Annotated in this window: 113 protein-coding genes (2 of these 113 cut by a window edge); 33 read left to right on the top strand and 80 right to left on the bottom strand. The window is 65.2% G+C overall.

Features of this window, described 5'->3' with window-relative positions:
• A protein-coding gene (gene ligD / locus Q0743_RS16065; protein WP_298242489.1) for a DNA ligase D crosses the window boundary here: on the bottom strand, window positions 1-455 show its 5' portion. 2,224 nt of this gene lie to the left of the window's left edge; the window shows 455 of its 2,679 coding nt (coding positions 1-455); it begins with the start codon at window positions 453-455; the stop codon falls past the left edge of the window.
• 112 nt (window positions 456-567) lie between these two features.
• Between ligD and Q0743_RS16060 the strand changes: the two genes are divergently transcribed.
• A complete protein-coding gene (locus Q0743_RS16060; protein WP_298242488.1) occupies window positions 568-1,452 on the top strand; it encodes a Ku protein in 885 nt (294 codons plus the stop codon).
• A 56-nt stretch (window positions 1,453-1,508) separates the two neighbouring features.
• Here Q0743_RS16060 and Q0743_RS16055 read toward each other — a convergent pair whose 3' ends face one another.
• The 6 genes from Q0743_RS16055 to Q0743_RS16030 form a co-directional block, all read right to left on the bottom strand.
• Entirely contained in the window at window positions 1,509-2,198 is a 690-nt protein-coding gene (locus Q0743_RS16055; protein WP_298242487.1) for a response regulator transcription factor, read from the bottom strand.
• Window positions 2,195-4,918 carry a sensor histidine kinase KdpD gene (locus Q0743_RS16050; protein ID WP_298242486.1) on the bottom strand — a complete coding sequence of 908 codons (2,724 nt, stop codon included), beginning with the start codon at window positions 4,916-4,918 and terminating at the stop codon, window positions 2,195-2,197. The genes Q0743_RS16055 and Q0743_RS16050 overlap by 4 nt, the downstream gene beginning before the upstream one ends.
• 40 nt (window positions 4,919-4,958) lie before the next feature.
• Complete coding sequence (locus Q0743_RS16045; RefSeq protein ID WP_298242485.1) at window positions 4,959-5,564, bottom strand: K(+)-transporting ATPase subunit C; 606 nt, start codon at window positions 5,562-5,564, stop codon at window positions 4,959-4,961.
• A gap of 79 nt (window positions 5,565-5,643) precedes the next feature.
• Entirely contained in the window at window positions 5,644-7,758 is a 2,115-nt protein-coding gene (kdpB, locus tag Q0743_RS16040; protein WP_298242484.1) for a potassium-transporting ATPase subunit KdpB, read from the bottom strand.
• 17 nt (window positions 7,759-7,775) lie between these two features.
• Window positions 7,776-9,479: a potassium-transporting ATPase subunit KdpA gene (gene kdpA / locus Q0743_RS16035; RefSeq protein ID WP_298242483.1), complete on the bottom strand. Its 1,704-nt coding sequence runs from the start codon at window positions 9,477-9,479 to the stop codon at window positions 7,776-7,778.
• A gap of 112 nt (window positions 9,480-9,591) precedes the next feature.
• Complete coding sequence (locus tag Q0743_RS16030; protein ID WP_035698142.1) at window positions 9,592-9,681, bottom strand: K(+)-transporting ATPase subunit F; 90 nt, start codon at window positions 9,679-9,681, stop codon at window positions 9,592-9,594.
• A gap of 495 nt (window positions 9,682-10,176) precedes the next feature.
• Between Q0743_RS16030 and Q0743_RS16025 the strand changes: the two genes are divergently transcribed.
• From Q0743_RS16025 to Q0743_RS15990, 8 genes are all read left to right on the top strand, one after another.
• Window positions 10,177-10,644: a hypothetical protein gene (locus Q0743_RS16025; RefSeq protein WP_298242482.1), complete on the top strand. Its 468-nt coding sequence runs from the start codon at window positions 10,177-10,179 to the stop codon at window positions 10,642-10,644.
• 40 nt (window positions 10,645-10,684) lie between these two features.
• Window positions 10,685-10,945, top strand: a complete 261-nt coding sequence (locus Q0743_RS16020) for a hypothetical protein (RefSeq protein ID WP_298242481.1) — start codon at window positions 10,685-10,687, stop codon at window positions 10,943-10,945.
• Between the two features lie 134 nt (window positions 10,946-11,079).
• On the top strand, window positions 11,080-11,334 hold the full coding sequence (locus tag Q0743_RS16015) for a hypothetical protein (protein ID WP_298242480.1): 255 nt from the start codon (window positions 11,080-11,082) through the stop codon (window positions 11,332-11,334).
• Window positions 11,335-11,358: 24 nt separating this feature from the next.
• Window positions 11,359-12,276, top strand: a complete 918-nt coding sequence (dapA, locus tag Q0743_RS16010) for a 4-hydroxy-tetrahydrodipicolinate synthase (RefSeq protein WP_298242479.1) — start codon at window positions 11,359-11,361, stop codon at window positions 12,274-12,276.
• A gap of 25 nt (window positions 12,277-12,301) precedes the next feature.
• Complete coding sequence (locus tag Q0743_RS16005) at window positions 12,302-12,700, top strand: hypothetical protein (protein WP_298242478.1); 399 nt, start codon at window positions 12,302-12,304, stop codon at window positions 12,698-12,700.
• Window positions 12,701-12,812: 112 nt separating this feature from the next.
• Window positions 12,813-13,001, top strand: coding sequence for a hypothetical protein (locus tag Q0743_RS16000; protein WP_298242477.1), 189 nt, complete (start codon window positions 12,813-12,815; stop codon window positions 12,999-13,001).
• A 47-nt stretch (window positions 13,002-13,048) separates the two neighbouring features.
• Window positions 13,049-13,429: a hypothetical protein gene (locus Q0743_RS15995; RefSeq protein WP_367184918.1), complete on the top strand. Its 381-nt coding sequence runs from the start codon at window positions 13,049-13,051 to the stop codon at window positions 13,427-13,429.
• A 90-nt stretch (window positions 13,430-13,519) separates the two neighbouring features.
• Entirely contained in the window at window positions 13,520-13,648 is a 129-nt protein-coding gene (locus Q0743_RS15990) for a hypothetical protein (protein ID WP_298242475.1), read from the top strand.
• On the opposite strand, the gene Q0743_RS15985 is transcribed toward Q0743_RS15990, so the two are convergent.
• Window positions 13,645-14,226, bottom strand: coding sequence for a TetR/AcrR family transcriptional regulator (locus Q0743_RS15985; protein ID WP_298242474.1), 582 nt, complete (start codon window positions 14,224-14,226; stop codon window positions 13,645-13,647). The genes Q0743_RS15990 and Q0743_RS15985 overlap by 4 nt on opposite strands.
• 85 nt (window positions 14,227-14,311) lie before the next feature.
• On the opposite strand from Q0743_RS15985, the gene Q0743_RS15980 reads away from it, so the two are divergent.
• From Q0743_RS15980 to Q0743_RS15970, 3 genes are all read left to right on the top strand, one after another.
• Window positions 14,312-15,052 carry a crotonase/enoyl-CoA hydratase family protein gene (locus Q0743_RS15980; RefSeq protein WP_298242473.1) on the top strand — a complete coding sequence of 247 codons (741 nt, stop codon included), beginning with the start codon at window positions 14,312-14,314 and terminating at the stop codon, window positions 15,050-15,052.
• 69 nt (window positions 15,053-15,121) lie between these two features.
• A complete protein-coding gene (gene upp / locus Q0743_RS15975; protein ID WP_298242472.1) occupies window positions 15,122-15,757 on the top strand; it encodes a uracil phosphoribosyltransferase in 636 nt (211 codons plus the stop codon).
• 33 nt (window positions 15,758-15,790) lie between these two features.
• Entirely contained in the window at window positions 15,791-17,365 is a 1,575-nt protein-coding gene (locus Q0743_RS15970; protein WP_298242471.1) for an AMP-binding protein, read from the top strand.
• A 6-nt stretch (window positions 17,366-17,371) separates the two neighbouring features.
• Here the strand turns inward: Q0743_RS15970 and Q0743_RS15965 are convergent, their stop codons facing one another.
• The 11 genes from Q0743_RS15965 to Q0743_RS15915 all read right to left on the bottom strand — a co-directional run bounded on the left by Q0743_RS15965 (window position 17,372) and on the right by Q0743_RS15915 (window position 27,470).
• On the bottom strand, window positions 17,372-18,283 hold the full coding sequence (locus tag Q0743_RS15965; RefSeq protein WP_298242470.1) for a flagellin: 912 nt from the start codon (window positions 18,281-18,283) through the stop codon (window positions 17,372-17,374).
• Between the two features lie 16 nt (window positions 18,284-18,299).
• Window positions 18,300-20,072: a flagellar hook-associated protein FlgK gene (flgK, locus tag Q0743_RS15960; RefSeq protein WP_298242469.1), complete on the bottom strand. Its 1,773-nt coding sequence runs from the start codon at window positions 20,070-20,072 to the stop codon at window positions 18,300-18,302.
• A 22-nt stretch (window positions 20,073-20,094) separates the two neighbouring features.
• Entirely contained in the window at window positions 20,095-20,550 is a 456-nt protein-coding gene (locus Q0743_RS15955; protein WP_298242468.1) for a flagellar protein FlgN, read from the bottom strand.
• 15 nt (window positions 20,551-20,565) lie between these two features.
• On the bottom strand, window positions 20,566-20,826 hold the full coding sequence (locus tag Q0743_RS15950; RefSeq protein ID WP_298242467.1) for a hypothetical protein: 261 nt from the start codon (window positions 20,824-20,826) through the stop codon (window positions 20,566-20,568).
• A 3-nt stretch (window positions 20,827-20,829) separates the two neighbouring features.
• The gene (gene flgE / locus Q0743_RS15945) at window positions 20,830-22,095 is read right to left on the bottom strand and encodes a flagellar hook protein FlgE (RefSeq protein ID WP_298242466.1); all 1,266 of its coding nucleotides are present in this window, start codon (window positions 22,093-22,095) and stop codon (window positions 20,830-20,832) included.
• Window positions 22,096-22,126: 31 nt separating this feature from the next.
• A complete protein-coding gene (locus Q0743_RS15940) occupies window positions 22,127-22,795 on the bottom strand; it encodes a FlgD immunoglobulin-like domain containing protein (protein WP_298242465.1) in 669 nt (222 codons plus the stop codon).
• A 374-nt stretch (window positions 22,796-23,169) separates the two neighbouring features.
• Window positions 23,170-23,442, bottom strand: coding sequence for a hypothetical protein (locus Q0743_RS15935; RefSeq protein WP_298242464.1), 273 nt, complete (start codon window positions 23,440-23,442; stop codon window positions 23,170-23,172).
• A 169-nt stretch (window positions 23,443-23,611) separates the two neighbouring features.
• On the bottom strand, window positions 23,612-24,040 hold the full coding sequence (gene fliS / locus Q0743_RS15930; protein ID WP_298242463.1) for a flagellar export chaperone FliS: 429 nt from the start codon (window positions 24,038-24,040) through the stop codon (window positions 23,612-23,614).
• Between the two features lie 21 nt (window positions 24,041-24,061).
• Window positions 24,062-25,741 (bottom strand): flagellar filament capping protein FliD, encoded by a 1,680-nt coding sequence (gene fliD / locus Q0743_RS15925; RefSeq protein ID WP_298242462.1) that lies wholly within the window; start codon window positions 25,739-25,741, stop codon window positions 24,062-24,064.
• A gap of 61 nt (window positions 25,742-25,802) precedes the next feature.
• A complete protein-coding gene (locus Q0743_RS15920) occupies window positions 25,803-26,627 on the bottom strand; it encodes a flagellin (protein ID WP_091879725.1) in 825 nt (274 codons plus the stop codon).
• A gap of 144 nt (window positions 26,628-26,771) precedes the next feature.
• Window positions 26,772-27,470: an RNA polymerase sigma factor gene (locus Q0743_RS15915; RefSeq protein ID WP_298242461.1), complete on the bottom strand. Its 699-nt coding sequence runs from the start codon at window positions 27,468-27,470 to the stop codon at window positions 26,772-26,774.
• 513 nt (window positions 27,471-27,983) lie between these two features.
• Between Q0743_RS15915 and Q0743_RS15910 the strand changes: the two genes are divergently transcribed.
• The 3 genes from Q0743_RS15910 to Q0743_RS15900 all read left to right on the top strand — a co-directional run bounded on the left by Q0743_RS15910 (window position 27,984) and on the right by Q0743_RS15900 (window position 32,328).
• A complete protein-coding gene (locus Q0743_RS15910; protein WP_298242460.1) occupies window positions 27,984-30,398 on the top strand; it encodes a hypothetical protein in 2,415 nt (804 codons plus the stop codon).
• A 92-nt stretch (window positions 30,399-30,490) separates the two neighbouring features.
• Window positions 30,491-31,777 (top strand): hypothetical protein, encoded by a 1,287-nt coding sequence (locus tag Q0743_RS15905; RefSeq protein WP_298242459.1) that lies wholly within the window; start codon window positions 30,491-30,493, stop codon window positions 31,775-31,777.
• A 14-nt stretch (window positions 31,778-31,791) separates the two neighbouring features.
• On the top strand, window positions 31,792-32,328 hold the full coding sequence (locus Q0743_RS15900; RefSeq protein ID WP_298242458.1) for a hypothetical protein: 537 nt from the start codon (window positions 31,792-31,794) through the stop codon (window positions 32,326-32,328).
• 1 nt (window position 32,329) lies between these two features.
• Here the strand turns inward: Q0743_RS15900 and Q0743_RS15895 are convergent, their stop codons facing one another.
• From Q0743_RS15895 to dctP, 6 genes are read right to left on the bottom strand one after another with little or no spacing between them, the layout of a single operon-like run.
• Window positions 32,330-33,574 carry an acetyl-CoA hydrolase/transferase C-terminal domain-containing protein gene (locus Q0743_RS15895; RefSeq protein WP_298242457.1) on the bottom strand — a complete coding sequence of 415 codons (1,245 nt, stop codon included), beginning with the start codon at window positions 33,572-33,574 and terminating at the stop codon, window positions 32,330-32,332.
• Window positions 33,575-33,581: 7 nt separating this feature from the next.
• The gene (locus tag Q0743_RS15890; RefSeq protein ID WP_298242456.1) at window positions 33,582-35,135 is read right to left on the bottom strand and encodes an AMP-binding protein; all 1,554 of its coding nucleotides are present in this window, start codon (window positions 35,133-35,135) and stop codon (window positions 33,582-33,584) included.
• Window positions 35,136-35,159: 24 nt separating this feature from the next.
• The gene (locus Q0743_RS15885; RefSeq protein ID WP_212026728.1) at window positions 35,160-36,326 is read right to left on the bottom strand and encodes an acyl-CoA dehydrogenase family protein; all 1,167 of its coding nucleotides are present in this window, start codon (window positions 36,324-36,326) and stop codon (window positions 35,160-35,162) included.
• A gap of 29 nt (window positions 36,327-36,355) precedes the next feature.
• Entirely contained in the window at window positions 36,356-37,645 is a 1,290-nt protein-coding gene (locus Q0743_RS15880; protein ID WP_298242455.1) for a TRAP transporter large permease, read from the bottom strand.
• 11 nt (window positions 37,646-37,656) lie between these two features.
• A complete protein-coding gene (locus Q0743_RS15875) occupies window positions 37,657-38,211 on the bottom strand; it encodes a TRAP transporter small permease (protein ID WP_298242454.1) in 555 nt (184 codons plus the stop codon).
• Between the two features lie 36 nt (window positions 38,212-38,247).
• Window positions 38,248-39,276 (bottom strand): TRAP transporter substrate-binding protein DctP, encoded by a 1,029-nt coding sequence (dctP, locus tag Q0743_RS15870; RefSeq protein WP_298242453.1) that lies wholly within the window; start codon window positions 39,274-39,276, stop codon window positions 38,248-38,250.
• 220 nt (window positions 39,277-39,496) lie between these two features.
• Between dctP and Q0743_RS15865 the strand changes: the two genes are divergently transcribed.
• From Q0743_RS15865 to Q0743_RS15850, 4 genes are all read left to right on the top strand, one after another.
• The gene (locus Q0743_RS15865) at window positions 39,497-40,699 is read left to right on the top strand and encodes a CoA transferase (protein WP_298242452.1); all 1,203 of its coding nucleotides are present in this window, start codon (window positions 39,497-39,499) and stop codon (window positions 40,697-40,699) included.
• A 23-nt stretch (window positions 40,700-40,722) separates the two neighbouring features.
• Complete coding sequence (locus Q0743_RS15860; protein ID WP_367184917.1) at window positions 40,723-41,199, top strand: MaoC family dehydratase; 477 nt, start codon at window positions 40,723-40,725, stop codon at window positions 41,197-41,199.
• Complete coding sequence (locus Q0743_RS15855; protein WP_298242451.1) at window positions 41,199-42,050, top strand: CoA ester lyase; 852 nt, start codon at window positions 41,199-41,201, stop codon at window positions 42,048-42,050. The genes Q0743_RS15860 and Q0743_RS15855 overlap by 1 nt, the downstream gene beginning before the upstream one ends.
• A gap of 117 nt (window positions 42,051-42,167) precedes the next feature.
• Window positions 42,168-42,908 (top strand): IclR family transcriptional regulator, encoded by a 741-nt coding sequence (locus Q0743_RS15850; protein ID WP_298242450.1) that lies wholly within the window; start codon window positions 42,168-42,170, stop codon window positions 42,906-42,908.
• A 10-nt stretch (window positions 42,909-42,918) separates the two neighbouring features.
• On the opposite strand, the gene Q0743_RS15845 is transcribed toward Q0743_RS15850, so the two are convergent.
• Window positions 42,919-43,299 carry a hypothetical protein gene (locus tag Q0743_RS15845; protein ID WP_298242449.1) on the bottom strand — a complete coding sequence of 127 codons (381 nt, stop codon included), beginning with the start codon at window positions 43,297-43,299 and terminating at the stop codon, window positions 42,919-42,921.
• A 325-nt stretch (window positions 43,300-43,624) separates the two neighbouring features.
• Window positions 43,625-44,422 carry a fumarylacetoacetate hydrolase family protein gene (locus Q0743_RS15840; protein WP_298242448.1) on the bottom strand — a complete coding sequence of 266 codons (798 nt, stop codon included), beginning with the start codon at window positions 44,420-44,422 and terminating at the stop codon, window positions 43,625-43,627.
• Between the two features lie 203 nt (window positions 44,423-44,625).
• Between Q0743_RS15840 and Q0743_RS15835 the strand changes: the two genes are divergently transcribed.
• Together Q0743_RS15835 and Q0743_RS15830 are read left to right on the top strand one after the other, a co-directional pair.
• Window positions 44,626-44,844: a hypothetical protein gene (locus tag Q0743_RS15835; RefSeq protein ID WP_298242447.1), complete on the top strand. Its 219-nt coding sequence runs from the start codon at window positions 44,626-44,628 to the stop codon at window positions 44,842-44,844.
• Window positions 44,841-45,017, top strand: a complete 177-nt coding sequence (locus Q0743_RS15830) for a hypothetical protein (RefSeq protein WP_298242446.1) — start codon at window positions 44,841-44,843, stop codon at window positions 45,015-45,017. The genes Q0743_RS15835 and Q0743_RS15830 overlap by 4 nt, the downstream gene beginning before the upstream one ends.
• Window positions 45,018-45,097: 80 nt before the next feature.
• Here Q0743_RS15830 and Q0743_RS15825 read toward each other — a convergent pair whose 3' ends face one another.
• Both Q0743_RS15825 and Q0743_RS15820 read right to left on the bottom strand, forming a co-directional pair.
• Window positions 45,098-45,433, bottom strand: coding sequence for a hypothetical protein (locus Q0743_RS15825; RefSeq protein WP_298242445.1), 336 nt, complete (start codon window positions 45,431-45,433; stop codon window positions 45,098-45,100).
• 120 nt (window positions 45,434-45,553) lie between these two features.
• A complete protein-coding gene (locus Q0743_RS15820) occupies window positions 45,554-46,015 on the bottom strand; it encodes an Hsp20 family protein (protein WP_298242444.1) in 462 nt (153 codons plus the stop codon).
• A gap of 328 nt (window positions 46,016-46,343) precedes the next feature.
• Here Q0743_RS15820 and Q0743_RS15815 point away from each other — a divergent pair, with 328 nt between their 5' ends.
• From Q0743_RS15815 to Q0743_RS15805, 3 genes are read left to right on the top strand one after another with little or no spacing between them, the layout of a single operon-like run.
• Window positions 46,344-47,558: an ABC transporter substrate-binding protein gene (locus Q0743_RS15815; protein WP_298242443.1), complete on the top strand. Its 1,215-nt coding sequence runs from the start codon at window positions 46,344-46,346 to the stop codon at window positions 47,556-47,558.
• Between the two features lie 7 nt (window positions 47,559-47,565).
• The gene (locus Q0743_RS15810; RefSeq protein WP_298242442.1) at window positions 47,566-49,299 is read left to right on the top strand and encodes an FAD-dependent oxidoreductase; all 1,734 of its coding nucleotides are present in this window, start codon (window positions 47,566-47,568) and stop codon (window positions 49,297-49,299) included.
• 18 nt (window positions 49,300-49,317) lie between these two features.
• Window positions 49,318-50,112 (top strand): IclR family transcriptional regulator, encoded by a 795-nt coding sequence (locus tag Q0743_RS15805; protein ID WP_298242441.1) that lies wholly within the window; start codon window positions 49,318-49,320, stop codon window positions 50,110-50,112.
• A gap of 120 nt (window positions 50,113-50,232) precedes the next feature.
• On the opposite strand, the gene Q0743_RS15800 is transcribed toward Q0743_RS15805, so the two are convergent.
• The 7 genes from Q0743_RS15800 to Q0743_RS15770 all read right to left on the bottom strand — a co-directional run bounded on the left by Q0743_RS15800 (window position 50,233) and on the right by Q0743_RS15770 (window position 58,720).
• Complete coding sequence (locus Q0743_RS15800) at window positions 50,233-51,012, bottom strand: SDR family NAD(P)-dependent oxidoreductase (RefSeq protein ID WP_298242440.1); 780 nt, start codon at window positions 51,010-51,012, stop codon at window positions 50,233-50,235.
• 38 nt (window positions 51,013-51,050) lie between these two features.
• Window positions 51,051-51,755, bottom strand: coding sequence for a GntR family transcriptional regulator (locus Q0743_RS15795; protein ID WP_298242439.1), 705 nt, complete (start codon window positions 51,753-51,755; stop codon window positions 51,051-51,053).
• A 102-nt stretch (window positions 51,756-51,857) separates the two neighbouring features.
• Window positions 51,858-52,601: an aspartate/glutamate racemase family protein gene (locus tag Q0743_RS15790; RefSeq protein ID WP_298242438.1), complete on the bottom strand. Its 744-nt coding sequence runs from the start codon at window positions 52,599-52,601 to the stop codon at window positions 51,858-51,860.
• 9 nt (window positions 52,602-52,610) lie between these two features.
• Complete coding sequence (locus tag Q0743_RS15785; RefSeq protein ID WP_298242437.1) at window positions 52,611-53,876, bottom strand: FAD-binding oxidoreductase; 1,266 nt, start codon at window positions 53,874-53,876, stop codon at window positions 52,611-52,613.
• 4 nt (window positions 53,877-53,880) lie between these two features.
• Complete coding sequence (locus Q0743_RS15780; RefSeq protein ID WP_298242436.1) at window positions 53,881-55,542, bottom strand: thiamine pyrophosphate-binding protein; 1,662 nt, start codon at window positions 55,540-55,542, stop codon at window positions 53,881-53,883.
• 162 nt (window positions 55,543-55,704) lie between these two features.
• Complete coding sequence (locus Q0743_RS15775; RefSeq protein ID WP_298242435.1) at window positions 55,705-56,622, bottom strand: NAD(P)-dependent oxidoreductase; 918 nt, start codon at window positions 56,620-56,622, stop codon at window positions 55,705-55,707.
• A gap of 1,363 nt (window positions 56,623-57,985) precedes the next feature.
• The gene (locus Q0743_RS15770) at window positions 57,986-58,720 is read right to left on the bottom strand and encodes a metallophosphoesterase family protein (protein ID WP_298242434.1); all 735 of its coding nucleotides are present in this window, start codon (window positions 58,718-58,720) and stop codon (window positions 57,986-57,988) included.
• A 221-nt stretch (window positions 58,721-58,941) separates the two neighbouring features.
• Here Q0743_RS15770 and Q0743_RS15765 point away from each other — a divergent pair, with 221 nt between their 5' ends.
• Window positions 58,942-59,631, top strand: a complete 690-nt coding sequence (locus Q0743_RS15765) for an aspartate/glutamate racemase family protein (protein WP_298242433.1) — start codon at window positions 58,942-58,944, stop codon at window positions 59,629-59,631.
• Here the strand turns inward: Q0743_RS15765 and Q0743_RS15760 are convergent.
• Together Q0743_RS15760 and Q0743_RS15755 are read right to left on the bottom strand one after the other, a co-directional pair.
• Window positions 59,595-61,109 carry a carboxylesterase family protein gene (locus Q0743_RS15760; protein ID WP_298242432.1) on the bottom strand — a complete coding sequence of 505 codons (1,515 nt, stop codon included), beginning with the start codon at window positions 61,107-61,109 and terminating at the stop codon, window positions 59,595-59,597. The two genes, Q0743_RS15765 and Q0743_RS15760, sit on opposite strands and share 37 nt — an antisense overlap.
• A gap of 14 nt (window positions 61,110-61,123) precedes the next feature.
• A complete protein-coding gene (locus Q0743_RS15755) occupies window positions 61,124-62,464 on the bottom strand; it encodes an MFS transporter (protein WP_298242431.1) in 1,341 nt (446 codons plus the stop codon).
• 207 nt (window positions 62,465-62,671) lie between these two features.
• Between Q0743_RS15755 and Q0743_RS15750 the strand changes: the two genes are divergently transcribed.
• Window positions 62,672-63,319, top strand: coding sequence for a TetR/AcrR family transcriptional regulator (locus tag Q0743_RS15750; RefSeq protein WP_298242430.1), 648 nt, complete (start codon window positions 62,672-62,674; stop codon window positions 63,317-63,319).
• A gap of 208 nt (window positions 63,320-63,527) precedes the next feature.
• On the opposite strand, the gene Q0743_RS15745 is transcribed toward Q0743_RS15750, so the two are convergent.
• The 6 genes from Q0743_RS15745 to Q0743_RS15720 form a co-directional block, all read right to left on the bottom strand.
• Window positions 63,528-64,313, bottom strand: coding sequence for an ABC transporter permease (locus tag Q0743_RS15745; protein ID WP_298242429.1), 786 nt, complete (start codon window positions 64,311-64,313; stop codon window positions 63,528-63,530).
• Window positions 64,310-65,122: an ABC transporter permease gene (locus Q0743_RS15740; RefSeq protein WP_298242549.1), complete on the bottom strand. Its 813-nt coding sequence runs from the start codon at window positions 65,120-65,122 to the stop codon at window positions 64,310-64,312. Before Q0743_RS15740 ends, Q0743_RS15745 begins: the two co-directional genes overlap by 4 nt.
• Before the next feature lie 69 nt (window positions 65,123-65,191).
• Window positions 65,192-66,238, bottom strand: a complete 1,047-nt coding sequence (locus Q0743_RS15735; protein ID WP_298242428.1) for an ABC transporter substrate-binding protein — start codon at window positions 66,236-66,238, stop codon at window positions 65,192-65,194.
• Between the two features lie 21 nt (window positions 66,239-66,259).
• Complete coding sequence (locus Q0743_RS15730) at window positions 66,260-67,567, bottom strand: FAD-binding oxidoreductase (protein ID WP_298242427.1); 1,308 nt, start codon at window positions 67,565-67,567, stop codon at window positions 66,260-66,262.
• A gap of 16 nt (window positions 67,568-67,583) precedes the next feature.
• A complete protein-coding gene (locus Q0743_RS15725; protein ID WP_298242426.1) occupies window positions 67,584-68,300 on the bottom strand; it encodes an HAD family hydrolase in 717 nt (238 codons plus the stop codon).
• A gap of 35 nt (window positions 68,301-68,335) precedes the next feature.
• On the bottom strand, window positions 68,336-69,415 hold the full coding sequence (locus Q0743_RS15720; RefSeq protein WP_298242425.1) for an ABC transporter ATP-binding protein: 1,080 nt from the start codon (window positions 69,413-69,415) through the stop codon (window positions 68,336-68,338).
• A gap of 210 nt (window positions 69,416-69,625) precedes the next feature.
• Between Q0743_RS15720 and Q0743_RS15715 the strand changes: the two genes are divergently transcribed.
• Complete coding sequence (locus tag Q0743_RS15715; RefSeq protein ID WP_298242424.1) at window positions 69,626-70,564, top strand: LysR family transcriptional regulator; 939 nt, start codon at window positions 69,626-69,628, stop codon at window positions 70,562-70,564.
• A 174-nt stretch (window positions 70,565-70,738) separates the two neighbouring features.
• Here Q0743_RS15715 and uxuA read toward each other — a convergent pair whose 3' ends face one another.
• From uxuA to Q0743_RS15685, 6 genes are all read right to left on the bottom strand, one after another.
• On the bottom strand, window positions 70,739-71,929 hold the full coding sequence (gene uxuA, locus Q0743_RS15710; protein WP_298242423.1) for a mannonate dehydratase: 1,191 nt from the start codon (window positions 71,927-71,929) through the stop codon (window positions 70,739-70,741).
• Window positions 71,930-71,942: 13 nt separating this feature from the next.
• The gene (locus tag Q0743_RS15705) at window positions 71,943-72,992 is read right to left on the bottom strand and encodes an L-idonate 5-dehydrogenase (protein WP_298242422.1); all 1,050 of its coding nucleotides are present in this window, start codon (window positions 72,990-72,992) and stop codon (window positions 71,943-71,945) included.
• Window positions 72,989-74,395, bottom strand: a complete 1,407-nt coding sequence (locus Q0743_RS15700; RefSeq protein WP_298242421.1) for a TRAP transporter large permease — start codon at window positions 74,393-74,395, stop codon at window positions 72,989-72,991. Before Q0743_RS15700 ends, Q0743_RS15705 begins: the two co-directional genes overlap by 4 nt.
• A gap of 4 nt (window positions 74,396-74,399) precedes the next feature.
• Entirely contained in the window at window positions 74,400-74,978 is a 579-nt protein-coding gene (locus Q0743_RS15695; RefSeq protein ID WP_298242420.1) for a TRAP transporter small permease, read from the bottom strand.
• 135 nt (window positions 74,979-75,113) lie between these two features.
• The gene (locus tag Q0743_RS15690) at window positions 75,114-76,079 is read right to left on the bottom strand and encodes a sialic acid TRAP transporter substrate-binding protein SiaP (RefSeq protein ID WP_298242548.1); all 966 of its coding nucleotides are present in this window, start codon (window positions 76,077-76,079) and stop codon (window positions 75,114-75,116) included.
• An 83-nt stretch (window positions 76,080-76,162) separates the two neighbouring features.
• Window positions 76,163-76,966: a FadR/GntR family transcriptional regulator gene (locus Q0743_RS15685; RefSeq protein WP_298242419.1), complete on the bottom strand. Its 804-nt coding sequence runs from the start codon at window positions 76,964-76,966 to the stop codon at window positions 76,163-76,165.
• A 142-nt stretch (window positions 76,967-77,108) separates the two neighbouring features.
• On the opposite strand from Q0743_RS15685, the gene Q0743_RS15680 reads away from it, so the two are divergent.
• Both Q0743_RS15680 and Q0743_RS15675 read left to right on the top strand, forming a co-directional pair.
• The gene (locus Q0743_RS15680) at window positions 77,109-78,593 is read left to right on the top strand and encodes a mannitol dehydrogenase family protein (RefSeq protein ID WP_298242418.1); all 1,485 of its coding nucleotides are present in this window, start codon (window positions 77,109-77,111) and stop codon (window positions 78,591-78,593) included.
• Between the two features lie 91 nt (window positions 78,594-78,684).
• The gene (locus tag Q0743_RS15675; RefSeq protein ID WP_298242547.1) at window positions 78,685-79,092 is read left to right on the top strand and encodes a nuclear transport factor 2 family protein; all 408 of its coding nucleotides are present in this window, start codon (window positions 78,685-78,687) and stop codon (window positions 79,090-79,092) included.
• 46 nt (window positions 79,093-79,138) lie between these two features.
• On the opposite strand, the gene Q0743_RS15670 is transcribed toward Q0743_RS15675, so the two are convergent.
• Window positions 79,139-79,864 carry an HAD family hydrolase gene (locus Q0743_RS15670; protein WP_298242417.1) on the bottom strand — a complete coding sequence of 242 codons (726 nt, stop codon included), beginning with the start codon at window positions 79,862-79,864 and terminating at the stop codon, window positions 79,139-79,141.
• A 142-nt stretch (window positions 79,865-80,006) separates the two neighbouring features.
• On the opposite strand from Q0743_RS15670, the gene Q0743_RS15665 reads away from it, so the two are divergent.
• Both Q0743_RS15665 and Q0743_RS15660 read left to right on the top strand, forming a co-directional pair.
• A complete protein-coding gene (locus Q0743_RS15665; RefSeq protein WP_298242416.1) occupies window positions 80,007-80,852 on the top strand; it encodes an SDR family oxidoreductase in 846 nt (281 codons plus the stop codon).
• Window positions 80,853-80,979: 127 nt separating this feature from the next.
• Entirely contained in the window at window positions 80,980-82,245 is a 1,266-nt protein-coding gene (locus Q0743_RS15660) for a serine hydrolase (RefSeq protein WP_298242415.1), read from the top strand.
• Window positions 82,246-82,318: 73 nt separating this feature from the next.
• Here the strand turns inward: Q0743_RS15660 and Q0743_RS15655 are convergent, their stop codons facing one another.
• Window positions 82,319-83,206, bottom strand: a complete 888-nt coding sequence (locus tag Q0743_RS15655) for a dienelactone hydrolase family protein (RefSeq protein WP_298242414.1) — start codon at window positions 83,204-83,206, stop codon at window positions 82,319-82,321.
• A 747-nt stretch (window positions 83,207-83,953) separates the two neighbouring features.
• Here Q0743_RS15655 and Q0743_RS15650 point away from each other — a divergent pair.
• Window positions 83,954-84,532 (top strand): MarR family winged helix-turn-helix transcriptional regulator, encoded by a 579-nt coding sequence (locus tag Q0743_RS15650; RefSeq protein WP_367184920.1) that lies wholly within the window; start codon window positions 83,954-83,956, stop codon window positions 84,530-84,532.
• A 15-nt stretch (window positions 84,533-84,547) separates the two neighbouring features.
• On the opposite strand, the gene Q0743_RS15645 is transcribed toward Q0743_RS15650, so the two are convergent.
• The gene (locus Q0743_RS15645; RefSeq protein ID WP_298242412.1) at window positions 84,548-85,510 is read right to left on the bottom strand and encodes a hypothetical protein; all 963 of its coding nucleotides are present in this window, start codon (window positions 85,508-85,510) and stop codon (window positions 84,548-84,550) included.
• Window positions 85,511-86,329: 819 nt separating this feature from the next.
• On the opposite strand from Q0743_RS15645, the gene Q0743_RS15640 reads away from it, so the two are divergent.
• A complete protein-coding gene (locus Q0743_RS15640; protein WP_198964009.1) occupies window positions 86,330-87,100 on the top strand; it encodes a response regulator transcription factor in 771 nt (256 codons plus the stop codon).
• A gap of 310 nt (window positions 87,101-87,410) precedes the next feature.
• Here the strand turns inward: Q0743_RS15640 and Q0743_RS15635 are convergent, their stop codons facing one another.
• The 27 genes from Q0743_RS15635 to flgA all read right to left on the bottom strand — a co-directional run.
• The gene (locus tag Q0743_RS15635; protein WP_298242411.1) at window positions 87,411-87,869 is read right to left on the bottom strand and encodes a hypothetical protein; all 459 of its coding nucleotides are present in this window, start codon (window positions 87,867-87,869) and stop codon (window positions 87,411-87,413) included.
• A complete protein-coding gene (locus tag Q0743_RS15630) occupies window positions 87,866-88,378 on the bottom strand; it encodes a flagellar biosynthesis protein FlgN (protein ID WP_298242410.1) in 513 nt (170 codons plus the stop codon). The genes Q0743_RS15635 and Q0743_RS15630 overlap by 4 nt, the downstream gene beginning before the upstream one ends.
• Before the next feature lie 43 nt (window positions 88,379-88,421).
• Window positions 88,422-88,901, bottom strand: a complete 480-nt coding sequence (locus tag Q0743_RS15625) for a rod-binding protein (protein WP_298242409.1) — start codon at window positions 88,899-88,901, stop codon at window positions 88,422-88,424.
• A complete protein-coding gene (locus Q0743_RS15620; RefSeq protein ID WP_298242408.1) occupies window positions 88,898-89,317 on the bottom strand; it encodes a hypothetical protein in 420 nt (139 codons plus the stop codon). Before Q0743_RS15620 ends, Q0743_RS15625 begins: the two co-directional genes overlap by 4 nt.
• Before the next feature lie 5 nt (window positions 89,318-89,322).
• Window positions 89,323-90,075, bottom strand: a complete 753-nt coding sequence (gene fliR, locus Q0743_RS15615; protein WP_298242407.1) for a flagellar biosynthesis protein FliR — start codon at window positions 90,073-90,075, stop codon at window positions 89,323-89,325.
• The gene (gene flhA, locus Q0743_RS15610) at window positions 90,072-92,153 is read right to left on the bottom strand and encodes a flagellar biosynthesis protein FlhA (protein ID WP_298242406.1); all 2,082 of its coding nucleotides are present in this window, start codon (window positions 92,151-92,153) and stop codon (window positions 90,072-90,074) included. Before flhA ends, fliR begins: the two co-directional genes overlap by 4 nt.
• 77 nt (window positions 92,154-92,230) lie before the next feature.
• Window positions 92,231-92,497: a flagellar biosynthesis protein FliQ gene (gene fliQ, locus Q0743_RS15605; RefSeq protein ID WP_298242405.1), complete on the bottom strand. Its 267-nt coding sequence runs from the start codon at window positions 92,495-92,497 to the stop codon at window positions 92,231-92,233.
• On the bottom strand, window positions 92,494-92,916 hold the full coding sequence (gene flgD / locus Q0743_RS15600) for a flagellar hook assembly protein FlgD (protein WP_298242404.1): 423 nt from the start codon (window positions 92,914-92,916) through the stop codon (window positions 92,494-92,496). The genes fliQ and flgD overlap by 4 nt, the downstream gene beginning before the upstream one ends.
• A 14-nt stretch (window positions 92,917-92,930) precedes the next feature.
• A complete protein-coding gene (flbT, locus tag Q0743_RS15595) occupies window positions 92,931-93,341 on the bottom strand; it encodes a flagellar biosynthesis repressor FlbT (protein ID WP_298242403.1) in 411 nt (136 codons plus the stop codon).
• The gene (gene flaF, locus Q0743_RS15590) at window positions 93,341-93,685 is read right to left on the bottom strand and encodes a flagellar biosynthesis regulator FlaF (protein ID WP_198963990.1); all 345 of its coding nucleotides are present in this window, start codon (window positions 93,683-93,685) and stop codon (window positions 93,341-93,343) included. The genes flbT and flaF overlap by 1 nt, the downstream gene beginning before the upstream one ends.
• A 52-nt stretch (window positions 93,686-93,737) precedes the next feature.
• Window positions 93,738-94,784, bottom strand: a complete 1,047-nt coding sequence (locus Q0743_RS15585; RefSeq protein WP_298242402.1) for a flagellar hook-associated family protein — start codon at window positions 94,782-94,784, stop codon at window positions 93,738-93,740.
• Between the two features lie 3 nt (window positions 94,785-94,787).
• Window positions 94,788-96,263: a flagellar hook-associated protein FlgK gene (gene flgK / locus Q0743_RS15580; RefSeq protein WP_298242401.1), complete on the bottom strand. Its 1,476-nt coding sequence runs from the start codon at window positions 96,261-96,263 to the stop codon at window positions 94,788-94,790.
• A gap of 34 nt (window positions 96,264-96,297) precedes the next feature.
• A complete protein-coding gene (locus tag Q0743_RS15575; RefSeq protein WP_298242400.1) occupies window positions 96,298-97,527 on the bottom strand; it encodes a flagellar hook protein FlgE in 1,230 nt (409 codons plus the stop codon).
• Between the two features lie 120 nt (window positions 97,528-97,647).
• Window positions 97,648-98,229, bottom strand: a complete 582-nt coding sequence (locus Q0743_RS15570; protein WP_298242399.1) for a transglycosylase SLT domain-containing protein — start codon at window positions 98,227-98,229, stop codon at window positions 97,648-97,650.
• Window positions 98,180-99,523, bottom strand: a complete 1,344-nt coding sequence (locus Q0743_RS15565; RefSeq protein WP_298242398.1) for a flagellar hook-length control protein FliK — start codon at window positions 99,521-99,523, stop codon at window positions 98,180-98,182. The genes Q0743_RS15570 and Q0743_RS15565 overlap by 50 nt, the downstream gene beginning before the upstream one ends.
• Window positions 99,520-100,698: a chemotaxis protein gene (locus Q0743_RS15560; protein WP_298242397.1), complete on the bottom strand. Its 1,179-nt coding sequence runs from the start codon at window positions 100,696-100,698 to the stop codon at window positions 99,520-99,522. Before Q0743_RS15560 ends, Q0743_RS15565 begins: the two co-directional genes overlap by 4 nt.
• Window positions 100,695-102,029 carry a MotB family protein gene (locus tag Q0743_RS15555; RefSeq protein WP_298242396.1) on the bottom strand — a complete coding sequence of 445 codons (1,335 nt, stop codon included), beginning with the start codon at window positions 102,027-102,029 and terminating at the stop codon, window positions 100,695-100,697. The genes Q0743_RS15560 and Q0743_RS15555 overlap by 4 nt, the downstream gene beginning before the upstream one ends.
• A gap of 6 nt (window positions 102,030-102,035) precedes the next feature.
• A complete protein-coding gene (locus Q0743_RS15550) occupies window positions 102,036-102,734 on the bottom strand; it encodes a hypothetical protein (protein WP_298242395.1) in 699 nt (232 codons plus the stop codon).
• The gene (fliF, locus tag Q0743_RS15545) at window positions 102,731-104,359 is read right to left on the bottom strand and encodes a flagellar basal-body MS-ring/collar protein FliF (RefSeq protein ID WP_298242394.1); all 1,629 of its coding nucleotides are present in this window, start codon (window positions 104,357-104,359) and stop codon (window positions 102,731-102,733) included. Before fliF ends, Q0743_RS15550 begins: the two co-directional genes overlap by 4 nt.
• A gap of 306 nt (window positions 104,360-104,665) precedes the next feature.
• On the bottom strand, window positions 104,666-105,577 hold the full coding sequence (locus Q0743_RS15540; protein ID WP_298242393.1) for a flagellin: 912 nt from the start codon (window positions 105,575-105,577) through the stop codon (window positions 104,666-104,668).
• A gap of 253 nt (window positions 105,578-105,830) precedes the next feature.
• Window positions 105,831-106,736, bottom strand: a complete 906-nt coding sequence (locus Q0743_RS15535; RefSeq protein ID WP_298242392.1) for a flagellin — start codon at window positions 106,734-106,736, stop codon at window positions 105,831-105,833.
• Window positions 106,737-107,001: 265 nt separating this feature from the next.
• Window positions 107,002-107,742: a flagellar type III secretion system pore protein FliP gene (gene fliP, locus Q0743_RS15530; protein WP_097660223.1), complete on the bottom strand. Its 741-nt coding sequence runs from the start codon at window positions 107,740-107,742 to the stop codon at window positions 107,002-107,004.
• Window positions 107,739-108,182 carry a flagellar basal body-associated FliL family protein gene (locus Q0743_RS15525; RefSeq protein WP_100174728.1) on the bottom strand — a complete coding sequence of 148 codons (444 nt, stop codon included), beginning with the start codon at window positions 108,180-108,182 and terminating at the stop codon, window positions 107,739-107,741. Before Q0743_RS15525 ends, fliP begins: the two co-directional genes overlap by 4 nt.
• A gap of 39 nt (window positions 108,183-108,221) precedes the next feature.
• Window positions 108,222-108,929, bottom strand: coding sequence for a flagellar basal body L-ring protein FlgH (gene flgH, locus Q0743_RS15520; RefSeq protein ID WP_298242391.1), 708 nt, complete (start codon window positions 108,927-108,929; stop codon window positions 108,222-108,224).
• Window positions 108,930-109,685 carry a hypothetical protein gene (locus Q0743_RS15515; protein WP_298242390.1) on the bottom strand — a complete coding sequence of 252 codons (756 nt, stop codon included), beginning with the start codon at window positions 109,683-109,685 and terminating at the stop codon, window positions 108,930-108,932.
• Between the two features lie 67 nt (window positions 109,686-109,752).
• Complete coding sequence (gene flgI, locus Q0743_RS15510; protein WP_298242389.1) at window positions 109,753-110,883, bottom strand: flagellar basal body P-ring protein FlgI; 1,131 nt, start codon at window positions 110,881-110,883, stop codon at window positions 109,753-109,755.
• Window positions 110,880-110,903: the end of a flagellar basal body P-ring formation chaperone FlgA gene (gene flgA / locus Q0743_RS15505; RefSeq protein ID WP_298242388.1), read on the bottom strand. The gene runs 453 nt beyond the window's last position; only the last 24 of its 477 coding nucleotides appear in the window; the start codon falls outside the window, past its right edge; it ends in the stop codon at window positions 110,880-110,882. Before flgA ends, flgI begins: the two co-directional genes overlap by 4 nt.

The following is a 110,903-nucleotide window of genomic DNA, read 5'->3' as shown; positions in this document are numbered from 1 at the left end:
GTGCGCTTGCCGCCGCTGCGGTCGTTGCGCATGCGAACCAGAACCCAGCTTCCGTGCAGCTTGTCGCCATGCAGGGTGAACTTCAAATCGCCTTTCTTGAAGCCGCGCTCGGCGTCGTCCGATTCCCAGGTACCGCGGTCCCACAGCATCACGGTGCCGCCGCCATATTGCCCTTCCGGAATCGTTCCTTCGAAATCGCCATAGTCGAGCGGGTGGTCTTCCACCTCGACCGCCAGACGCTTGTCGTGCGGATCCAGCGAGGGCCCCTTGGTCACGGCCCAGGACTTGAAGACACCGTCGAACTCGAGCCTGAGATCGTAATGCAGCCGGGTCGCATCATGCTTCTGGATCACGAAGCGCCGCTGCTTCGAGCGCGCAACTGCGGTCTTGCCCGATGGCTCGGGCGTCTTCTCGAAGTCACGCTTCTTTCGATAAGTCGAGAGTTTTTGCAGCACGGCCGCTTTTCCTTTCGGGATTCAAGCCTAACACGGCCAAAGTCCCGTCCGGAACCAAAACCCTGTGCAGGGGTTGGGGTTCCAAAACGCCTTGAAAATGCTGGAGAATGCAATGGCCCCGCGCGCCTATTGGAAGGGAACGTTGAAGCTCTCGCTGGTGAGTTGCCCCGTCGTGCTTTATCCGGCGACCACGTCGGCCGAGAAGACCCGGTTTCACATGATCAACCGCGAGACCGGCAACCGGCTCAAGCAACAGATGATCGATTCCGAGACCGGCGACGTCGTCGAGAGCGACCAGAAGGGGCGCGGCTACGAGCTGCGCAAGGGCAAATATGTCGAGATCGAGCCCGAGGAGCTCGAGGCGGTCCAGATCGAGAGCAATCACACCATCGACATCGAGAGCTTCGTGCCGAGCGAGGAGATCGATCAGCGCTACCTCAACCATCCCTACTACATCGCGCCCGACGGCAAGGCCGCGATCGACGCCTTCGCAGTGATCCGCGACGCCATGAAGGACCAGGAGCGCGTGGCACTCGCCAAGATCGTGCTCACCAACCGCGAACACGTCATGGCGATCAAGCCGCTCGGCAAGGGCCTGCTCGGCACCACGCTGCGCTTCCCCTACGAGCTGCGCGACGAGGACCAGTTCTTCGACGAGATCAGGAGCCCGAAGATCAGCAAGGACATGGTCGAGCTCGCAGGCCACATCCTGCACACCAAGGCCGCGCATTTCGATCCCGGCAAGTTCAAGGACGACTACGAGACTGCGCTGAAGGCGCTGGTGAAACGCAAGGCCAGCGGCAAGAAGATTGAATTGCCCGAGCCCGAGGAGCGGCCGAGCAACGTCGTCAGCCTGATGGACGCGCTGAAGCAGAGCCTGAAGGGCGGCCGCGGCAAGAAGACCGCGGCGAAGTCGCACGCCCGGCGCAAAACCGGCCGGCGGCAGGCCGCGAAGAAGGCGCACCGCTCGACGGCGCGACAAAGAAAGGCGGGCTGATTGCTGTCGTAGGATGGGGAGAGCGACGCGAAACCCATCCTACTGGTCTGTTGGGATCAATCCCCCGCCTTCAGCCGGTAGCCGATCCCCGTTTCGGTCAGCACATATTGCGGCCGCTCGGGGTCGGCTTCGATCTTCTGGCGAAGCTGGCGAACATAGACGCGAAGATATTGCGCGTCGGTCAGCTCGTCCCACAGCTCCCGCAGAAGAAACCTGTGCGTCAGTACCTTGCCGGCATGCTGCACCAGCACGCGCAGGAGATCGTACTCCTTCGGTGACAGCTTCACCTCGCGCTCGCCGACCTTGACGATGCGGCGCACGAGATCGACCGAGAGATCGCCGGTGCGAAACACCGGGCGCTCGCCCTGGACCTGGAGCTGATGCCGCAGCGCGGCGCGCAGGCGCGCCAGGAGCTCCTCCATGCCGAACGGCTTTGTCAGATAATCGTCGGCACCGAGATCAAGCGCCTGAACCTTGCCGGCCTCGTCGCCGCGGCTCGACAGCACCACGATCGGCACGCTTTCATTGCGCGCGCGGATGGTGCGTAGCAGCTCGTGTCCCTGGACGTCGGGCAGGCCGAGATCGAGGATGATCAGCGCCGGCGCTTCGCCAAGCTTCTCCAGCGCGATCTTGCCGTTCGACGCCTCCAGGATTTCGTAGCCTTGCGTCGTCAGCCCCATCCGCAGCAATTTGCGGATTGGCGGCTCGTCGTCGATGACCAGGACCTTGATCGGGGCAGCACTCATGCGGCGGTATCCAATGCGCGGCTCTCGGCCGGAACGGGAAGACGGATGGTGAGAACAGCGCCGCTTCGGTCGCCGCGATTGGCGGCCGAGATCGTTCCGCGCATCGCCTCGACGAAGCCACGGGAGATGGCAAGGCCGAGGCCCGTGCCGGGGCGGACGTGATCGCCCTTCTGTACGCGGTAGAACTTGTCGAACACGCTCTCGAGCTCGTCGGGCGGGATGCCGGCCCCCTCGTCCGCGATCTCCAGCACCACATGATTGCTGTCGCGCCGGCTGCGGATCGAGACCGTCGTGTCGGGCGGCGAATATTTGGCGGCGTTGTCGAGCAGGTTGAACAGCACCTGCTCGAACAGCACGGCGTCCAGCTCGAGCATCGGCAGATCGGCGGCCAGCGTCAGCTCGACCTTGTGGCTGCCAAGGATCTTGGCCGCCCTCCGCAGCGCGCTGCCCACGATCTCGCCGAGATCGTGCAGCGCCGTGTTGGGCACGATGGCGCCGGATTCGAGCTTGGTCATGTCAAGCAGGTTGGCGATGAAGCGGTTGAGCCGTTCGGACTCGTCGATGACGGTCGCGAGCAGGTCGCGCTTCGCGGTGTCGGACAAGGCTCCGGCGAGGTCGCGCATGGTCGAGGCCGCACCCAGCACCGAGGCGAGCGGCGTCTTCAGGTCGTGCGAGATCGAAGTCAGCAGCGCGGAGCGCAGCCGCTCGGATTCGACGGTGCGCTTGACGCGGTCCATGTCCTCGACCAGCAGCACGCGCTCGATCGCGAGCGCGCCCTGGTCGACCAGCGCATCCAGCAGCCGGCGCTGATCCGGCGTCAGCAGCGGCCCGGAGCGGTCGTCGTCGATGCCGATCACGCCGATCGGGCCGCGCCCGGTGCGCATCGGCAGGAACAGCCGCTTTGCGCCCGGCAGCGTATCCGAGCCGCGGCCCGCCGTGCGGTCGTTGCTCCAGGCCCAGTTGGCGGCGGCAAGGTCGGCCTGATCGAGCTGGTCTTCCGGCGGGTAACCGGATTTCACCGTGAGCAGGCCGTCCTCCGGCAGCAGCAGCACGACGCGCACCTTCAGCATCAACGCGATCTGATAGGCGCTCGCCCACAAGACGTCGTCGAGCGTGGCGGTGCCCGCGAGCTTGCGGCTGAAGGCATAGAGCTGCTCGGTGGTCCTGATGCGGCCGATCGCAGTGTCGGCCTGCGTGCGCACGCGACCGGCGACGTTCGACACCACGAACGCAATCAGCATGAAAAAGAAAAAGGCCGCGACATTGGTCGGATCGGTGATGGTGAAGGTGTAGACCGGCGGCAGGAAAAAGAAATTGTAGGCCAGCGATCCCGCGATGCTCGCGAGCAGTGACGGCCACAGCCCGTAGCGCACGGCCACGGCCACCACTGCGGTGAGGAACATCAGGTCGACGTTCTCGACGCCGAAATACGGCTTGATGCCCATCGCGGCCGCAAGGCCAACCGCCATGATCCCGAGCGCCTTGAGATAGGGCAGCGGATTGAACGGCTCGGATCGCGCCGCGGTCTGCACCGCCGTCTTGGGCGCCGCCTCCGCGGTGAGTTCGTCGCCGGGGATGACGTGAACGCTGATATTGCCCGCGCGACGCACCAGATCGTGAACCACTGATCCGCGCGTCATCTCGAACCAGCGCGAGCGTGTCGACTTGCCGATCACGATCTGGGTGACGTTGTTGCCTTGTGCGAAATTGATGACGTCGTCGGCGATGCGGCGGCCGACGGCCGGGATGGTCAGCGCCTCCCCGCCAAGCGCCTCCGCGAGCCGCAACGTATCGGCGAGGCGATCTCGCTCCTCGTCGGACAATTGCAGGGAGCGCCGGTTCTCGATCGAGATTGCGGTGAACGGCGCATGCAGCCGGTCCGCCAGCCGCTTGGTGTAGCGCACGAGGCCGGCCGCGCGCGGATCCTCGCTGACGCAGACGAGGATGCGCTCGCCCGCGGCCCAGGGACCGGGAATCGCATTGGCCTGCATGTGGTTGAGCAGTTGCTCGTCGACCCGCTCGGCGGTGCGCCGCAAGGCGAGCTCACGCAATGCGGTCAGATTGCCCGGCGAGAAATAATGCTCCAGCGCGCGCTCAGCCTGCTTGGGCACATAGACCTTGCCCTCCTTCAGGCGCTGAATCAGGTCGTCGGGCGTCAGGTCGATCAGCTCGATCGCATCGGCGCGGTCGAACACGGAATCGGGCACCGTCTCACGCACCCGGACATGGGTGATCTGGGCGACGACGTCGTTGAGGCTTTCGATGTGCTGGATGTTGACGGCGGTGTAGACGTCGATGCCGTGCGAGAGCAGCTCCTCGACGTCGAGATAACGCTTGGGATGGCGGCTGCCTGCGGCGTTGGTGTGGGCGAGCTCGTCGACCAGCGCGATTTTCGGCCGGCGCGCGATCACGGCATCGAGGTCCATCTCCTCGACGATCTGGCCGCGGTAATCCAGCCTTTTGCGCGGGACCACCTCCAAACCACGCACCAGCGCCTCGGTCTCGGCGCGGCCGTGGGTTTCGACGAAGCCGATCACGACATCAATGCCGGCCTTGCGCCTGGCGTGGGCGCTTTGCAGCATCTCGTAGGTCTTGCCGACGCCGGGGGCGGCACCGACGAAGATCTTCAGCTTGCCGCTGACGCTCTCCTCCCGGCGCGCTGCTTCCAGCAGTGCCTCGGGAGACGGACGTTGTTCGGAATCGCGGCGCTCTCGGACCATCAGGGCAATATAATCATCCCCACGCCATGGGCATAGACCGCTACTTCGCCGGCGCTCGGTCGAGCGCGAGGTTCAGCGCCAAGACGTTAACGCGGGGTTCGCCGAGCAGGCCGAACAGACGACCCTGGACGTTGGCGGACACGAGCTGCTCCACCGCCTCAACCGGCATATTCCGCGCCTTCGCCACCCGCGGCACCTGGAATTGCGCGGCCTCCGGCGAGATGTCCGGGTCGAGACCGCTAGCCGACGTCGTGACCAGGTCGACCGGCACGGCAGCATTCGGATTCTCGGCCTTGAGCTTGTCCACGTCCTCCTTCAGCCGGTCGGCCAGCGCCTTGCTGGTCGGGCCGAGATTGGAGCCGCCCGAATTGGCGGCGTTGTAGGGTGCCGAAACCGTCTTGGTCGAATCGTTCGGGTCCGGCGCCAACGTCGCCGAGGGGCGGCCGTGGAAATACTTGTCCTCCTTGAACTCCTGTCCGATCAGCGCCGAGCCGATCACCTTACCGTTTCGCTCGATCAGGCTGCCTTGAGCCTGAGCCGGGAAAAGCGCACCGGCGATGGCCGTCATGGCGAGCGGATAGGCCAGCCCGGTGATGGCGGTGAGCACCAGCAAGAGGACGATGGCGGGGCGGATTTCTCTGAACATGTGTTTTCTCCGATGTCTTTCGTCAGTGCCAGGAGCGAAGCGGCGAAGCAATTGCCTCGCTTCGCTCGCAATGACGGCGTCAGGCCAGATGCAAGGCGGTGACGACGAGGTCGATCGCCTTGATGCCGATGAAGGGGATGACGATGCCACCGAGGCCGTAGACCAGGAGGTTGCGCCGGAGCAGCGCGCCGGCACCGACCGCACGATAGGCGACGCCCTTCAGGGCCAGCGGAATCAGCGCGATGATGATCAGCGCGTTGAAGATGATCGCCGACAGGATGGCGCTCTGCGGGCTCGACAGGTTCATGACGTTCAGCACGTTGAGCTGCGGGTAGAACGCCAGGAACATCGCCGGGATGATCGCGAAATATTTGGCAACGTCGTTAGCGATCGAGAAGGTCGTCAGTGCACCGCGCGTCATCAGGAGCTGCTTGCCGATCTCGACCACCTCGATCAGCTTGGTCGGGTTGGAATCGAGGTCGACCATGTTGCCGGCCTCGCGGGCGGCCTGCGTGCCCGTGTTCATGGCGACCCCGACGTCGGCCTGCGCGAGCGCCGGCGCGTCGTTGGTACCGTCGCCGCACATGGCGACGAGCTTGCCCTTGGCCTGCTCGTCACGGATCAGCTTCAGCTTGTCCTCGGGCGTCGCCTGCGCCAGGAAATCGTCAACGCCGGCTTCCGCGGCGATCGCCGCAGCCGTCATCGGGTTGTCGCCTGTAATCATGATGGTGCGGATGCCCATGCGGCGCAGCTCGGCGAAGCGCTCGCGGATGCCGCCCTTGACGATGTCCTTGAGCTGGACGACGCCGAGCAAGCGGCCATCCTTGGCGACCGCCAGCGGCGTGCCGCCGGATTTCGACACCTCGTCGGCGATGGCCTGAATCTCCCGGCCGAGCTCGGACAATGCGCCAGGCTGCATCGCCCGCGCGGTGTTGCCGGAGGCAACCGTCAGCGGCACGCCGCCGCCGATGTAGTTCAGCATCGCATCGATTGCGCCCTTGCGCACCGACGAGCCGCCGGCATCGACGCCGCTCATGCGGGTCTGCGCCGTGAACGGAATGAAGGTGGCGCCGAGCTCAGCCATGTCGCGGCCGCGGATGCCGTATTTCTCCTTCGCCAACACGACGATGGAACGGCCCTCCGGAGTCTCGTCGGCGAGCGAAGCGAGCTGTGCCGCGTCCGCCAGCTCCTGCTCGGTGACGCCGCGCACGGGGCGGAACGCCGTTGCCTGACGGTTTCCGAGGGTGATGGTACCGGTCTTGTCCAGCAGCAGCGTGTCGACGTCGCCAGCCGCCTCGACGGCGCGGCCGGACATCGCCAGCACGTTGAAGCGCACCAGGCGATCCATGCCGGCGATGCCGATGGCCGACAAGAGCGCACCGATGGTGGTCGGGATCAGCGTCACGAACAACGCAACCAGCACGATCACCGAAATCGAGCCGCCGGCATAAGCCGCGTAGCTCGGGATGGTGACGGTGGCGAACACGAAGATGATGGTGAGGCCGGCGAGCAGGATGTTGAGCGCGATCTCGTTCGGCGTCTTCGCCCGCTCGGCGCCCTCGACCAGCTTGATCATTCGATCGATGAAGGTCGAGCCCTGCGCTGCCGTGATGCGAACGCGGATCCAGTCGGACAGCACCTGTGTGCCGCCTGTCACGGCCGACCGGTCGCCGCCGGATTCGCGGATGACGGGCGCGGACTCGCCGGTGATGGCAGCCTCGTTGACGGAGGCCACACCCTCGATCACCTCGCCGTCGGACGGGATGGTGTCCCCCGCTTCGACCAGCACGATGTCGCCGACCTTCAGGCTGGTGCCCGGCACGAGATTGAACGCCTGCCCGGCACCGGTCAGGAGCTTGGCCTGGCTTTCGGTGCGGGTCTTGCGCAGCGATTCGGCCTGCGCCTTGCCGCGGCCTTCGGCCACCGCCTCGGCGAAATTGGCGAACAGCACCGTGAACCAGAGCCAGACGATGATCTGGAAGGTGAAGCCGAGATTGGCGCCGCCGGTGACGAGGTCGCGCAGAAAGATCACCGTGGTCAGCGCCGCCACGATCTCGACCACGAACATTACGGGGTTCTTGATCATCAGCCGCGGATCGAGCTTGGTGAAGGCGCCGCGGATCGCCGGCACAACGATCTTGGGGTCGAGCATCGCCGAGACGGCAGCGCGCTTTTGCGATTTCATCGTATCCATGGAGGTCACTCCAACAATCAGAACAGGTTGCCGGCGTTCATCGCCAGATGCTCGACGATCGGGCCGAGCGCCAGCGCCGGGAAGAAGGTCAGGCCGCCCATGATCAGGATCACGCCGACCACGAGGCCGACGAACAGCCCGCCGGTGGTCGGGAACGTACCCATCGACGGCGGGATCGATTTCTTTTCCGCGAGCGCGCCGGCGATCGCCATGGCCGGAACGATCATGAAGAAGCGGCCGACGAACATCGCGCTGGCGAGCGCGAGGTTGTAAAAGAAGGTGTTGCCGGTCAGGCCCGCGAAGGCCGAACCGTTGTTGCCGGTCGCGGACGTGAAGGCGTAGAGCACCTCGGTGAAGCCGTGCGGGCCCGCATTCGCCATCGAGGCGACGGCCGCCGGATAGACCACGCCGACAGCGGTCCAGCCGAGGATCATCAGCGGCAGCACCAGGATGGCGAGCATGGCCATCTTGACCTCGCGTGCCTCGATCTTCTTGCCGACATATTCCGGCGTACGGCCGACCATGAGGCCTGCGACGAAGATCGCGAGGATGACGAACAGCAGCATGCCGTACATGCCGGCGCCGACGCCGCCGACAATGATCTCGCCGAGCTCCATGTTGATCAGCGGGATCATGCCGCCAAGCGCGGTAAAGCTGTCATGCATGGCGTTGACCGCGCCGCAGGAAGCGGCCGTGGTGATCACGGCGAACAGCGAGGATGCGACGATGCCGAAGCGCACCTCCTTGCCCTCCATGTTGCCGCCGGTCAAGCCGAGTGCCTGAAGTGTGGAAGTACCATTGGCTTCCGCCCAATAGGTGACAGCGACGCCGGCCAGGAACAGCACGCCCATCACGGCGAGGATCGCCCAGCCCTGGCGCTGGTTGCCGACCATGCGGCCGAACACGTTGGTGAGCGCAGCGCCCAGCACGAAGATCGAAAGCATCTGCACGAAATTCGACAGTGCGGTCGGGTTCTCGAAGGGATGGGAGGCATTGGCATTGAAGAAGCCGCCGCCATTAGTGCCCAACATCTTGATCGCGACCTGCGAGGCCACCGGGCCGACCGCGATGGTCTGCTTGGCGCCTTCCAGCGTGGTCGCCTCGACGTAATCGCCGAGCGTCTGCGGCATGCCCTGCCAGACCAGGAACAGCGCGTAGACAATGCAGATCGGCAGCAGCACGTAGAGCGTACAGCGGGTGACGTCGACCCAGAAATTACCGACCGTGCGCATCGAGGCGCGCGAGAAGCCGCGGATCAGTGCCATCGCCAGCGCGATGCCGGTCGCCGCGGACAGGAAGTTCTGATGCGTCAGGCCGACCATCTGGGTCAGATAGGACAGTGTGCTCTCGCCGCCGTAGTTCTGCCAATTGGTGTTGGTGATGAAGGAGACCGCGGTATTGAAGGAGAGATCCTCGGCAACTGCGCCCTGCCCGGCCGGATTGAACGGCAGCACGGCCTGGAGCCGCATGACGCCGTAGATCACGAGGAAGCCGCCGACATGGAACAGCAGCATGGCGACCGTGTAGGTCAACCAATGCTGCTCGCGCCTCTCATCGACGCCGGATACCCAATAGATGCCGGCCTCGATCGGCCGCAGCACCGGCGACAGGAAGGTCCGCTCGCCGTTGAAAACGCGCGTCATGTACCAGCCGAGCGGCTTGGTCAGCGCGACGATGATGGCACAATAGAGAATGATCTGGAGCCAACCGATCATAGTCATGGCATTAACCCTTCAGACTTTGTGTCCGGCGCAGGAGCGGCAGGAGCAGTGCAAGCAGGCCGGCGACGAGCGCAGCGTCGGCCAGCAGCAATTCGAGAAGCAGCAACACGGATCAGAACCGCTCGGGCCGCAGCAGCGCGTAGGTGAGGTAGATCAGCAGACCGAACGAGACCGCACCGGCGAGCGCATAATCGAAGATCATGGTCCGCTCCCTCAAAGCCGTTCGCAGGCGTAGGTGTAGCCGATCGCAAGGGCGAAGAAGACGAAGCCCAGCATCAGCATCAAAAGATCCATCATTTGAATGCTCCTCGTTGCGCCCTGTATTTTGACGCAACCGTGCCTACGTTCCCGACCGACAGCTTGCGATAGATCAAGCGCAACGCATGTCCCGCGGCTCTGGGCCGGGACTTTTCATGGCGCTGAAGTGCCACCACCAGCATAGGTTTTCGAGATGATGGCTATGGCGAAGTTATAGGAATCTCATAAAGGGCCGAGGCTGACGGGTGGTCGGACAACGACCACGAGGCGCATCACGCCGTCGTCCTGGAGACGGCGGGAAATGGCATACCATCGCTCCCACCCCATACTTATGAAATCCTTATATCTTCCGCCCCTTCCTCATCTCGCTTTCAAATGCCGTTTTGGCCATCTTGGAAACGCCGGCCGACTGACCGACGCCAACTCCAGGAGGCCTGACATGACCATTGCTCTCAGACACTTCGATCCACCCTCACTCGGCGATCGCTTGCGCAACACGCAGGTGATGACGCGACCGTTGATGCTTGAGATGATCGACAAGGCCTGCCGGCGCTTCCCGTCGCTTGGCCAGAGCGAGCGCACGGCACGTCTCATGCGCCTGATCGAGGCCGAAGCCTGGACCGATGCGGCGCTGGCGCTGATGGAACTCGAGCTGCCGCTGTGGCGCGTTCGCCGGATCGCCTATGATGAGGGCGAATGGCACTGCGCGCTCTCGCGCGAGCGGGAATTGCCGGATTGGCTCGATGCTGCGGTCGAAGGCTGCCACGGCGATCTCGCGCTCGCCCTGCTGTCCGCGTTCGTCGAGGTCCAGGCCCTCGCCGCGGAAACGCCCCGTCCGAGCGTCCCTTCTGTTCGTCCCGTGCCGGCTCCGCTTTACGAGCCGCTCGTCTGCGAGAATTGCGGCTAGAGCCGCCCAACGGACTCACGCCTTGCCACAAGCTCCGGACATGTCGCACACACTGAGCCCGGCGCGCGCGATCACGCGCTTCGCCGTTCGCGTCGTGCTGCTCGTCGTCTTTGCCGCATTCGGCAGCGTCGGCTTTGGCCGAAGCCTCGCCGTCCTGCTCTGGATGTCGATCATCCTGTGCGCGCTCGCCGGCCTCGTCAGGCGCGAACCGCTGTTCGGCCCTGCCCTCAATCATTGGGACGAAGCGGTCGCCTTCGGCGCATTGTTCGCGCTGGTTCACATCGCCAACGATGTGGCCTGAGCTGCCGGCTTTATGACCTTCCTATGAAATCGCCGCGCAGGCGCCCTCGAAATCATATTCGCGAGAAAGGATATTGAGCACGCCGGCAGGAAAAATATGTCCCCGTGCCGGCTTCGTTCAGAAGGAAGACATCCGTGAAACTCGTCGAACCTCCCTCGTGCAGCTCGCCTTCGACCATCGTCTTCATCGGCCGGAACCGCCGCGGACAATGGATCGCTCAGGAACAGCACGGCCTCTATGGCGGCCTGTTCGTCAGCCGCGCCCAGGCGATCAAATACGCGCTGTTCGAGAACGGGCAGCATCCCGAGACCATCGTCGAGCTGCCGAGCGAGATCGAGCTCGACATGGCCAGCAGGCCCAGCGCCACCATCTCGCAACGCGCCGCCTGAATTGGCGCCTTCAGGCGAGGTACCATGTTCATTCCTCCTGCTGCCTGGTTCACCGGCTTCATCGCGGACCTGCCGACGCCGTTCGACACAGCGGACGCAGTGGACCTCAGGGCGCTCGCCGCACTGTGCGAGCGGCAGATCACGGCCGGCGCTCCCGCCGTCCTGGTCTGCGAAACGGCCGGCGAGGCGCCAACCCTTTCTCCCGCCGAACAGGAGCTCGTCATCCGCGCCGCAGTCGATGCCGCTCGCGGCCGGGTGCGGGTCATCGCGGGCGCAGTCTCCAACGCAACCAGCCACGCCATCGAATTTGCGCGGCGCGCGGAGGCAGCCGGCGCCGATGCCGTCATGCTGGTCGTGCCCGCCTACAACAAGCCGATGCAGGAGGGGATACTCGCGCATTTCCGCGCCATTGCCGGCGCGACCGGACTGCCCGTGATCCTCCACGACGTTCCGTCCCGCACGCTGCGGCCGCTGGCCGACGAGACGCTCCTGCGCCTGGCCGAGTCCCGCCAGTTCGTGGGACTGCGCGACGGCAGCGGCGACATCACGCGCCCGATGCGCCTCGCGCGGCACCTGCCGGCCGGCTTCCGCTTTCTGTCCGGCGACGATGCGACCGCCTTCGCCTACATCGCGGACGGCGGCGATGGCGCCATCTCGGAGGTCGCCAACATCGCACCGGATCTCTGCCGCACGATCTTTTCGCAAGTCAGGCAGGGCCGCCTGCAATCGGCACGCTACCTCCACAGGCGTTTGATTCCGCTGATCGGCTGTCTGTCCAGGGAGAGCCCGGCGGCGCTCAAATATGCGTTGAGCGTCCTAGGCCTGATGGTCGCCGCAACACGGCTTCCGATCGTGCCGCTGGAGGCGACCGCGCAGGGAGAGGTGATACGCGCCTTCGCCGCGATCGCCGACGAGGAGTTGATCGACGGCGTCGGGGCCTGACGCGCCGAGGCCATCCGGAGATCGCATGCCGATATCGACCGAGGATGCTCATAAGCTGCTCCGTGCCTGGCAGCTGGCGCTGCTGCGCTTTGCCGTGACGCTGGATGAGGCCGACAAGCTCAACATTGCAGCACTCGCCGCCGAGCTCGATCGTCTCGGCGGTCGGCGCAATGCCGACGAGACGGTCCACTTTTTCCGGCGAACCAGTTCCCGGATCTGCGCGGCCATCGGCGCAGACCTGCAGGACGCGGACGCAACGCTGGAATGCTTCTGCAAGCAGATCGAGGAACCGCGGCTCCGGCTCGCCTTTGCCGCGGCCGTCGGGCTGGCGCAGGCCCATTCTGCATCGTCCCAAGCCGCGCGGCCGAAGCGGAACCCCCATCTGTTCAGAGGACTGCCCGCGCGCGGATCGGCGTCTTTATGACTTTCCTATGCGGTCGCCCCGATGCCCATCTCGCAATCCTACGCAACGATGGACATCATGATCGGCAGATTGGAGCGGCCGTCTTGCCGCGCCGAGGACAAGGACTTCCACAATGTCGATCCTGACACATGGTCTTGACCAGACCTTCCGGGCCGAACCCCCGGCGCGCATCTCCGAAGCGCGCAAGGCCCAGCTCAAGCACATCGCGCTTCAGGCGGTCGGCCTGCTCGCGATGGGCAGCGTGCTCACCGCGCTGATCGCACTGAGAACCGCAATTTATGTCTGGCATCTGCCGGTCTGACCGGCGCGGCAGTCATCATGACCTTGCAGATGTGTGAGGAGGCCGCCATGGCCGCGATCGCCCTTCAAGCCGTACATCGCCTGCCGGAGCCGGGAAAGAAGGTACCCGGAATCGACACGGCAACGACACTCAATCCACTCGACCCCGATGTCGTCAGCGCCTCCATTCCCGCCTTCTTCATCGGACGTAACCGGGCCCGGCTCTGGGTCGCCCGCGAGGCGCAGGGGCGCGCCGGCGGCCTCTTCCTGTTCAAGAACTCTGCGATCGATTTCGCCAGGCGCTGGAGCGCGCCGGAACGATGCGCTCTGGTATTTCCCGCCGAGACCTTCGAGCTGGACATCGAGAACCAGGGCAACCCGGTGGTCACGCTAGCTGGGCGATGGCTGGGCCGCATGAGACAATATCTTACGCGCGAGATCACGACATGATCGAGCTCAAGATCGCCATCCTGGTCGCGTTGATGAGCGCATTGCTGCTGGGCACGCGCGTCGTCGCAAGCCCAGGCTCGGACCGCTAGCATGCCGATCCTCAAGGGAAATCTCGAGCACGTGGTCACCGTGACCATCCTGACCATGACGCTGAGCCTGATCTGGGGCGCGATCCTGACGCTCGTGATCACGCTGGTCGCGCGCGGGCTCGGAGCCTAGCTCCGCGCCTCTCTCTCGATCAGCCGCGCCAATTCCGCAGCCGTGACCTCGATCGGCCGGCCGCTGCGCTCGACGCGGGCCTGGATCAGCGCCCCCTGGAGCGCCGACGTGCAGAGCATGGCAAGCGCCTCCGCGCGAGGTTTGGTGAAGCCGTCCGCGAGAAGCTTGTCACGCAGGATCGACAGCCGCGCCGCATAGGCTTTGCGTCCGGCATCGGATACGGCGCGCTCGCGCGGCGCAAGCTCGAGCAGCACGGTCGTGATCGGACAGCCATTGCGGAAGCCCGAGCCCTGCATCCAGCCCGTCAGTAGCCTTGCGTGGGCCCGCAAGAGGTCGGCCGTCGAGCCGCATTCGTCCGCGAGCTTGGCAATCGTCGCCGCGACGCGGCGGCCGGCCTCCTCCACAGCCGCCACGGCGATCGAGGATTTCCCATCCGGAAAGTAGTGGTAGAGCGATCCCTTCGGCGCACCGCTGACATCGACGATGTCGTTCAGCCCGGTCCGGCCATATCCCTGGCGGCGGAACAGCGTTACCGCGGCATTGATGATGGGCTGACGGTGTTTGGGCACGGCCGGCATGACGCTCTCTCCTTCGTGCAGAATTATATTGATTGGCCTACATCAGCTTCCGACAGTCAAGCCTGGCCCATGACAGGAGAGGCAAATGGCAACGGCAGTGAGCTTTGAGGTGAACGACGGCGTCGCGCAGATCGGGCTCGACGACGGCAAGGTCAACGTGATGTCAACCAGGATGCTGACCGAGATCGGCGCGGCCTTCGACCGGGCCGAGGCGGAAGCCGAGGTCGTGGTGTTGCGCTCCGCACGGCCCGGCATCTTCTCCGCCGGCTTCGATCTCAAGGTGTTCGCCTCGGGCGATGCCGCCGGGAGCCTCGAGATGGTCCGTGCCGGCGCCGAGCTCGCCTTGCGCTTGATGTCGTTTCCGCATCCGACGATCGGCGTGATGGAAGGCCACGCCTTTCCGATGGGAACGTTCCTGCTGCTCGCCTGCGACGTCAGGCTGGGCGTGCGCGGGCCGCATCGGATGGGGTTGAACGAGGTCGCGATCGGCATCGCGCCGCCGAGCTTTGCCATCGAGCTCGCGCGCAGCCGCGTTCATCCGGCCTGGCTCAGCCGCACGGCCACGCTCGGCGAGATGTACGAGCCCGAGGAGGCGCTGACCGCCGGCTTCCTCGATCGCGTAGTTACGCCGGACGCCATCGACAGCGCCCTTGCGGAGACCATCGTCGCGCTGCGCGCCATCCACAAGCCCTCGCATGCCACTGCCAAGCAGCGCCTGCGTCAGCCGGCGATGGACGCGATGCGCGCTGCGATCGACCGTGAGTTGACCATGGCTGCCTATACCGCTAGCAGCCGAGCCCGCAGCGCGGTAACGATGCCGGTCTGAGGCCACCTGCCCCGCGGAAAAAGCCCGGCCGATCTGGCGCAATTCCAGGGAACCGTGTAGAGCGGTTTCATGAGCACCAGCCACGTCAACGTCGTCGCCCACCCCCTGGTCCAGCACAAGCTCTCCCTGATGCGGGAGAAGGATCGCTCGACCAAGAGCTTTCGCGAAATCCTGAACGAGATCGGGATGCTGCTGGGCTACGAGGTGACGCGCGACCTGCCGCTGGAGCTGGTCGAGATCGAGACGCCGATCGCGCCGATGCAGGCGCCGAAGATCGCCGGCAAGAAGCTCACGCTGGCCCCGATCCTGCGCGCCGGCGTCGGCTTCCTCGACGGCATGCTCGCCTTGATGCCTTCGGCGCGCATCGCCCATATCGGGCTCTACCGCGATCCCGAGACATTGCAGGCCGTGGAATATTACTTCAAGGCGCCGCAGGACCTGTCCGACCGCACCGTGATCCTGATGGACCCGATGCTGGCGACCGGCAACTCGGCCTGCGCCGGCGCCTCCCTGCTCAAGGCCCGCGGCGCCCGCGATATCCGCTTCGTGTGCCTTCTGGCTGCGCCCGAGGGCATCGGCCAGTTCCAGGGCGAGCATCCCGACGTGCCGATCTGGACCGCCGCGATCGACGAGCGGCTCAACGACCACGGCTACATCGTGCCGGGCCTGGGCGACGCCGGCGACCGGATGTTCGGCACCAAGTAGACAGGTTTGCACGATCGGGTTAGTTCGGTTGCCATGAGTGCCAACGCGTCTTCGCTGCAATCGCTGATCAGGTCAGAGCCCGCCGCCGATCCCGCCTTCATATTCGACGGCACGCCGGTGTCGCGCGCCGAATTCGCAGCCAGGATCGAGCAGACCGCGGCCTGGCTTGCGGCGCAGGACATCGGCAAGGGCGACGTGGTCGCGGTCTGGCTGGTCAACCGGATCGAATGGCTCACGCTGCTGTTCGCCGCCGCCCGCTGTGGTGCGACTGTCGCCGCCGTCAATACACGCTACCGCAGCGCGGAAGTCGCGCACCTGCTTCGATTGTCCGGCGCCCGGCTCATGGTGGTCGAGGCTGCATTCCGTTCGATCGATTTTGCCGCGATCCTCGCCGACCTCACCAAGGACGAAGTCCCCGCGCTGCAGAAGCTTGCGGTGGTCGGGGCCGACGCGATCCCGGCACATTGGCCCTGCGTCCGCTTCGATGCTTTTGAAACGCCCTATCCGCCGGCGCCGCAAGCGCAGGATGACGTGGATCTGCCGGTGCTGCTCTACACGACATCGGGCACCACCAAGGGGCCGAAGCTCGTCGCGCATTCGCAGCGGACGCTGGCGGGCCACGCTGCTTCTGTCGCCAAGGCGCTTGGGCTCGATCCGCGGCGTCATTCGCTGCTGGCGATGCTGCCGTTCTGCGGCACGTTCGGCATGACGAGCCTGCTCGGCTTCGTCGCTGCCGGCGCAGCCATCCACGTGCTCGACGCTTTCGAGGCGGCGCCGGCGCTGAAGATCCTCCGCGAGCACAAGATCACCCACTCGTTCGGCTCGGACGAGATGTTTCGCCGCATCCTCGCCCTCACCGATGCGCCCCAGCCGTTTCCACATCTCGAACTCTGCGGCTTCGCCGCGTTCCAGCCCGGCTGGCGTGAGCTGGCCGCGGAGGCCGAGGCGCGCGGCCTTCCGCTGTTCGGCCTCTACGGGTCGAGCGAGGTTCAGGCCCTGTTCTCGATCGCACGCACCAGCGACGCCTTCTCCGGCCGCATCGAGGGCGGCGGCTGGCCGATGTCACCCGACGCAAAGGTGCGCGTGCGCGACACCGAGACCGGCGAGCTGGCAACAGAAGGCGTCTCCGGCGAGATCGAGATCAGCGCGCCGTCACGCTTCCTCGGCTATTTCAACAATCCCGACGCGACGCGCGAGGCGATCACCGCGGACGGCTTCTTCCGCACCGGCGACCTCGGTCGTCTCCGCGGCGACGGCTCCTTCGTCTACGAGACCCGCGCGGGCGATGCCATGCGGCTCGGCGGCTTCCTCGTCGCGCCGGGCGAGATCGAGGACGAGCTCAAATCCCTTGCCGGCGTCGCCGACGCCCAGGTGGTTGCGGTGGACCTGCAGGGCCAGGCGCGCTGCGCCGCTTTCGTGATCCCGACCACGGAGCCGCCGATGCAGGAGAAGCTGACCGCGCATCTGCGCGAGCGGCTCGCCGGCTACAAGGTTCCGGCACGGATCTATCTCGTGGACGCCTTTCCCGTCACCGACAGCGCCAACGGCGTGAAGATCCAGCGCGCCCGGCTGCGCGCCATGGCGATGGAGCGGATCGCCGCGGAATAGCCCGATCTATTTCAGGTAGCTCGCGAGATTGATGCTCAGGATCTTGGCGAGCGCCGAATAGGACGCGGTGAGCTGCGCCTGGTAGGTCGACAGCTGTGCCGTGATGGCGGCGACATCGACGCCGGTGAGATCGTTCGACAGCGTCTCGGCATAGCTCTTGTAGTCGGTCTGGCGGGCGCTCGCCGTCTCGATCGAGGACGCCGCGTTCGAGAGCTTCGCCTGCACCGCCGCGGTGTCGTCGAGCGCCGTACCGGCGAGATCGAGCGCGCTTGAAATGTCAGACGACGACAGCGAGGTGCTGTTGGCGACGAACTTCAGGACACGCATCACCTCCTCGAACGCCGAATTGTCGGCGGTGACGCCGTACGACACGGTCTGGTCAGCGGCAACGCGCACCGAGGCAATCTCGTCGTCGCTCCGGTAATAGCTGGTGTCGCTCGTTGTCGTGGACCCCGTTCCCGATGCGAAGCTCGTGAGATCGACCGGTGCCGTCTCGGTCTTGCCGCCCGCGAACACGTACTGGCCGTCATATTGGGTGTTCATCAGCGAGCCCATCTCCTGCAGCATCTGCTGGGCCGTGGTGATCACCGAATTGGTCTCGGTCGAGCTGCCGGTGGAAGCTGCGCTGAGCTGGGACCGGAGCTGGGTGAGAATGTCGGTCATCGAGCCGATCGCCGAATACATCACCTGGATCTTGCTGTCGGCGAGCGTCGCGGCGTCGACATAGGATTGCGCACGCGTCACGGAGACCTGGAGGTTGACGACATGCTGCGCGTCCGAGCCATAGCCGCCGAAATCGGTCGAGACCACGCCCGTCGATTCCTGGATCTGCTTGTTGGCCATCACCGACTCCACGCGCATCGCGTCGGCGATCATCCTGTTCGACTGTGCGAAGGTGGCGACCCGCATCGCGACCATGAGCGTGCCCCGCTTGTTACGACTGAACGGCGGACAGCAGCGCCGAATACATGGTGTTGATGGCCTGGATCAGCGCGGACGCCGCGGTGTATTTGTTCTGAAGCGTGCTGAGCTTGGCGGATTCCTCGTCGAGGTTGACACCGGACTGCGACGACAGCGAATTCGCATAGGTCGACTGCGCGGTTTCCTTCGCGGTGTAGGTGGTCGACGCCTGCGACGCCTTGCTGGCGACATCGGACACGATGGCCGAGGCATAGTCGGCCAGCGAGCCGGTCGTCGCCGCCAACCCTCCGGTGGACGCAAAGGTCCTGGACATCGTCAGCGCATCATAGAAGGCGTTGACCACGCTGGCCGAGCCCGACGACAGCACGCTGCTGCCGACGGTCAAGGTCGACGAGGAATCCAGCGTCGCGAGCTGGATCTCGTTGGTCCCGGACAGGATCTTGCTGTTGACCGCGATATCCGCCGCGCTGGTTCCGGTCACGAGGTCGTTGAGGCCGAAATACTCCGAAAACCCTTCGCTTGATGCGCCGACCGAGCTCGTCATCTCGTTGATGGCAACGCCGTTGCCCGAGCCGGTCGCCGTAATCGAAAGATGGCCGTCCGCATCGACCGACGCCGACAATCCGGAAATGCCGTTGATGGCGGTGACGAGGTCTCCGACGGTGGAATAGGACGAGAGGTCGAGATCGCTGTACGAGACCAGGTTGCCGCTCTGGTCGGTGACGGCAAGGCGCACCGTGCCGGAGGCGGACAGTGCCGTGCCGCTCGTGACGCTGGTCGTGCCGGTCAGGCTCGTCGGCGCCGGCACCGCGGAGGCGCTGTTCGAGACGCTGTTCATCGCCGACGCGAGCTGCTGGGCGAGCTGATCGAGCTGGGACTGCGCGTTCGGCAGCGTCTCGTCGCGCAGCGTGATGAGCGCGCCGATGTCTCCCCCTGTTATCTGCGAGGTGATGTCGACACCGTTCACCGTAATCGCGCTGAAGCCGCTCGACGAGGAACCGGCGGTGTAGGTGGTCGATGCCGTCACATTGGACGCGGCCGTATAGCTGATCGTATGCGCGGAGCTGTCGACCAGCGCCTGGCCGGACCTGGTGTAGATCTGGATGTCGCCGTTCGACGCCGTGAAGTAGTTGATGTTCATCTTCGAGGCGAGGTCCTGGAGCGCGGTGTTGCGCTGGTCCTCGAGATCCGCGGTCGACTGGCCGGTTGCCGCCGTCTGCTTGATCTGGTCGTTCAGATCCGCGATCTGCTGCAGGTCGGTATTGACGTCGTCGATCGCGGACGCGATGTCCTGGTCGGCGTCGGCGCGGAGCTTCTGGATGCTGCTCGACGTCTCCCGCAACTGGCTCGCGACGTCGTCGAGCGCGCTGACGACGTTGGATTGCAGCGAGGCGCTACTGGGCGTGCTCGCGAGCGAGGACAGCGCGGATTCCAGCGAGGCGATGCTGTTGGCGAGCGAGGTCCCGGTCGACGACGAATCGGTACTGCTGGTCGAGCCGTACAGCTTTCCGAGCGATGTCAGGTATGTATTCGTGGTATCGGCGGATCCGAGATCGGATGTCGCCGAGATCAGCGATTTCAGCAGGAGCTTGTCCACCGTCGAGGTGATGCCCGTCACCGTGACGCCGGTGCCGACGCCATTGGTGACGCTGCTCGACTGGTTCGCGGTCTTTGCGGTGTAGCCCGTCGTGTCGGCGTTCGAGATGTTCGACGACGTCACGCTGATCTGCACGGACGTGGCCGACAGCCCGCTGAAGGCGATCGATCGTGCGATATCGAGTGACACGGCGGACTCCTTTCGCGCAGGCTCAGGCGCTGCGGCTGGTGCCGCTGGACACGGCGCGCGCGGCGAGACGGCCGGAGGCGCCATAGGGCGACACCGCGGCGATCTGCTCGCGGATCGCCTGCATCACCGCTTCGATCCGGCGGTTGCTGGCCTCGATCGCCGCGCGCAAGCGCACCAGATTCTCGTCCATGGCGCCGCGCAGCTTCAGGATCCGCTCCAGCAGCTGCTCGCGCAGCATCCGGTCCCGCACGGTCAGGCTGGTCGTGCCTGCCGCACATTCGGCGACGGTCCGCTCGAAGATCTCCGCCAGCCGGTTCTTCTCGTCGACCTGCTTCAGCCGCGAGGCCGGCAGACCCTTGGCTAGCTCGGCATTCTCCTCGGCAACCAGCGCGGTCAGCGTGTCGATCAACGTGATCAACGACTTGATCCGGACGTCGCCATTCGCGGGATTGGTCATCGTGGCCTGGGCTGCACTCATTGTTCTCGCCTTCTTCTAATGCTGCGGTTTGCCGCGACCGACTTGCGAATTGCGCAGATAAGCGCCGATCGCGGTGGTTCTGGCGGTGGCCTGCTTCATCTGTCCTTCGATCTCCCCACATTCGCGCAGGAGGCCGCGCCGGGTCGTCTCGAGGTCATCGAGCATCGCGAGCAATTGGTTGCGATCGGTCGCCTTGACGGCCCCGGCCCGCGCCAACAGCCGCCGCAGCCGGCGCAGAAGCGCCTCCCCGGCTGCGTTCGCCCCTTCACCAGGCATCGCTCACCTCATCGCCGAGATCAGGGTGTCGTACATCTTGTTGACGGTGGAGATGACCTGGGACGCGGCGGAATAGGCCTGCTGCGCCGAGATCATGCTCGAGAACTGGCTGGAGGTGTCGGTGGTCGATGATTCCAGTTCGCTGCCGTAGATCGTCCCCGCGCCGTTTTCGCCGGAGCCCTGCAAGGCGGCATTCCCCGATGCAACAGTCGCCGAATAGAGGCCGTTGCTGGACGCGGAGAGCCCGTTGGGATCGGCGAAGGTCGCGACCGCGATCTTGTAGATCGCAATGGTCTCGCCGTTGGAATAGGTCGCGTTGACGAGGCCGTCATCGCCGATCGAGACACTCGACAGCTTGCCGTAGGAGAGGCCGTCCGAATCGATGCTGGTGACGTTGACATCGGGCGTCGTCTCGCCGGAGGCGTACTGGGTCAGGCCGTCGGTGCCGCCGACCGTGCCGAGGTCCATGGTGATGGTGCTGTCCGCGGCGCCGTCGGTCCAGCCCGTGACCGAGACGGTCGCCGGGTCCGGGCTGGTGCTCGCCAGCGAGCCATCGCTGTTGAAAGTGATGTCGATCGTCCCCGACGCCGTGCCTGTCGCGGTCGTGGTGTCCGATGACGAGGTTGGATTGGCGAAGCTCGCGCTCCAGGTATTGGTGCCGGTCTTGGTCCAGGTGATCTGCATCGTGTTCGCCGCACCGAGCGAATCGTAGGCCGTCATCGAGCTGGTGAAGGTGTCGCCGGTGGCAGCGTCCGACGGCAGGTTGGCCGCGATCGTGGTCTTGGTGGTGGCGCTGCCGCTGGTCGAGGCGATCTGGGTATTGATGGCCGACAGATTGCTGGCAGATTCACTGCCGACGACATTGCCGTCGGCGTCGGTGCGCCAGCCCTCGAGATAGCTTCCGTCGTTCTCGAGATAGCCCGCGTTGTTGATCGTGAAGGCGCCGTTGCGGGTGTAGGACGTGACGCCGCCGGACGTGGCGCTGGTCACCACGAAGAAGCCCGTGCCCTGGATCGCGACGTCGGTGGCGTTGGACGTGGTGGCGAGGAGGCCTTGCTGAGTGATGTTGGCGCGGCCCGAGACGGTGACGCCGCCGGAGGCATAAGTCGTCGAGTTGCTCGATGCGGTCACCAGCGCATCGAACATCGCCGACGTCGTCTTGTAGCCCGTCGTATCGGAGTTGGCGATGTTGTCGCTGATCATCGACAGAGACGTGCTCTGGGCGCTGAGCGCCGAGATCGCCGAGGACAATGCACCGGTAAGACTCATGATGAAACTCCGAGGAAATCAGAACGTGAGATCAGGACGTGACGCCGATGATGTTGGCGGCGCTGACGGAGACGCCGTTCACCGTGAGCGAGGGCGTGGAGGTCGATGTGTCGATGCCGGTCACCGTGCCGGTGACTGTCGTGTAGTTGAGCACCGAGTTGCCGGCGGAGTCGGTCGCGGTCACCGAGATGGTGTACTTGCCGCCGTCGGAGAGCTGGTTGCCGCTGGAATCCTTGCCGTCCCAGGTGAAGCTGTTGGAGCCGGAATTCCCCGTGCCGGTGCCGGTGTAGACGACGTTGCCCGAGGAGTCCGAGATGCTGATCGTGACGTCCGACGCGGCCGAGGACAGCGAGTAGCCGAAGGTGGCCGAGCCGTTGCTCAGGGTCGCCGTGTCGGTCTTCGCCTCGACGGTGTGGCCGATATAGTTCACCGAGTTGAGCGTCACGAGGCTCGAGAACGAGCTCGCCAGCGACGACATGTTGGAGTTGATCGACTGCTGCTGGGTGAAGTTGGCGTAGGAGGTGAGCTGATTGATGAAGTCGGTGGTCGAGGTCGCGTTCAGCGGATCCTGGTTCTGAAGCTCGCTGACCAGCAGGCTGAGGAAGTCGCTCGAGGTCAGCGACGACGAGGACGACGCACTCGACGACGACGATGTCGTGGTGGTCGCGGTTGTTGCAGAACTCACGGCGGAAACGGTCATCAGAAACTCCGGCTTTCTCGCGCTGCCGGCAACCAGGTGCTGGTCGGGGCGCTTGAAATCTGTGTGCTGATGAAACGGGTGGGCGCGCGGATTCAGGCGGCGATTCGCGCGCGCAAAAACGGCTTTCGACACGGCAAAATCTGCCGCATGCGCGCGTTAGAGGAGCGGCGATATCGGGCTAGATGTTGCGACGACGGCGCCCTCCTGCCGCCACGGCGGGGCAGTGGCATGCGCGATCAGTTTTTGAGGCACGCGTGCTTCCACGTCGTCATGGCCGGGCTCGTCTCGGCCATCCACGCCGCCACGAACGTGATGCCCGTGACAAGCCCGGGCATGACGATCTCACGTAATGTTGGGTATCGGCAAAGAGCCGCTCAGCTCCCCGCCGTCTCGCCTTCGGTGCGGGGCTCGGCGGCGTCGCTCTTCATCCTGGCCGCGGCGGCGACGATGCGATCGGCGAGACCCGCGGGGGCGCGGACCGGCGGCGCCGCGAGCGCTTGGCGCAAGGTACGCGCCTCCTCGAGCAGGGCCTGTGCTGCGGGCGAGCGCGCCAGCAGCTGTTCGGCGGGCACGCGCTGGTCGTCGGGCCAGAGCGAGAGATCCTCGCCCAGCCGGTCGATCAGTTCCTCAAACTCGGTGACGTCCATCGTCCGCCGGTCCCGCCTTGGTCCGGCCCGTCATAAAGCATTGCGCGCGCGCCGGAAACCGGTTTCAGCCCGGCTTTGGCGCCAAAGCGGCCCGCAGCACTACGGAAAGCTTGGAATTGGGAGGCCGGCGTCGTCAGTCGCCCTCCCGCATGGGGGAGAAATCGCCGCCTCAGCCCCTGCGTGCCGAATCGACCGGGGCTACGCCCGCGCCCCGCGACGTTGCATCGACGAACTCCCAGGCCTCTCGAAGCTCGGAGAGCCCGGCGATGATGCGCGCGAAACTCGCGCGCGCATGCGGGCGGCCGAACGCCTTGAGGCTTGCCAAGATCATCGCATTGTAGGTCTGGAACACCTGTTCCGCGACCGCTCCCCCCTTGGCGAAATCGAGATTGTGGCTGAGGCCGCGCAGGATCGCGGTCGCCCGCATCAGGTGCTCGTGCCCCTCCTCGAAGCGGCGCGCCTCCTGCGCAGCCAGCGACTTCTGGAGAAAGGTGATCGCGCCGCCGAGCAGCATCGAGATCGCCTTGAGCGGCGGCACGCTCGTTGCCGCGCCCCGATAGGCCTGATTGGCCATGTACGCCATCTGGTTATGCATCATCGATCACTCTGTTTCACTCGATCAATCGCTCGAGGAGCTGCTCAGCAGCGCCTTGAGATAAGTCAGCGTGCTATTGGCGCTCTCGATCGCCGCCTGATATTTGGCGTATTGGGTCTGGAGCTGCGACTGCAGCGTCGCAGCCGCGCTGTTGATGTCGTCGACCTTCTGCTGAAGGTCGTCGTCGCGCGTGGTCAGATTGGTGATCAGCGTCTGCAGCACGCCGGTCGACGAGGAATAGTTCTTCGCGATCTGGTAGAGCTGCGTCGCGATGCCCGAGGTCGACGTCACCGTGATCGACTGCGAGGTCGATCCGCTATAGGTGAAGGCCATGCCGGCATAGATCGAGCCGGAGGCACCGATGATCGTGGTGCCGCTGACCGTGAACAACGTCGAATCGCCGCCGACCGACGCCGAGGTGAGATTGCCGTCGGAATCGACCGCCAGGTCCAGGGTGAAGGATTGCGGCGACGTGCCCGTGTTGACGACGCTGAGCTGGCTCGACGACGTCGTGGTCTGGGCCGACAACAGCTTGGTCACGCCGCTCAGATTCGTGCTCAGAACGTCCGACAGCGTCGAGGTGTCGAGCTCGAGCTCGTTGCTCTCGTTGAACGACAGGCCAAGATCGGCCATGGTCATGCCGCCGACGGTGCTGTTCAGGGCATTCTGAAGCGCATCCATGATGTTGCGCATCGTTCCATCGCCGAACAGCACCGCGCTGGAATCCGCGGTGCCGTCGGTCGCAGTCGCCTGCTGAGCGACGACTTCGTCGCGAAAGGCGTTGTAATTGGTGACGAACGTCTCCAGAGCCGACTGGATCTGGCTGGTGTCGGTCTCGATGCTGATGTTCAGCGATGTTCCGTCCGGCGTCGCCTGGAGCAAGCTGAAGGTGACGCCGGTGAGGACGTCGGAGATGTCGTTGGTATCGCGGGTCATGGAGATGCCGTCGAGCGTGAATTCGGCCGACTGCGCCTCCTGGATGACGTTGGTGAAGCTCCCCGAGCTGTCGGTCACGCCGAGCTCGGTCATGATATCGTCGCCGGACGTGCTGGAATAGCTGATGTCCGCGGCATCCTCGGTGCCGGTCAAAACCAACCGGTACGACGTGCTGGACACCTGCACGATGGAGGCCTGGACGTTGGTCGTCGAGGTCTGCGCGTTGATGGCGTCGGCGACGTCCTGCAGCGACATCGTGCTGGTCACCGTGATGTCGGCCGCCGTGCCGCCGTCGAGCCCGATCGAGAATGTGCCGGAATAGCCGAGCTCGTCGGTCTGGCTCGATTGCGAGGTGCCGGCCACCTTATGCGCGGTGGCGAGCTGGCTGATCGTCAGCGTGTGGTCGCCCGTCGCCGCCCCGCTCTTGATCGTCATCGAGAGCGCCGAGGAGGCGCTGACGTCGCCGGTCGAGCTGATGCTCGCGGCGCGCGTGGCAAATGCGCTGGTCGAGAGCGAGTTGACCACTGCGGTCGACAGCGATGCCAATCCCGAATACAGCGTCTTCAGATCGCTCTGCAGCGTCTGATAGGCCGAGATCTTGGCCTCATTGTTCGTGATCGTGGTCGAGATCGTATCCGCCTGCGCGGTCTTGGCGTCGACGGCGGCCTGGATCAGCGCCGACCAGTCGATGCTGCTCGAATTGGTCGTCCCGCTCGTGGTGACGGAGACCCCCGAACTTGTGCTGCTGGTGGAGCTGACGCTGGTCACTTTGCCTGGCTGTCCCTGGTAGGAGGCGGGCCGGCATCATGCCGGCCCGCTTGTATCGTCATCAGCCCAGCAGCTTGAGCAGGTACTGCGGCATCTGGTTCGCCGCGGCGAGCGCCGACACGGCGGCCTGGGTCTTCACTTCCGCCGAGGACAGCTTCGACTGCTCGGCCGCGATGTCGACGTCCTTGATCGCCGAGTTGGCCGATTGCAGGTTCTGGGTCTGGGTCGAGATCGAGTCCGCGCTGAAGTTGAACCGGGATTCCTGGGCGCCGATGCTGGCGCGGGCGGCCGAGACGGTGTCGATCGCCGTGTCCAGCGCTGTCAGTGCCGAGGTCGCGTCCGACAGCGTGCTGACGTCAAGCGAGGAGACGCCGAGCGACGAGGCCGTCAGGCTCGTGAGCGTGATGGTGATGGTGTCAGACCCCGAGGAGCCGACCAGGACGGAGACGCCCGAGGCGAACACGCTGGAGCCGTCGAGCAGGCTCTGGCTGGAATAGCGGGTGCCGGAGGCGATCGAATCGATTTCGCTCGTGAGCTGCGTGAATTCCGAGTTGATGTAGGCGCGGCTGGAGTCGGTGGTGGTGCCCGAGGCGGACTCGGAAGCCAGCGACTTCATTCGGGCGAGGATGTCGGAAATGTTCGAGGCGCCGCCATCAGCGGTCTGCAGGATCGCGGTGGCCTGCGAGGCATTGGTCGCGGCCTGCTGCAGCGTGGTGACGTCCGAGGAGATGCGGGTTGAGATCGCAAGCCCGGCGGCGTCGTCGGACGCCGAGGTGATGCGCGAGCCGCTCGACAGCTTGGAGAGCGACGAGGTTTCCTGCGAGGAGTTGATGTTGAGATAACGCACCGCAGCGTTGGCGGCGGTATTGGTGTTGATTGCGGGCATTGGAAGCTCCTGTGCTGATGGGCATGGCGTGCCGCATCGTTGAAACCGACTTACGACGACGCGGACCGCAGCCCCGTCCGTTCGCTCAAACGGCGGAGTGCAAGGAGATCAGGCGCGAAAACTTTCGCGAGGGGAATTTTATGGTTAGCAATCGGTAAACGCGGTGCGGATGTCGCGCTCGTGCTTGCGCAGGAGCTGACGCAGTTGCTGGCGCCCGCGCTTGAGCAGTGACTCGACGGCGGCCACCGTCGTGTCCATCACCTCGGCGATCTCGCCGTTGCTCATGTTCTCGTGATACGAGAAGATCACCGCGATGCGCTGCTGCTCCGGCAGACGCTGCATCGCGATCTCGAGCATGCCGTTCAATTCGTTGCGCTCGATGAGCTCGACCGCGCCGGGCTGGCCGTCCGCGACTTCGGGCACCGTCTCGACATTCTCGGTCCGCGGCTTGCGGCGCAGATCGATGCAGCGATTGGAGATGACGCGATAGAGCCAGGTCGAGAACTTGGCGCGGCCGTGCTGCCAGCGCCCGCGATGGCTCCAGATCTTGAGCATGGTGTCCTGCACCACGTCCTCGGCATCGGCGGCATTGCCGACGATGCGCAGCGCGATGGCGTAGGCACGGTCGATGTGACGCTCGACCAACATGCGGAAGGCAGCCTCGTCGCCGGTTGCGAGCCTGTCGAGGAGCTCACTGTCCTCGTCGTAAACGACATCGGCCGTGACGGGCGCGCTGTCCGGCGCGAGCGGCACCGAAGGCATCACCGGCACGATCGCATCGGCCGGCATGGTTGTCGTGATCTCGGCCTCGGCGGGAGCCCAGACATCAGCAGCGTAACTCATCCCGCAACCTCCAACCCGCAATGCCGGCGGCGCACATGCCACACGGCTTCCAGGCGTTGAACGCGGGGCCAAAACAATCCAGGCGGATAATTTTTGTTGTTTTTCAAGATGTTATCCGGAATCTTTTGCCGAGCATCGGGCAATAATTGCCGACCGCGCGATCGTCTCGCGCATCAAGTCTGCAATCGTCACATCGTCTCGCGCCATGGCGGATCATTCATCCTGAACAGATGCAGCGGGAAGAAAACGCTGAAGTTACGCGGCACTAGGTGATCAAACGCGACGCGCGCCTTGCGCATCAAGAAGCGATTGTTTCCGAGTGTGAATGAACGCCAGACGACTTTCGCACTCGGCAATTTTTTCCGAATCACCTTTTTCGAACCTAGCGATTTTTTTGAATCTGTCAGTCGCGACGAACACGATTTTGAATCGTGCGTGAATTTTTTTCGCACGCGTGGCGCCTGACTCCGCGTCTGTGCACGTTAATCACGTTGGTGGACGGGGAATTGCCGCATGAAGATCGCAACGGCCAGCGCGGAGCGCGGCGCGCAAATTGTTTCTGCTTGGTCGTTCGATGTTTTCGATACATTTCTGCTGCGCGCATGCACGACGGCAGATGGCGTATTTGAAAGGACTTACGAGCTATCGGGCATTTCACGATCTTGTCCGAATGTTTCCGCGAGTTTCGTTCAGCATCGCATCCAGGCCGAATCGCGTGCGCGTCGGACCGCAAAGGAGAAGCGCGGCGCGAGCGAAGTGCATATCGACGAGATCTATTCCTTTTTTCCGTTCAGGCTGTTCGGCCTTTCACCAAGAGACATGAACGACCTCGTCGAATCAGAATTTGCCGCCGAGATCGAGCTCTGCCGCGCCAACCCGGACATGATCAGGCAATATCTGGACATGAAGTGCGCCGGCCATCGCGTCGGATTCATCTCGGACACCTATTGGGACACTGGCCGGCTGGCGCGCCTGCTGCGCGCTTGCCATCCCGGGCTGGACTGGGACTTCCTCTACGCGTCCTGTGACCACGGCAGCAGCAAGAGCGAGACCTTGTTCGCCACCTATCTCGCCGAACAGGGCATCGACGCCGACGCCTCCTTTCACGTCGGCGACAATGACAAGGCCGACATCAGGGGCGCGAAGCGTCACGGCATTCATCCCCGCTATTATCCGCAGGCAACCGCGCAGCTCGCCTCGAAGTTTCAGCGTGAGACGGCCCTGTTCGAGCTGCTGTGCACAGGCGCGCCGTCGCGACTCGATCATGGCGGGCGAACGCTGCGGCGTATGGTCGCCGCACGCAACGCCGAGAGGTCGCCAGCTTTTCACCTCGGGATGACCGTGCTCGGCCCAGTCATGACCGCATTCGACGCCTTCATCACGCGGCGCTGCGCGGAGGTCGCCGAGCCCGGCCGGCAGGTCGCGCTCGGCTTTCTCGGCCGCGACGGCTTTCTGCCACACCGGATCTGGCAGGGCCTTCATGGCAACTCGTCGGCCTATCTCGAGATCAACCGCCGCGTCGGCCTGATCGCCTCCGCCGACACGATCCAGCCGCTCATCGATCTCTTCAGCAAGGTGTTCAAGATCGACGCGCCGACCTTCCACGACATGATGAAGATGATGCCGCCAAAGGTCGCGACGTTCTTTGCCGGCTGTCCCGGCGGCATCGCCTCCGGCGAAGACCTCGCCGAGGCGCTTCCGAAACTGATCGATCCCGCCGAGATCGTCACGCTCGCGGCAGGCTTGCGCGCGCGCTTGCTCGCCTATCTGCGTCAGGCTATCCCCGGCTTTGACGACTGCACCGATCTCGTACTGGCCGATCTCGGCTATTCCGGCAGCGTGCAGAAGGCGCTGCGTCGCATCTTCGACCTCGAAGGCATCAAGATCCGCCTCCACGGCGCCTATCTGATGTCGCTCGACGATGCCTTCGACGATGTCGCCGAGGACGACAGCGCGGCGGGCTTCATTTCCGACCTCGTGGTCACCCCGCACGTCAAGCGCATGATGATCCGCAATATCGCACTGCTGGAGCAGATCTGCTGCTCCGCCGACGGCTCGGTGCGCGACTATGACGGCGACAAGGTGCTGCGCGAGATCAACCCGCGCCCCGAGAGCCAGATCGTGCTGGCCGCCGAGATCCAGGCCGGCGCCCTCGCCTTTGCAGGATCCGCCGGAGAGGTCGCGCTCGACTTCCGCTTGAGCCCTTATGCTGCAGACGACGTCGCCGCACGCTGGTGCGCGGCGACATTGGCGCGTCTTCTGCTGCTGCCCGACGACGACGAGCTGATGCTGCTCGGCGATTTGAGGCATGATGTCAATCTCGGCACCCATGCGCTGGCCCCGATGATCGACAGCGGCTTCATGCGCCGCCAGATCACCGCCCGCGGCCTCTCCGCCGCCTGCACCGCCACGGCGCCGCCGATGTGGCTGGCAGGCTGTTTTGCGCGCCTCTCGCCGTCCCACGCCTATCTGTATGCGCTGTTCGGCGCCAACCGCCTGCCCGCCGACGTCTTCGAGGAAAGCCCCTGCATTTCGGTTCAGATCGGCCTGTTTCGCGGAAATGGCGAGGCGACGCTGGAAGCGGTCACCGTTCATCGCACCGGCCTCGGTGAGCTGCGCGTGCGCATTCCCCTCTCGCGCGCCATGGGCATCGCCATGATCGCGCTGCCGCTGGGGAAATTCGCTCCCGAAGGCCTGCTGCACGGCGTGACCATCCAGTCCGCCGACGAGGTTCGCGACGCCGCTGAAAGCCAGGACGCAGTCGGTATCGCCTTCGAAAGCCTGACCTATGCCGGCGTGCAGAGGAACGGCTCGCATTATCGCACCGAAAGCGAGGACGGCTGCCTGCTGATTCCCGTCGCCCCGATGACGCAGGAGATCGCGGTCTACTCCGTCGCGATCACGCCGCTCGGAGCCAGCCCCAAATAGTTCGCCTGATTGCGCCGCTCCAGCCGTTGAAGTCCCAGGGGTTAACTGGGGGCACGGAATTGCGGGACGCAACGCAGGCAAATCTTGATCAAGTGCTGCAGGCTGGCGGCGTCAGGCTGGGCCGGGCCCAGCACGACCGCCTGAGCTGGCTGGTCGGCCAGTATGGTGCACCCACGCTCGATGGCGTCCCGGACGGGCGGCACGGCGGCGTCATCATTCTGAAGGAACCGCCAAGCGGCGCCGCGGCCGAGCTGCTCTACCGCTCGCTCAATCCCGCCTGCGCCGTCGTCATTCCCGGAAGCGAAAATCCCGGCTTCGACTTCCTCAAATCCAAGCTGACCGAATTCGGCACCGTCGGCCCCTGCGGCGCCGACGGCCCGCACGAAATGTGGTGGGGCGGCATCGGCTGGGCGAAATTCCTCGCCGCCGCAGACGCCTCCGCCCTCCGACCGCGGATCGTCTCATGTCATCCGCGCGGCGTCGACGAGGCCGCGTCCCCCCGCCTCCGCCAATCGCTCGAGCGCCTGCAGCTCGATTGTCACATCGAAGCGATCGACACCCAGCTCGATGACCGCCTGCTCTGCTTCGAGACGGCTGAGTTCATGGTGCGGATGTGGAACAAATATCGCGAGCCGCTGCTGTTCGTCGATGCCGGCGCGACCTTGCGTGAGGCGCCCCTGCTGCCCTCGTTCCTCGGTTGCGACGTCGCCCTGCACAAGTGGAATCGCTGGGAGATGTCGGCGCGCACGCTCTATCTCCGCCGCTCCGCGCATGCGGAACGGCTGCTTCGCGCCTGGCAACAGCTCGCCGCCGCCTATCCTGCGATCTGGGAAGGCTATCTGCTGGACCAAGCCTGGAGCCTGACATCATCGCAGGTGCCGCTCGATACGGTCTGGCTGCCGCGCTCCTATCACGCGCTGAAGGGCGACCTCGGCGCCTCGCGCGCGACGATCCTGCACGACCAGCAGACGGCGACGCTGGAGCTCGGTCCCGACCCCGGCTTCGCAAGCATCGTGCGCACGGCGCGCCGCGCCGGCCGGACCGGCGCCCGCGACGCCTTCATGGTGATGACCTCGAAGGCCGCGACCGGAAGCGGCATCGCCGTGATCCTGCGCGACGTCTCGGCCAGCGACGCAGGCGCGGTGGCGGCAACGGTCGAAGCCGTGACCGGTGCCTATGCCGCCGATTGCGGCGGATACGGCCGGCTCGAGCTGTCGCTCTGCGCCTGGCAGGACGATGTCGGTGCCGCGCGCGAGGCGGCGAGCCTCGCACACTACCGCATCCTGGAGATCGCGCCGGGACAGCGCATCGCCAACGACTTCTTCGCCAGCCACGCCTCCGACGACGCGGTCATGACCGCACGCCGGCTTTTCCCCTGAGGGAGACCTTCACGATGCTCAAGACCATCATCCTGCTCACCGACACCGTGCAACAGCAGCAGCCGCTGGCCAATCTGCTCCGCGAGCACAATCGCGATCTGTCGTTCTGCTCGGCGCTCCACGCGTCGGACCTCAGCGCGATCGATCCGGAGGTGCTGAGCGAGGCACGGCTGGTGTCCTTTGCCGCCGACGTCGCCGTGCCCGAGAAATTCCTGCTCAAGCTCGGCTACGGCGCCTACAAGTTCTACGCCGCGCCGACCCAATATCCGGGCCTGCCGGCGGCGGCCGACGAGAGTGAGGACGATCCGCGCTGCTACTCCGTGATCGCGCAGTCGATGACGATCTGGCCGGACTTCAAGAAAGTGGTCGGCCTGGAGACGGTGACGATCCCCGAAGGTACCGTGCCCGCCGAACGCGAACGGCTGGTGTTCTCCCGCCTCGCCCATCTGTTCTGGGGGATGTCGCACATGATCGCGGGCGAGGCGACGGACCTTCCCGGGATCATCGGCTCCGGCGAGAGCCAGCGCCCGACGGCCGCAATGATGAACTGAACTAGCGCGCGCGGAGCCGCGCCGACAGCGCATCGCAGTGCTCGGGCGCGGCGATCGCGATCATGCGGCGCGCGCGCTCGGCAAGGCCGCAGCCGCGCAGCTCCGCAATGCCCCATTCGGTGACGATGGCGTCGACATCGGCGCGCGGCGTCGTCACTGTCTCGACATCCGTCACGATCCGGCTGCTGCCGTCGGACGCCGTCGCCGGCAGCGCGATGATCGCTCTTCCTCCTGGCGAGGCATTGGCCCCGCGCACGAAATCGAGCTGTCCACCGATGGCGCCGATCGCAACGCCGTTCAGCGTCTCGGAATTGACGCTACCGTCGAGCCCGACCTGGAGTGCCGAGTTGATCGCGACCAGACGATTGATCCGGGCCAGCACGTTCTGGCCATGCGTGTAAGACGTCGGCCGCACCGCGACCGCCCTGTTCTCATGGACGAAGCGGTAGAGCCGCTGCGTGCCGATCACCTGATTGGTGACCGTGATCCCGGCATCGAGTCCCTTTTCTGCATTCGTCACCGCTCCGCACGCGATCAGATCGACGACGGCATCGTTGATCAGGCCGGAGTGAATGCCGAGATTGCGCAGATGAGACAGCGACGAGAGGATCGCGTCCGGAATCCGCCCCACCCCGAACTGAAGCGTGCTGCCGTCGGCGATCAGGCTCGCCGCATGCGCCGCAATACGCTTTGAGATGTCATCGGGTAGCGTCGAAGCCAGCTCGACAGGTGGCCGGCGCGCGGTCACGCGCAGATGAATCGGCACCTCGTCGGGCCATTCCGCTCCAAACGTGAACGGCGCATCCGGATTGATCTCGGCGATGACGAGACGCGCGCCGCGTGCGGCGTCGATGACGTAGTCGTTGGAGAGGCTCGCGCTCAAGCGGCCGTTGCCGGCTTCCGCAAGCTGCACCAGCACGACATCGGCCCTGTGGCGGCGCGCGGCGACGTCGGCACAAAAGGCGCTGTAATTGCTCGGGATCACGTCGAGCCGCCCGGCCTTCGCAAGCCGGCGCGCGTTGCCGATCACGCCGTAGCTCTGGAACGCAACGTTGGGAGCGCACGCGGCGGAGAACGTCTCGGAGAATATCGGCCCGATCATCATGCGAAACTGCGGAAGTTGCGCAGCCTGCGCCATCAGTGCTTCGGTCAGGGTGACGGGCTCTGCCGTCGCCTGCCCGCACACGACGAGATCGCCCTCACGTATCAGGCCGGAGAAATCGATCGGCGCCACGCTCCCGGACATTCCCGTCTCAGCCCATCGGGGTGAGGCGCGTGGAGGATTCAGCCAGGAGCGTCCGGAGCTCGGTCTTCACGATCTTGCCGTAGCTGTTCTTGGGCAGCTCGCTGGTCGTATAATAGTGCTTCGGTCGCTTGAAGCGCGCGATCCAGGCATTGCAGATCTGGTCGAGCTCCTCGCGCGTCACGGCCATGTCCGCGACGGCGACGACCACCGCCACGACCTCCTCGCCCCACTCCGGATGCGGCCGGCCGATCACCGAGACTTCGGCCACGGCCTCGTGCCGCAACAACACTTCCTCGACCTCGCGCGGATAGATGTTGGTGCCGCCGGAGATGATGACGTCCTTGGAGCGGTCCTTCAGCGTCAGGAAGCCGTCGGCGTCGAAGGCGCCCATGTCGCCGGTGTAGAGCCAGCCGTCGCGCAAGGTGATCGCGGTGGCGTCCGGATTCTGCCAATAGCCGGACATCACGGTGTCGCCGCGCACGATGATCTCGCCGATCTCGCCAGGAGCGACGTCGCGGCCCTTCTCGTCCACGGTGCGCACCTGCACGACGCCCTGGGCGATGCCGACCGAGGCGAGACGCTCCTCGTAGCGGGGATGTCTGGTGTCGGCATGCATGCGCTTCGGCAGGTGCGTGATCGTCATCGGCGTCTCGCCCTGGCCGTAGATCTGCGCCAGCTTGGGACCGAACACGCTGAGTGCCGCCTTGCAGTCCGCGACGTACATGGGGCCGCCGCCATAGATTATGGTCTTCAACCCCGGCGCGCTCGCACCTGTTGCTTCCGCGGCGACCGTCAGGCGTCGCACCATGGTGGGTGCGGCGAAGAACGAGATGCCGTCGCGCTTTTCCGTCAGCTCAAGAATCTCATCAGGCTCGAAGCGGCCGCTCTCGGGAATCATCTGCGCGCCCATGCCGAGCACGTGGGGCACCATGTAGAGGCCGGAGCCGTGCGACATCGGCGCAGCGTGCAAGAGCGCTTCGCCCGGGACGATCGGATTGATCTCGGCGAGATAGTTCAGCGACATCGCCAGAAGATTGCGATGGCTGAGCACGGCGCCCTTGGGCCGGCCGGTGGTGCCGCTGGTGTAGAAGATCCAGGCGGGATCAGCGATTGCGACATCGGCGATGCCGGCACCGTCAGCCTTCTCCAGCGCGCGATACTCGGCCGAGCCGATCTCGATCGCAAGCGGCTTGACGGCAGCGAGCGCCAGCGCCTCCGACGCAACGCCCGCCATGTCCTCGGTCACGAACACAAGCGCAGCGCTTGAATTGTCGAGAATGAACGCGACCTCGCGCGGATGCAGCTTGGCGTTGATGGGCACTGCCACCAGCCCGGCGTGCCAGCAGGCATAGAGGCAGGCGACGTACTCGGGCACGTTCTTCATCAGCAGCGCGACGCGGTCACCTTTGGCGAGACCCATACGCTGGCGCAGCGAAGCCGCCAGCGAGGCCACGGTTGCGGCGAGCCGGCCGTAATCGGCAACCGGCGTCAATCCCTTCAGCAGCGCCGGCGCCGACGCATCAGCCTTGGCAGCACGGAGGAGAAGTTGAGCGAGGTTCATGGCGATCCGCCCCGGGCGCTGCGCCTAGTATGACTTGGCGAGCCCGAGCACCTTTTCCGCAATAAAACTGAGCGCGAGCTGCGGGCTGACAGGTGCGATGCGCGGGATCAGCACTTCGCGCAGGTAACGCTCGACGTGGAATTCCTTGGCGTAGCCAAAGCCGCCATGGGTCATCACCGCCTGCTCGCAGGCATGGTAGCCGGCTTCGCCCGCAAAATACTTCGCGGCGTTCGCGCCGGCCCCGCAGGGCAGGCCCTTGTCGTATTGCCAGGCCGCCTGCATCACCATCAGCCAGGCCGCCTCGAGCTCGACCCAGTTCACCGCGAGCGGATGCTGGATGCCCTGGTTTTTGCCGATCGGCCGGTTGAAGACAACGCGCGTCTTGGCGTATTCGGTCGCGCGCGACAGTGCGAGTTTTCCCAAACCAACCGCCTCGGCCGCGATGAGAATTCGCTCCGGGTTCATGCCTTCCAGGATGTACTGAAACCCCTTGCCCTCTTCGCCGATGCGATCCTCCATCGGGATCTCAAAGTCCTCGAAGAACAGCTCGTTGGAATCGACGATCTTGCGGCCCATCTTCTCGATCTCATGGACCTTGATCTTCTTCCGGTCGAAATCGGTGTAGAACAGGCTGAGGCCGTGGGTCGGCGAGCGCACCTCCTCCAGCGGCGTGGTGCGCGCCAGCAGCAGGATCTTGTGCGCGACCTGCGCAGTCGAGATCCACACCTTCTGGCCGTTGACGATGTAGCGATCATTCTTGGCCACCGCGCGGGTCTTGAGCTGCGTGGTGTTGAGGCCGGTGTTGGGCTCGGTGACCGCAAAGCACGCCTTCTCCCGGCCCTCGACCATCGGCGGCAACATGCGCTTGCGCTGCTCCTCGGTGCCGAACACGACGACGGGATTGAGACCGAATACGTTGATGTGGACCGCGGACGCACCGGACATGCCGGCGCCGGACTCCGCGATGGTGCGCATCATGATCGCAGCTTCGGTGATGCCGAGGCCCGAGCCGCCATATTCCTCGGGTACGCAGATGCCGAGCCAGCCAGCGTCGGCCAACGCCTTGTGGAAATCGTGCGGGAAGCCGCCGTCGTGGTCCTTCTTCAGCCAATAGGCATCCGGAAAGCCCTCGCAGATTTTTGCGATGGCGTCGCGAATGGCTTCCTGCTGATCGGTGAGCGCGAAATCCATGATGGTCTCCTTGTGGAGGCTCGTTGTTCCTAGCGCCCCATCTGCGAGGGCAGCCAGAGGATGATAGACGGAAACGCCACCAAAATCGCGATCGCAATCAGGTGCGCGATGAAATGCGGGAAGGTGCCGTGGAACACCTCCGCCACCGGCCGCTTGGCGTAGCGGGCGACGATGAAGCAGTTGAGGCCCACCGGCGGCGTGATCATGCCGACTTCGGCGGTGACGATCTTGATGACGCCGAACCAGATCGGGTCGAAGCCGAGCGTCTTGATCAGCGGCAGCACGATCGGCACGGTCAAGACCAGGATCGCGATCTGGTCCATGAAGGAGCCGAGCACGATGTAGCCGAACAGGATCAGCGTGATGATCACATAGCGCGAGGTCTGCAAGGACCCGACCCAAGCGACGAGGTCCTGCGTCACATGGGTGAGCGTGAAGAAATAGCCGAAGATCGATGCGCCGACGAGGATCGTCACGATCATGCAGGTGCCGTGGCAGGCGCTGAGCAGGGCCTTGTAGAGCGAGCCCGGCGTCACCCGGCCCTTGGCGATGGCAAGCAGCAGCGCACCCGCAGCGCCGAGCGCCGAAGCTTCGGTCGGCGTCGCGACGCCGAGATAGATGGTGCCGGTGACGAGCGAGAACAGCAGCGCCATCGGGCCGACCTTCCACAGCAGCGAGAACCGCTCGCGCCAGGACACCGGCTCGATGCGCGGAGCCCGCGACGGGTCCTGCCAGACCAGGAAATAGATCGTCGCCATGATGGTGGCGGTCACGAGGATCGCCGGAATGATGCCGCCGATCAGGAGCTGGCCGATATTGACCTCGGCGAGCAGGCCGAAGATCACCAGCGCCACGCTCGGCGGGATCAACATCGCCAGCGTGCCCGAGATCGCGACGACGCCGGCCGCCATCTTGGGCTCGTAGCCCTGGCGGATCATGGCCGGCAGGCTGGTCGAGGACAGCGTCGCGGCCGAGGCCGTCGAGGTGCCGCAGATCGCACCGAAGCCGGCGCCGGCGAGCGCGGTCGCCATGCCGAGCCCGCCCGGGATGCGGCCGACCCACGCCGAAGCCGTTTTGAACATGTCGTCGGCGACGCCCGACAGCAGAACGAGATCCGCCATCAGGAGGAACATCGGAATGGTGATCAGCTCATAGGCCGACACTGTCGAGAGCGGCGCCGTCTGCAGAATGCCGAACAGCGTGCCGGTGCCGCCGACCATGAGGAGGCCGACCGAGCCGGCGAATCCCATGGCGAAACCGACCGGCGTGCCGATCGCCAGCAGCACAAATAGGAGTGCAAGCACGACTATGACTGTCATCGCGGCCGCCGTTATTCGAAGGAGTGAGCTTCGCCGGTCTCACTGACAGGCGGCAAGGGAAACAGGTCTCGCCCCGTGACGAGGCTGAGGACGTTGCCGAGGAGCTGCAGCACCAGCCGCAGCACGAGCACGCCGCAGCCGAACGGCACCAGCGCGGCCGAGATCCAGGTCGGCCACGGGATGGCGCCGGCGAGCACGTCGTGCTGCTCGTAATTTTCCAGCGCGCGTTCGAACCCGACCTTGCAGATCAGGACGAACACGAACAGGCCGGTGAGTGCGGTAACGATCTCCGACAGCCGCCGGCCTGCCGGCGGGAGGCGGGAGAGCAGGATGTCCACGCCGACATGCGCATGCACGCGCAGCGTATCGGACAGCGTCAGGAAGAACACGCCGGCCAGCAGATAGAGCCCGATCAGGTCGTAGGTGAAGGAGAACGGGCTGTTCAGGACATAACGCATGAACACGTCGGCCACGACCAACGCCATGATCGCAAACAGCGCGATCGCGGCGATCACCGTCAGCGCGTGCTCCAGCGCGCCGAGCACATCCGTTGCTCGCTTGATCATCCCTCGCCTCCCCTCATCCGCTGCGATCGCGCCGCGCTACTTCGCACCGCCCGTCGCGAGCAGACCTTCGAACTCCTTAAGGGCGGCAGAGGCCTGCTTGCCGCGGCCGTCCAGCGCCGTCGCCCATTCCTGCGCAACGCCCTTCAGCTTCTCCTTGATCTCCGCGCGGGTCGCCTCGGGCAGCGCGGTGAAGCTGATGCCCTGGTCCTTCATCTTCTGCTGCGTCGCGTCCTGCTCCTTGTCGACGTCGGCGCAGGCCTTCGGCGTGATCGCTTCCGAGGCCGCGTCCATCGCCTTCTTCACGTCGTCAGGCAGCTTGTCCCAGACCGATTGATTGATCGAATAGGCAACGATGAAGCTGCCGAAGCTGACGCCCTCGGTCGCGTATTTGACGAGCTTGTCGAGGCCGTAGGCGACGACGCTGTCCATGGGGAAGAGCAGGCCGTCCATCGTGCCGCGCGACAGCGATTCATAGGCGTCGGGCGCGGCCATGCGCACCGGCACTGCGCCGAGCGTGCGTACGGTCAGATCCTGCGCGCCGCCGGTGGTGCGCAGCTTCAGTCCCTGCATGTCCTTGATGGACTCGACCTTCGCCTTGGCGGTCCACACCTGATAGGGCGGCAGCACCACGGCCATCAGCAGCTTGATCTTGTTCGGCGCATATTCCTGTTTGGCCAGGATGCCTTCGCGCGCCGACTTCCAGTAAGCCAGTGTGCCCTGGCAGCTGGTTGCGAACGCACCCGGCAATTGCGCGACCTCGGAGAGCGGCATCTTGTCCGAGACGTAGGACGGCCCGATGTAGCCGATGTCGACCACGCCGGACTGGGTCAGCCGCAGCATGTCGGTGGCCTTGCCGATCTGCTGGTTGGGATAGTGCGTGAAGGTCACGGCGCCGTTGGTGCGCTTGGCGACATCGTCCATCCAGGGCTTCAGCATCAGACGGACGAGATAGTGGTCGGCGGGGAAGCTGTCGGCGACCTTCAGTTCGAGCGCTTGCGCCGGCAATGTCGAGACCGGCAACAAGAGTGCCAACGCAGCGGCGGCCCAGACCCAATTTCTCTTCATTCGCTTTCTCCCTGACGCGCCATCACGCCGCGCGACAGCCATCTGCTGCCACCGGACAGGCTCCACTTCTTGCTTGAAGACGATGTACATATATGTGAATTTATCTGTCAAGTATATGAACTATGCATGGAGCTATGCGCCGAAGATCGCGAACCGCGAATTGACACCTCAAGTTTATGAACTCTAATTCCACGTATATGAATTTATCTCACGAGGCTCTATGGGACCGCTCGCCGGCTTCACCGTTCTCGACCTGACCTCGGTGCTGATGGGTCCCTACGGCACGCAGGTGCTGGCCGACATGGGCGCTGATGTCATCAAGGTCGAAAGCCCCGACGGTGACATCGTCCGGCAGATCGGACCCGGCCGCACGCCCGGCATGGGCGGCATGTTCCTCAATGCCAATCGCGGCAAGCGCAGCATCGTGCTCGACCTCAAGAAGACGGAAGGCCGCGACGCGCTGCTGCGGCTCGCCAAGCGCGCCAACGCGCTGGTCTACAATGTGCGCCCGCAGGCCATGGCGCGGCTCGGCCTCGACTACGAGACGCTCCGCGCGATCAACCCCGCGCTCGTCTATGTCGGTGCATTCGGCTACGGCCAGTCCGGGCCCTACGCGGCCAAGCCCGCCTATGACGATCTGATCCAGGGTGCGGCGACGATTCCGACATTGCTCGCCGCCGCCGGCGACGGCACGCCGCGCTACGTCCCCGTCACCATCGCCGACCGCATCGTCGGCCTGATGATGGTCAATGCGATCATGGGCGGGTTGATGCACCAGCAGCGCACCGGTGTCGGCCAGCGCATCGATGTGCCGATGTTCGAATCCATGGCCGAGTTCGTGCTGGTCGATCATCTGGGCGGACTCACCTACGATCCGCCGCTTGATCATGGCGGCTATCCCCGCCTGCTGTCGCGCTATCGAAAGCCCTACAAGACCAGCGACGGCTATCTCTGCGTCCTCATCTACAACGACAAGCACTGGCGCAGCTTCTTCGAGGCGATCGGCCGGCCGGAATTCCTGCAGCAGCCGCGCTTCGCCAACCACGCCGCGCGCACCAGGCATATCGACGAGATCTACGCAGAGATCGGCGAGATCTTCACGACGCGCACCACCGCGGAATGGCGCGAATTGCTGGAGCGCGCCGACATTCCGGTGATGCCGATGCACACGCTGGAGACGATCCTCTACGATCCGCATCTGGATGCGGTCGGCTTTTTCAAGACGGTCGATCATCCCGTCGAAGGCCGCATCCGCCAGATGCGCGTGCCCTCGACCTGGAGCGTGACCCAGCCGGAAGCCGCCGGTCCCGCACCGACGCTCGGCCAGCACGGCCGCGACATTCTGCGCGAGGCCGGCTTCTCGCTTGAGGAGATCGACCAGCTCGCAGAGCGGAAGGCAGTTCACCTGGCAGCGCCGCCTTGAGCGCGGGCGCTGGCCAGATCGCAATGATACACAGGGAGGAAACCGCGATGGCCGGACTTTATTTCGAAGACTTTTCCGTGGGCCAGGAGTTCAGGCATCCGCTGACGCGGACCGTCACGGAGATGGACAACACCATGTTCAGCCTGCTGACACTCAATCCGCAGCCGCTGCACATCGACGCCCATTTCTCCGAGAAGACCGAGTTCGGCCAGCGCATTTTCAACAGCCTTTACACCCTCGGCATCATGATCGGCATGACGGTCTATGATACGACCATGGGCACAACCGTCGCCAATCTCGGCATGACCGACGTCACCTTTCCGAAGCCGGTCTTCCATGGCGACACCTTGCGGGCGACGACGAAGGTGCTTTCGTTGAGGGAATCCAAATCGCGCCCGAAAGCGGGCATCGTCGAGTTCGAGCACCACGCTCTGAACCAGAACGACGAGATCGTCGGAAAATGCCGCCGCATGGCGATGATGCACAAGAGGCCGGTCTGATGCGTTCGATGCTGTTCGTGCCGGGCGATTCCCCGCGCAAATTCGAGAAGGCGAGCGAAGGCAAGGCCGACGCGCTGATCATTGACCTCGAGGACTCCGTCGTCACCGAGAAGAAGCCGGAGGCGCGCAGCCTGACGCTGGCGATGCTGAAGGGCCGCCCCGGCCCGCACCAGCTTTATGTCCGCGTCAACGCGCTCGACACCGGCATGACGCTGGCCGATCTCGCCGCGGTACTGCCGGGCCGGCCCGATGGTATCGTGCTGCCGAAATCGCAAGGCGGTGATGACGTGCGGCAGGTCGCGACCTGGCTCGAAGCGCTGGAAGCTGCGGCCGGCATCGCGGTCGGCACCACCCGCATCGTCTGCGTGGCGACGGAGACGGCCAGCTCGATCTTCGGGCTCGGCAGCTACAAGGGCTGCTCTCCCCGTCTCGCCGGCCTGATGTGGGGCGCGGAGGATCTCTCTGCGTCTCTCGGCGCCACCGAGAAAGCCTCGGGCGGCGTGTTCCACAGCCCCTATCGCCTCGCGCGCGATCTCTGCCTGATGGCGGCGGCCGCGGCCGACGTCGCGCCGATCGACACCGTCTATACCGATATCGACAACCTCGCCGGCCTCGAGCAGGAGACGCGCGCGGCGCGGCGCGACGGTTTTTCCGCCAAGGCCTTGATCCACCCGAAGCATGTCGATGTGGTCAACACCGCATTCGATCCGACCGAGGCGGAACGCACCTGGGCGCAGAAGGTGATTGCGGCATTCGCCAGCAATCCGAATTCCGGCACGCTGCGGCTCGACGGCCAGATGATCGACAAGCCGCATCTTCGCGCCGCGAAGAAGATCCTCGGTCAGCCCTAGAGCCCAGTTCCGATGGAATCGGAACTGGGCTCTGGATTCTTGTTTGACGCGTTTTCTTAACGCGAACCGGTATCCACTTCGCTTGAAAACGCTCTAGTTCAGGACGCAAAGCCCGCCATGATCGTTCGCCAAGCCGCAAACGTCCTGGAGATCATGGAATTCTTCGCGCAGGCGAGGAAGCCGGCGACGCTTGCGGAGATCGCCGATCATTTCGGCTGGCCGCGCTCCTCGACCTTCAACCTGCTCGCGACGCTGTCGGAGAAGGGCTATCTCTATGAGCCGCGGCCGCGCGCCGGCTTCTACCCGACGCCGCGCTGGCTCGCCATGGCGCGGATGATCTCCGAGGTCGAGCCGCTGCCGCCATGGACGCATCAGCTGATCGCCGACCTCTCCGCCGAGACCGGCGAGACCGCGTCGATCGTGGCGCCGGCCGGCGTCATGGCCGTGTTCATCGACGTCGTCGAATCCGCCGCCGCGATCCGCTATTTCGCCACCATCGGCCACCGCGTGCCGATCCATGCGACCGCAAGCGGCCGCGCGCTGCTGCTGCAATATTCCCAGGAAGAGCGCGACTCGGTCTATCGCAAGATCGAGTTCAAGCAATACGGCCCGTCGACACCGATCAGCATCGAGGCCGTGGAGACCGAGCTGCGCAATTCGATCGCGCGCGGCTATTGCCAGAGCTTTGGCGATTACAGCCGCGACCTTGCCGGCGCGGCCATCCCCCTGCCGGTCGGCGATCGCCGTCTCTCGGTCGTCGTCGCAGGCCCGGAATTCCGCATCGGCCCCAAGGTCGGCGAGGTCGCCGCGCTGATCGCGCGCACGGTCGACCGGCTGCGGCCGAAGGCGTCGGCTTGAGGCTGCGGTCTCAGTCGAAGCCCTGAACGGGCGGCGCCGGGGCTTGCGTCGGCGCGGCAGGCGCAGCTTGAACCGGCGGAGCCGGATTGCCGGCAGCTCTCATCTGACCGTTGGCATTCATGGCCTGCCGCGTGCGCGGTGGGCTACCAGTCGCGGCCGCGCGCCGCGGCTGCCGGTGTCCTGCCGACCGCGAACCTCTCACGCCCCAGGACCGGGCGATCGAAGGCCCGGCGGTGTAGCCGATCAAGGCGCCGGCGACGGCACCGACCGGTCCCAGCACGACCGCGCCCGACACCGCGCCGAGCGCCGCATCGCCCGCGCGCTCCTGCGCAACCGCGCTCACCGGCACAAAGGCCAGCATTGCGACAGCAGTGATCAGAGCTTTGGTCATCGGAGCGCCTCCCTCACGGGAAATCACTCGTGCTCAAATATGGCCACAGGAGGTTCGCTTGCCGGCCAACAGAAGGCAATCGGCCGGTGGAACCCGGACGTCGGCGACAGCGGCACTCCTCCCGCCAGTGGGCGGGATCCTCGCATCTCGGCCGTCACAACAGGTCGTCATGCCCGAGCTAATCCCGGACATCCACGTTCTCAGTGCCGCGTCGCAAGGCGTGGATGGCCGGGACGAGACCGGCCATGACGATGCGGGAACTATCGTGTCCCAAGATGCGCAGTTGAAACGCGATCTCTTCGCCACGCAGAGAGCGCGCAGCCAACTAGACGATCTTGATCGACATATCCGGCAAGCCCTCGAGCTTGCATAGCAGCACATCGCCCTTCACGACGGGACCGACATTCTCCGGCGTGCCCGAATAGATGATGTCGCCGGCCTTCAACTCGAACGCTTCCGACAGCTTTGCGATCTGCTCGGCCACGCTCCAGATCATCTTGCTGAGATCCGAGTTCTGCTTGACGTTGCCGTTGACCGCCAGCGAGATCGCGCCCTTCTCGAAATGGCCGGTCTTGCTGGCCGGATGAATCGGACCGAGCACGGCAGCATGGTCAAAGCTCTTGCCGATTTCCCAAGGCTTCTTCTCGGCGGCCATGCCGTTCTGGAGGTCGCGCCGCGTCATGTCGAGGCCGAGCGCGTAGCCATAGACATGGTCGAGCGCCTTGTCGGCGGGAATGTTGGTGCCGCCGGACTTCAGCGCGGCGACCAGCTCGACCTCGTGATGATAGTTCTTGGTCAATGACGGATAGGGATGATCGGCGACCTCGCCGATGGCGACGTTCTGGATCGCGTCGGTCGGCTTCTGGAAGAAGAACGGCGGCTCGCGGTTCGGATCCGAGCCACGCTCGATCGCATGCGCCGCATAATTGCGCCCGATGCAGTAGATGCGCCGGACCTGGAACACCTGGGTCTCGCCGACGATCGGGATCGTCACCATCGGCACAGCAAAGATCGGCTTGGGTCCGGCCTGCGCTGTGGCCGGCACGACCTCTGCCATGGACACTGCGGTGGCCGCCGCTGCGGTTGCAAGCAGCTCGCGGCGCGTTGGTGAGGTCCGGTTCATCTCAGGCTCCCTTCCTTGTCGTTGGGCCGCGTCAAGCGCGCCAAGCCGGCTGATAGTCGATCTTCCGCGTGTCAGCAACAGGAACGAACGCGAGCTTCGAACATCTTGACACGCGTTGCGCGCTGAATATTTTTCTGACCGAGAAAGTGCTTTCTCACCCTCTGAAATCGAAGGATCCAACGCGACCGTCTGGAGAGACGACGATGCTCGACGAGAAATTGGCCCGTATACGTGCGCACCGCAACAATATTCACCGCTACCGACGGCTGCTGAAAACAAGGCTATCGCAGCTGGAACGCAATTTCATCGAGCGACGCCTGGTGGAAGAAAAGTCGGCGCTCGATGAGTTGGCCGCGGCGACCCTCCTCCTTGACCTCCATGTCTCCGGAGTGCCGTCCGAGGCAATGGGGGTGGCGCGATGACCCGTCAGCGGGAGCTGCTCATTCGCGGCAGCGAAAAGGTGATCGGCCATTACGAGCTGCTGCTCGCAAACGCGAAGACCGAGCATGAGCGCGAGCTTTATCGGCAACGCATCGAACGCGAGCGTCGGCAGCTCCGCGACCTCCTGGGCGAGCTGGATTACCACGCCGCCTGAGCTACGAGAACCTACGGATCATGACGAAGGCCGCCGAGGCCTGCCCAGCAGCACGAGTCCCAGGACAGTCTGCGTGAGCATCATGGGCTTCGCCCCTCCGCGGCGGCCCAGGGCCGCCGCAACCGCATCGGCACGCCGCCGCCGCGCGGCGGATCGTCATTGTCGTTGTCGCCGTCGAGCTTGCGCAGTGCTGCCAGGATGTCGGCGAGCCGGACCGTATGGCGCATCCCGGGAATCTCGCGCAATCCGGGACAGGATTCGACCGCGTACATGTCGGACGCCCAGGACGACAGGATGATCCGCTTCTCCGGCGGAGAGAGCTCCATCGCATTCAGGACGTCGGCAGGCGAGTCGTAGTGGGCGGCGGGATGAAACAGCGGGTTGAGTGTGCCGGAATCAGTCTTCACGTTGGTCATTGGTGAACCTCCCTCATGCTCCTTTCCAAGGGACGGACTTGTTGGCGAAGGGACGGCGGCGGCAACCGCCGCCGTCCTGTTCGACATGAATGTGTGTCGATCGTACGCTGGCCTCGCGCCTCAAGCAGCCTTCTTCTGCTCGATCTGCGACGCGACAGGCGTAGCACCCGAGATCGGGATACGGCGCGGCTTCATTGCTTCCGGAATCTCGCGGACGAGGTCGATGATCAGGAGCCCGTCCTGGAAGGACGCCTGCTTCACCTGGACATAGTCAGCAAGGTTGAACACACGCCGGAACGGTCGCGCAGCGATGCCCTGGTACAGATATTCCCGCGAGGCGGTCTCGGGTTTCCTGCCCTCGATCGTGAGCGCGTTCTGTTCGGCCGTCACCGTGATGTCGTTGGCGCCGAAGCCCGCCACCGCAAGGCTGATGCGGTAGTGATCCTCGCCGGAGCGTTCGATGTTGCAGGGGGGATAATTGTCCTCGGTCGCCCGGCGCAGCGTGCTGTCGACGAGGTCGGCCAGGTGATCGAAGCCGATGGTGGAGCGCCACAGGGGCGCGAAGTCGAAACTGGTCCTCATAACCAAGTCCTCCTGAGAGCAAGATGGATACGAAGGAGCGCAGGACTGGATATCAGACGGAGTCAGAAGACCGGCCCGGCGCCCGTGCCGGACCCGATCCGGCATCCGGCACACCGCTCTCGCGGCGAAAAACGACTTAGAAAATCGGAAAACGCTTTCAAGGGGCCGGGTCGAAAAGATTTTGAGGGCTGCTCACAGGCGCGGGACACCTATTGCAGTCAGCCGCTGCACCCCACCATTCGTTATTGACAAACTAATTCGCTGATATCTAATTTACCTCCAAAGCGACCAGCCGCACCATGCGGCCAATAAGAGAGAGGGAACAACCATGAGAGGGCTTCTGGCCTGCGCCATGCTCGCGGCCATGACTTCGAATGCCTTGACCACTGCCGCCACCGCGCAAGTCTCCGACGACGCAGTGCGGATCGGCGTGCTGACGGATCTGTCGAGCTGGGGCCGCGACAATTCAGGACCGGGCTCGGTCGAGGCCGCCAAGATGGCGGTGGAGGAGTTCGGGCCGACCGTGCTCGGCAAGCCGATCGAGATCATCAGCGCCGACCACCAGATGAAGACCGACGTCGGCGTGCAGATCGTGCGCGGCTGGTTCGACAACGGCAAGGTCGACGCCGTCGTCGACATCCCCAATTCCGGCATCGCGATCGCCGTGCACAACATGGTCCGCGAGCGCAACAAGATCGCCCTGCTCTCCGGCCCCGGCGCCAGCTCCCTGACCGACGAGCTGTGCAGCCCGAACACCGTGCACTTCACCTACGACACCTACGCGCTGTCAAAGGTGACGGCCTCCGCCGTGATCAAGGAGGGCGGCAAGTCCTGGTACTTCATCACGGCCGACTACGCCTTCGGCCAGCAGCTCGAAAAGGACGCGACCCGCTTCATCAACGAAATGGGCGGCAAGGTGCTCGGCGGCGTCAAGCATCCGACCAACACCGCGGACTTTTCCTCGTTCGCGCTGCAGGCGCAGAGCTCGAAAGCCGACGTGGTCGCCTTCGCCAATGCCGGCCAGGACACCGACAACGCCATCAAGCAGTCCGGCGAGTTCGGCCTGGTCCAGGGCGGCCAGAAGCTGGTCGGCCTCTTGATGTTCGACACCGACGTGCACGCGGTCGGCCTCAAGGCCGCGCAGGGCACCTACATGACGACGGCGTCGTACTGGGCCATGGACGAGGCGACGCGTGCCTGGTCCAAGAAGTTCTACGAGCGCACCAAGGTGATGCCGACCATGATCCACACCGGCGTCTACGGCTCGGTGCTGCACTATCTGAAGGGTATCAAGGCCGCCGGCACCGACGATCCGGCCAAGGTAATGGCCAAGATGCGCGAGCTGCCGATCGAGGATACATTCGTCCACGGCGGCAAGCTGCGCGAGGACGGCCGCGTCATCCGCGACATGTATCTCGCCAAGGTGAAGGCGCCCGAGCAGTCGAAGGAGCCGTGGGACTATCTGGACATCGTCAAGACCGTGAAGGGCGAGGACGCCTTCCGCCCGGTCTCCGAGTCCAAATGTCCGCTCCTGAAGAAGTGAGGCTGAGATGACCGGCAACGAGCATAGCGCAATTGAGACTTACGAGTGCGACGTGCTCGTGGCCGGATCGGGTTGCTCCGGCATGTCGGCCGCGATCACCGCGGCCGCCCGCGGCCTGAATGTGCTGATCGTCGAAAAGGACCCGCGCTTCGGCGGCACCACCGCCCGCTCCGGTGGCTGGCTGTGGATTCCCGGCACCTCGCTGGCGAAGGCCTATGGCATCGCGGAGACGCCGGAGCAGGCCAGCACCTATCTGCGGCACGAGGCCGGCAATAATTACGATGCGGCACGTGTCGATGCTTTCCTCAGCGCCGGCCCCGAGGCGGTCGATTTCTTCACCACCAAGACGGCGCTGCGCTTCGACATGCCGCTGGTGTTTCCGGATTATCACGCGGAGGCGCCGGGCGGCGCGCAGGGCGGCCGTTCCATGGTGACGCGCCCGTTTGACGGCCGCGAGCTCGGCGGCCTCATCAAGACGCTGGGCATGCCCCTGCCCGAGCTCACCGTGTTCGGCATGATGCTCGGAAGCGGCAAGGAGATCATCCACTTCATGCGGGTGACGAAGTCGCTGACCTCGGCGGTCTACGTCGCAAAGCGCCTGTCGCGTCACCTGATGGACGTGCTGCGCTATGGCCGCGGCATGACGCTGACCAACGGCAATGCGCTCGCCGGGCGCCTCGCCAAATCCGCGCTCGACCTGAAGATTCCGATGTGGCTGTCCTCGCCGGTGCGCGAGCTGACGGTCGAGGACGGCGCGGTCACCGGCGCCATCGTGTCGCGCGAAGGCCGCGACGTGCGTGTCCGGGCGCGCCGCGGCGTCGTGCTCGCCTGCGGCGGTTTCCCGCATGACGTCGAGCGGCGCAGAAAAATGTTCCCGCATGCACCGACCGGCAATGAGCATTATTCTCCGGGGCCGACCGGCAACACCGGCGACGGTCTGCGGCTCGCCGAAAGCGCCGGCGGGCATGTCGAGGATCGCCTGCCGAATGCGGCGGCCTGGGTGCCGGTGTCGCTGACCACGCGCAAGGACGGCTCGAAGGGCGTGATGCCGCATTTCATCGACCGGGCCAAGCCCGGCGTGATCGCCGTGATGCGCGACGGCAAGCGCTTTGCCAATGAGGGAAATTCCTATCACGACTTCGTCCAGGCCATGATCAAGGCCGCCAAGCCGGGCGAGGAGATCGCGGCCTATCTCATCTGCGATCACCCGACGCTACGCAAATACGGCCTCGGCTGCGTGCCGCCGTTCCCGATGCCGCTGGGTCACCACCTCGAGACCGGCTACCTCATGCGCGGCGATACGCTGGAAGCGCTGGCGGCGAAGGCCGGCATCGATGCAAAATCCTTCGTCGAGACGATCAAGCAGTTCAATGCGACCGCGCCACAGGGCCACGACGCCGCCTTCGGCAAGGGCTCGAAGGCCTATAACCGTTACCAGGGCGACGCCATGCATGGCCCCAATCCCTGCATCGCGCCGATCGAGAACGGCCCATTCTACGCCATCAAGATGGTGATCGGCGATCTCGGCACCTATGCCGGCATCGTCACCGACGCGAATGCGCGGGCGCTGGATGCCGAGGGCCGCGTCATTCCCGGCCTCTATGCCGCCGGCAACGACATGGCGAGCATCATGGGCGGCAATTATCCCGGCGCCGGCATCACGCTTGGGCCGGCGCTGACCTTCGGCTACATTGCCGGGCGTCATCTCGCCGACAGCGCCGGAAAGCGCGACCCGGCGTAAGCCAACGCCTGGAGGCGCATGAAGAGAGAGAGTCGCGGCATCCAGTCGATCGAGGTCGGCGGAGAACTGCTCCGGGCGCTTGCCCGCAGCGGCGAGCCGATGATGCTGCGCGATCTCGCGCGCGAGGCAGGCATGACGCCGGCCAAGGCGCATCCCTATCTCGCCAGCTTCTCTCGCATCGGCCTGATCGAGCAGGACCAGACCACCGGCCGCTACGAGATCGGCGCGCTGGCGCTGGAGCTCGGCCTGATCAGCCTGCGCCGGCTCTCCGGCGTGCGCATCGCAAGGCCGAAGATCGCCGCGCTGGCGAGCCAGATCGGACATGCGGTCTCGCTCGCGGTCTGGGGCACGCACGGGCCGACCGTGGTCCAGCTCGAAGAGCCCGCCCAGCCGGTGCACATCGTCATGCGCGTCGGCTCGGTGATGGCGCTGCTGGAGACAGCAACCGGCCGGGCCTTTGCGGCGTTCCTGCCGGAGAAGACGATCAACGCCGCGCTCGAGAGCGGCCTCGACCGTCATGGCGTCGGTTACAATCCCAAGCGCGCCGTGAAGGGCGCCAAGGTCGCGGAGATGCTGACCGAGGTGCGCAAGCACGGCCTCGCCCGCGCGCTCGGCGATCCCCTGCCCGGCGTCAACGCCTTCTCCGCGCCCGTGTTCGATCATTCCGGCCATGTCGCGCTGGTGATCACCGCGATGGGGCCCGAAGGCACGTTCGATGCGCGCTGGGACAGCCCGATCGCGCACGCGCTACGCGATTGCGCCGGCAGCATCTCGAAGCGGCTGGGTCACGGGATCAATGTCGCGGCGGAATGAGGGGCGAGCCCAAGCCGTCATGGCCGGGCTTGTCCCGGCCATCCACGCGTCACCGCGATTGCCGAACGACGTGGATGCCCGGGACAAGCCCGGGCATGACGACCGAGAGGCTTCTGTCCACTACTTGTCCTTCACCGGCACCGTGTAATTCAGGATAAGCCGCCCACCATCCGGATAGATCGTCTGCCCGGTGATGTAGGACGCATCGTCACTGGCGAGGAACGCCACGACCGACGCCACCTCGCTCGGCTCGCCGCCACGCCCCGCCGGCGTGCGTGACATCACGGTCTTGCGCGCATCCTCCGAGGTATAGATCGACGACGCCACCATGTCGGTCAGGATCGTGCCCGGCCCGACCGCGACGACGCGGATGTTGTGGGGGGCGAGCGCGACGGCGGCGACCGAAGTCAGCTGCTTCATGCCGCCCTTGGACATCGCATAGGTCGCCAGCGCCGGGATCGCCAGCAGCGCGTTCACCGAGGACATGTTGATGATGACCCCGCCGCCGCCTTGCGCGATCATCTGCTTCGCGGCCGCCTGCACGCCGAAGAACGCGCCTTTCAGGTTGATGCCGATGATCTCGTCGAACTCCTCTTCGGTGATGTCGAGGATGTCGCGGTTGCGAGCGACGCCGGCATTGTTGACCATGATGTCGAGCCGGCCGAATTCCTTCACGGCAGTGGCAACGAGCTGGTCCACATCAGCGCGCCTGGCGACATTGCCGACGATGGTGCGCAAGGCATCGGGACGCCCGAGCTCCGCAGCCGTGGCGGCGAGGCCCTCGGCATCGACGTCCGAGATGACGACCTTGACGCCGTCGTCCAGGAATCTCTTCGCGCAGGCCTTGCCGATGCCGCGTGCTGCGCCGGTGATGGCGGCGACCTTGCCCTCGAGCTTCATGTTTACGCCTCCTTCAAACCACGACGCCGGGTCAGAGCTCAATTCGTCGCCGGCCTTGCCGCGGCCGGCATGTAGATCTGCGCGTAGCCTTCCTTGATCGCGGCGGTGATGCGGTCGAGGCGGCGGTCGATGTGCTTTTCCAGCACGGAAACGCAAGCCTCCTCGTCGCGGGCCTTGAGGCCTTCGAGCACAGCGCGGTGCTCGCCTTGCGTGCTGGAGCGGTTGACGCGGTCCATGTCGATCCAGCGCACGAAGCGGATGCGGGCGTTGACGTTGCGCAAAACGCGCAGCATCTCTGAATTGCTCGACATCGCCATCAGCCGTTCGTGAAAAGTCTCGTCGAGCTCGACCTGCTCCAGCGAGGAGCGCTCGCCGGGATCGGGACCCGTGGCTTCGAGAAATTTCAGCAGCGCATCGATATCCTCGTCCCTGGCGCGCTTGATGGCGAGGCGGATCGAGGCCACCTCGATCGACTTGCGCAGCTCGTAGAGATCGAAGATCTCCTGCGCGTCCAGCTCCCGGCAGAAGAAGCCCTTGCCCGGCGCGAAGCGCAGAAACCCCTCGGTGTTGAGTCGGTTGAGCGCCTCGCGGAGCGGCGTGCGGCTGACGCCGAGCCGCTTGGCCAGTTCGCCTTCGTTGAGCCGCTCGCCCGGCTTGAACGCATAAGTCACGGCCATCGCCTTGAGCTGTTCATAGACGCGATCGACGATGCTGTCGGAAGCCAGTTCCACGTTGCTCTTCATCAGCTGCAATTGTGCTCAAGGCGAATATAACGGGGCCGCGGGCGATAGCAATGCACCGGAGACATCCAGCACAGGTTGTTCAAGCCTTTGCGATGATCGGAATCAAGCAAAGACGCGCGGGCGCAGTCCGGCATGAAACCAGGTGATCATCGAATAAATGTCATAAACCGGCAGTCCGACCTCGGCCTGAAGCGCGGCCGCGTAAGGTGGCATATTGGTGCATTCGAGCACGATGGCGCCGACGTCGGGGTTTTTCGCGACAAGCTCCTTGCCGGCCTCGACCACGTCACGCTCGGCCTGCGCGATGTCCATGTCGTCCTTCTCGGCCTTGATCAGGACGCGAAAGAACTCCTTGCCGTTCTCGGTGCCGACCAGCGGCGTGTCGAGCGGCACGCCGGCACCTTCGAGATGGGCCGGCGTCAGGGTCGAGCCCGATACCGTGACGAGACCGACGCGCTTGCCCGGCGGCAGCGTCGCCTGCACCCACGGCACCTGCATCAGCGAGGAGGTCGCAACGGGGACGCCGACGGCAGCCGCGATCTCCTTCTGAAACAGCGAGAGGAAGCCGCAATTGGTGGTGATGGCCTCGGCCCCGAGCCGCACCAGGTCCTTCGCGGCATCGATGAAGTCAGGAAGCAGTCCTGCCGCGCCCTTCAGCACCACCTTCTCGGGCGAGGCCCCGCTCACCACGCGATAGAGCACGGGAAAAGGCCAGGTCGTGCCGTTACCCATGTCGCCGGGAATGCGGGGGAAGCGCGCTTCCAGCATTAAAATGCCGAGCGGCGCACCATAGATGGCCTTGCCGCCACGGGCGATGCGGGAGGGCGAATGGGCTGAATGGGTCATGATGCGACCTCAGAGGAAACGTTCGGGCGAAAACGGGGCGAGCGGAATTTCCGGCTGCTTGCCGCTGAGAAGCTGCGCGACGAGCCGGCCGGTACGGGCCGAGCCGACCAGGCCGACATGGCCGTGGCCGAAAGCATAGACGATATCGCGCGAGGCGCGTGCATAGCCGATGCAGGGACGTCCATCCGGCATGCTCGGCCGATGCCCGAACCAGGTCTTGATACGCGAGGCCGGGATGTCCTTCGGCAGTTTCGGGAACATGCCGAGGAGATGATCCCGCAGGATCTCGGCACGCTTCCAGTTCGGCGCAGCCTCGAGGCCCGCGATCTCGACCGTGCCGGCAGCGCGCAGGCCCTTGTTGGTCCAGTTCACCACCATCTTGGCATCGGACGCCATCATCGAGCTGCGCGGGCCGACTTCCGGATTCTCGATCATGACGTGATAGCCGCGCTCGGTCTCCAGCGGCAGGGGATCGCCGACCGATGCGGTGAGCTGTTTCGAGCGGGCACCGGCGGCGACGACAGCGGCATCGCAAGCAATCTCGCCGCTCTCGGTGAGAACGGCTACGAGCTTGCCGCCATCAAGTTTCAAGCCGGTCGCCTTGGCCCGCACATGCTTGACGCCGCTGGCAAAGGCATGATTGGCGAGCGCGGCGACATAAGCGCCGGGATCGCGACAGCGGCCGGCCTCCTCCACCACGACGCCAAAAGTGTAGCGCGGATGCAGGTCCGGCTCGCGCTGGCGCATTTCATCGGCGCTGAGCTCCAGCCATTCGACGCCGACCTTCTTGCGCAGGCGCCAGCCGAGATCGTTGTCGAAATTGCCGCGCGACGGAAACACATGCATCACACCGTTGCGCTCGACCAGCTCGGGGACACCAGCTTCCTCCGCGAGCTTCCGATGCAGCAGCGGCGCGTCCTTGAGCAGATCGCGCAGCGCAAACGCTGTCTTCTCGACGCGCGCGGGGGTCCAGCCCGAGAGCAGATACTTGACCAGCCACGGCAGCGCCCGCGGCAAATAGGACCAGCGGATCGCGAGCGGACCGAGCGGGTCCATCAGATAGCCCGGCACCTTCTTCCAAACGCCGGGCTCGGCCGGCGGGATCACCGAATGCGACGACAGCCAGCCGGCATTGCCGTAGCTCGCCGCCTGTTCGCCGCCGGGCTCACCGGGATCGATCAGGGTGACGCGATGGCCCTCGCGCAGCGCCTCGATGGCGCTGATGACGCCGACCGCGCCCGCGCCGATGATCGCAACGTGGCGACCGGCCGCCATCGCCTTACGCCTTCACCGCGGGCGTGAAATCCTTGCCGACCGAAATCGCGCGGGGGTCGATGATGCAATGGAGGATCGACGGCTTGCCCGAGGCCAGCGCGCGCTCGAAAGCAGGTGCGAACTCTTCGGTGCGCTCGACGCGCTCGCCATGACCGCCGAATGCCTTGGCGTACATCGCGAAATCAGGGTTCTTGAGCTGGGTGCCGACGACGCGGCCGGGATAATCGCGCTCCTGATGCATGCGGATGGTGCCGTATTGCGAATTGTCGACGACGATAACGACCAGCGGCGCGTCGTATTGCACGGCGGTCGCGAACTCCTGGCCGTTCATCAGGAAGCAGCCGTCGCCGGCAAAGGCGACGACGACGCGATCCGGATATTGCCGCTTCGCCAGCACGCCCGCCGGCACGCCGTAACCCATCGAGCCCGAGGTCGGCGCGAGCTGCGCGGCAAAGCTGTGGAAGCGGTGATGGCGATGAATCCAGCCGGCGTAGTTGCCGGCGCCGTTGCAGACGATGGCGTCCTTCGGCAGCCGGTCGCGCAGCCAGGTCATGACCTGGCCGTACTGGAACGTACCCGGCAGCTCGCGCGCCTTGTCGGTCCAGGCGAGATAATCGGCGTGCGCCTTGGCAGCTTCGCCCTTCCAGGCGACCGCGCCTGATGGCTTCAGCGTCTCGACCGCCGCGGCAAACGCGGCAGGCGTCGCCTGGATCGCAAGTTCAGGCTGATAGACCCGGCCAAGCTCCTCGGAGCCGGGATGCACGTGGATCAGCTTCTGCTTCGGATTGGGAATGTCGAGCAGCGTATAGGACGAGGACGGCATCTCCGACATGCGGCCGCCGATGAGCAGGATGACATCGGCATTGTCGACGCGCGCCTTCAGGCCCGGGCTCGGCCCGATGCCGAGATCGCCAGCATAATGTGAGTGGTCGGCGTCGATCAGCGAGGCCCGGCGGAATGAAGTCGCGACCGGCAGGTCGAAGCGCTCGGCAAAGCGGGCGACGCTCTTGGTCGCGTCATCGGTCCAGCGCGAGCCGCCAAGGATGACAAGCGGCGCCTTTGCGCTCGCGAGCATCGCGCCCACGCGCTCGATGTCGAATGGAGCCGGCCAGCTCACCGCCGGCTCGATGCGCATGGCGTCGGCGACGGCCGCGGTCTCGGTCAGCATGTTCTCGGGCAGTGCGATCACGACGGGACCGGGGCGCCCCTGCATGGCGACGCGGAAGGCGCGCGCGACCAGCTCCGGAATGCGGTCGGGGCGATCGATCTCGACCGCCCATTTCGCCATGGTGCCGAACACCGCCTTGTAGTCGAGCTCCTGAAACGCCTCGCGCTCGCGCATGCCGGTGTCGACCTGGCCGACGAACAGGATCATCGGCGTCGAATCCTGCATCGCGATGTGGACGCCGTGGCTGGCATTGGTCGCACCGGGGCCACGGGTGACGAAGCAGACACCGGGCCGTCCGGTGAGCTTGCCATAGGCTTCCGCCATCATGGCGGCGCCGCCCTCGGCGCGGCAGATCACGACATCGATCGGGCTGTCATGCAGCGCATCGAGCGCGGCAAGATAGCTCTCGCCCGGCACGCAGGTGACGCGCTCGACGCCTTGCGCGACGAGCTGATCGATCAGGATCTGGCCGCCGGTGCGGCTGTTGCGGATGGTCATGTCGGCTCCCTCAAGGCTCTGGCGATCAGGCTCGGGCAAATGCGCCTCACCAGTTCGCGAAAATTGTGTTCGAAGCTGGGGTAAGGCAGGCCGACAGCACGCGCAAGATCGAAAGGCTTTTCGCAGCCTGCGCAGGGATCATGCCCGCCCCTGCTGTTTGCACTACCGCCCGCTCGCGATGATGCGACGGCAATGATCGAGCGCGGCGCCGATCAGATTGTCGCTCGCTTCCGGCGTGCGAAACGCCGAATGCGCCGACAGCGTCACGTTCGGCAATTTCGTCAGCGCATGGCCCGGCGGCAGCGGCTCGACGGTGAAGACGTCGAGCCCGGCATGGGCGATGTGGCCCGAGCGCAAGGCCTCGAGCATCGCATCTTCGTCGACGAGGGCACCGCGCGCGGTGTTGATCAGGATGCTGCCGGGGCGCATCTGCGCGATCCGCCCGCGCGACAGAAAGCCCTTGGTGTCGTCGTTGAGCAGCAGGTGCAGCGAGACGACGTGGCTGTCCGCCAGCAGCTTTTCCAGCGGGACGAATTCGACGCCGGGATGCGTCTTCGGCGTCCTGTTCCAGGCGATCACCTTCATGCCGCAGCCGGCCGCCATGCGCGCCGCTTCCGCCGCGATGCCGCCAAAGCCAATCAGGCCGAGCGTCTTGCCGGTGAGCTGCACCGCGTCACGGCGCAGCCAATTGCCCTCGCGCATGCCGCGATCCATCTCGCCAAAGCTCTTCGCGGACGCCCACATCAGCGCGATCGCGCATTCGGCAACCGCGGTGTCGCCATAGCCCTTGATGGTGTGAACCGCGATACCGCGCTCAGCCAGCTCTTCCGGATTCATGTAGCTGCGCGCGCCGGTGCCGAGGAAGACGACGTGCTTCAGTGCGGCGCATTGCGCGGCGACCGCCGTCGGCACCGCGGTATGGTCGACGATCATGATCTCGACGCCATCGAGCAGGCCGGGCAGATCGTCGGGCTTGATGGAGGGATTGCGGTTGATGCCGACGGGGAGCGGGTTGGAGCCCAGCAACTTGTCGGTCACCGCCGCCAGGGTGTCGTTTGCATCGACGAAGAGTGCGCGCACGGGATTCCCTATCCTGTCGGGCCTAGATATCTGTATACTAATCTGAATACAGCTGGAGTCCAGAGGTTGCCACCCTTGTCCCGGACGAGTTGCAACGCTTTAGCGTTGCGGCGCAGAGCCGGGACCCGGTCAGCACGGCATACGGCGACATGGGCCCCGGCTCTGCAGCGCACCACCCCGATCGATGCTTCGCATCGCCGGACCGCTGCGCCGCGTCCGGGGCAAGGGCCTTGGCGACCCTCTCTCCCCGTCATTGCGAGGAGCCCTTGCGAGGAAGCAATCCAGAGTCTTCCCGCGGAAAGATTCTGGATTGCTTCCGCCTTCGCCAAGGCTTCGGCGGACAAGTCGCTGCGCTCGCTATGACGGAGTATGAGGGGGCAGCTGGTTCTCCAAGTTGCACTGTCATTCCCCGCGAAAGCGGAGAATCCAGTACGCCGCAGCTTCTCGATTCAACAACGGCCGTCTCGGCGTACTGGATCGCCCGCCTGCCGGGCGATGACATCGAGAGTGTGGCTGCTATTCATCTCCTCAACGGAGGTCTCGTAGGGTGGGCAAACAAAGGCGCTCTTGCGCCGTGCCCACCATCTCTCTCTTCGGTGAGAAGTCGTGGGCACGCTCCGCTTTGCCCACCCCACGATAGCGGAGTGTGTGGCACGCAGACATGCCTTCACCTTCTCGCGACGCTTCCGCCCGAGCTTTGCTCTCTCCGCATCACCCCCTCTAGCGAAAGGGCGCAGGGAAGGCCGGGCGCCGGCTGGCACCCGCTTGTCCGTCGTGCGATGAGAATGCACACGCAAATGCACAACGGATGACAGGTGAAGCCGAGAACGTCCGGCCTTCCCTGCGCGATGTTTGACGGCGTATGGCGCGCTCTCCCGGGAGCCGAACTTTCCTTTTGGCCTCCCTCGTCCTCGCGAATTAACGGCGTACCTCGCCCGGTCGGGCTCGGCGCACCTTCGCAAGGGCTTGGCTGTAGCAACGACAGCCAGGACCACGCGATTTGGCCGTACGCACCGGCGCCGCTCGTCCGCGCGCGGCCGGGACCTCACGGGGTTCATCCCGCCCTGCTCCCGCCTCTCGCGCACGACGCCGCCTGCGTCCACCGCTCCCCGATCCGCGGCTCGTTGCGACGTACGACCGCCCCTTATCCCGGATCAGGATGGCCTAAACATACGCCGAAACCGAATTTCGGTAAAGAAGAATCTTTTTGCGCGCATGCATTGACAGCGCGGCGACACAGCTACGAAGGCGTTGCCCGGGTGAGCGGCGCGACAGCCGGGACCTGGTACGGCAGGCACGAAGCTCCCGGATTTCGCTTCCGCCTTCGCTCTCCGAGCTTCGGCGGACAAGCCGCTCGTCCGGGCTACGAAACCCAGCCGGTTGCGATCGCGCTCGCCCAACTGGCCATGCCCTTGCTGCGCGCGAGTGCCGCCATCGCCGTGGGATCGTAGGGCACGTAGCGGATCGTCGCGGACCAGCCTGCTGCGCCCTCCTCCAGGATGGCGTAGCACGCATGCGGCGTACCGACCTCGACCACGTAGGGAACGGGCAGCTTGCCGTCATAGCCGGGCAATCCGACGCTGCCGGGATTGACCACCAACCGCCCGTCTCGCAGGCGAAGCACTCTTGGAATGTGCGTGTGCCCGCAAAGGATGAGTTCGGCTTTGACCCTGGCGGCTTCGACCTCGATTGCCTCGATCGGGCTGGCACGCACGCTTCCGTCCGCGCTGATGGTGTCGAGCCAGAAGGCGGCATCGTCGGTTGGCGATGCGTGGCACAGGAACACCCGGTCTCTATAGGTCAACGTCGCCGGCATGCTTGCCAGCCAATCGAAATGCCTGCGCTCGAGCTGCTGGAAATCACTGCGCGCCGAGCCGCCCGACTGCCAGAGCTCGACCAGGATGCGGTCCTGATCGCCCAGCACCGACGGAAAGCCGCGCGCGATCAGCAGATCCGCCGTTGCGGCCGCCTCGAGCGGTCCGCTGACATGGTCGCCCAGGTTCACGACCTCGTCGATACCTAGCGCGGCGATATCGGCAAGCACAGCTTCAAGCGCCGGACGATTCCCGTGCACGTCGGCGATCGCAGCAAATTTCATGTAGCCTTCTCCATGCGAGATGGCCGACGACTTCACGCGATGCGGGACGATGCAGGGATGGCGGTCTCTTTAGCTGCATTTGTAGAAGCGCCCGCAAGCTGAGTGTCAAATCGGCGCTGACGGAACAATGACACACCCGGACCGCCGCAATCAAGCGGCGGCTACCGAGCGTCGACGTTTTCGTCTACGGTCCCGTCAAACCTGACAGCGAGGACACGGGAATGCAGACCATCGGCTTGATCGGGGGCATGAGCTGGGAGAGCACGGCGCTCTATTACAAGCTCATCAATGAGCGGGTCCGCGACCGACTGGGCAAGCTGCATTCGGCGCCGCTGCTGCTCTATTCCTACGATTTCGAAGAGATCAAGCAGATGCAATATGGCGGCCGCTGGAGCGAGGCGGCGACCAGCCTGACGGAGGTGGCGCGGCGTCTCGAAGGCGCCGGCGCGCGGGCGATCGTGCTGTGCACGAACACGATGCACAAGCTCGCGCCCGACATCATCGCGGGCGTCGACGTGCCGTTCATCCACATCGGCGATGCGACGGCGCAGCGGATCCGGGCGAAGGGATACCGGCGGGTCGGGCTGCTCGGCACCAAGTTCACGATGGAGGAGGATTTCTACATCGATCGGCTGCGCGCGCACGATCTCGACGTGCTGGTTCCTCCCCCCGAAGCGCGCGCCGACGTCAACCGCATCATCTACGACGAGCTGTGCCTCGGCATCGTCACCGAGCCCTCACGCCGGCGCTATCAGGAGGTGATGGCCGCGCTCGTCACCGCCGGCGCGGATTGCATTATCCTCGGCTGCACCGAGATCACGATGCTGGTGGGCGCCGACGACACCTCGGTCGAGACGTTCGACACCACGGCCATTCACGCAGAAACCGCGGCCGATTTCGCAATCGGCTGAACCGCGGGCGTGCCGGATTGCGCCAGCAGCTCCGTCCACACCAGCGACCGCGCGCCGTCCTTGAGCGAGACGACACGAGACGGCTGGTCGAACAGCGCGAGCGGCTCGTGACCTGGCGCGAATTGCGGCCAGACGTCCGCGACCTCAGGCCTGCCGGCCGTGACGAAGCGCAGCACGTCGGCCTGAAAGCGCGCTGCGACCTCGACGTCGCCTGGGGTCATCGGGCCGCCCTTGCGCTTCAGGATCGGGCGATCGATGAAATCAGGCAGGTGCGCCCAGAGACAGGCATTGTCGGCGCCGTGGGTCGGGCCCTGCGACAGGAACGGCCGCAAGGAGGGGCGATGATCGAACCGGCTCAGCCACACCGCGCCGCCGGCGGCAGCATGGAGCCGCGCAAGATCGGCCATCGGGCGATGCCAGAACGCATCCGACAGCAGCGCCTCGTAAGGATCCTCGTCGGGACGCGCGGTGGCGCGATAACAGGACAACAGACGCTCCCAGCCGGCATCGCCGAATGAAGTGCGTAGCTGCCGCTCGGTGGTTCGGATCATCGCGGCCGGCGGCGTGCTCTTCAGGAACATCACCATCTCGTCGCGGCAGGAGCCGAGCCAGAGCGGAATGTCGCGCAGCATTCCGTCGGCAAAGACATCGCGAGGCTCGCGCGGAATCACCATGCCGTCGAGCACCGGGCCGAACAGCGTGCCCTGTTCTGTTTCGTCCGCGAGCCTGCGGCCGACCTGCTCCACCGCCGCGAACAGGTTTTGCAGCGGCACGGAAGCAATCATGCCTGGATCACGCGACAGCTCGAGCTCGTCGATCACGCGTCGGGCGACGTCGTCGGCGTGCTCGGCGCGCATGATGTTGCGCCCAGGCGCACTGAGCGCGAGCGCACGGATGAACTTGCCTTTGGCCTGCGGCAGGGTTGCCAGCGCAATCACCATGGAGGCGCCGGCGGATTGGCCTGCGAGCGTGATCGCATCCGAATCGCCGCCGAAATTGGCAATGTTGGCGCGCACCCAATCGAGGGCGGCGAGCGTGTCCTGGAGGGCGAGGTTGCTCGCCTCCGCAAGACCATGACGATGCAATTGCAGGAAGCCGAGCGGGCCGAGCCGGTAATTGATGGTGACGATCACAGCCGACCCATGCGCAGCGAGGAAGGCGCCGTCATAATCGGCGCCGCCGCCGGTGACGAAGGCGCCGCCATGGACGAAGAACAGCACCGGCAGCGGACGATCCGCCGCCGGCGCCCAAATGTTGAGGCTGAGGCAGGACTCCTCGAGCGCATGATCGAGATGACCGGGTTGCGGCGCATAGGTGCCGAAATCCGTGCAGCTCAGCGGTTCCGTCCACGCGAGCGGCGGCACGGCCTTCGCGAAGCGCCGGGCAGTCGCATAGGGCACGCCCCTAAAGACGCGTATGCCATTCTGCTCGGCGCCGGTGACCGGCCCGTTCGTGGTCGAAACCGCTTTCGCGCGCATCTGCAACTTGCCTCTTACGCGCGCCGCTTGCCGAGATCGGCGATGTCGACGGTGTGGGTTTCGCGCGCGGTTGCCGCCGCCGCTGCCGAGATCACACAGCAGGAGGCGACGAAGATCGCGACCGGAATCCACCCGGTCGGCCCCTCGCCAACAAGGCTCGCGCTCACCAGCGGCGTAAAGCCGGCGGCGAGGAAGCCGAGCTGGGTGCCGATCGCGGTGCCGGAATAACGCACGCGCGCCTCGAACATCTCGGCATAGAAGGAGGGCCAGATCGCGTTCGGCGCGGCGTAGATGATGCCCGAAAGGGTCATCGCCGCAGCGAAGATCGCCAGCGTGTTGCCTGACGTCACCAGCATGAAATAGGGGAACACCAGCACGGCGCAGCCGAGCACGCCGCCGATGAACACCGGCTTGCGGCCGATCTTGTCGGCGAGCAGCGCCCACAGCGGCTGGGTGATCAGCGCGGTGACGTTGCCGAGTACGCCGGCCCACAGCATGGTCGGACGCGCGACGCCGAACTTGGAGGTCGCATAGCCGAGCGCGAACACGGCCGTCATGGTGCTGACGGTCGCGATCAGCGCGCAAACGATCACGCGCAGCACGTCGGACCAATAGTCGCGCAGCAGAGCGACAACCGGGAAGCGCGCCACCTTCGCCTTGTCCTTGATGTCCTCGAACACGGGCGTCTCCGGCATGGTCCGCCGCACCAGATAGGCGACAATCAGCACGAAGAAGGACAGCAGGAACGGAATGCGCCAGCCCCAGCTCAGCAGCTGGTCTTCCGGCAGGCTCGACACCGGGATGAACACCAGCGTCGCGAGGATCGCGCCGGCCTGGGTGCCGCTCAGGGTCCAGCTGGTGAAGAAGGCGCGGTTGGAATTGGCGGAATGCTCCAGCGTCAACGAGTTTGCCCCGCTCTGCTCGCCGGCGGCCGACAGGCCCTGCAGCAGGCGCAGCAGTGTCAGGATGATGGGTGCCGCGTTGCCGATCGATTTTGCGTCCGGCAACAGGCCGATCGCGAGCGTCGAGCCGCCCATCAGGACCAGCGTGAACAGCAGCACTGTCTTGCGGCCGATGCGGTCGCCGAAATGGCCGAGGATGACGGCGCCGACGGGACGGGCGATATAGCCGATGCCGAAGGACAGCAGCGCCAGCAGCGTCGCCGTCGACGGATCGACATTGGCGAAGAACACTTTTGGAAAGATCAGCGCGGCCGCGGTGCCGTAAATGAAGAAGTCGTAGTATTCGAGCATGCTGCCGACGAAGCTGACCAGCGCGGCGCGCTTGGGCAGCTTGTCCGGCGCGGCTTGCGCATCGGATGTCGCGCGCAGTGGCGCGGTTGACGTCAACGTCATCGGAATCTCCTCCCCGTGTGTCCCCCGCGGTTCGCACCAGGCGGACCGCCTCGCGCGCGTTTTCTGGTTCTGGTTGCCGCAAGCTTGATTGGGGAGCATAATGTACGAACTAGTACGTTTATGCAATACGCGTTGGATGGGAGCCCGGGAGGGCCAAATTTGCCTTCACCTTCAAGGCGATCCATGGAAACTGGGGGAGAAACAGCAATGCTCGAGCGCATGCCGCCCCCATCGAAGCGCACCAACGATCCCGAGCGCACCAAGCGCGACATTCTCGAAGTGGCGATGGCCGAATTCGCCTCGGAGGGCTATTCCGGCGCCCGTGTCGATGCGATCGCGGCGCGGACGCGCACGTCCAAGCGCATGATCTATTACTATTTCGGGGGCAAGGAACAGCTCTACCTCGCGGTGCTGGAGGAGGCCTATCGCAGCATCCGCGCGCTGGAGGACCAGCTCGACATCGAAAGCTGCGACGCGCGCGAGGGCCTGCGTCGGCTGATCGAGGCGACCTTCGACCATGACGAGCGCAACCCGAACTTCATCCGTCTCGTCTCGATCGAGAACATCCACCACGGCAAGCACCTGAAGCAGAATTTGCAGCTGCGCCAGCTCAACGCCAGCGTGATCGCGACCCTCGATGGTATCTTGAAGCGCGGCCGTGCCGAAGGCGTCTTTCGCGACGACGTCGATGCCATCGACCTGCACCTTGCCATCTCCTCCTACTGCTTCTTCCGCGTCGCCAACCGCCACACCTTTGGCGCGCTGTTCGACCGGGATCTGAGCGAGCCGAAGGTGCTGGCGAAGAGCCGGGCCCAGATCGTCGAGATGATCCTGGCGTGGCTGGGGGCGAAGTGAGCGCCTTCGCCGGGGCGACGACGATCATTCCGTCATCCTGAGGTGCGAGTGGCGCGATGCGCACAGCATCGCGCCGGGAGCCTCGAAGGATGCACGGCCGAGCTGATACAGGCGGGCCGTCGCCCTTCGAGGCTTGCCCTGCGACGCTGACGCGCCGCAGAGCGCGCCCCTCAGGGTGACGGGGACGGATGAGCGCTCGCGGCTCCCCTCACCCGCTCTTCTTCTGCCGCGCGCTCGCCAGCAGCACCAGCATGAAGGACGCCGCGGTCATCAGCGTCGAGATCGCGGCGATCGTGGGGTCGATCTCGTCGCGGAGCGCGGTGAACATGCGCTTGGTCAGCGGCTGGTACTGGCCGCCGGAGATGAACAGCGCGACGATGGTCTCGTCCATCGCCGAGATGAAGGCGAAGATACCGCCGGCGATCACGCTGGACTTGATCTGCGGCAGCGTCACCGCGAAGAAGCTGCGCAGGCGGTTCATGCCGAGGCTGCGCGCCACCATCTCCTGCGCGGGATCGAAGCTCTGCAGGCCTGCCAGCACCGAAATGACGACATAGGGCAAGCCCAGCATCACGTTCGCCAGCACGAGGCCAGGCATGGTCGCGACCAGGCCGACCTTGGCATAGACGAAGAAGATGCCGACCGCGGTGATGATAACAGGCACCACCAGCGGCAGCAGCAGCGTCATATGAATCAGCCGCATGACTCGCAGCTTTGACTGGCTGATGGCGTAGGCGGCCGCAACCCCGCACGGCGTTGCGATCGCCACCGTCAGCAGCGCGACCGTCAGCGTCACCTGCGTTGCCTGCATCCAGGCCGGATTGGAGAAGTATTGCTGATACCAGCGCGTCGAGAACGACGGCGGCGGGAAGGTCAGGAAGCGCGCGCCGGAGAATGATATCGGCGCGATGATCAGCACGGGCAGGATCAGATAGACCAGCACCAGCGCGCTGATCACGTAGAGGGCGATCCGGGCGGGCGAGACGCGCATCATTTCTGCCCCAGCACCCGATCGAGCGAAATGAAGCGGCTCACCACGAAGAAGATCGCGAGCACGCTGAGCAGCAGCACCACCGCGACCGCGCTGGCCGCGCCGAACTGGTTGTAGAGCTCGACGTTGCGGCTCACCAGCATCGACACCATCACGGTACGGCCGCCGCCGAGCAGCTCCGGCGTGATGTAGAAGCCGAGGCAGAGCACGAACACCATGGTGCAGCCGGCGAGCACGCCGGGCAGCGACAGCGGCAGGAACACGCGGAGGAATGTCAGCGACGGGCTTGCGCCGAGGCTGGCGCCGGCCTGCATGAGATCGGACGGGATCTTCTGCATGGTCGCATAGAGCGGCAGCACCATGAAGGGCAGCAGGATGTGCACGGTCGCAACCACCGTGCCGAAGGTGTTGTGGACCAGCGCCAGCGGCTCGGAGATCACGTCGAGATAGCGCAAAAACTGGTTGATCACGCCGGTGCGCTGCAGCAGCGCCAGCCAGGCATAAGCGCGCACCAGCACGCTGGTCCAGAACGGCAGCACGACCAGCGACAGGATCAGGATGCTCCAGCCCTTCGGCACGGAGTTGGCGAGATAGGCGACGGGATAGCCGAGCAGCAGTGCGATCACGGTGACCGCGAGGCTGATCTCGAAGGTCAGCGCGAAGCTGCGCCAATAGATGTCCTCGGTGAAGACGCGGCGGTAGTTCTCCAGCGTGAAGCCGTCGTGATAGATCGACTGCCAGGCGAGCCAGCCGACCGGCAGCACGATCAGAGCCAGGATCACCAACAGGGCCGGCGACACCAAGGCCAGCATCAGGCCGTGTTCACGGCACTGATGCTTCTCGGAGGGATCTGGCACGGATGTCGCCAAGGTCGATCTCGCTCACTTCTGCATGAAAGAGGCCCAGCGCTTCTCGGCGGCTTCGCCGGCGGGCGAGGACCACCAGACGTAGGACATCAGCGCCTGCTTGGCGGCATTGGCCGGCTCACTCGGCAATTGCGCGGCGCGCTCGGGCTTGATCACGCTCGTCTCGAACGCCTTGGGATTGCCCGGACCATAATCGATCTGCAGCGGCAGATTGGCCTGATGCACGGGATCGACCGCCTCGTTGAGAAACTTCACGGCAGTCGCGAGATTCGGCGCACCCTTGAGGATACAGAGCGAGGTGCTCTGCAGGACGCCCTGGTTGTAGGTGAAGGACACTTTGGCGCCTTCCTTGGCGACGGCGCTGACACGGCCGTTCCAGGCCATCTCCATATCGACCTCGCCGTCGTTGAGCAGCTGCGCCGATTGCGCGCCCGAGGTCCACCACACCGTGATGTGCGGCTTGATTTCCTCCAGCTTCTTGAAGGCGCGGTCGACGTCGAGCGGATACAGCTTGTCGGGCGCGACGCCGTCGGCCATCAGCGCGGCCTCCAGCGTTGCGAACGGATGGTTGCGCAGCGCGCGGCGGCCGGGGAATTTCTTGACGTCCCAGAAATCGGCCCAGCTGTTCGGCGCGTCCTTCGGGAAGGTCTTCTGGCTGTAGGCCAGCACGCTGGAATAGAACTCGTAGGACACCGAATAGGGACTGCGATACGCCTCAGGCATCGCCGCGCCGTTCGGAATTTTCGAGAAGTCGAGCTTCTCCATCAGCCCCTGCTCGCCGCCACGCAGGCAGTTGCCGGTCGGGGTGTCGACGACGTCCCAGATCGGCTTGCCGCTGCCGACCTGCGTCTTGATCGCGGGCCAGGCGTCGGGAATGGAATCCTGGTTGATGGTGATGCCGAGCTTCTTGGCGGAGGGATCGAGGATCGCCACCGTCTGCGCCTGCTGATAGGCGCCGCCTTGCGAGACGAAGGTGATCTGCTCGGCGGCCTCAGCCGCAGTGGCAAATCCGATTGCGCCCAGCAGCGCGCCGCCCAATCCAAACTTCCGCGTCATCGTCATCCTCACCTCCTCCAAATGATCTCACTGACCGATCGCATCGAGAAACTGGTACCAGCCCGCGACCATGCGCACGGCGGGCTCGCGCAGCGGATAGAACGGAATCCTCTTCATGCGGGCGATATCGAGCAGGCCGACGTCAGGCGTCTCGCCGCGCACGAAGGCGGCGAGATAGCGCCCCATCAGGCTCGACATCGCAACGCCGGCGCCGTTGTAGCCCAGCGAAACCAGCGTGCGGTCGTCGAGCCGGCCGATATGCGGCACCGAATCCAGCGTCATCGCCACGAGGCCCGACCATTTGTAGGCAAGCGGGATGTCGGCGAGATCAGGGAAGATACCGACCATGGCCTTGTGCAAGGCATCGAACGCGGCCTGCGAGTCCTCTTTGCCGAACGCGCCGCGGCCGCCGAAGATGACGCGGTTGTCGACCATGCGGAACCAGCGCATCATGCGCTTGGTCTCGGTGTAGGTGCGCCCCGACGGCATCAGCTTTCCCGCAAGATTGCGCGGCAGCTGCTCGGTCGCGACCATGGCGCTGCGAAACGGGACCAGCGTGCGCTGCAGATGCGCGGTGGCATCGGTGAGATCGGAATAGCTGTTGGTGGCGATGATCGCCTGCTTGGCGCGCACAGTGCCGCGCGGCGTTTCGGCGACGATATGGTCCTTCTCGCGCCGCAGCTTGACGACTGGGGATTCCTGGAAGATCGGCACGCCGCGGCCCGCGACGCCCTGCGCGAGCCCACGCAGGTAGTTCAGCGGATGGATCCCACCCGAGCCGGGATTGAGCACGCCGCCGACAAAGATGTCCGAGCCGGTCTCCTCGCGCACGCCATCCCTGTCGAGGATGCGAACCTCGGCCGAGCCCATCTCGCGCGTCATCCAGTTGGCTTCGTCGATCGCGGCCCGAAGCGTCGTCTCGTTATGCGCGGCCTTGACCTGGCCGGTGCGCACGAGGTTCGCGCTGGCGATGCCGTATTCGGAGACCATCTCCTCGACCATGTCGGTCGATTCATGCGCGATCTCGTACATGCGCTTCGCCATGGCGCGGCCGTGCGCGGCGTCGACCTCGCGGAACGACAGACGGAATTTCGCGGTGATGACGCCGCCGTTGCGGCCGCTCGCGCCCCAGCCGGGGCGATTGGCCTCGAGCACGACGGGGCTGAGGCCGCTTTTGGCGATGTGGTGCGCGGCGGACAGGCCGGTGTAGCCCGCCCCGATGATCACCACATCCGCCTGATGGTCACCCGAGAGCACGGGAAAGTCGCGCGCCGGCTCGGCCGTGGCTTCCCACAGCGAGTTGACCGATGGCAGGGCGCTCCAGTCCCGTGTCATGCCCGCGCTCACGATGCTACGCCGCCGGCCCGATCGCCGCGTCGGCGAGCGCCTTCAGCGTCGGGTAATGGAAGTCCGGCTTGGTCAGCGTCTCCACCGCCGGCGTGCCGCCGAAGCCGGCGATGCCCTGGCGGCGCTCGATCCAGCACACCTTGTAGCCGAGCTTCCGCGCAATCCCGATGTCGTGGTACTGGCTCTGCGCGACGTGCAGGATGTCGGACTGCTTGTAGCCGAAGGCGGACTGACGGCCCTTGTTGTAGGCGAAGAATTCCGGGTTGGGCTTGGCCACGCCGGTGTCGTCGGCGCAGACGGTGTCGTCGAAGGGATTGCCGAGCGCATGCGCATAAGCCGACAGCGCGACGCGATCGGCATTGGTCATCGCGACCAGGCGGAACCGGGTGCGCAGGCGCTTGAGCGCCTCGACCGAATCCGAAAACGGCCCCCAGCGCAGCACCGCGAGCTGGAACGTGTCGCAAGCGGCATCGTCGGAAGGCAAGCCGAGCTCCTTGGCGAGATGGCGATAGACGTGGAACATCGCCTCGCTGGAGCGCTCATAGTGCTTGTCGCGGCCGCGCTTGTAGGGCTCGAAGATCTGGTCGTCGCTGAGCTCGGCCGGCGTCTTGCCCGAGATCTTGCGCACCGCGTCGATCACGCCGGTCTCGAAATCGATCAGGGTGCCGACGACGTCGAAGGTGAGAACCTTGAAATTGCTGAACGCGGCTTGGGTCGACATGTCGGTTTCTTCTCTTCGGTTGGACAAGGCTGGCTTCAGTCCACCCTGGGCACGACGATGGTGTCCTCGGGGTGAAGGGTGACGGTGAGGCGGCCGCCGAGCGGCGGAATGCGGCTGTAGGCCTGGTGGTAGCTCGGCTGCCGCAGGCTGAGCGCGATGCCGTCGGCAAGCGAAAGGAAGATGCGCAAGCTCTCGCCCTGATAGACGATGTCGGTGACCGTTCCGGTCAACCGGTTGCAGGCGCCATCCTGCGCGCCGTCGTCGATCAGCAGTTTCTCGCTGTGCACGGCGAGCATCAGGGCATCGCCATCCGGAATGAGGCGGGCGCTGCGCAGCAGCGCATTGCCGAGCGCAACGCTGGAGGCATCGACGCGGCGGACGGGCAGCATCGTGGCCTCGCCGATGAAGCTCGCGACGAAGGAATCGGCGGGATGGTCGTGCAGCCGCTCGGGCACGTCGATCTGGATCAGGCGGCCGTCCTTCATCACGGCGACGCGGTCGCTCATGGTCAGCGCCTCGCGCTGGTCATGGGTGACGTAGATGATGGTGGCCTGGATGCGCCTGTGCAGCGCGCGCAGCTCGATCTGCATGGACTCGCGCAGCTGCTTGTCGAGCGCAGAGAGCGGCTCGTCCATCAGGATCAGGCGCGGCTCGAAGATCATGGCGCGCGCGAGCGCGACCCGCTGGCGCTGGCCGCCCGAGAGCTGCGCGATGCCGCGCTCTTCATAGCCGGAGAGCCCGACCATGCCGAGCGCCGCCCGCACCTTGTCGGGCCAGCTCGCTTTCGGCAGCCGGCGCGCGCGCAGGGGAAAGGCGACGTTCTCGCCAACGCTCATATGCGGGAACAGCGCGTAGTTCTGGAACACGACGCCGATGTCCCGCTTGTGCGGCGGCATGTAGGTGACGTCGCGGCCGCCAAAGAGAATGGTGCCTGACGTCGGCAAGATGAAGCCGCCCAAAATGCCGAGCAGCGTGGTCTTGCCGGAGCCGGAGGGCCCGAGCAGCGAGACGAATTCGCCGGCGCCGACATTGAGCGAGACGTCGTCGAGAGCGCGAACGGGGCCGTAGGCCTTGCTCGCGGACCTGATCTCGACGCTTTCCGCTCGTTTGTCCAACGATCGACCTCGCCCGTCCCTGCAATGGCGTGCCTCACTGCGCGCCATAAGCCTGCTTTATAGACATCGTTCCGGAGCATTCCGCGACGCAGCGTGCGCCGCACCAAATCCTCTTCCGAACACCCTGTCTTTAGGCTGTGATGCCAATGACAACAGACTTGGCAAAATCCGGCAATTGCCAAATTCTCACCGCGCCCATAACATGACGTTATGCCCGAGCTCCGCCGCATGCTGCCGTCGAGCAACGCCCTGTTCGTCTTCGACGCAGCGGCGCGCAATGGCAGCTTCACGGCCGCCGCCGCGGAATTGAACGTCACGCAGCCGGCGGTGAGCCGCATGCTCGGCCAGCTCGAGGAGCATCTCGGCGTCCGCCTGTTCGACCGCAAGGCGGGCCGCGCCGTGCTCACCGAGGAAGGCGAATTGCTCTATCGCCGCGTGCTCGACGGCTTTCGCAGCATCGAGAGCGGCCTCGTCGAGATCGAGCGCCGCCGCAAGGGCACCGAGACGGTGACGCTGTCGGTCTCCTCCGCCTTCACCACGCACTGGCTGATGCCGCGGATCGACAAGCTGCAGAAGCAGTTTCCGCAAGTCGACCTGCGCTTCCAGCTGATCTCCGGCGCGCTGCGCGGGCCGGTGGAGAACGTCGACCTCGGCATGCGCTTTCGCGATCGCGAAGAGCCCTCGTCGGGCGGCACGCTGATCATGAAGGAAGTCATGCTGCCGATGTGCAGCCCGAGCTATCTCGGCGCGACTGACCCCGCCGAGGGCAACACCATCATTCGCCTCGCCGAGACGCCGGGCGACTGGGCCGCGGATTACACATCGCTCCTCACCGGGCGCCGCGGCGCGGCCAAGGGCCTGAGCTTCACCGATTATGCCGTCGTGGTGCAGGCCGCCCTGCTCGGTCAGGGCATCGCGCTCGGCTGGCTGACGGTCGCCTCCCACTGGCTCCTGACCGGCGCGCTGGTCCCGGCCTCCGACCGGCTCACCACCACGCGCCGCATCTGCGAATTCCTGCCGCCGCGCAACCGCCCGATGCGCCCCATCGCCGCCGAGATCCGCGACTGGATCATCGCCCAGATGCACGGCGAGATCGCCGCGATCGACCGGCTTTATCCGAAGCTCGGCGCGATGGACGCGTGTTATTGACAGAGGTGTGCTCCCTCGCCCCGCTTGCGGGGAGAGGGTTGGGGTGAGGGGCGGTCTCCGCGGGGACGGCGAAAGTGAGACTCGCGGAGAGTCCCCCTCACCCGGATTGCATCTTCGATGCAATCCGGCCTCTCCCCGCAAGCGGGGAGAGGCGAAGAGCCCGCAACACCGCTCTCACCGATGCTCGATCGCGCGGATCGCGCCGCGCAGCTCGGCGAGGCCGCGAAGGCGGCCGATGGCGGTGTAGCCGGGGTTGGTGCGCTTGGTCGCCGCGAGATCGTCGAGCATGCGGTGGCCATGGTCGGGCCGGAACACGATTCGCTTGTCGGGCGAGCGCCCGGCATTCTCCTTCAGCAGCGCCTTGAGCACCGCGACCATGTCGACGTCGCCGTCGAGATGATCGGACTCGTAGAACGACAGCCCGTCGGCCTCGCGCTTGGTTGCGCGCAGATGCGCAAAGGCGATGCGCGGGCCGAAGCGCGCGGCCATCTCTGGCAGATTGTTCTCCGCGCGCACGCCGAGCGAACCGGTGCACAGGCAGATGCCGTTCGCTTTGGACGGCACGGCGTCGAACAGCGCCTGATAGTCCTCGGCGGAGGAAGCAATGCGCGGCAGGCCGAACAGCGGACGCGGCGGATCGTCCGGGTGCAGCGTCAGCGACACCCCGAGCTGCTCGGCCACCGGCGTGACGCGCGCCAGGAACTCGGCGAGATGCCGCCTCAGGATCTCAGGCGTGATGTCGCGATAGGTCGCCAGCCGGTCGCGGAATTGCGGGATCGTCATCGGCTCGGTGGTCGAGCCAGGCAATGCGCTTGCGATGACCATGACGAGATAGTCGATGTCGGCCTGGCTCATCTGCTCGAACAGCGCTTTCGCGCGCGCCTGCTGTTCGGGCGAATAGTCCTGCACAGCGGCCGGACGCTTCAGGATGTGCAGCTCGAAGGCGGCAAAGCGGTCCTGGTCGAAGCGCATGGCGCGGGCGCCGTTCGGCAGCTCCCATTCGAGATCGGTGCGGCACCAATCGACCACGGGCATGAAATTGTAGCAGATGATCTTGATGCCGGAAGCTGCCACCGCTTCCATGCTCGCGATCCACGCCTCGATCGATTTCGTGGCCTTTCCGCCGAGCCGCTTGACGTCGTCGGGGATCGGAATCGATTCCACCACCGACCAGGTCAGTTGCGATCGCCCCGGCTGGCCGTTCTCGATGAAGTTCTTGCGCTCCTCGACCGCCTTGCGCGTCCAGGCCTCCCCGATCGGCACCTGATGCAGCGCCGAGACGATGTCGCTCGCCCCGGCCTGCCTGACGTCGTCGAGCGAGACCGGATCATCCGGTCCGTACCAGCGCCAACCTTCGAGCATCATCTGGTCTCTCCACTCAGTTCGCGGTCAGCACGACCTTGACGCTCTGCGAGCGGTCAAGCGCCAGCCGCAACGCGTCGGGCGCGGTGGACAACGGACGCTCGGCGGTGACCAGCGACAGCACGTCGACGCTGCCGGCGGAAATCAGTTCCACCGCGGTCATGAATTCGAGGCCGAAGCGGAACGAGCCGCGCAGGTCGATCTCCTTGGCCATCACGGCATTCGACGGCGTCGGGATCTGGCCGCCCGGCAGATTACCGATCTGCACCACGACGCCGCCACGCCTGACGATGCCGATGGCACTGGCAAGGCCCGCGGCCGTGCCCGAGACCTCGAACGCAACATCGTAGGGACGCGCGGCGGCCTGCGCCTTCAGGCCCTCCTCGCCGCCCGAGACGTTCTCGACATGCGACGCCCCGAGCCGGGTCGCGAAGGCCAGCGGTGCCGGCGCGATGTCGGCCACCGTGACGTCGGCCATGCCGGCGCGATGCGCGGCGAGCATGGTCAGAAGCCCGATCGGGCCGGCACCGAAGATGATGCCGCGCTTGCCCTCGATGTTGCCGGCGCGCGCGACCGCGTGCAGGCAGACCGCGAGCGGCTCGGCCAGCGCTGCGGCTTGATAGGAGACGTGGTCCGGAATCTTCACGCATTGCGCGGGGACCGCATCGAAATAATTGGCGAAGCCGCCCTGCATGTGCGGCGTCTTCGAGGCCGAGCCCATGAAGTAGATGTTCTCGCACAGGTTCGGCCGGCCCTCGCGGCAGGCGACGCAATGGCCGCACCAGCGCGACGGGTTGACGGCGACGCGGTCGCCGACCTTCAGGTTGGCTGCGGTGCCCGCGATCTCCACGACCTCGCCGGAGATCTCGTGGCCGAGCACCAGCGGCGACTTCACCACGAAGTCGCCGGTCCGGGCATGACGGAAGTAATGCATGTCCGAGCCGCAGATGCCGCCGGCGCCGAAGCGGATACGCACCATGCCCGATGCCAGCTTGTCGAGCGGATGCTCGACCATGCGCAGATCTTCAGGGCCGAACAAGGTTGCGGCGAGAGCAGTCGAGGTCATTTGGAAAGTCCCATGTATTTCGGCAGCCAGAGGGTCAGGTCGGGAATATAGGTGATCGCGATCAGTGCGAGCATCAGCGGCACCAGCCAGGGCAGGATCGCCACCGTCGTGCGTTCGACCGAGAGTTTTGCCACGCGGGCGAGCACGAACAGCACCATCCCGAGCGGCGGATGCAACAGGCCGATCATCAGGTTGAGCGTCATGATCAGGCCGAAATGGATCGGGTCGATGCCGAGCTTGAGCACGATCGGCAGCAGGATCGGCACCAGAATGGTGATCGCCGCCGTGGTGTCGATGAAACAGCCGACGAACAGGATCAGCACGTTGGCGAGCGCCAGGAACACCCATTTGTTGTGGGTGATGCTGAGCATCCAGTCCGACAGCATCTGCGCAGCCTGCGACACCGTCAGCAGCCAGGCGAAGATCGAGGCGGCGGTGACGATGAACAGCACCGAGGCCGTGGTCTCGATGGTGTCGAAGGTCGCCTTGGCGACGGTCTGGAACGTCATGGTGCGGTAGCGAACGAGACCGAGGAACAGCGACCAGATCACCGCGGCAACCGCAGCTTCCGTCGGCGTGAACCAGCCGAGCGTCATGCCGCCGATCAGGATCACCGGCGCCATCAGCGCCATCACCGCCGAGAAGTCGAAGTACCAGTCGATCGCCAGCAACGTGCCGAGCCCGATCACCACCGCCACGTTGACCGAGAGGCCGGCGAGCACCATCAGCCAGATCGCCATCGGGAACGACAGCACGATCAGGATCTCGAGGCCGGCCGAGCCGAGCTGCGGCCAGGAGAACGGCGTATCGCTGCCCCATTTGTTCTTGCGCGCGAAATAGGTGACGGTCGCCATCATGAACAGCGTCAGCACGACGCCGGGAATGACGCCGCCGAGGAACAGCGCGCCGATCGAGACGTTGGCCATCATGCCGTAGATCACGAAGGGCAGCGACGGCGGGATGATCGGCCCGAGCGTCGCCGAGGCCGCGGTGACGCCGACCGAGAATTCGGTGGAGTAGCCGTGGTCCTTCATCGCCTTGATCTCGATGGTGCCGAGACCGGCGGCGTCCGCGATCGCGGTGCCGGACATGCCGGAGAAGATCACCGAACCGATGATGTTGACGTGACCGAGGCCGCCGCGCATCCATCCCACCAGCGCCACGGCGAATTTGTAGATGCGCCCGGTAACGCCGGCGATGTTCATGAGATTGCCGGCCAGGATGAAGAACGGCACGGCGAGCAGCGGAAAGCTCTCGACGCCGGCGATCATGCGCTGCGCCAGCGTGACGTCGGGAGTCACGCCGCTGACCAGGATGTAGAGCAGCGACGACGCGGCCATGGCAATCGCCACGGGAACGCCGAGCAGCATCAGGACGAGAAAGCCTCCGAGCAACAGCAGCATGATTTTATCCTTCCGATCCGTCGTAGGCACCGGGACGTTCGAGGACCGAGTAGCCCTGCCGCCAGTTCTGGATGCCCACCTGCACGGAGCGCGCGAACATCAGCACGAAGCCGAGCAATACGGCGTAATAGACGGAGTCCTTGGGGAGATTGATGGTGGTCATCTGCTCGTCGCCGATGATCTGGATGTAGACCCAGACCAGCTTGATGGCGTAGCCGAAGAAGGCGATCCGGATCAGATCGATCACCGTCGACAGTGCACGCCCCAGGAGATGCGGCAGATAGCGGTAGACGAGATCGACCTGGATGTGCCGCGACAGCCGCACGCACATCGAGGCGCCGATGAACACCACGCCGATCAGGCAATAGGTCGCGATCTCCTCGGTCCAGGCATAGCTGTCGTTGAGCACGTAGCGGGTGAAGAACTGCAGGAAGACGGCGAGCGCCATCACCCAGAAGATCGCCAGCGCCACCCAGTCCTCGAACGCGTAGACGCCGAGATCGACCTTCGGCGTCGCCTCCTCCTCGAAAGTGTGGGCGATCTCATCCGCGGTGATCTGCCGGTGGATTTCGGCGGTGGACATGGGGGGTACTCCTAGGGGACCTGAACGTCGTTCCGGGGCTCGCGAAGCGAGAACCCGGAACCTCGAAATCTCAGGTGCGCAATTGCGCACCGTAGGTTCGGTCCTGCGGACCGCCCCGGGATGACGACTACGTCGTCACTTCACCGCCTGGATCTTTTCCCAGTCGGCCTTGCGATAGCCAAAGGTCTCGAACGAGACGTTCTTCAGCACGGTGTCGCGGAACTCGTTCTTGTCGACCTCGGTCACGGTCAGGCCCTTCTCCTTGAAGAAGGCGACCAGCTTGGCCTCGTTCTGCTTGATCTCGCCGGTGGCCTTGGCGGCGGCCTCCTGCGCGACGTCGGTGAAGATCTTCTTGTCCTCGTCGGACAGCTTCTTCCACAGCGCGCCGGCGATCACGGTGTTGAGGTGATCGACGATGTGGCCGGTCAGCACGATGTGCTTCTGCACCTCGTAGAACTTCTTGGCCTCGATCGTGGTCAGCGGATTCTCCTGCGCCTCGACGGTGCCGTTCTGGAGCGCGAGATAGACTTCGGCGAAGGCGATCGGCGCGGTGTTGGCGCCGCAGGCGCGCGGCATGGCGAGATAGGCCGGCACGTCGGGCACGCGCATCTTCAGGCCCTTCATGTCGGCGCAGGTCTTGATCGGCTTGTTCGACGAGGTCTGGCGCACGCCGTAATAGGTCACCGCGACGATGTGGTGGCCGCTCTTGTCCTCATAACCCTTGGCGAGCTCCTTGAAGATGTCGCTCTTGGTGTAGGCGAGCAGATGGTCGGCATCGCGGAAGGTGTAGGGATAATAGGTCACGCCGATCGGCGGGAAGCTTTTGGCCGCGAAGCTCGAGCCGGAGATGATGATGTCGACCGAGCCGAGCGACAGGCCCTGGTTGATGTCGGCCTCCTTGCCGAGCTGCGAGGCCGGATAGACGTCGATCGCATATCGCCCGTTGGTGCGCTTGCCGATCTCCTGGGCGGCCCATACCGACGCCGTGTGGAACGGCTCGGAGGTCTCGTAGACATGGGCCCATTTGAGCTTGGTCTGCGCCATGCTGGCCTGGGTGGCAGCCAATAGCGTGACGGCGGACACCGCTGCGGCAATCGTCATTTTCTTCAACACTGACTTTTCCTCCATTGTTCAAGTCTGCTTCTTGTTCGCCCGCCTCCGACCTGGATCCGGGCCGCCCAATTTCATCGCCGGGCGCGGCCGCCCGTCGTGCGCTTTTTCTTCGGCACAGGTTTAGGTTTTGCCGGTGATCGCGCCGCCCGGCTTCGCCCCGAAGCCGGCCCTGCCGCTTTCTCGGCGCCGAAATTCTGCGCGAAACGCTCCTGCGATCGCGCCAGATGAGTGCGCATCGCCTCGCGCGCGGCGTCGGGGTCATGCGCCGCGATCGCCTCGCGCACGGCGCGGTGCTCGTCGAGCGCGGTGCGCCAGGTGCCCGGGCTCTCGAAATAATGCGCGAGCTGCGTGAAATAGGGATTGAGGCGCTGGTCGAACAGCTCACCGACCACGCGCACCAGGACGGCATTGCCGAGACTGCCGGCGATCGCGACGTGGAAGGCGCGATCGTGCACCATCGAGGCTTCGCCGGGATGCTCGACTTTCTCCATCGCGATCAGCGAGGCGTCGATGCGGGCGATGTCGTCCCTGGTCGCGACGCGCGCGGCCTGCTCGGCGATGGCGCTTTCCAGGAATTCGCGGGCGCGCAGCAGCTCGAACGGCCCCTCGATGACGGCGGCGGCTGCGGGCGCGGCGATTGCGGCGGGCTCGATCACATAGATGCCGGAGCCGACGCGGATGCGCAGCCGGCCCTCGACCTCGAGCGCGATCAAAGCTTCGCGCACGGTCGGCCTGGACACCTTGAGCTGCTCGGCGAGCTCGCGCTCGGTCGGCAAGCGGCTGCCGACCGCGTACTCGCCGCTGTCGATCAGGCTTCGCAATTGATCGGCGACCTGGCGATAAAGCCGTCTCGCCTCCACAGCTTCCAGCGGCACGCTGGTCCTCCCGAGAGGGTCGCGCGGGGCTTGAACGGCCCGCGGCCCGCCAATTTTGGCAAATTGGTCTTACCAATTGACCGAAGCATTGACCTGATCAGGGCGCCATGTCAAGCAGCCGCAAAGCAAAGGGGAGACGTCCATGCGCCCAGGTTCCGTGCGTCTTGGCAGCGCCAATCTCGACCGGCTGGCACCTCGCGTCCGCCGCCCGGCCTATGACCGTTCGCGCCTCACACCCGGCATCGTGCATCTCGGCCTCGGCGCATTTCATCGCGCGCATCAGGCCGTCGTCATCGACGATTGCCTTGCTGGCGGCAGTTCGTCCTGGGGCATCATCGGCGCCAGCCTGCGCAGCCCGGACACGCGCGATGCCCTCGCCCCGCAGGATCATCTCTACACGGTCGCCGTGCGCGCCGCCGAAGGCACCGAGCACCGCGTGATCGGCGCGCTGCTCGACAGCGTCGTCGCGCGCGAGAAGCCGGCGGCGCTGGTCGAGCGGATGGCTGATCCCACCACCCGCATCGTCTCGCTGACCGTCACCGAGAAGGGCTATTGCCACACGCCGCAGACCGGCGACCTCGACGAGCGGCATCCCGATATCGTGCATGATCTGAACAATTTCGACGCGCCGCGTTCGGCACCCGGCTTCATCGTCGCCGCGCTGGCGCGCCGGCGCGCGCTGGGCGCCCTGCCCTTCACCGTGCTGTGCTGCGACAATCTCGCCGCCAACGGCCACACGGTGCAGCGCATCGTGACGCAGTTCGCGGCGCTCCGCTCCAAGGATCTCGGCAAGTGGATCGCGGACAATGCCGCTTTCCCCTCGACCATGGTCGACCGCATCGTGCCTGAAACGACGGATGCCGATCGGGACGCGGTCGCGAACGCACTGGGCATGCGCGACGCCTGGCCTGTCATGACCGAGCCGTTCACGCAATGGGTGGTCGAGGATCGCTTCACTGCAGGCCGGCCCGACCTTGCCGCCGCCGGTGTCGAGCTCGTCAGTGACGTCAAGCCGTTCGAGCTGATGAAGCTGCGGCTGCTCAATGCCAGCCATTCGGCGCTGGCCTATCTCGGCTATCTCGCAGGCTATGAGACCATCGCGGACACCATGCAGGACCCGCATTTCGCCCCTCTCGCCGCGCGGGTGATGGAGGACGCCGCGGTCACGCTGACGATGCCTGCCGGCACCGACCTTGCCGCCTATCGCGCCTCGCTGCTCAAGCGCTTTTCCAACCCGGCGCTGCATCACCGCACCTGGCAGATCGCGATGGACGGTTCGCAGAAGCTGCCGCAGCGACTGCTCGGCGCGATGCAGGATCGCCTCGCCAGGAACCTGCCAATCGCAACGCATGCCCTCGCGGTCGCCGGCTGGATGCGCTACGTCACCGGGACCGACGAACAGGGCCGCGCCATCGATGTGCGCGATCCCCTTGCCGGCGAGTTCGCTGCGCTGGCGCGCGAGGCTGGCCCCATCGCCGAGCGGCTCGCGCCGGCGCTGCTTGGGGTCGAAAAAGTGTTCGGGCCGCTGGGTGCCGAGCCGCGGCTGCGCGAGGCCGTGACGGCGGCGCTCGGCCGACTTTACAAGGATGGGGCGCGGCGGGCCGTGGAGACGCTGGTCACGGCCTGACCGGGCAATGCTGCACTGCGTTCCAGATCGGACACCAGGCCGAACGGAAGTCGCGCTTGCTTTTTGCCTGTCCTTGCCGCACCGGAAAAGCATGACAAAGGGCAACAAGCTCATCGCCGCCAACGCGGCCTTCTACGCCGCCTTTTCGGCCGGCGACTTCGCCGGCATGGAACGGATGTGGGCGGACGACGACGCCATTTCCTGCATCCATCCCGGCTGGCCGGCAATCATCGGCCGCGCCACCGTGATCGGAAGCTGGCGCGACATCCTGCAAAATCCCGAAAGACCGCAGATCGTCTGCGCCGAGCCGCAGGTTATCGTCGACGGCGACAGCGCCCGCGTGCTCTGCATCGAGATCGTCGACGGCACCGCCCTGGCCGCGGCCAACCATTTCCGCCGCGAAGGTGACGAGTGGCTTCTGGTGCATCACCAGTCGAGCCCGATTGCGCAGATTGTCGAGCAGGCTGAAGACGATAGAACGAGCCACCGGGTGCACTGACCGTGGCGCTCACGCCGCCGTGACCTACTGTGCATGGGGTTGTTTTTCATTTTTTTGGTTTGGCGGCCAGTTCCGACAGGTCGTCCAGCACACAGCGCGCCGCGCTGAAATCCTCGTCACGGAAAAACATGCTCCGGGTGATCAGGACCGGAATGCCGGCGCGCGACGCTGAGATCAGCCCGTTGGCGGAATCCTCGATGGCCACGCACTCGGCCGCACCCAGCTTCAGCCGCGCCAGCGTTTCGAGATAGACGTCCGGCGCCGGCTTCTTGTGCCGGACGTCGTCACCGGCGACGATCGCATCGAACGCCGCGGTCCAGTTCGCGCCCAGCGCCTGCGACAGCAGCGCATCGATGTTGCCGTGCGAGGTCGTGGTCGCGATGGCGAGCCGCTGGCCGCGCGCCTTGGCCGCGGCGAGCAGCTCGATCACGCCCGGCCGCAACGAACAGCAGCCGGTCTCGACCAGCTCGGCATAATGCGCGGTCTTGATACGGTGAAGCTCCGCGACATCCGCATCCGACAGTGGCGGGCCGACCTTCAGCCGGGCGTGGTAGGAGCGCATGCGCTCCTTGCCGCCGGTCACCCGCAGCAGGTCCTTGTAGGTCGTGCGGTCCCACTGCCAGTCGAGACCCTGGCAGACGAAGGCATGGTTGAAGGCCTGCCGATGCAGCTCCTCGGTCTCGGCCAGGGTGCCGTCGACGTCGAAGATCAGCGCGGCCGCGCGCCGGATCAGCTCATCCGCCGGTGCGAAAGCGAGCGCTTCTGCCTGCATGATCGGTGCCTCCCTGTGACGGTCGACCATCGCCTGGGGCATGAGCCGAGACAAATCGCAATATCTTTTGCCGGACCCAAAAATCTCTTATGAGCGAAGGACGCGCAGCCCGCGCGGGAACCTTTGTCGGCACGGGAGACGCATGCGGCTCTTCATCCTCGGCCTCGGCTACAGCGTCCGACACTTCGTCCGCCGGTTCGGCGGCAGCTTCTCCCATGTCGCAGGCACGGTGCGCGATCCCACAGAGCGGGACGACCTCGCCGGCATCGAAGTGCACGCCTTTTCCGGCAGTCCGTCGCATGAGACGGCCGAACTGGTCCGCAACGCCGATGTGCTTCTGGTGTCGATCCCGCCCGGCCCGGCCGGCGATCCCGCCATCACGGCGTTTGGCGACATGCTGACAGCCGGCCGCCGCAAGATCGTCTATCTCTCCACCATCGGCGTCTACGGCGATCACGGCGGCGGCTGGGTCGACGAGACCACGCCACCGCAGTCGACGCTCGACCGTGCCCGCATGCGGGTCGCCGCCGAGCAGGTCTGGCTGGACATTGCGCAGGGCGATGCGGCGATCCTGCGCCTCGCCGGCATCTACGGTCCCGGCCGCAATGCGCTGACGACGCTGCGCGCGGGAACGGCCCGCCGCATCGTCAAGCCCGGCCAGGTCTTCAACCGCATCCATGTCGACGACATCGCAACCGCGATCAAGGCCGCGATTCATCACGGAAGCGGCGGCACCTGGAACGTCTGCGACGACGAGCCGACTCCGCCGCAGGACGTGATCGCCTATGCGGCGACGCTGATGGGCGTTGCACCGCCGCCCGAAGAAGATTTCGCGACCGCCGAGATGTCGGCGATGGCGCGGAGCTTCTATGCCAGCAGCGCCCGCGTCTCCAACGCGAAACTGAAGCGCGAGCTTGGCATCACGCTTGTCCATCCGACCTATCGGCACGGCCTCGACGCGCTGTGGCGCGCGGGCGAAGGACGATAAGGTTCCGACATCCTCCGGCGCGCCCCAGACATGCCTCCGCCCGCGCTTGACTTCGCGCCGGTGGCGACGTGAGCTGGGCACCGAGCGGGCCACTCGCATAACGAGCCCGCGCCCTTGGGAGGACGCCATGAACAAGACGATCGCCCTGATCGCGACGGCTGCAATCATCACGCTCGGTGCAGCGCGCGCCGCACCACTGCCCGAAGCCAGCCCCGACGATGTCGGCTTCTCCCGGCAGGGACTCACCCGCCTCGATGATTTCTTCGCGCGCGAGATCGCCGCCAAGCGCGTCCCCGGCGCGGTCATCGCCATCGCGCGCGACGGCAAGCTGGTGCACTACAAGGCCTATGGCCTGCTCGACCCGGACAAGGGCACGCCGATGCCCATCGACGCGATCTTCGCACTGGCCTCGATGACCAAGCCGATGGCGGCGGTTGCGGGCCTGACGCTGATGGAGCAGGGCCGGCTGCCGCTCCAGGCCAAGCTGTCCAATTACTATCCCGGCTTTGCCGACATGAAGGTCGGCGTGACCCAGGCCGATGGCTCGCTCAAGCTCGAGCCGCAGGCCTCGCCGATCTTCATCCACGATCTCTATCGGCACACCTCGGGATTGATGTATGGCGGCCGGCCGGACTCGTCGAGCCCGGTGGCTCGGCAGTATCCCAGTGGTATCGCGCCCGCGATCGAAGGGGACACCCAGGCCTTCATCGATCGCATCACAAAGCTGCCGCTGGCGCATCAACCCTCGACCGAGTTCGAATACGGCTTCTCAATCGACGTGCTCGGCGCGGTCGTCGAGAAGGTGAGCGAGCAGAGGCTCGGCGACTATCTCGCCACCAATGTCTGGCAGCCGCTCGGCATGAAGGACGCGACCTTCCACCCGACCGACGCGCAGCGCCCCCGACTCGCCCGCCCCTTTGCCAACGATCCGCTGACCGGCAAGCCGCAGGCCATCAAGCTCCTGGACACGCCGACCAAATTCGATTGCGGCGGCGCCTGCTCGTTTGCGACAATCGGCGACTACGTCCGCTTCGGCCAGATGCTGCTCAACGGCGGCGAGCTCGACGGCCAGCGCATCCTCTCGCCCAAGACCGTGCACCACATGACGGCCAACCATCTCGGCCCCGAGATCAAGAACAACGTGGCGAACATCGAGCCGCATCGCGCCGGATTCGGCTTCGGCCTCTCCGTCGCAGTCCGCACCAGCGAGGGCCTGTCGTCGGTCCCCGGCAATCCCGGCGAGTTCACCTGGAACGGTGCCTACGGCACGCAGTTCCTCTGCGATCCCAAGGAGCGTCTCGTTGTCGTCGTGGGAACGGCCGCGCCCGGCGAGCTCAGGAAGTACTATCGCGAGCAGGTGCAGGACATCGTCTATGGCGCGATGACGAAGTGATAACGCTGCGCTGACAGGAAGAAGGGCGGCCGCCTGGGCCGCCCTGCTGTTTTGACCCGGCGCCAGCCCAGGGTCAGCCCAGGACGCCGTATTTCCTAAACCAGGCCTCGGCCTGCTTCCAGGCGTCCTCCGCCGCATCCTTGCGATAGCTGCCGCGGTAGTCGGCGTGGAAGCCGTGTGGCGCGTCGGGATAGATCTTGAATTCGGCCGTCTTCTTGTTTTCCGCCAGCGCGGCTTTCATCTGCTCGACCTGGGCGACGGGAATGCCGGTATCAGCACCACCGTAGAGGCCGAGCACCGGCGCCTTCATCTCGGGCGCGAGCTGCATCGGGCTCTTCGGCCAAAGCGGATTGGCAGGATCGACCACCGTACCGTAGAAGGCAACGCCGGCCTTGAGGCTGCTGCTGTGGGCGGCATATTCCCAGACCGTGCGACCGCCGCGGCAGAAGCCGATGATGCCGAGCCTGGCGGTGTCGCCGCCCTGCGATCCCGCCCAGGCCACCACGGCGTCGAGATCGGACAGCAGCTCGGCGTCCGGCTTGGCGTTGACGATCGGCAGCAGATCCTTGATGTCGGTGATCTTGGTGAGGTCGACGCCCTTGCGGAAGTAGTAGTCGGGCGCGATCGCGAACGCGCCGAGCTTGGCGAGGCGCCGCGTCACGTCCTTGATGTATTCGTGCAGGCCGAAGATCTCCATCGCCACGATGATCACCGGCGCCTTGGTGTTGCCGGCAGGACGGGCGAAATAGGCGGGCATCTCTTCGGAGCCGACCTTGATCCTGGCATCACCGACCTGGAGACCATTGCTGTCGGTCGTGATCGGCTCGGCGCGCACGGGGCCGGCCGCAAGCGTGTAACCGGCAGCCACGGCCGCCGTGGCGCTCATGAATCCGCGGCGCGAGACCGGGGCGACTTTCGTCAGCCCGACGACGTCGGACGTCATGGTGGTTTCGAAACTCATCAGTCTATCCCTTCCTGCTGCGCATGGGGGCTTCTCCCTTCGGCGAGGCATTCGCCAATACTTGCCGGAAAAACGCAAATCACCAGCCTGCGAGCAGAATTATCCTCATGCCACTCCCTGCCGATGCTTCACCGGCGCCATCTCCGGCATCAGGCTCATGGCGACAAGTCCGGCCACCGCCGCCAGCGAGACCCGAGAACCGAGCATGTTGCCGACGGTGACTGCTCACGCAGCACGTCCGCCCCTGAACGCCGTTGCTTGCCCGATTCCGATCGACACTTTGACTTTCCCTTGAAGCTGATGCGCGGACTTAACCGTCTAGCTGCGTTGCATCGCAACATCCATTAACCCAGAACAATGGTTCTGCCTCCGGCTGATCACGCTGTCATTCGCGGCAGATGATGCGCGTGGTCGCGCATTCGACACGCTGACCCGCAACAAATGGGCACTGCAGTGCCCACAACGACACATCATGTTGCTGACGCCTCGCATCTCACCGTCACTGGCGCGCTCGCCGTCGTCATTTGACTGAAATTTTCAGATCAGTTGAGTCGTGCGGTTTACTCGAACTTTCTTTGTGACGCCCTAGTTCCACGTCCGGAAGTTCCTTCTCCGGCGAGAAAGAGCTTCTTCCTCAAGCGAACGACCGGCAACGGACGATGCCGCCGCAGGACCTCATTCTCGCCAACCCTGATTGCGCTACCCAAGGCTCAATTGAATAAAACTTTATCCGCCCCCGGACCCGAAATGAATTTGGCTCGTGAATCGATTGAATTGTTGGAGCAGGTCGCACGCATCCTGTGGTTCGAAGGCACCAAGCACGGCTTGCGCGACCGCGAGTGGATGGCGCTGCGATTCCTCTCCCGTGCCAACCGCTTTTCCCGGACGCCCTCGGCGCTCGCGAGTTACGTCGGAACCACGCGCGGCACCGCCTCGTTCATCATCGGGGAGCTCGAGCGGCTCGGCTATATCGAGCGGAAGCGCTCGGCGACGGACAAGCGCTCGGTGATGCTGAGCGTGACGCAGCAGGGAAAGAAGTTCCTGGTGCGCGACCCCGTCAACGTTCTCGTCGACGCGATTGCCGGACTCGACGACGAGGTCAAGATCCGCTTCCGCGACACGTTCCGGCACGTGCTGGATCAGTCGGACGCGGCCGAGCAGCGCCACCACACCGACGTTTGCAAGCGATGCATCTTTCTCCGGGAAGAGCGCACCGGCACGGACAGCAAGGCAACGGCCGAATTCAGCTGTCGCCTGTTTCGCTCGCCGATCGCGGAGCCCGAGGTCGATCTGCTATGCACCAGCTTCGAGCATCATCGCCAATAGCAGACGAGTCGCGCTTCAGGGCGTCGCCTTGCGCGACGAATAGACGACACCGCCGCCGCTGGTCTCGACAACCAGACGCCCGTTCTCGCTCCTGATCTCCTCGATGCGACCGAGGCCGGGCACCTGCTGTCCGAGCACGACTTCGATGACGCCGTTCGGGCTCTGCAGGATCGCGATCCCCTCATAGGCCTGGCGGACCGACCAGCCCTTGATCACCTTGCGCGGTGCCGAGGTGCGCTCGGACGGCGCCACCGAGCCCGTGAACTCGGGCGCCGCGACCGACGCCATCATCGCCCCCTGCTGCGACGACGGCTGCGATTGCACCGTTGCAGGCGCGGGCGCCGGCGCCTGAACCTGCACTTGGGCGAGCTTGTCGAGCTTCGCCGTCGAGGACGAGCTCACCCGCTCGATGCGGTCCAAATTCTCGGCGAAGCGACCGAAGCGGTCATTGGTCGCCTTGCTCGACTGATCGACCGCAGTGCGCAGACCGTCAAGATTTTCCGACACGCCAGACACCTGCTTGCGCAGTTGTGCGACGGTCTCGCGCAGGATCCTGATCTCGGTATTGGCCGCGACGTTGTTTTGCGCGGGCTGCGTGGTGGTGAGATAAGCGATCACGCCGGTGCAGGCACAGACCACGAGGATGGCGGCGCCCGCCAATGTCGCGAGCGGCGCAACCCAGGTCGGACGCGGCGGCGGCGGCTTGGCCACGATCACGGCCGGTTTCATCACGGTCTGCGGAGGCTTTGGGATCGCCATCTTGTCGAGACGCGCCTTGGCGCGGATACGCTTCAGTCCCTCGAGCGCTTCCTTCGCGAGAGCTTCGTCGCTCGCTGCGGCCGAGACACGCTTTGCGTTTGCCGCAGGCTTGGTCGCGCGCGCCGTATCGTCCTTCATGTCGCGCGGCTCAGCAGCCGGCTTTGCCGTCGCGGAAACATCAGCGGTCGCGTTGGGACGAGCTTGTCCATCGGACAACATGTGAAAATGCTCCGTTCGGTTCGATCTGTCGAACGGTGACGTTATTTGTCGAAGCTTGCCCGAAACGTGCGCACCTGAAGATCTTCGTCGCGCAAGATGCGACGTCGCACGCGTCAATCGCGTCACGCACGTGGCGAGAGTGCGACTCGAAAGACACACCCTCGCCAAGATTTCGCCAAGCTGGAGTCTCGCCGTCACACATGAGTCGAATTGTCGCATGTGGAAAAGCCGGGATCGGAGTCAATCCCGGGTTGAAAAGCCCCTGGTTTACATGAACTGCAGCACCACTCGAAATAGCTGTAATTGTACGGGGATACGGAACTTTAGACCCATCACCGTGCAAAACTAGTTCGGATTCCAAATCAACTGATGCGATTGAATATACCAAGAAACAACCTGAAACGAATCAACAGCATCAAACACACATAGCAATCGCTTTTCTCCGCACGCTTGATCGGAAATCGGCAATCGTTACGGTCCTATCAAGTGATTCTCGCCAGTTGGCGAGGAGATCGACAGAGTTTCAGTAGCGTTCGAACGCGATGAGCAATTTGGCGCAACTGTTCTAGGTCGTTTCTCAATTCGCTCCGCAAGGTGATCCGTAAGACACCCGCCGAGCCTCACACAGTAAGCGTTCAGTACCCGAGTCGAAGTAGCAGGCCTGCGAGACGCAGGCACTGAATGCGTAGGGCTGCCCGCGAATATCGAAACCATAACAACGGTTCGCGGGAAGGAATGTCGTCAAACAGCACGTTGCCGAGCCGGCGCATCACAACAACCAACCGGCCGCAACAAGTGCGAAACAGGGGCGAAAGACTGATGTATATTATCGTTGATGATCGCGAGAGCGTCGCGAACAGCTACGTCGGAGGGCTCGTTCGCGAAGGCGTATCCTCGATCGGATTCTCCTCCGGGGAATTCTGGGACTGGCTGCAATCCGCGAGCGAGTCGGATCTGGCAGCGGTCGATGCCTTCCTCCTCGGGGATTGCGATGCCCGCGGAAGCCTGCCGCGGGCCATGCGCAAGCGTTCCGCGGCTCCCATCATCGCCATGAGCGGCCAGAAGATGCTCAAGAACACGCTCGAGCTGTTCGAGTCGGGCGTCGACGACGTCGTGCACGTGCCGATCCACCTCCGCGAAATCCTCGCCCGAACGGCCGCGATCGCGCGCCGCCGGGTGGGCGAACTGCCAAGGCCTTGCGAGAACAGGATCCAGGTCTTCTTCAATGGCCGGGACCCCGAGATCGCGGGCCATGCCCTCACCCTGCCCCGCCGCGAACTGCGCATTCTCGAATATATGGTCAGCAATCACGGCAAGTGGATCACCAAGACGCAGATCTTCAACGCGGTCTACGGTATCTTCGAGTCCACGTTCGACGAAAGCGTGATCGAGAGCCACGTCAGCAAGCTGCGCAAGAAGCTCCGCGACCGCCTCGGCTTCGACGCGATCGTGGCCCGGCGCTATGTCGGCTACCGCCTCGACATCCCCGCCGGCGACACGATCGACGAGCCGATGCAGGAGCTCGACGAGGTCGGCATCCTCCTGAACAGGACGCACGCCGTCCCGGCCGCTTACCCGGCCGGAAACTGAGGCGACAAGCCCCGCCACGACACCGACAACAGCCTCCGCGACGCAGCTTCGCGGAGGCCGTTGCACGTTTGGGGGAGCAGACGCACAATGCGATGAACTCCGCTCGCACTTCGACGACGGTGCGTTCCCTCCCCTCACAGGCTGGGCCATTGCATTGGAGTATTGGTTGTCGTCATGCCCGGGCTTGTCCCGGGCATCCACGTTCTACGTGCTGCGTGGCAAGACGTGGATGGCCGGGACAAGCCCGGCCATGACGCTGTGGGTCCTACTTGCCCTAATCCGACGCCTTATGTGCGATTCCGTCGCTGGCCTACGGCTTCTGCTGGAATTCGTCCTTGGAGACGTAGTTGAAGTCCTCGACGAGGACGTCCTGGACGATTTCAGCTTGCATGCGCTCGTTGACGCGCTGCTTGATGGCCGTGGTCAGGATGGAGAGGTCGTAACGGGCGAGCTTGCGGAAATCGAGGCGATCATCCGCATAGATCCTGCGGAAGGCCTCGTCGACGACGAACGGCTCCGGCGGCACGTTGAGCTGGTGCATGGTCCGCGCCTCCACGGTGTAGACGAAGCGTGCCACGATATAGCCCTGCACGTTGCCGTTCTCGACCATGGGCACGCTCAGCGCCCGCGTCTTCTGGTATTGCAGCCCGTCGAGATATTCGTCCTTTGCCGGCAGAAGGCTGCCGTTCTCCTTCCAATAGGCCACCCCATAGCTCGTGCCCGCGGTGAGGATGCATACCCAGAGCCCGGCCAGCACCAGTCTGATCATTTTCCGTCCTGCGCTGCGCGACCGGTATAGGTGCCGTCCGACTCGGCCTCCTTGATCGCCTTGACGATGATGCCGGCGACCTCGCGCACCGCGTCATAGTGCATTTCGAGGACCGAGCGATTGCGCTCGAGCTTCTCGCGCAACCGCTGAATCTGCTCGGTGACCTCGACTTCGCCGCCGAGATGCATCCGCGCCCGCATCAGGCGGACGAATTCGAGCATGCTCCGGCTCTTGCGCGCGCTGAAATCGTCGAAGTCGATCTTCTGCCCCGTGGTGAGCGCAACCGTCTCCTCCTCGACGATGCCCTCGAGCCGGCGGATTGCAGCCAGCAGACCGCGCACCTCGTCCAATCTCGCCGCGTCCGCGCCGTCGACCACGGCCTCGGTGCCCACGATCGGCAGCAGCACGGGCAGCAGTGCATCGTCTGCCACAGCTTCCGTCATCATCAATTCGGTGTCCGTGACCGGCTGCTCGATCACCATGGCCGCCGCGCCTTCTTGTGCCTGCATAGGAAATTCACCCCTCAACGTCTGTCACCCATTCCTCGGATCGTCATCCGGCCTTGCCTGCGGCGTTCGGTGCCGGCGGATGCGCGGCGGCGAGCCGCTCGGCGATGCCGATGCCCTTGCCCTTCGCCAGCTGGCTGCCAAGCTGCTCTGCCAGCATCGACTTCCAGACGCCGCCCGCCGTGCCCTTGCCGAACACTTCCTCGGAATCCTTCGGCAGCATGGCCTCGACGAAGGTCTGGAGGATGAATGCCTCGAACTTCCGGTACACCTCGCCGGATGCCGGCGCCTTGATCACCCGGACCGGCGGGCCGTTCAGCGCATCCGATTGCACCTCTGACACTTTCGCCGCGGATTGTTCGGCGCTCGCCGCCGCAGCCTTGCCGACCTCCGTATCCATCGTGGTGGCGAAGTCGGCGCCGGAGGATTTCAGCGCATCGAGCTTCGCGGTCGCCACGCGCTGCGTCACGGGATCGGCGGCCTCGAGAACGTCGAGAACGAGGTCGGGTGTCGCTGTCACGATCATGGCTTGTTCCGGTTGGCTGGCGGCGGCATCCAGGCGCGCACGGCAGGGTTTATTCCCGTCATTTCCTCGAGGGAGCGCTTCTCGGCCTCGCGAAGCTTCTCGGCCAGCGCCGCCTTCGCGACCTCCTCGAGCTGCTTCACGCGGCGGCTCTCGCTGCGAACCTGGTCGAGCTGCTGCGCGGCCTGCGCCTGAACCGCGCGCGCGCCGACGCTCGTCCTGTTCAAGCGCCGCGCGATCGATTCGCTCGACGAGCCCGCCGGCGGCGTGCCGTCGTTCAAGGCGCCTACCAGCCATTCCTGCTCGTCCTGCAGGCTTCTCTCCTGCTGCCGCAGCTGCGCGAGCTGCCATTCGGACAGCCGGAGCTGGAGCTTCACGAGCGAGACCATCCGGCCGAGCTTGTCCGCGCGCGAGGTCATGCCGGTCACTCCGCCAGCCACGACGAGACGCCGAGCATGAATTGCGTCAAGAGCTCGTCGCTGGTGAGGTAGAGCAACAGGAAGCCGCCGAACAGCACGAAGGGCACGGAGATGAAGTAGACCGGAATCGCCGGCGTCAGCTTGTTGATCAGGCCGACCGCCAGATTGACGATCACGGAATAGACGATGAAGGGGCTGGTGATCCGCAGAGTCAGCACGAACGCTTCCGACAGGCGGCCGACGAGCTGGTCGAGCGCCATGCCGCCGCCGATCCTGCTGCCGGGCTGCCAGACGTCGTAGGAGTTCATCAAGCCGCGCAGGACCTGCCAATGCTGGTCGGTCATGAAGAACAGCGTGGTGACGGCCGCCATGATCAGCGGCACCAGGGCCGGCGCTGGATCGGTGTCGCCGACCGGCGTGCCCGGGATGTTGCTGAGGCCGATCGCGCTCGCCATCACGGTCGCCATGGTCTGGAGCGCGAGGAAGAACACGCGCCCACCGAGCCCGATGACGCTGCCGACCAGAAGCTCGGAGCAGATCAGGAGCGCCAGCGTCAGCGGGGCTGCGTTGTCCGTGAGCGGCTTCAGGACCGCGATCAGGATCGGCGCCAGCGCGAACGTCGTGACCAGCGCCACGAACAGGCGGACCTGGGCCGGAACGTTGACGCTGGAATAGCCGGGCACCAGCATCAGGCAGGCGCCGATGCGGCAGAACACGATGAACGTCACCAGCACGCTGTCCGCAAGGCCGGAGATCACGAGACGGCTCCGAGGGCCCTGATCTCGGCGCTGCGCGCGACCTCGACATGCGACAGGACCGGCAATGTCGGGAACACCCGCTCCAGGATCATCCGGACATAGGGGCGTGCTTCGGGAGTCACCGCCAGCACCACGCTGGTGCCGTTCTCGGTGAACTTGCGGATCGCGGCGCTGGCTTCGGTCGCGAACTGCTCGATCAGGCGCGGATCGGCGTCGAACTCGACGACGTCGCCCTTGGCGTCGCGCTTCAGGCTCTGGTGGAACGCGAGGTCCCAGCGGTTGCCGAGCCTGATGACGTTGAGCACGCCGTTGTCGGAGAGGTCGCCGCAGATCTGCTGCGCAAGCCGCGTGCGTACATGCTCGGCGACCTGCTCGGAGCGTCGCACATGGGGCGCGATCTCGGCGATCGCCTCCAGGATGAGGTGCAGGTTGCGAATGGAGACGCGCTCGGCCAGCAGGATCTTCAGGATCGCCAGCAGACCCGAATAGGAGATCTGCGACGGGCAGAGATCCTCGACGAGACGCTTGTATTCGGGATCGAGCCGATCGAGCAGCGCGCGCATGTCCTTGTAGGACAACAGCTGGGCGAGGTTCGCCCTGATCACTTCGCTCAAATGCGTAAGCAGCACCGACAGATTGTCGACCGGCTTGCAGCCCTGCCGCTTGACTTCGTCGGTGAAGGCTTCCGTCACCCACAATGCCTTCATGCCGAAGGCGGGCTCGATCACCTCTTCGCCGGGCACGTCGGGCTTGCCGTCCTTGTCGACCAGCACGAGCACCTCGCCGAGCCTGAGCTCGCCATGGGCGACGCGGGTGTCGTGGATGCGGATCTGGTAGCCCTTGGGGTCGATCGACAGATTGTCGGAGAGCTTGATCTCGGGAATGACGAAGCCGTACTGCTTGGCGAACTTCTTGCGGATCTTGGCGACGCGGTGGGCGAGCTCGGTGCGCGAGCCCAGGAGATGGACCGAAAGATGGCCGCCGAGCGCCAGTTCGATCTCCGCGGTCTTGAGCTGCTCCTTGACGGACTCCTTGGCCTCGGCCTGGGCGCGCTCGTCGGCCTTGCGCGCGTCCTCCTTCTGCTTCAGCGCCGCCTGCTGCTTCGGCAGCGAGTAGCCGACGAAGGCCATGACGCCGCCGAGCAGAACGAAGGGCGCCATCGGCAGCCCCGGCATCAGGGCGAGCACGAACATCATCAGCGCGGCGGCCGACACCGCGCGCGGATAGCCGCCGAGCTGCCGCAGCACGGCCTGCTCCGCCGAGCCCCTGGTGCCGCCTTTGGAGACCAGCAGGCCCGCCGACAGCGATACGATCAGCGCCGGCATCTGCGACACCAGGCCGTCGCCGACGGAGAGCTTCGTGTAGACGTCGGCGGCGCGCGACAGCGTCAGCCCGTGATGGGTGACGCCGATGATGATGCCGCCGAAAATGTTGATCGCCGTGATGATCAGGCCGGCGATGGCGTCGCCGCGCACGAATTTCGAGGCACCGTCCATGGCACCGAAGAACGCGCTTTCTTCTTCGAGCTCGCGGCGCCGGCGCTGGGCTTCCTTGTCGTCGATCAGGCCCGCCGACAGATCGGCATCGATCGCCATCTGCTTGCCGGGGATGGCGTCGAGGGTGAAGCGAGCGCCCACTTCGGCGATACGCGTCGCACCCTTGGTGATCACGACGAAGTTCACCGTGACCAGGATGGCGAAGATGATCAGGCCGATGACGAAGTCGCCGCCCATGACGAATTTGGAGAAGCCGGCGACGACGTGGCCGGCAGCCTGTTCGCCCTCCCCGCCACGCGACAGGATCAGACGGGTAGTCGCGACGTTCAGCGCCAGGCGCAGGATCGTCGCGATCAGCAGCACGGTCGGGAAGGCCGAGAAGTCGAGCGGCCGCTGGATCCACAGCGCGACCATCAGGATCAGCGCCGACAGCGCGATCGAGAATGCGAGGCCGAGGTCGATCAGGATCGGCGGGATCGGCAGGAACAGGATCGTGAGCATGGCCACGATGCCGCCTGCGAAGAAGGCGTCGGCCCCCAATCGTCGGGGGGTCGGCAGGCTAGCAGCTAACGTATCGGCCATGGGTCACCGGCAGAGGGGTCCGCCCCTAATCTGCCGTGCAAAGCTTACGCGGGGATGGTGGCGGATCACCGTCCGGATCAGAAGCCGTGCTCGATCCGCGAATAGACCATCTCGGTGAAGGTGGAGAGATGGGCGCCGATGAAGGAGCCGGAAACGGCAACGACGAGCAGGATGACGATGATCTTCGGAACGAAGGTCAGCGTCACCTCCTGGATCTGGGTCAGGGCCTGGATCAGCGCGATCATCGTGCCGACCAGCATCGCGGCGCCGACCGCAGGCCCGGAGGCGACGATGATGGTCCAGATCGCCGCCTGGACAATATCGAGGGCGTCGCGCTCGTTCATGACTGGCTGATCGTGAGGCCGGGTCCGACCGCGACCTTGGTGCCGTCCTGGAGGGTCGCGATGGAGCCGTCGCTGTTGATGGCGACCGAGACGACCTTGCCGCTGAAGCTGGCGCCGGTGGAATCGGTGAAGCTGACGGTCTTGCCGATCAGGCTGTTGGCCTGCGACAGGGACTGCGACGACAGCAGCGCGTCCAGCTTCGAATTGGTCTGCATCGCCTGCTCGACCGTCGAGAGCTGGGCGAACTGGCTCATATATTGCGAGGTGTCCATCGGATTGGTCGGATCCTGGTTCTTCATCTCGGCGATCAGGAGCTGAAGAAACGTGTTGTAGTCGACGCTGTTGCTCGACGTCGTCGTGGTGGATCCGGTCGAATCGGTCGACTTGCTCGTGCTATCGGTTGCGCTGGTGACGTTCATCTGTCTCTCCGCTGTCAGGCAGCCTCGACGGGGGTGATGGTGGCCGCGCCGGCCAGGATCGCCTGCTCCACGGGGAACAGGGCCCGAATCCGCTTGAGCGCCTCGAAGTAACGTGTCGCCTGGACCAGTTCGTCGACCGCACCAAGCCCGTCCAGCATCTCGCGGCTCTCGCACACGGCACAGAGGGCCGCATGGTGCTGCGCGTACAGCGCAGCGGCGTCGCGGATATCGGTCGGGTTCATCAGCATGAGCTGGACGATGAAATAAAGCTGCCGCAGCGCCGTCGTGGCGTCGGAGGCCTGCATGACCTGCCCTTCGAGCAGGAACATCACGTCGTTGACGAGCTCGACGGAGACCTTGCGGTCCACGCGCAGCACCGCGCCGTTGATGTAGATCCGTTCGCCAGCCCGCAAGGAGACTTTCATTAAAGCGCGTCTCGGATCAGGCGGTTGATTTCGATGAGCTGGATCACGTCGTTCGATCTTTCCTCGCGGAGACGATCGGCTTCCTTGACGACCCACAGGCCGATCGAGATGATGTCGGCGCGCAGCTTTTCCGGCAGGCCATTCTCGGGGTGCGAGAGATCTTCGATGAAGATCGTCCACAGCCGCCGCACATAGAGCAGGCTCTCGACCAGATCCTCGAGGCTGAAGCGCCCACGCTGGAGCCGCTCGAGCCGGTCGATGCCGAGGCTGAGCGCCTGCCGCTCGCGCCCCCGCGCCTCGTAGCCACTCTCGTCGACGACCGCTTCATAGGCTTCAAACGTCATCAGAACCACTCTGCGCAGGAGACCGAATAACAGGACAAGGTACGAACCAGACCTAGAGATAGTTGATGAGGCTGATCTGCTGGAGCTGCGAGGTCAGCGCGAGCGCCGTCTTGATCTGGGTCTGCAAGGTGTTGACCCGGACCGAGGCCTCGGTCGGGTCGACCGCCTCCAGCTTGACGATCTGGTTGTTGAGGATGTCCTTCTGGATCTTCAGCTTCTCGGATGCGCCGGTGACCCGTTGCTGGATCGAGCCGACGGTGCCGCCGAGCACCGCGAGATCGTTGATCGCGCCGCTGACGAGACCGATCGCCTTGTCGACGACGACCTGGAACGTGTCCTTGCTCAGGCTGGTGTTGCCGAGATCCGTGAGCATGGTGTAGGCCTCGGCCAGTTTACGGAAGCCTGGCTGGTTGGCGCTGACCGAGCTGTCGACGACCTCGGTCGTGGAGATGCGGCTCGACAGCGTCTGGTCCGTGGCCGATGACCAGTTGGTGTTCCAGGCCGGGCTTGCGAATTCGGGATCGAGCACATTGTCGAGGAAATTCTGCATTTGCGCCGGCGTGATCGTGCTCACGCCGGCCGCAGACTGCGAGAAGCCGAAGGTCGCGAGGAAGTCTGCATCGACCTGGTTCTTGCTGGTCGATCCCGCGACGTAGTTCGCCACCGGCACGGTCTGCGTATTGATGCCGCCGAACAGATAGGAGCCGTTGTAGGAGACGTTGAGCGCGCCGATCAGGTCCTGCAGGTTCGCGGACGCGCTCGGCATGATGATCTTCGCGCCGCTGTCGGCGTCGCGGGCCGCGATCAGGTTCTTGAGGAACTCCGAGGCGGTCGTGCCGAGCTGGGTGATCCGGTTCTGGGTCACGTCGAGGCGCCCCGACACCAGCTCGTTGGTGTCGACGAGCTGGTCGGCGAAGTTGAAATCGGCCCGCAGCGCCACGTCGCGGCCCGTTCCCGTGCCGAGCTCGAGGCCGACATCGGCGAAGCGGCCGGTGGTCGCCTCCTTCGAGGCCTTGGTCAGCGCGCTCTGGTTGTTCGTGATCGACGACCTCAGCGACGACGACAGCATCAGGGTCGAGATGTAGTTGGCGCTCATCATGACTTAATTCCCCACGGCAGCCAGCAGGCTCTGCAACATCTGGTCGACGGTCGAAATGATCTTGGACGAGGCCGAATAGGTGCGCTCGACCTGGAGCATCAACGCCATCTCGTCGTCCATGTTGACGCCGGCGACGTTGGACAGCGCCGCGGTGCTGCGGTCGAGCAGCGTGTTCTGGTACTGGACGTTGTCGTCGGCGGCCTTGCGATGGCTTTCGATCCAGCTCGCCGAGGACGAGGCGAACTCGATCACGCTGCCGCTCGGCTTGCCCTGCGCCGTGACGTCGAACGGCTGCGGCGCGTTCATGTTGTCGATCAGCTGCTGGAGCCGCGTCGAGAAGCCCGCATTGCCGGTCGTGTTGTAATTGTAGGCGGCGCTGCCGCTGATGGCGCCGTCGCGCAGCAGATTTGGGTTGCCGCCCGCGGCCGGGTCGACCGATGCGGCGACCGAAATCGTGCCGGCCAGACCGACCGAGATCGTGGCGCTCGCGGGCATCGCGGGCGAACCCGGATAGGTGAAGAGGCCGGGCACGTCGGGCAGCGCGGCGCCCGATTGATCGACCTCTTTGAACGCCTCGATCAGGCCGCGTGCGACTTCGTCGAGCTGGCTCTGATACGTCACCGTGTCCTGGTCGCGCAGCTGGGCAAGGCCGGCGAGCTTGCCGGATTTGAGCGGCATGACGGAATTGGCACCGGTCACGGGCACGCCGTCGATGAAGACGGCATTGCCGGTGGTGCCGGCCGTGTAGGCGTTGGTCGGCGTAAAACTCACCGGCCGGGCCGTCTTGTCGAACAGCACGACGCCGCTGTCGGTATAGAGCGCCGCATCCCCGTTGGGACGCAGCGACATGGTGACGCCGAGCTCCTGCGACAGCTTCGAGACGATGCTGTCGCGCTGGTCGAGATAGTCGGTGACGTCGTCGCCGGTGGTCGTGCCCTTCACGATCGCGGTGTTGACGGTCTGGAACTGGGTGAGGAGCTGGTTGATGTTGGTGACCGACGTCGTCATGTCGACGTCGGCCTGCTCGCGGACCGACTGCACGGTCTTGGTGGCCTGGTTGAGCGCGGTCACCATGTCCTTGGCGGACGTCACGGCAGCTTGTGCCAGGGTCGCATTGTCGGTGGAGTTGGCGTATTGCTGCAGCGCCTGTTTCAGCTTGTTCAGCTGGGCGGTGGGCGACTGTTCGAGCTCGGGATCGTCCACCGTCGATGCCGCGATCTTCTGCAGACCGTCATAGATCACGCTCTGCTTGGCGGACGACGAGGTCGCGACCAGGACGTTGCTGTAGAGGCCGGAGGAGGCCGCACGCTGGATCGCCGCGACGTAGACACCGGCGCCGGGAAAATTGTCCAGCATGGTGATCTTGCGCGAATAGCCGGGGGCGCTTGCCCCGGCGATGTTGCGCGAGATCGTCGCCGATTGGATGCCCGACGCCATGAGCGAGGAGCGGGCAGAGTTGAGAGCGGCGGTAATGGACATGACGTGCCCTTGCCCGAAACGAGCGCTGAAATATTCAGCGCTTCAGGTTGACGACGACGTCCAGCAGGTCGGCGCCGGTCTGGAACGATTTCGAGTTCGCGGTGAAACCGCGCTGGGCCTCGATCATCGAGGTCAACTCGTCCGCGAGATCGACGTTGGAATCTTCCAGTGCGCCGGATTTCACGGTGCCGAGACCGCCCTGGCCGGCGAGACCGACCTGCACGTTTCCGGACTCCAGGTTGGGCGAGTAGACGTTGCCGACCTCGGGCGTCAGGTGATCCGGGCTCGGCACGGTGGCGAGCGCGATCTGGAAGCTCGGCAGCGTGGTGCCGTTCTTGAGCACGGCGGTGACGATGCCCTTGTCGTCGATATTCACCTTCTCGACCGCGGACGGAGCGTTGCCGTCGACCGTCGCCTTGAAGTCGAAGGCAGCGGCGACCTGGGTCATGGCCGACATATCGATGTTGAAGGCGGCCGAACCGCCGGGGATCGCGACCGAGAGCGACGTCGGGCTCGCCGCGGCGAGCTTGCCCTTGCCGGTCGCGGTGACGTCGAAGGTGAACGTGGTCGCGGGGCCTGCCGTCGTCAGCGCGGTTGCGCCGTTGTAGACCTGGATGTCCCAGGTGTTTGCGCCCGTCTTGGCGGCGTAGACGTCGAGCGTCACAGCATTGCCGATGTTGTCGTAGGTCACCATCGACGTCTTCGAGGTGTAGTTGGCGGGTCCTGCCGGGGCTGCGATCGCGGTCGCGCTCGGATCGAGGTTGGCGGCGACGGTCGCCTTGGTGGACGGCGCTGCCTGCAGCGCCATCTGGTTGACGTTGATGACCTGGAGACCGCCGAAGCCGTTGGCGGCGACGGTGGGCGTGGCACCGTTGGCGATGTTGTAGCCCATCAGCTGGAAGCCGGCGGTGTTGACGAGGTTGCCCGTATCATCGGGCACGAACGCGCCGGCGCGGGTGAGGAAGTTGTTGCCGTTCGCATCCTGCACGACGAAGAAGCCGTTGCCCTGGACCGCAAGATCCGTCACCGAGGTCGTGAAGTGGTAGTTGCCGGGGTCGGAGATGGCGTAGCGGACCGTGGTCTCGACCGCGCCGGAATCGTAATTACCGGAGCCGCTCTTCAGGATCAGCGAGGAGAATTCGGTGGAAGCCCGCTTGTAGCCGGTCGTGTTGACGTTGGCGATGTTGTCCGAGACCGTCGACAGCTTGTTGGACTGCGCGTTCATTCCGGAAACGCCGGTGCGCATAACACCATACAGGCTCATGAAGGGGGCTCCTTTGGTAGGTTGCAGCTACAATGGGGGTTCTTGCTTGCGCGGGGCTGATGATTGGGGACGATGCACAACTTGTCGTCGTGCCATTGGTCGTTGCTTCAGTTCATCGCGTCATGTTGCCTTCGGCTGGCAGAACGAGCGCGCCTTGTCGGTCCACGCGCCGAAGCCGCTGGAGACGAGATGCGCGACGATATGGCAGACGTAGCGCTTCTGCGCCGGCTGGTTGTTGGGGCCGGCATTGTAGCGCGCGACCGCCATGGTCCAGCTGCCCTCGCGCTGCTTCAGTTCTTTCAGGAAACGCGCGGCATAGTCGACGTTTCTGGCGGGATCGAACATCGCCCGCACCGAACTGAACTTGTCGCCGTGAAAATAGTGGTTGATCTGCATGCAGCCGAGATCGATCAGCTTGATCCCCTTAGCCCGTATCGCCTCGAAATTCGCCATGGCGTCGTCGAGGTCCTTGGCGAACACGGTCTGGCCGTCGGTTCCGAGCGCGTAAGGATGCAGCGCGCCGCGGCGGCCGGTCTCGGTGAGGCCGACCGCATAGAGAATGCCGAGCGGAATCCCGTGCTGCTGGGCCGCGCGCGCCATCTCGCGCTCGCAAGGGCGCGTGCTGTCGGTCGCCGCCGCCGCGGTGCCGGCGTTACAGATAAACAGGGCCGTGGCGATTCTGCTGACCCAATTCCTGGTCATGACGCGTCTCCTGATTGGACTGGCGCTCCTGCCTTGCCTGCCTCGCGCCACCGTCGGACTGTCCCGACGAGGTGCCGGCGCCGCCGAACGTTCCTTGCGACTGCGACGACGGCTGCTGCTGGCCCGAGAACTGCGGCTGTGACTGGCCGGAACCGCTCTGGAATCCATCCAGCGAACCGTGCTGCACCGGCGCGACGTCGGCCACGTAGCCTGCCGATTGCATGAGATCGCGGATCGAATCGCGCTGCTGGTCCAGCATCTGGCTGGTGTCCTTGCGTTCGGCTGCAAGGTGGATCGACACTTCGGTGCCGACGAGGCGAAGGCGCACGGTGACGTTGCCGAGCGCGGGCGGCTCGAGATTGATGGTCAGGATCTTCAGCGGCTGATCCGGCGCATTGGTCTGGGGCGCCGTAAGATCGGGCGCGGCGGAGGCCGCAGGGCTTGCGGACTCCTTCAGCTCGGCGACCACAGCGTTGGCGACCTGCTGCGGGGCGCTGAATTGCGCCGGAGGCAGATGGGTCTCCTGCTGGACCACCGTGACCTTGGTCGTCTCGGGCAGCGCGTCGCGCCCCGCGGCCTTGGCCGCGCGCTCGACATTGGCCGTGACCGCCTCGAAACCTGGTGTCGCGGGCATCGCGCCCGACGGCTCACCGTCCCGTGCAGGCAGGGATTGGGGCGCGGTCGCCACCTGCGAAGCCGCGGCACGCGGGCGCGCGGCAGACGGAGGATCGTTGGATGGGGCGGTTTCGGTCGCGGCCACCGCCTTCGTGACCTGAACCTCGCGCTTCGTGGACGACCGTTCCTCGCGCACGGGCGCGTCCTTGTCGGTCGACTGCAATTGGATCTGCGGCTTCACGGCAGGAACCGCGGCGATCTCCTGTCCGATCACCACGGCAGTATTCGATGGGGCCTCGACGTCCACCTTGGCGGCATGATCGACGTGGCGTTGTTTCTCCAGCGGCTTCTCGGTCTTCTTGTCGGACGGCCCGTCGCTGGACTTTGCGTGCTCCGACGCTGCGACGCGCTCCTGCACCACCGCGGCTTTCGGCTTCTCCGCCTCGCCGGGGTGGACCAGACGCGTGCGCAACGTTCCGGGCTTTGCCGTCGTTTCGCTGCCGCCGTCGTTCAGGGCCTGCTTGGCGAGGTTCGAGACGGTATGGAGCAGATCGTTGAACGAGGAGCTCGACTGAGACTTGCCGCCGGCGCCCTTGGCCGAGCGCGACGTTCCCCGCATGTTGAGGCTCTCGGCAAGACCCGAGAAATGCTGTCCGGAGGTTCCCGTGAGCTTGGTCATGGACGGCGATCCCTTGTGAAGAGTTCGAGCTCGCGGAGCTGCTTTTGCGCGCGCGCGAGCGTCGCGGTTGATGACGCCAGATCGAGGCGCGCCGGCGTCACCGGAGGCTTGTCGGCCGCGATGGCGGATCCGCCCGGAAGCGGCTTGCGAACATCGAGCGCGAGCTGCATCGTGGCGTTGAACAGGGGCACGTCGCGCTCGGGCAGCTTCGACTTGTCGACCGCCTTCAACTCGGCGAGGCCGCCGTCATATTCGTCGGCGAGTGCCCGCGCGGCGGCGCGGAAGAAATGCGCCCGTTCGCGATCCGCCGAGGCATCAGCGCTGAGCGTCAGTGCCCGTTCGCCGGCGAGCCGCGTCACGGCCAGCTGTCCACGCACCATCGCGGCGCGCGCGAGCACCAGATAGAGCTTGAGGCGGCTTGCCCGATCGACCTGCTCCAGCAGGGCCGCGATCCGCGCGAAGCGGCGTTCGTCGAGCGCCAGGCTCGATTGCGTCAGGCCGGTGGAGAAGCGCTGCCAAAAATCGCCGGCATAGATCGAATTGCGGTAGTGGCGGAGATAGGCCAGCGTCAGGAACTCGAACTTCTCGAAATCCTCCGCCTGCCCAACCAGCAGGATCTCGCGGCGCAGCGCCGCTTCCTCCACCAGCGTGCCCGGCAGCAGCAGGCGCGCATCATCCAGGCGCTCGATCGCGAGCGAAGCCTCGGTACGCGCGAACAACGCACCCTGGACCAGCGCGACCTGTCCGCCGAGGCCGGAGGACAGCGTCCGCGGCTTGATGTCCTTGAGCTGCTCCCGCGCTTCCTCCTGATGGCCCTCGACATAAGCGAGCGCGCCGTTGAACAGACGCTCGGCCACGGCCATCTTGTCGCGCGGCAGTTTGCGGACGATTTGCGGCGCGCCGCCGCTGAGCAGGTAGATGACGACGGCCTGACTGTTCTGCGGATTGCTCCACACGGCGGGATCGGCGGCGAGAAACTTCTCGCCGATCTGCCGGATCAGCGCGATGTGGCTGCCATGAGCGGCGGTGTCGCCGTTGGCAATGCCGTCCTGCACGGCCTGCAATGCGCGGACGAGCTCATACGGCTCGCCGGGCGGGCGCGCGGGCTGGGCAAGCGCGCCTCCCGCCGTGAACGGCAGCAGCAGCAGGGCGGCGCAGAGCAGCGGCCTGATCAAGGGCGCTTCTCGCGGATCAGGATCTCGATGCGGCGGTTCTGCGCGGCCGCGGGATCGTTCGGAAGCTTCGGACGCCGGTCGGCGTAGCCCTCGACATGCTCGATCCGTTGCGCGTCGACGCCGGAGCGAACCAGCATGTAATAGGCCATCTGGGCACGCGCGGTCGACAGCCGCCAATTGTCGTAGTTCTCCGAGCGATATGGCCGGTTGTCGGTATGGCCGCGGACGATGATCGCGCCCTGACGCTTCGTCAGCAGCGGCCCGATCTTGTCGATCACGCGGATCAGTTCGGGCCGCGGCTCGGCCGAGCCGACCGCGAACATGCCGAAGCTCGCATCGTCGGTCAGGCTGATCAGGAGCCCCTCCTCGACCTGACGCACCTCGGCCGCCGGGCCTGCGCCCGCCTTGATGTCCGACAGCGCCTCCGCGATCGCGGATTGAAGCTGCTTGATGGTCGGCTGCTGGGTCTGCGCGGCATCGCGCGGCTCGTTCTCCTTCGCCGCATCGTTCGGACGTGCCTGCGCGGCGGCGTTGGCTTGAGCCGTCGCCTGGCCGTTCGCCTGAGCAGTCGCCTGGGCGCTGCCCTCGCGGGGCGATGGCGCCGGCGCGGCGGCCGGCGGCATCAGCGGCGACAGGTTCGCCGACGATGCATCCGCGTTCGAAGCCACGCTTCCGCCGGCGTCGTCCGCCTTGGCACGACGCGTCTGCTCGCCCGGATTTGTGGCGGCCGCGGCGTCGCGCGCGGCCGCATTCGGCTTGGGCTCGCTTTCGATCATGCGGTCCGCGTCCTTGGAGGCTTGCGGCGCCAGCTTCCAATAGCCGGGATCGAACGGATCGCGATAGGCGTCGCCACCCTTGAGGCCGTCCTCTTCGGCCGACGTCAGCGCGCCGGCGCGCCGCTGCCCCGAGGCCTGGTTGGCGCTGCTCGCGATCTCGGCGAGCGTTGCGTAGGGATCGCGGAACAGCACCTTCTCTTCATAGAAGGGCGGCTTTTCGGCCGTCGGGGAATCGCCGCGTCGCTCCTCGCTCGGACCGGCCGGCTGCCGCCTGCCGTCCTGACCTTCGAACGTCGTCGGCTCCTTCTTGGAAAGATCCTTCAGACCTTTCGGAGCCGGCGCATTCTCCGCCAGCTTGATCGGGTTGAAATAGCTCGCAACGACTTGCTTCTGGTCCTGGTTGAGCGCGTTGAGCAGCCACATGACCAGGAAGAACGCCATCATCGCGGTCATGAAGTCCGCATAGGCGATCTTCCATACGCCGCCGTGATGCGCCTCCTCGGCGAAGGCACTGCGGCGGCGGACGATGACGAGCTCGTGCTTGACCTCTTCCATGGCGGATTACCGGCGCGCTTCCTTCAGGCGTTCGCTCCAGGCCGAGATCTGCGTCTCGATCACGGTCTGATCGGCGACGACGCGGACCTCGACGGCTTCGGCCGTCTCGTACGCGATGCCGGTGCGCCGGGACGCCTCGAGCTGGGTTCTCACGAGATCGAGCAGCTCGCTCGGGCCGGTGACCTTGAAGGCCGGCGCCGACGAATTGCCGGTCAGCGCCGCGATCTGCTCGACCAGCGATCCGATCGCCTTGTCGCGGACCGCGTCGGCGAGGAACGGCAGCAGGATCCGCGCGACGGAGCTTGCGATGTTGGTCTCGATCTCGCGGCACGCCGCTTCGAAGCCGCTGACGATCGCGACCGCCTGCTGGTCCGACCATTTGGCGCGCTCCTCGCCGAGCCGGATCGCGCTGCGCACGCGCTCCTCGGCAAGCTTGGCGTCGCCTTCCGCGACACCGGCCGCAAGGCCGCGCCGGTAGGCATCGTCCAGCAGATTGGCTGGCGGCGCTTCCGCCTTCGGCGCCGGAGGCGGCGATTGGGGCTGGGGCGCGGGCTGCGGCGGAGCCTGCAGCTGCGGTTGCTGTTCGCGCACGACTTCCTTCGGCCGCGTCAGCACGTCCTGGATCCTGGGCGGCGGAGGTGGTGGCGACTTCGCCCGGCCGTTCGCGTCGAACTGAGTCAGGAGCTTTCCGATTGCCGCGTTCATGCCGCCTCCTCGCGTCGCATCCAGTCTTTAAGGATCGCTGCCGCCTGTGCCTGATCGAGCCGGACGATCTGTTCCAACCGCTTCTGCGGCGTGCGCTGCATCTTGCCTTCGAGGTCCTCGACGAGGTTGAGCTCGGGGTCGCTGCTCTCGGCCAGAGCAAGGGCCGCAGCGGCTTCGAGCTCGGCGGCCTCGGCGGCCTCCACCTGTTCCTGCTCCGCGCGATGGGTCAGAATGCCGTTGACCGCCGGCCGCAAGCCGAACCAGACCAGCATCGAAGCAACCGCCAGGATCGTCACGGCGTTGATGACGCTGCCGAGCTGCTTGTTGATCATCTCGACGAAGCTGATCGGCGGCACCGGCGCCATCTCGCGCGAGCCTTCGATGAAGTCGACCGCCGTGACCTGGATCTGGTCGCCGCGCGTCTTGTCCAGTCCGCCGGCCGTGGCCGCGAGCTGGCTGATCTCGGCGAGCTTGCTGTCGACGATGGCCTGGTTGGTCTTGTCGCCGAGATCGGCGACCAGCCGCGCGCGATTGACCAGGACGGCGATGAAGAGCTTCTTCACCGAATAGCCGTCGCTCACCGTCGTGGTGGTCTTGGACGACACTTCGAAATTGGTGACGTCCTCGCGGCGGGTCTTGTCCTCGCTGGAATTCTTGCCGCCGCCGGCGTTCACCTGCTGATCGGGAAGGTTCTGCTGCACCGTGGTCGGGGTCGAACGGTCGGCGTTCTGCGACGATTCCTTCTCGCGCACGTTCCGCACCGAACGCTCGGCACGGCTCTCGGGATCGTACACGGTCTCGTTGATCTGCTTCTTGTCGGTGGAGAGCTGCGGGGCGACGCTGACCTCGAAATTGTCGAGGCCGAGATAGGGCGTCAGCGCCTTGCGGATGTTCTCCTGCACCATGCCGCCGACCGTCTTCTGCAGGCTCGCCATCTTGGTCGGGGCGGCGCTCGCCTCGTCCTCTTCGGCGAGCAGCATCGAACCGTCGGCATCCAGCACCGTCACCTTGTCGCGGCTCATGCCCGGAATCGCGGCGGCGACGAGATGGCGGATCGACTGCGCCGTGCGCGCTTCGATCGCGCCGTCGGTGCGCAGCACGACCGAAGCCGAAGGCGGCTGCTGCGTCGCGCGGAACGAGCCGCGCACCGGCAGCACGATATGCACGCGCGCCGCCTTGACGCCCTTCATCAACTGAACCGTGCGCGCGATTTCACCTTCCAGCGCGCGCAGCTTCGTCACTTCCTGCATGAACGAGGTCAGGCCAAGCGAACCGATCTTGTCGAACAGCTCGTAGCCGGAATTGGCACTGGTCGGCAGCCCCTTCTCGGCGAGCAGCATGCGCGCCTGCATGGTCTGGCTCGGACGCACCGAGAGCGCATCGCCCGCCGTATTGACGTCGAAGGTGATGTTCTGCTCGCGCAGCGCCGCGCCCATGCGCGTCACGTCTTCGCGGGTGAGGCCGGTATAGAGAGTCTCGAATTCGGGACGGCTCAAATAATACGCGCCGCCGACGACGGTGACGAGAACGGCGAAGCCGATCAGTCCCAAGGCCATCAGGCGTCGCGGCCCAAGCTCCAGCAGATTGTTGAGCAGTTGCTGTATCTGCGCACGACTGAACAGCATATGACCTCGTACCAATGCGAACGTAGAGGACACTCCGCTGCCAACCTTGTCTGAAGGTTGCGCGAGGACGCGATTGTGTCAGTTCGCAGGCACGGCGTTGCAAATTTACAAGAGGCTTGGAGACGCAGTCGGCCGTTCGGCAACGCGCGGACGCCCCCGGGCGCATCGTGGTGCGGTCGGTCGCGGCGTACCGTATGAGATCTGGCGTTGAGGCCGATTACGGGCACGTCTTGTGCCGCTAGGTCCGCCGCTCGCGGCGGGGACCGTGCTCCCTTAAGGGAGCACGGTCGTTTTCGAAAGCGCCGCTTAGCCGCGGAACAGCGACAGGATGCTCTGGCTGTTCTGGTTGGCGATCGAGAGCGCCTGAACGCCGAGCTGCTGCTGGGTCTGCAACGCCTGGAGCCTGGTCGATTCCGCGTTCATGTCGGCGTCGACGAGCTGGCCGATACCACGATCCACCGAGTCCATCAGCGACTTCACGAATTCCGTGTTGTTCGAGATGCGGTTCTTGATGGCGCCGAGGTTGGCGGCCGACTGGCTGACCGTGTTGATCGCGGTGGTGACCTGCGCGATGTAGCCGTCGAGGATGGTCTGGTGAGCTGCCGAGTCGGTCAGCGCACCGATGCTGATGGTATCGATCGAAGCGGTGCCGCTCACCGTGTCGAGGATGCCGCTCGTGGACGACGTATAGAGCGAGTAGTTGGCAACCGTGACCGTGATGGTGTTGATCGTCGGCGTGCCGCCGACGCGCGAGAACGACGACACCAGGTTGACGGTGGTCGGCGTGGAGGCGTTGGTGCTGAGCCAGTTGACACCGTTGAAGGTCGCCGCGTTGGCGACGTTCTTCATGTCCTGCTGGATCTGGGTGATTTCAGCCTGGATCTTGGTGCGGTCGATGCCGGCGGTCTTGGCTTCGACCAGCAACGCCTGCAGCTTGGTCAGGCCGGAGTTCTGGTCGCCGATGACCTTGTTCAGGGCGGTGTATTCGGTGTCGACCGTCGCAGCCGACAGACCGAGCGAGTCGGAGACGGCGGAGAGCGCGGCGTTGTCGGCGCGCATCGAGGTCGCGATCGACCAATAGGCCGAGTTGTCCGACGCGGTCGAAACGCGCTGGCCGGTGGAGATGCGGTTTTCGGTGGTCTGCAGGCTGGCGCTGACATTCCGGAGGGTCTGCAGCGCAGTCATAGCGGCGGAGTTGGTAAGCAGGCTGGAAGCCATTTTTGATGTCCCTTTGGAAACAGATTGAATGGGGACATACCGGGCTTGCACCGGTACGACAGGGCGGCATCATGCCTTTGGGCTGCGGAAATGCGCGTGAACCCAACCCGTCGTAACGGCCAGACTAGCGAGCGAAGCTTGTGCGGGGCTTGTGGCGCTGTGATCCTTTCGCAACAGCTGCCGAGAACATCGCGCGCCAAACGAAAGGGCCGCGCTTCGCGAGAAGCGCGGCCCTCCGCAGAGAGTCTACGACTTAGCGGAACAGCGACAGGATGCTCTGGCTGTTGTTGTTGGCGATCGAGAGCGCCTGAACGCCGAGCTGCTGCTGCACCTGGAGAGCCGCCAGGCGGGTGGACTCCTGGTTCATGTCGGCGTCGACGAGCTGGCCGATACCGCGATCAACCGAGTCCATCAGCGACTTCACGAACTCGGAGTTGTTCGAGATACGGTTCTTGATGGCGCCGAGGTTGGCGGCGCCCGAAGACACCGTGCCGATCGCCGCGGTGACCTTCGAGATGTAGCCGTCGAGAATCGTCTGGTCGGCGGCCGAGTCGGTCAGCGCACCGATGTTGAGGCTGTCGACCGAGGCGCTGCCGCTCACCGTGTCGAGGATGCCGTTCGTCGACGAGGTGTAGAGCGAGTAGTTGGCGACGGTCACGGTGATCGAGCTGGTGGTCGGCGTCGAGCCGACGCGCGAGAACGACGACACCAGGTTGACGGTCGTCGGCGTGGAGGCGTTCGTGCTCAGCCAGTTGACGCCGTTGAAGGTCGCTGCGCTGGCGACGTTCTTCATGTCCTGCTGGATCTGGGTGATTTCCGACTGGATCTTGGTGCGATCGATACCGGCGGTCTTGGCTTCGACCAGCAGCGACTGCAGCTTGGTCAGGCCCGAGTTGCTGTCGCCGAGCACCTTGTTCAGGGCGGTGTATTCGGTGTCGACGGTCGCGGCCGACAGACCGAGCGAGTCGGAGACGGCGGAGAGCGCGGCGTTATCGGCGCGCATCGAGGTCGCGATCGACCAGTAGGCGGCGTTGTCCGCCGCCGTGGCCACGCGCTGACCGGTGGAGATCCGGCTCTGCGTGGTGGAGAGTTGCGAGCTGACAGACCGCAGGGTCTGGAGCGCGGTCATGGCGGACGAGTTCGTGAGCAGGCTTGACATTGCGAATGTCCCTTTATGTACGCGTTACATTTTCATCAGGGGACATACCGGACTTGCACCGGTACGGAGGGGCGGCATCATGCCTTTGGACTGCTGTGGGTGGGGTCCAACCCGCCGTGCCGCATTGCTAACACGCCGAATCTTGCTTCCGGATTAAGATCGGCTTGAATTCTTCAGCGATATCAGATGGTTAATATTACCCACCGCTAACCATAGCGCGGTACTTTTCGCTAACCATGACGGGGTGCCAGGCACCCCCCGCCCATTACGAGAACGAGCGCACCAGCCCCGAGGCGAGCAGATTCCAGCCGTCGATCAGCACGAAGAACAGCATCTTGAACGGCAGCGCGAGGATGGTCGGCGGCATCATCATCATGCCCATCGACATCGTCAGCGTTGCCACGATCATGTCGATGACGAGGAACGGCAGGATGATGAGGAATCCGATCTCGAACGAGCGCCTCAGCTCGGAGATCATGAAGGCCGGGATGATGACGCGCAGATCGACGCGCTTGTCGTCGAACTTCTTGCGGAAGCTCTCCGCGGCGAGCGACTCGAAGGTCTGCAGATCCTTGTCGCGGACATGGGCCAGCATGAACTCGCGGAACGGATCGGTGATCTTCAGATAGGCCTGCTCTTCCGAGATCTCGTTCTTCATCAGCGGCTGAACGCCGGTCTCCCAGGCGCGATCAAAGGTCGGCGCCATCACGTAGAAGGTCATGAACAGCGCCAGGCTGATCAGCACCAGATTGGCCGGTGTGGTCTGCAGGCCGAGCCCCGCGCGCAGGAACGACAGCGCCACCGCAAACCGCGTGAAGCTCGTCACCATGATGAGCAGCCCCGGCGCCACCGACAGCACCGTGATCAGGGCCATCAGCTGGATGATGCGGCCGCTGGTCGAACCGTTTCCGGGCGGCAGCAGCGAGTTGAGATCCGGGATCTGGGCGAGCGCCACTTCGGGCAGCACCACCAGGACCAACGCGAGCAGCAGGACTCTCACTCTCACTGGATCACCAGGGTCTCAATGATCAATTCACGGATCTTGCCCGACGAGCGGATATTGGCGCGCTCGGTGAGGTCGTCGCGCAGATGCTGGAGCCCGCGCGATCCCTCGAACTGCGCGACTGACGCCGACCTCAGGTAAGTGACGATGTCCTCGCTGATATGAGCGGCCAGGATGCCGGCCTCCTCGTCGTTCATGCTCTCGGTCACCATGGAGGCTTCGATGCGGGCCCAATTGTTGGCGGGCGCGCCGAGATTGGTCACGATCGGAGACAGTTTCCGCAAGCGCGCGCTGCCGGCGTAGCTCGACGCGATCGGCGGCGGGGTCGCGCTCTTCTTCGCGTCGGCAACGCGCTCGGCGGTCGCAAACAGATGCAGGCCGGCCAGCGCGCCCGCACCGATCGCGACAAGGGTCAGCACCACGATGGCGGCGATCAGGCGCATGACGTCCCCTGCCCTCGCCCGGCCCGGCCGGCGCGAACTTCAGAATGGTGCAACGGCGTCATAGATCCGATGTCCCCATCCAGGCTGCTGCACGTCAGACAGATTTCCGCGACCGCCGTAAGACACGCGCGCCTCTGCGATCTTCTCGTAGGAGATCGTGTTGGTGCGCGAGATATCGCGTGGACGCACGATGCCGCCGACGTTGAGCACGCGCATCTCCGTGTTGACGCGAAATTCCTGCGAGCCGCTGATCATCATATTGCCGTTCGGCAACACGTCGGTGACGATAGCGGCGATCGAGAGCTTGATGTCCTCGGTGCGGTCGATCTGGCCGTTACCCTTGATCTGGGTGTTGGTGCTGAGATTGGCGTTGGTCGAGCCCTTGTCCTGCCATCCGGCGACGTCCATCAGCCAGTCGAGCCCGAACTTGACCTGCGAGTCGCGCGAGCGGCCGGTCTTGTTGTCGAGCTTGGCTTTGTCCTGCATCGAGATGATCACCGTCACGACGTCGCCGGTGCGCCGGGCGCGCGGATCGCGGTAGAGATCGGTGCCGTCGTCCCAGGTCGAGCGATAGCTGACGGGCGTACGCATGCGCGGCGTAACCGGGATCGGTTCGGCCTGGGTCCGGAGGCCGCTGCCGACCGGCGACATTTGCGGGCCGGTCAGGATCTCGGCCGGATCATGCAAGCATCCGGCCAGCAGCACGGATGTCAGGACGAGCGGGAGGATGAGGATCGGCTTCTTCATCTATTTGGTCTTTCCGTCGTCCACGCGACGCATCCCGCCGAGCAAATCGGCGAGGTGTGCCGCGCGTGCCGTATCCATCTCGTTGAAGATCGCGCTCGAGCTCCTCGGGCTGAGCTTGGCGAGCACGGCGGCGGCCGTCTCGTCCGCCATGCCGGCAATCTGGGTCGCCGCAGCGTCGGGCTTCATGCGCGAATAGATCTCGACGACGCTCGCTTCGGCCTTCTTCAGGAAGTCGTCGCGCAGCGCCATCCACTGCTCGTATTCGGCGCGCTTGGCTTCCACCTCGGCGATCCGCTCGCGCAGCAGGTTCTCGGCCTTTTGCAGCTCCTTGAGCTGCCAGGCCAGCCGCGCATCGGCAGCGGGATCGGCGACGTTGCTGCAGAACAGCGCGACCTCGTTTTCGGTGGACGCTGCCGCCTGCGGCGGTGCCGGCTTCGACGGCGCCGTGACGCTGCCGGGCTTGGCCGGACGGACAGGTGCTGGTGCTGGCGTCTCGGAAGCAGGCACCGCGCCAGTGACCGCCGGGCCGGAGTCCTCGGCGGCCCACGCGGTCGCCTGGACCGACGCGCTGCCGCTTGGCGCCGCCGGGGCCGGCTGCGGCTTCTGCGGTCCGGCTGCGCGGGCGCGCGCGAAAGAGAGCAAATTGAGCGGCTTCGACGGCTTGGCCTCGTCCAGGGCGAGCACGATCGACGTGCTCGCGAGCAGGGATGCCGCGACCAGCAGGAGGAGTTTGGCTTTGTGATCCAGCTTCAGCATCGGGCCGCGTGCGATTCTCGGTCGAGACCTGAGCATTGAGCGACCAAGCTTGCACGACGCTTGTGCATCATTGCACGATGACGTCGGCCTGGAGCGCGCCAGCCGTCTTGATCGCCTGGAGGATGGCGATGATGCCCGACGGCTTGAGGCCGATCTGGTTCAGCCCGCGCACCAGCCGCTGCAGATCGACCCCGCTGAGGATCGCCACCTGCGATCCGGCCTCGTTGGCCTCGACCACGGTCTGGGGCACGACGACCGTCTGTCCCCGCGAGAACGGCGCCGGCTGCGAAACCACGGGCATCTCGGTGACACGAACCGTCAGATTGCCGTGCGTGACCGCAACGGTCGATATCCGCACGTCGCGCCCGATCACCACCGTGCCGGTGCGTTCGTTGATCACCACCCGTGCCGGCGTGTCCGGCTCGACCGTCAGCTCGCCGATCTCGGCGAGGAATCGCACCGGGCCGATGTGACGCGGCTTCGACAGCACGATGGTGCGGTAGTCGCGCTCGAAAGCGATCTGCGCGCGGTAACGTCCGCCGGCAAAGCGGTTGATGGCGTCGAGGATGCGCGTTGCAGTGACGAAGTCCGGATTCTTGAGCTGCAGCACCAGGAACTCCATCTCATGGAGACTTCCATGCACCTCGCGCTCGACCAGCGCGCCGTTCGGAATGCGCCCGGCCGTCGGCGTGCCCTGGCTGACATTCTGCGCCTGGCCGCCGACGCTGTAACCGGCGACCACGATCGCGCCCTGCGCCACCGCATAGACGGCGCCGTCCGCCGCGCGCAGCGAGGTCATCACCAGCGTGCCGCCGAGCAGCGAAGTTGCGTCGCCAAGCGAGGACACGGTGACGTCCATGCGCTCGCCGGGCCCGATCGAGGGCGTCAGGTCCGCGGTCACCATCACGGCCGCGACGTTGCGGGTACGCAGCGTGGTCGGTCGCGGCGGATTGGTTGTGCTCGTGGTCTCGTTCCTGACATTGATGCCCATGTTCTCGAGCATCGATTGCAGGGACTGCTCCGTGAAGGGAGCGTTGCGAAGCGTATCGCCGGTGCCGTTGAGGCCGATGACGAGGCCGTAGCCGACGATCTGGTTCTCGCGCAGGCCCTTGATGTCCGCGATGTCCTTGATGCGGACGGCGGCGTGGGCGCTGGCGGCCGACAGCAGCAGGATGAGCGCAAGGAGGATCCTGGTCATGACCCGTCCATGACCTTGAC

Source organism: uncultured Bradyrhizobium sp. (assembly GCF_936943645.1).
GTDB lineage: Bacteria > Pseudomonadota > Alphaproteobacteria > Rhizobiales > Xanthobacteraceae > Bradyrhizobium.
This window is presented reverse-complemented; position numbering and strand designations above follow the sequence as displayed.

Excerpts from the sequence above, each read along its gene's own strand:
- Q0743_RS15570 (WP_298242399.1), bottom strand. The coding sequence starts at position 98,229 with ATGACCAGGAATTGGGTCAGCAGAATCGCCACGGCCCTGTTTATCTGT.
- uxuA (WP_298242423.1), bottom strand. The coding sequence starts at position 71,929 with ATGATGCTCGAAGGTTGGCGCTGGTACGGACCGGATGATCCGGTCTCG.
- Q0743_RS15750 (WP_298242430.1), top strand. The coding sequence starts at position 62,672 with ATGCTCGAGCGCATGCCGCCCCCATCGAAGCGCACCAACGATCCCGAG.
- upp (WP_298242472.1), top strand. The coding sequence starts at position 15,122 with ATGAGCACCAGCCACGTCAACGTCGTCGCCCACCCCCTGGTCCAGCAC.
- Q0743_RS15690 (WP_298242548.1), bottom strand. The coding sequence starts at position 76,079 with ATGACGATTGCCGCAGCGGTGTCCGCCGTCACGCTATTGGCTGCCACC.
- dapA (WP_298242479.1), top strand. The coding sequence starts at position 11,359 with ATGTTCATTCCTCCTGCTGCCTGGTTCACCGGCTTCATCGCGGACCTG.
- Q0743_RS15625 (WP_298242409.1), bottom strand. The coding sequence starts at position 88,901 with ATGATCGTGACAGCGACACCCGACCTCGTTCTCGACGTTCTCGAGGCC.
- dctP (WP_298242453.1), bottom strand. The coding sequence starts at position 39,276 with ATGAAGAGAAATTGGGTCTGGGCCGCCGCTGCGTTGGCACTCTTGTTG.
- Q0743_RS15635 (WP_298242411.1), bottom strand. The coding sequence starts at position 87,869 with ATGATCAGACTGGTGCTGGCCGGGCTCTGGGTATGCATCCTCACCGCG.
- Q0743_RS15705 (WP_298242422.1), bottom strand. The coding sequence starts at position 72,992 with ATGACCTCGACTGCTCTCGCCGCAACCTTGTTCGGCCCTGAAGATCTG.
- Q0743_RS16020 (WP_298242481.1), top strand. The coding sequence starts at position 10,685 with ATGTCGCACACACTGAGCCCGGCGCGCGCGATCACGCGCTTCGCCGTT.
- Q0743_RS15540 (WP_298242393.1), bottom strand. The coding sequence starts at position 105,577 with ATGGCTTCCAGCCTGCTTACCAACTCCGCCGCTATGACTGCGCTGCAG.
- Q0743_RS15575 (WP_298242400.1), bottom strand. The coding sequence starts at position 97,527 with ATGAGCCTGTATGGTGTTATGCGCACCGGCGTTTCCGGAATGAACGCG.
- Q0743_RS15840 (WP_298242448.1), bottom strand. The coding sequence starts at position 44,422 with ATGAACCGGACCTCACCAACGCGCCGCGAGCTGCTTGCAACCGCAGCG.
- Q0743_RS15965 (WP_298242470.1), bottom strand. The coding sequence starts at position 18,283 with ATGGTCGCGATGCGGGTCGCCACCTTCGCACAGTCGAACAGGATGATC.
- Q0743_RS15780 (WP_298242436.1), bottom strand. The coding sequence starts at position 55,542 with ATGACCATCCGCAACAGCCGCACCGGCGGCCAGATCCTGATCGATCAG.
- Q0743_RS15850 (WP_298242450.1), top strand. The coding sequence starts at position 42,168 with ATGATCGTTCGCCAAGCCGCAAACGTCCTGGAGATCATGGAATTCTTC.
- kdpB (WP_298242484.1), bottom strand. The coding sequence starts at position 7,758 with ATGGATACGATGAAATCGCAAAAGCGCGCTGCCGTCTCGGCGATGCTC.
- Q0743_RS15795 (WP_298242439.1), bottom strand. The coding sequence starts at position 51,755 with ATGAAGAGCAACGTGGAACTGGCTTCCGACAGCATCGTCGATCGCGTC.
- Q0743_RS15565 (WP_298242398.1), bottom strand. The coding sequence starts at position 99,523 with ATGACCAAGCTCACGGGAACCTCCGGACAGCATTTCTCGGGTCTTGCC.
- Q0743_RS15655 (WP_298242414.1), bottom strand. The coding sequence starts at position 83,206 with ATGAGTTTCGAAACCACCATGACGTCCGACGTCGTCGGGCTGACGAAA.
- Q0743_RS15790 (WP_298242438.1), bottom strand. The coding sequence starts at position 52,601 with ATGACCCATTCAGCCCATTCGCCCTCCCGCATCGCCCGTGGCGGCAAG.
- Q0743_RS16060 (WP_298242488.1), top strand. The coding sequence starts at position 568 with ATGGCCCCGCGCGCCTATTGGAAGGGAACGTTGAAGCTCTCGCTGGTG.
- Q0743_RS15820 (WP_298242444.1), bottom strand. The coding sequence starts at position 46,015 with ATGAGGACCAGTTTCGACTTCGCGCCCCTGTGGCGCTCCACCATCGGC.
- Q0743_RS15885 (WP_212026728.1), bottom strand. The coding sequence starts at position 36,326 with ATGGATTTCGCGCTCACCGATCAGCAGGAAGCCATTCGCGACGCCATC.
- Q0743_RS15630 (WP_298242410.1), bottom strand. The coding sequence starts at position 88,378 with ATGCAGGCACAAGAAGGCGCGGCGGCCATGGTGATCGAGCAGCCGGTC.
- flgE (WP_298242466.1), bottom strand. The coding sequence starts at position 22,095 with ATGAGTCTTACCGGTGCATTGTCCTCGGCGATCTCGGCGCTCAGCGCC.
- fliQ (WP_298242405.1), bottom strand. The coding sequence starts at position 92,497 with ATGAACGAGCGCGACGCCCTCGATATTGTCCAGGCGGCGATCTGGACC.
- Q0743_RS15985 (WP_298242474.1), bottom strand. The coding sequence starts at position 14,226 with ATGCCGGCCGTGCCCAAACACCGTCAGCCCATCATCAATGCCGCGGTA.
- Q0743_RS15800 (WP_298242440.1), bottom strand. The coding sequence starts at position 51,012 with ATGAAGCTCGAGGGCAAGGTCGCCGCCATCACCGGCGCAGCACGCGGC.
- Q0743_RS15650 (WP_367184920.1), top strand. The coding sequence starts at position 83,954 with ATGAATTTGGCTCGTGAATCGATTGAATTGTTGGAGCAGGTCGCACGC.
- fliF (WP_298242394.1), bottom strand. The coding sequence starts at position 104,359 with ATGCTGTTCAGTCGTGCGCAGATACAGCAACTGCTCAACAATCTGCTG.
- Q0743_RS15515 (WP_298242390.1), bottom strand. The coding sequence starts at position 109,685 with ATGCTGAAGCTGGATCACAAAGCCAAACTCCTCCTGCTGGTCGCGGCA.
- Q0743_RS15620 (WP_298242408.1), bottom strand. The coding sequence starts at position 89,317 with ATGACCTCGCGCGCGGACAAGCTCGGCCGGATGGTCTCGCTCGTGAAG.
- Q0743_RS15760 (WP_298242432.1), bottom strand. The coding sequence starts at position 61,109 with ATGCGCGCGAAAGCGGTTTCGACCACGAACGGGCCGGTCACCGGCGCC.
- Q0743_RS15745 (WP_298242429.1), bottom strand. The coding sequence starts at position 64,313 with ATGATGCGCGTCTCGCCCGCCCGGATCGCCCTCTACGTGATCAGCGCG.
- flgD (WP_298242404.1), bottom strand. The coding sequence starts at position 92,916 with ATGAACGTCACCAGCGCAACCGATAGCACGAGCAAGTCGACCGATTCG.
- Q0743_RS15915 (WP_298242461.1), bottom strand. The coding sequence starts at position 27,470 with ATGAGTTACGCTGCTGATGTCTGGGCTCCCGCCGAGGCCGAGATCACG.
- Q0743_RS16025 (WP_298242482.1), top strand. The coding sequence starts at position 10,177 with ATGACCATTGCTCTCAGACACTTCGATCCACCCTCACTCGGCGATCGC.
- Q0743_RS15525 (WP_100174728.1), bottom strand. The coding sequence starts at position 108,182 with ATGCGCCTGATCGCCGCCATCGTGGTGCTGACCCTTGTCGCGATCGGT.
- Q0743_RS15950 (WP_298242467.1), bottom strand. The coding sequence starts at position 20,826 with ATGCCTGGTGAAGGGGCGAACGCAGCCGGGGAGGCGCTTCTGCGCCGG.
- Q0743_RS15785 (WP_298242437.1), bottom strand. The coding sequence starts at position 53,876 with ATGGCGGCCGGTCGCCACGTTGCGATCATCGGCGCGGGCGCGGTCGGC.
- Q0743_RS15845 (WP_298242449.1), bottom strand. The coding sequence starts at position 43,299 with ATGACCAAAGCTCTGATCACTGCTGTCGCAATGCTGGCCTTTGTGCCG.
- Q0743_RS16030 (WP_035698142.1), bottom strand. The coding sequence starts at position 9,681 with ATGATCTTCGATTATGCGCTCGCCGGTGCGGTCTCGTTCGGTCTGCTG.
- fliS (WP_298242463.1), bottom strand. The coding sequence starts at position 24,040 with ATGATGCATAACCAGATGGCGTACATGGCCAATCAGGCCTATCGGGGC.
- Q0743_RS15830 (WP_298242446.1), top strand. The coding sequence starts at position 44,841 with ATGACCCGTCAGCGGGAGCTGCTCATTCGCGGCAGCGAAAAGGTGATC.
- flbT (WP_298242403.1), bottom strand. The coding sequence starts at position 93,341 with ATGAAAGTCTCCTTGCGGGCTGGCGAACGGATCTACATCAACGGCGCG.
- Q0743_RS15875 (WP_298242454.1), bottom strand. The coding sequence starts at position 38,211 with ATGATCAAGCGAGCAACGGATGTGCTCGGCGCGCTGGAGCACGCGCTG.
- Q0743_RS16050 (WP_298242486.1), bottom strand. The coding sequence starts at position 4,918 with ATGGTCCGAGAGCGCCGCGATTCCGAACAACGTCCGTCTCCCGAGGCA.
- Q0743_RS15900 (WP_298242458.1), top strand. The coding sequence starts at position 31,792 with ATGCTCAAGACCATCATCCTGCTCACCGACACCGTGCAACAGCAGCAG.
- Q0743_RS15825 (WP_298242445.1), bottom strand. The coding sequence starts at position 45,433 with ATGACCAACGTGAAGACTGATTCCGGCACACTCAACCCGCTGTTTCAT.
- Q0743_RS15810 (WP_298242442.1), top strand. The coding sequence starts at position 47,566 with ATGACCGGCAACGAGCATAGCGCAATTGAGACTTACGAGTGCGACGTG.
- Q0743_RS15860 (WP_367184917.1), top strand. The coding sequence starts at position 40,723 with ATGATACACAGGGAGGAAACCGCGATGGCCGGACTTTATTTCGAAGAC.
- Q0743_RS15895 (WP_298242457.1), bottom strand. The coding sequence starts at position 33,574 with ATGTCCGGGAGCGTGGCGCCGATCGATTTCTCCGGCCTGATACGTGAG.
- Q0743_RS15585 (WP_298242402.1), bottom strand. The coding sequence starts at position 94,784 with ATGATGAGCGCCAACTACATCTCGACCCTGATGCTGTCGTCGTCGCTG.
- Q0743_RS15880 (WP_298242455.1), bottom strand. The coding sequence starts at position 37,645 with ATGACAGTCATAGTCGTGCTTGCACTCCTATTTGTGCTGCTGGCGATC.
- Q0743_RS15890 (WP_298242456.1), bottom strand. The coding sequence starts at position 35,135 with ATGAACCTCGCTCAACTTCTCCTCCGTGCTGCCAAGGCTGATGCGTCG.
- flhA (WP_298242406.1), bottom strand. The coding sequence starts at position 92,153 with ATGGCCGATACGTTAGCTGCTAGCCTGCCGACCCCCCGACGATTGGGG.
- Q0743_RS15955 (WP_298242468.1), bottom strand. The coding sequence starts at position 20,550 with ATGAGTGCAGCCCAGGCCACGATGACCAATCCCGCGAATGGCGACGTC.
- Q0743_RS15910 (WP_298242460.1), top strand. The coding sequence starts at position 27,984 with ATGAAGATCGCAACGGCCAGCGCGGAGCGCGGCGCGCAAATTGTTTCT.
- Q0743_RS15660 (WP_298242415.1), top strand. The coding sequence starts at position 80,980 with ATGAACAAGACGATCGCCCTGATCGCGACGGCTGCAATCATCACGCTC.
- Q0743_RS16055 (WP_298242487.1), bottom strand. The coding sequence starts at position 2,198 with ATGAGTGCTGCCCCGATCAAGGTCCTGGTCATCGACGACGAGCCGCCA.
- Q0743_RS15740 (WP_298242549.1), bottom strand. The coding sequence starts at position 65,122 with ATGCTGGCCTTGGTGTCGCCGGCCCTGTTGGTGATCCTGGCTCTGATC.
- Q0743_RS15680 (WP_298242418.1), top strand. The coding sequence starts at position 77,109 with ATGCGCCCAGGTTCCGTGCGTCTTGGCAGCGCCAATCTCGACCGGCTG.
- Q0743_RS15805 (WP_298242441.1), top strand. The coding sequence starts at position 49,318 with ATGAAGAGAGAGAGTCGCGGCATCCAGTCGATCGAGGTCGGCGGAGAA.
- Q0743_RS15765 (WP_298242433.1), top strand. The coding sequence starts at position 58,942 with ATGCAGACCATCGGCTTGATCGGGGGCATGAGCTGGGAGAGCACGGCG.
- Q0743_RS15670 (WP_298242417.1), bottom strand. The coding sequence starts at position 79,864 with ATGCAGGCAGAAGCGCTCGCTTTCGCACCGGCGGATGAGCTGATCCGG.
- Q0743_RS15555 (WP_298242396.1), bottom strand. The coding sequence starts at position 102,029 with ATGGAAGAGGTCAAGCACGAGCTCGTCATCGTCCGCCGCCGCAGTGCC.
- Q0743_RS15835 (WP_298242447.1), top strand. The coding sequence starts at position 44,626 with ATGCTCGACGAGAAATTGGCCCGTATACGTGCGCACCGCAACAATATT.
- flgH (WP_298242391.1), bottom strand. The coding sequence starts at position 108,929 with ATGAAGAAGCCGATCCTCATCCTCCCGCTCGTCCTGACATCCGTGCTG.
- Q0743_RS15665 (WP_298242416.1), top strand. The coding sequence starts at position 80,007 with ATGCGGCTCTTCATCCTCGGCCTCGGCTACAGCGTCCGACACTTCGTC.
- Q0743_RS15815 (WP_298242443.1), top strand. The coding sequence starts at position 46,344 with ATGAGAGGGCTTCTGGCCTGCGCCATGCTCGCGGCCATGACTTCGAAT.
- Q0743_RS15715 (WP_298242424.1), top strand. The coding sequence starts at position 69,626 with ATGCCCGAGCTCCGCCGCATGCTGCCGTCGAGCAACGCCCTGTTCGTC.
- Q0743_RS15940 (WP_298242465.1), bottom strand. The coding sequence starts at position 22,795 with ATGACCGTTTCCGCCGTGAGTTCTGCAACAACCGCGACCACCACGACA.
- Q0743_RS15755 (WP_298242431.1), bottom strand. The coding sequence starts at position 62,464 with ATGACGTTGACGTCAACCGCGCCACTGCGCGCGACATCCGATGCGCAA.
- Q0743_RS15640 (WP_198964009.1), top strand. The coding sequence starts at position 86,330 with ATGTATATTATCGTTGATGATCGCGAGAGCGTCGCGAACAGCTACGTC.
- Q0743_RS15920 (WP_091879725.1), bottom strand. The coding sequence starts at position 26,627 with ATGCCCGCAATCAACACCAATACCGCCGCCAACGCTGCGGTGCGTTAT.
- Q0743_RS15695 (WP_298242420.1), bottom strand. The coding sequence starts at position 74,978 with ATGTCCACCGCCGAAATCCACCGGCAGATCACCGCGGATGAGATCGCC.
- Q0743_RS16000 (WP_298242477.1), top strand. The coding sequence starts at position 12,813 with ATGTCGATCCTGACACATGGTCTTGACCAGACCTTCCGGGCCGAACCC.
- Q0743_RS16005 (WP_298242478.1), top strand. The coding sequence starts at position 12,302 with ATGCCGATATCGACCGAGGATGCTCATAAGCTGCTCCGTGCCTGGCAG.
- Q0743_RS15990 (WP_298242475.1), top strand. The coding sequence starts at position 13,520 with ATGCCGATCCTCAAGGGAAATCTCGAGCACGTGGTCACCGTGACCATC.
- Q0743_RS15550 (WP_298242395.1), bottom strand. The coding sequence starts at position 102,734 with ATGAACGCGGCAATCGGAAAGCTCCTGACTCAGTTCGACGCGAACGGC.
- Q0743_RS15855 (WP_298242451.1), top strand. The coding sequence starts at position 41,199 with ATGCGTTCGATGCTGTTCGTGCCGGGCGATTCCCCGCGCAAATTCGAG.
- Q0743_RS15535 (WP_298242392.1), bottom strand. The coding sequence starts at position 106,736 with ATGTCAAGCCTGCTCACGAACTCGTCCGCCATGACCGCGCTCCAGACC.
- kdpA (WP_298242483.1), bottom strand. The coding sequence starts at position 9,479 with ATGACTATGATCGGTTGGCTCCAGATCATTCTCTATTGTGCCATCATC.
- Q0743_RS15980 (WP_298242473.1), top strand. The coding sequence starts at position 14,312 with ATGGCAACGGCAGTGAGCTTTGAGGTGAACGACGGCGTCGCGCAGATC.
- Q0743_RS15730 (WP_298242427.1), bottom strand. The coding sequence starts at position 67,567 with ATGACACGGGACTGGAGCGCCCTGCCATCGGTCAACTCGCTGTGGGAA.
- flgI (WP_298242389.1), bottom strand. The coding sequence starts at position 110,883 with ATGACCAGGATCCTCCTTGCGCTCATCCTGCTGCTGTCGGCCGCCAGC.
- Q0743_RS16045 (WP_298242485.1), bottom strand. The coding sequence starts at position 5,564 with ATGTTCAGAGAAATCCGCCCCGCCATCGTCCTCTTGCTGGTGCTCACC.
- Q0743_RS15995 (WP_367184918.1), top strand. The coding sequence starts at position 13,049 with ATGGCCGCGATCGCCCTTCAAGCCGTACATCGCCTGCCGGAGCCGGGA.
- Q0743_RS15735 (WP_298242428.1), bottom strand. The coding sequence starts at position 66,238 with ATGACGATGACGCGGAAGTTTGGATTGGGCGGCGCGCTGCTGGGCGCA.
- Q0743_RS15865 (WP_298242452.1), top strand. The coding sequence starts at position 39,497 with ATGGGACCGCTCGCCGGCTTCACCGTTCTCGACCTGACCTCGGTGCTG.
- Q0743_RS15770 (WP_298242434.1), bottom strand. The coding sequence starts at position 58,720 with ATGAAATTTGCTGCGATCGCCGACGTGCACGGGAATCGTCCGGCGCTT.
- flaF (WP_198963990.1), bottom strand. The coding sequence starts at position 93,685 with ATGACGTTTGAAGCCTATGAAGCGGTCGTCGACGAGAGTGGCTACGAG.
- Q0743_RS15725 (WP_298242426.1), bottom strand. The coding sequence starts at position 68,300 with ATGTCGACCCAAGCCGCGTTCAGCAATTTCAAGGTTCTCACCTTCGAC.
- Q0743_RS15645 (WP_298242412.1), bottom strand. The coding sequence starts at position 85,510 with ATGTTGTCCGATGGACAAGCTCGTCCCAACGCGACCGCTGATGTTTCC.
- Q0743_RS15970 (WP_298242471.1), top strand. The coding sequence starts at position 15,791 with ATGAGTGCCAACGCGTCTTCGCTGCAATCGCTGATCAGGTCAGAGCCC.
- Q0743_RS15700 (WP_298242421.1), bottom strand. The coding sequence starts at position 74,395 with ATGCTGCTGTTGCTCGGAGGCTTTCTCGTCCTGATGCTGCTCGGCGTT.
- Q0743_RS15675 (WP_298242547.1), top strand. The coding sequence starts at position 78,685 with ATGACAAAGGGCAACAAGCTCATCGCCGCCAACGCGGCCTTCTACGCC.
- flgK (WP_298242401.1), bottom strand. The coding sequence starts at position 96,263 with ATGTCCATTACCGCCGCTCTCAACTCTGCCCGCTCCTCGCTCATGGCG.
- Q0743_RS15935 (WP_298242464.1), bottom strand. The coding sequence starts at position 23,442 with ATGGACGTCACCGAGTTTGAGGAACTGATCGACCGGCTGGGCGAGGAT.